The sequence below is a fragment of the Dactylosporangium sp. NPDC051484 genome, assembly GCF_040689395.1.
Taxonomy (GTDB): Bacteria; Actinomycetota; Actinomycetes; order Mycobacteriales; family Micromonosporaceae; genus Dactylosporangium.
Map to the genome: position 1 here is coordinate 223,928 of NZ_JBFAZX010000006.1, position 115,343 is coordinate 339,270.

The 115,343-nt window shown below is 70.4% G+C and carries 103 protein-coding genes, 1 tRNA gene, 1 pseudogene and 1 riboswitch (2 of these 106 running past the window's edge); of the genes and pseudogenes, 37 read left to right on the top strand and 68 right to left on the bottom strand.

Features of this window, described 5'->3' with window-relative positions; genetic code table 11:
• The 4 genes from AB0367_RS13990 to AB0367_RS14005 form a co-directional block, all read right to left on the bottom strand.
• Positions 1-249 carry the 5' portion of a hypothetical protein gene (locus AB0367_RS13990; protein ID WP_366226638.1) on the bottom strand. It extends 1,422 nt beyond the left edge of the window, so only the first 249 of its 1,671 coding nucleotides appear in the window; it begins with the start codon at positions 247-249; the stop codon falls past the left edge of the window.
• Between the two features lie 153 nt (positions 250-402).
• Entirely contained in the window at positions 403-1,383 is a 981-nt protein-coding gene (locus AB0367_RS13995; RefSeq protein WP_366226639.1) for a glycine betaine ABC transporter substrate-binding protein, read from the bottom strand.
• 191 nt (positions 1,384-1,574) lie between these two features.
• On the bottom strand, positions 1,575-2,261 hold the full coding sequence (locus AB0367_RS14000) for an ABC transporter permease subunit (protein ID WP_366226640.1): 687 nt from the start codon (positions 2,259-2,261) through the stop codon (positions 1,575-1,577).
• 34 nt (positions 2,262-2,295) lie between these two features.
• Positions 2,296-2,979: an ABC transporter permease gene (locus AB0367_RS14005; protein ID WP_366226641.1), complete on the bottom strand. Its 684-nt coding sequence runs from the start codon at positions 2,977-2,979 to the stop codon at positions 2,296-2,298.
• Between the two features lie 2 nt (positions 2,980-2,981).
• Between AB0367_RS14005 and AB0367_RS14010 the strand changes: the two genes are divergently transcribed.
• On the top strand, positions 2,982-3,977 hold the full coding sequence (locus AB0367_RS14010) for an ABC transporter ATP-binding protein (protein ID WP_366226642.1): 996 nt from the start codon (positions 2,982-2,984) through the stop codon (positions 3,975-3,977).
• Between the two features lie 17 nt (positions 3,978-3,994).
• Here AB0367_RS14010 and AB0367_RS14015 read toward each other — a convergent pair whose 3' ends face one another.
• The 7 genes from AB0367_RS14015 to folP form a co-directional block, all read right to left on the bottom strand.
• On the bottom strand, positions 3,995-4,468 hold the full coding sequence (locus AB0367_RS14015; protein WP_366226643.1) for a hypothetical protein: 474 nt from the start codon (positions 4,466-4,468) through the stop codon (positions 3,995-3,997).
• An 89-nt stretch (positions 4,469-4,557) separates the two neighbouring features.
• The gene (locus AB0367_RS14020) at positions 4,558-4,845 is read right to left on the bottom strand and encodes a hypothetical protein (protein WP_366226644.1); all 288 of its coding nucleotides are present in this window, start codon (positions 4,843-4,845) and stop codon (positions 4,558-4,560) included.
• 9 nt (positions 4,846-4,854) lie between these two features.
• Positions 4,855-6,201, bottom strand: a complete 1,347-nt coding sequence (locus tag AB0367_RS14025) for an ABC transporter permease (RefSeq protein ID WP_366226645.1) — start codon at positions 6,199-6,201, stop codon at positions 4,855-4,857.
• Positions 6,202-6,339: 138 nt separating this feature from the next.
• A complete protein-coding gene (locus AB0367_RS14030; protein WP_366226646.1) occupies positions 6,340-6,849 on the bottom strand; it encodes a DUF3180 domain-containing protein in 510 nt (169 codons plus the stop codon).
• Positions 6,850-6,925: 76 nt separating this feature from the next.
• Positions 6,926-7,447: a 2-amino-4-hydroxy-6-hydroxymethyldihydropteridine diphosphokinase gene (gene folK / locus AB0367_RS14035; RefSeq protein ID WP_366226647.1), complete on the bottom strand. Its 522-nt coding sequence runs from the start codon at positions 7,445-7,447 to the stop codon at positions 6,926-6,928.
• 61 nt (positions 7,448-7,508) lie between these two features.
• Complete coding sequence (folB, locus tag AB0367_RS14040; protein ID WP_366226648.1) at positions 7,509-7,880, bottom strand: dihydroneopterin aldolase; 372 nt, start codon at positions 7,878-7,880, stop codon at positions 7,509-7,511.
• Entirely contained in the window at positions 7,877-8,704 is an 828-nt protein-coding gene (folP, locus tag AB0367_RS14045; RefSeq protein WP_366226811.1) for a dihydropteroate synthase, read from the bottom strand. Before folP ends, folB begins: the two co-directional genes overlap by 4 nt.
• Positions 8,705-9,032: 328 nt before the next feature.
• Between folP and AB0367_RS14050 the strand changes: the two genes are divergently transcribed.
• The 7 genes from AB0367_RS14050 (at position 9,033) to AB0367_RS14080 (ending at position 17,361) form a co-directional block, all read left to right on the top strand.
• A complete protein-coding gene (locus AB0367_RS14050) occupies positions 9,033-9,347 on the top strand; it encodes a hypothetical protein (protein ID WP_366226649.1) in 315 nt (104 codons plus the stop codon).
• Positions 9,348-9,355: 8 nt separating this feature from the next.
• Complete coding sequence (locus tag AB0367_RS14055) at positions 9,356-9,730, top strand: hypothetical protein (RefSeq protein ID WP_366226650.1); 375 nt, start codon at positions 9,356-9,358, stop codon at positions 9,728-9,730.
• Between the two features lie 122 nt (positions 9,731-9,852).
• Complete coding sequence (locus AB0367_RS14060; RefSeq protein WP_366226651.1) at positions 9,853-13,089, top strand: ATP-binding protein; 3,237 nt, start codon at positions 9,853-9,855, stop codon at positions 13,087-13,089.
• 41 nt (positions 13,090-13,130) lie between these two features.
• Positions 13,131-15,050 (top strand): DMT family transporter, encoded by a 1,920-nt coding sequence (locus AB0367_RS14065; RefSeq protein ID WP_366226812.1) that lies wholly within the window; start codon positions 13,131-13,133, stop codon positions 15,048-15,050.
• A gap of 126 nt (positions 15,051-15,176) precedes the next feature.
• Entirely contained in the window at positions 15,177-15,599 is a 423-nt protein-coding gene (locus tag AB0367_RS14070; protein ID WP_366226652.1) for a hypothetical protein, read from the top strand.
• Positions 15,596-16,741, top strand: coding sequence for a M23 family metallopeptidase (locus AB0367_RS14075; RefSeq protein WP_366226653.1), 1,146 nt, complete (start codon positions 15,596-15,598; stop codon positions 16,739-16,741). Before AB0367_RS14070 ends, AB0367_RS14075 begins: the two co-directional genes overlap by 4 nt.
• Positions 16,742-16,779: 38 nt before the next feature.
• The gene (locus AB0367_RS14080; RefSeq protein WP_366226813.1) at positions 16,780-17,361 is read left to right on the top strand and encodes a hypothetical protein; all 582 of its coding nucleotides are present in this window, start codon (positions 16,780-16,782) and stop codon (positions 17,359-17,361) included.
• 1 nt (position 17,362) lies between these two features.
• Here the strand turns inward: AB0367_RS14080 and AB0367_RS14085 are convergent, their stop codons facing one another.
• The gene (locus AB0367_RS14085) at positions 17,363-17,995 is read right to left on the bottom strand and encodes a hypothetical protein (protein WP_366226654.1); all 633 of its coding nucleotides are present in this window, start codon (positions 17,993-17,995) and stop codon (positions 17,363-17,365) included.
• Between the two features lie 175 nt (positions 17,996-18,170).
• Here AB0367_RS14085 and AB0367_RS14090 point away from each other — a divergent pair, with 175 nt between their 5' ends.
• Positions 18,171-20,234, top strand: a complete 2,064-nt coding sequence (locus AB0367_RS14090; RefSeq protein ID WP_366226655.1) for a hypothetical protein — start codon at positions 18,171-18,173, stop codon at positions 20,232-20,234.
• 74 nt (positions 20,235-20,308) lie between these two features.
• Here AB0367_RS14090 and folE read toward each other — a convergent pair whose 3' ends face one another.
• The 6 genes and pseudogenes from folE to dacB all read right to left on the bottom strand — a co-directional run bounded on the left by folE (position 20,309) and on the right by dacB (position 28,329).
• Entirely contained in the window at positions 20,309-20,986 is a 678-nt protein-coding gene (folE, locus tag AB0367_RS14095; RefSeq protein WP_366226814.1) for a GTP cyclohydrolase I FolE, read from the bottom strand.
• Positions 20,987-20,991: 5 nt separating this feature from the next.
• Entirely contained in the window at positions 20,992-22,995 is a 2,004-nt protein-coding gene (gene ftsH, locus AB0367_RS14100) for an ATP-dependent zinc metalloprotease FtsH (protein ID WP_366226656.1), read from the bottom strand.
• 211 nt (positions 22,996-23,206) lie between these two features.
• Complete coding sequence (hpt, locus tag AB0367_RS14105) at positions 23,207-23,782, bottom strand: hypoxanthine phosphoribosyltransferase (RefSeq protein WP_366226657.1); 576 nt, start codon at positions 23,780-23,782, stop codon at positions 23,207-23,209.
• Positions 23,783-23,994: 212 nt separating this feature from the next.
• Positions 23,995-24,975: a tRNA lysidine(34) synthetase TilS gene (gene tilS, locus AB0367_RS14110; RefSeq protein WP_366226658.1), complete on the bottom strand. Its 981-nt coding sequence runs from the start codon at positions 24,973-24,975 to the stop codon at positions 23,995-23,997.
• A gap of 833 nt (positions 24,976-25,808) precedes the next feature.
• Positions 25,809-26,843: pseudogene (locus AB0367_RS14115) on the bottom strand (zinc-dependent metalloprotease); the annotation flags it as partial.
• An 88-nt stretch (positions 26,844-26,931) separates the two neighbouring features.
• Positions 26,932-28,329, bottom strand: a complete 1,398-nt coding sequence (dacB, locus tag AB0367_RS14120) for a D-alanyl-D-alanine carboxypeptidase/D-alanyl-D-alanine-endopeptidase (RefSeq protein WP_366226659.1) — start codon at positions 28,327-28,329, stop codon at positions 26,932-26,934.
• A gap of 81 nt (positions 28,330-28,410) precedes the next feature.
• Between dacB and AB0367_RS14125 the strand changes: the two genes are divergently transcribed.
• On the top strand, positions 28,411-28,950 hold the full coding sequence (locus tag AB0367_RS14125; protein ID WP_366226660.1) for an inorganic diphosphatase: 540 nt from the start codon (positions 28,411-28,413) through the stop codon (positions 28,948-28,950).
• A gap of 154 nt (positions 28,951-29,104) precedes the next feature.
• On the opposite strand, the gene eccD is transcribed toward AB0367_RS14125, so the two are convergent.
• Positions 29,105-30,451 carry a type VII secretion integral membrane protein EccD gene (eccD, locus tag AB0367_RS14130; protein ID WP_366226661.1) on the bottom strand — a complete coding sequence of 449 codons (1,347 nt, stop codon included), beginning with the start codon at positions 30,449-30,451 and terminating at the stop codon, positions 29,105-29,107.
• A gap of 131 nt (positions 30,452-30,582) precedes the next feature.
• On the opposite strand from eccD, the gene eccCa reads away from it, so the two are divergent.
• A complete protein-coding gene (gene eccCa, locus AB0367_RS14135; RefSeq protein ID WP_366226662.1) occupies positions 30,583-34,599 on the top strand; it encodes a type VII secretion protein EccCa in 4,017 nt (1,338 codons plus the stop codon).
• A 727-nt stretch (positions 34,600-35,326) separates the two neighbouring features.
• Positions 35,327-36,625 (top strand): type VII secretion-associated serine protease mycosin, encoded by a 1,299-nt coding sequence (mycP, locus tag AB0367_RS14140; RefSeq protein ID WP_366226663.1) that lies wholly within the window; start codon positions 35,327-35,329, stop codon positions 36,623-36,625.
• A 66-nt stretch (positions 36,626-36,691) separates the two neighbouring features.
• On the opposite strand, the gene AB0367_RS14145 is transcribed toward mycP, so the two are convergent.
• From AB0367_RS14145 to AB0367_RS14165, 5 genes are all read right to left on the bottom strand, one after another.
• Positions 36,692-37,885, bottom strand: coding sequence for a MarP family serine protease (locus tag AB0367_RS14145; protein WP_366226664.1), 1,194 nt, complete (start codon positions 37,883-37,885; stop codon positions 36,692-36,694).
• 4 nt (positions 37,886-37,889) lie between these two features.
• Positions 37,890-38,543, bottom strand: a complete 654-nt coding sequence (locus tag AB0367_RS14150) for a CoA pyrophosphatase (protein ID WP_366226665.1) — start codon at positions 38,541-38,543, stop codon at positions 37,890-37,892.
• Positions 38,540-38,965 carry a TlpA disulfide reductase family protein gene (locus AB0367_RS14155; protein WP_366226666.1) on the bottom strand — a complete coding sequence of 142 codons (426 nt, stop codon included), beginning with the start codon at positions 38,963-38,965 and terminating at the stop codon, positions 38,540-38,542. The genes AB0367_RS14150 and AB0367_RS14155 overlap by 4 nt, the downstream gene beginning before the upstream one ends.
• A gap of 227 nt (positions 38,966-39,192) precedes the next feature.
• A complete protein-coding gene (nth, locus tag AB0367_RS14160) occupies positions 39,193-39,870 on the bottom strand; it encodes an endonuclease III (RefSeq protein ID WP_366226815.1) in 678 nt (225 codons plus the stop codon).
• 112 nt (positions 39,871-39,982) lie between these two features.
• A complete protein-coding gene (locus AB0367_RS14165) occupies positions 39,983-41,566 on the bottom strand; it encodes a CapA family protein (protein WP_366226667.1) in 1,584 nt (527 codons plus the stop codon).
• A gap of 246 nt (positions 41,567-41,812) precedes the next feature.
• Between AB0367_RS14165 and AB0367_RS14170 the strand changes: the two genes are divergently transcribed.
• The 8 genes from AB0367_RS14170 (at position 41,813) to AB0367_RS14205 (ending at position 50,763) form a co-directional block, all read left to right on the top strand.
• Positions 41,813-42,490 carry a Crp/Fnr family transcriptional regulator gene (locus AB0367_RS14170; protein ID WP_344618204.1) on the top strand — a complete coding sequence of 226 codons (678 nt, stop codon included), beginning with the start codon at positions 41,813-41,815 and terminating at the stop codon, positions 42,488-42,490.
• A gap of 130 nt (positions 42,491-42,620) precedes the next feature.
• Positions 42,621-43,205, top strand: a complete 585-nt coding sequence (locus tag AB0367_RS14175; RefSeq protein ID WP_366226668.1) for a TetR/AcrR family transcriptional regulator — start codon at positions 42,621-42,623, stop codon at positions 43,203-43,205.
• Positions 43,206-43,226: 21 nt separating this feature from the next.
• The gene (locus AB0367_RS14180; protein WP_366226816.1) at positions 43,227-44,036 is read left to right on the top strand and encodes a TIGR03084 family metal-binding protein; all 810 of its coding nucleotides are present in this window, start codon (positions 43,227-43,229) and stop codon (positions 44,034-44,036) included.
• Complete coding sequence (locus AB0367_RS14185; RefSeq protein ID WP_366226669.1) at positions 44,033-45,757, top strand: acyclic terpene utilization AtuA family protein; 1,725 nt, start codon at positions 44,033-44,035, stop codon at positions 45,755-45,757. Before AB0367_RS14180 ends, AB0367_RS14185 begins: the two co-directional genes overlap by 4 nt.
• 63 nt (positions 45,758-45,820) lie before the next feature.
• Positions 45,821-45,943, top strand: a complete 123-nt coding sequence (locus AB0367_RS14190) for a hypothetical protein (RefSeq protein ID WP_366226670.1) — start codon at positions 45,821-45,823, stop codon at positions 45,941-45,943.
• Positions 45,944-46,036: 93 nt separating this feature from the next.
• Positions 46,037-47,554, top strand: coding sequence for a carboxyl transferase domain-containing protein (locus AB0367_RS14195; RefSeq protein WP_366226671.1), 1,518 nt, complete (start codon positions 46,037-46,039; stop codon positions 47,552-47,554).
• A 9-nt stretch (positions 47,555-47,563) separates the two neighbouring features.
• Positions 47,564-49,594, top strand: coding sequence for a biotin carboxylase N-terminal domain-containing protein (locus AB0367_RS14200; RefSeq protein WP_366226672.1), 2,031 nt, complete (start codon positions 47,564-47,566; stop codon positions 49,592-49,594).
• Between the two features lie 8 nt (positions 49,595-49,602).
• Positions 49,603-50,763, top strand: coding sequence for an acyl-CoA dehydrogenase family protein (locus tag AB0367_RS14205; RefSeq protein ID WP_366226673.1), 1,161 nt, complete (start codon positions 49,603-49,605; stop codon positions 50,761-50,763).
• A gap of 57 nt (positions 50,764-50,820) precedes the next feature.
• Here the strand turns inward: AB0367_RS14205 and AB0367_RS14210 are convergent, their stop codons facing one another.
• The 5 genes from AB0367_RS14210 to AB0367_RS14230 all read right to left on the bottom strand — a co-directional run bounded on the left by AB0367_RS14210 (position 50,821) and on the right by AB0367_RS14230 (position 57,766).
• Entirely contained in the window at positions 50,821-52,545 is a 1,725-nt protein-coding gene (locus tag AB0367_RS14210; protein WP_366226817.1) for a serine/threonine-protein kinase, read from the bottom strand.
• An 89-nt stretch (positions 52,546-52,634) separates the two neighbouring features.
• Positions 52,635-56,219, bottom strand: a complete 3,585-nt coding sequence (locus tag AB0367_RS14215) for an adenylate/guanylate cyclase domain-containing protein (protein WP_366226674.1) — start codon at positions 56,217-56,219, stop codon at positions 52,635-52,637.
• Positions 56,216-57,001, bottom strand: coding sequence for an MBL fold metallo-hydrolase (locus tag AB0367_RS14220; RefSeq protein ID WP_366226675.1), 786 nt, complete (start codon positions 56,999-57,001; stop codon positions 56,216-56,218). The genes AB0367_RS14215 and AB0367_RS14220 overlap by 4 nt, the downstream gene beginning before the upstream one ends.
• Before the next feature lie 146 nt (positions 57,002-57,147).
• Positions 57,148-57,606: a RidA family protein gene (locus AB0367_RS14225; protein WP_366226676.1), complete on the bottom strand. Its 459-nt coding sequence runs from the start codon at positions 57,604-57,606 to the stop codon at positions 57,148-57,150.
• Position 57,607: 1 nt separating this feature from the next.
• Complete coding sequence (locus AB0367_RS14230) at positions 57,608-57,766, bottom strand: hypothetical protein (RefSeq protein ID WP_350549782.1); 159 nt, start codon at positions 57,764-57,766, stop codon at positions 57,608-57,610.
• A gap of 123 nt (positions 57,767-57,889) precedes the next feature.
• Between AB0367_RS14230 and AB0367_RS14235 the strand changes: the two genes are divergently transcribed.
• The 3 genes from AB0367_RS14235 to AB0367_RS14245 are packed head-to-tail and all read left to right on the top strand — an operon-like array spanning position 57,890 to position 60,905.
• Entirely contained in the window at positions 57,890-58,726 is an 837-nt protein-coding gene (locus AB0367_RS14235) for a hypothetical protein (protein ID WP_366226677.1), read from the top strand.
• A gap of 30 nt (positions 58,727-58,756) precedes the next feature.
• Positions 58,757-59,734: an ArsA-related P-loop ATPase gene (locus AB0367_RS14240; RefSeq protein WP_366226678.1), complete on the top strand. Its 978-nt coding sequence runs from the start codon at positions 58,757-58,759 to the stop codon at positions 59,732-59,734.
• 25 nt (positions 59,735-59,759) lie between these two features.
• Complete coding sequence (locus AB0367_RS14245) at positions 59,760-60,905, top strand: ArsA-related P-loop ATPase (protein WP_366226818.1); 1,146 nt, start codon at positions 59,760-59,762, stop codon at positions 60,903-60,905.
• Between the two features lie 23 nt (positions 60,906-60,928).
• On the opposite strand, the gene AB0367_RS14250 is transcribed toward AB0367_RS14245, so the two are convergent.
• On the bottom strand, positions 60,929-61,234 hold the full coding sequence (locus AB0367_RS14250; protein ID WP_366226679.1) for a WhiB family transcriptional regulator: 306 nt from the start codon (positions 61,232-61,234) through the stop codon (positions 60,929-60,931).
• 430 nt (positions 61,235-61,664) lie between these two features.
• On the opposite strand from AB0367_RS14250, the gene AB0367_RS14255 reads away from it, so the two are divergent.
• Positions 61,665-64,106, top strand: a complete 2,442-nt coding sequence (locus tag AB0367_RS14255) for a transglycosylase domain-containing protein (protein ID WP_366226680.1) — start codon at positions 61,665-61,667, stop codon at positions 64,104-64,106.
• Between the two features lie 101 nt (positions 64,107-64,207).
• Here AB0367_RS14255 and AB0367_RS14260 read toward each other — a convergent pair whose 3' ends face one another.
• Positions 64,208-64,660: a GatB/YqeY domain-containing protein gene (locus AB0367_RS14260; protein WP_366226681.1), complete on the bottom strand. Its 453-nt coding sequence runs from the start codon at positions 64,658-64,660 to the stop codon at positions 64,208-64,210.
• Between the two features lie 64 nt (positions 64,661-64,724).
• Between AB0367_RS14260 and AB0367_RS14265 the strand changes: the two genes are divergently transcribed.
• The 3 genes from AB0367_RS14265 (at position 64,725) to AB0367_RS14275 (ending at position 66,957) form a co-directional block, all read left to right on the top strand.
• Positions 64,725-65,618 (top strand): metallophosphoesterase, encoded by an 894-nt coding sequence (locus AB0367_RS14265; protein ID WP_366226682.1) that lies wholly within the window; start codon positions 64,725-64,727, stop codon positions 65,616-65,618.
• On the top strand, positions 65,615-66,799 hold the full coding sequence (locus tag AB0367_RS14270; RefSeq protein ID WP_366226683.1) for an alpha/beta fold hydrolase: 1,185 nt from the start codon (positions 65,615-65,617) through the stop codon (positions 66,797-66,799). The genes AB0367_RS14265 and AB0367_RS14270 overlap by 4 nt, the downstream gene beginning before the upstream one ends.
• 84 nt (positions 66,800-66,883) lie before the next feature.
• A tRNA-Pro gene (locus AB0367_RS14275) sits at positions 66,884-66,957 on the top strand.
• Between the two features lie 32 nt (positions 66,958-66,989).
• Here the strand turns inward: AB0367_RS14275 and AB0367_RS14280 are convergent.
• The 12 genes from AB0367_RS14280 to AB0367_RS14335 all read right to left on the bottom strand — a co-directional run bounded on the left by AB0367_RS14280 (position 66,990) and on the right by AB0367_RS14335 (position 75,875).
• On the bottom strand, positions 66,990-68,534 hold the full coding sequence (locus AB0367_RS14280) for a LacI family DNA-binding transcriptional regulator (protein WP_366226684.1): 1,545 nt from the start codon (positions 68,532-68,534) through the stop codon (positions 66,990-66,992).
• Positions 68,535-68,547: 13 nt separating this feature from the next.
• On the bottom strand, positions 68,548-68,754 hold the full coding sequence (locus tag AB0367_RS14285; protein ID WP_366226685.1) for a hypothetical protein: 207 nt from the start codon (positions 68,752-68,754) through the stop codon (positions 68,548-68,550).
• Positions 68,755-68,788: 34 nt separating this feature from the next.
• Complete coding sequence (locus AB0367_RS14290; protein ID WP_366226686.1) at positions 68,789-70,486, bottom strand: replication initiator; 1,698 nt, start codon at positions 70,484-70,486, stop codon at positions 68,789-68,791.
• A complete protein-coding gene (locus AB0367_RS14295; RefSeq protein WP_366226687.1) occupies positions 70,483-70,905 on the bottom strand; it encodes a hypothetical protein in 423 nt (140 codons plus the stop codon). The genes AB0367_RS14290 and AB0367_RS14295 overlap by 4 nt, the downstream gene beginning before the upstream one ends.
• The gene (locus AB0367_RS14300; RefSeq protein ID WP_366226689.1) at positions 70,902-71,426 is read right to left on the bottom strand and encodes a DUF2637 domain-containing protein; all 525 of its coding nucleotides are present in this window, start codon (positions 71,424-71,426) and stop codon (positions 70,902-70,904) included. The genes AB0367_RS14295 and AB0367_RS14300 overlap by 4 nt, the downstream gene beginning before the upstream one ends.
• Positions 71,423-71,593, bottom strand: a complete 171-nt coding sequence (locus AB0367_RS14305; protein ID WP_366226690.1) for a hypothetical protein — start codon at positions 71,591-71,593, stop codon at positions 71,423-71,425. Before AB0367_RS14305 ends, AB0367_RS14300 begins: the two co-directional genes overlap by 4 nt.
• 11 nt (positions 71,594-71,604) lie before the next feature.
• Positions 71,605-71,856, bottom strand: coding sequence for a spread protein (locus AB0367_RS14310; RefSeq protein WP_366226691.1), 252 nt, complete (start codon positions 71,854-71,856; stop codon positions 71,605-71,607).
• Complete coding sequence (locus tag AB0367_RS14315; protein WP_366226693.1) at positions 71,853-73,460, bottom strand: FtsK/SpoIIIE domain-containing protein; 1,608 nt, start codon at positions 73,458-73,460, stop codon at positions 71,853-71,855. The genes AB0367_RS14310 and AB0367_RS14315 overlap by 4 nt, the downstream gene beginning before the upstream one ends.
• 328 nt (positions 73,461-73,788) lie before the next feature.
• The gene (locus AB0367_RS14320; RefSeq protein WP_366226694.1) at positions 73,789-74,181 is read right to left on the bottom strand and encodes a transcriptional regulator; all 393 of its coding nucleotides are present in this window, start codon (positions 74,179-74,181) and stop codon (positions 73,789-73,791) included.
• Between the two features lie 137 nt (positions 74,182-74,318).
• Entirely contained in the window at positions 74,319-75,047 is a 729-nt protein-coding gene (locus AB0367_RS14325) for a GntR family transcriptional regulator (RefSeq protein WP_366226695.1), read from the bottom strand.
• A gap of 80 nt (positions 75,048-75,127) precedes the next feature.
• On the bottom strand, positions 75,128-75,511 hold the full coding sequence (locus AB0367_RS14330; RefSeq protein WP_366226696.1) for a hypothetical protein: 384 nt from the start codon (positions 75,509-75,511) through the stop codon (positions 75,128-75,130).
• A gap of 100 nt (positions 75,512-75,611) precedes the next feature.
• The gene (locus AB0367_RS14335) at positions 75,612-75,875 is read right to left on the bottom strand and encodes a hypothetical protein (protein ID WP_366226697.1); all 264 of its coding nucleotides are present in this window, start codon (positions 75,873-75,875) and stop codon (positions 75,612-75,614) included.
• 315 nt (positions 75,876-76,190) lie between these two features.
• On the opposite strand from AB0367_RS14335, the gene AB0367_RS14340 reads away from it, so the two are divergent.
• Together AB0367_RS14340 and AB0367_RS14345 are read left to right on the top strand one after the other, a co-directional pair.
• Complete coding sequence (locus AB0367_RS14340) at positions 76,191-77,417, top strand: helix-turn-helix transcriptional regulator (protein WP_366226699.1); 1,227 nt, start codon at positions 76,191-76,193, stop codon at positions 77,415-77,417.
• A gap of 33 nt (positions 77,418-77,450) precedes the next feature.
• On the top strand, positions 77,451-78,134 hold the full coding sequence (locus tag AB0367_RS14345; protein ID WP_366226700.1) for a YdcF family protein: 684 nt from the start codon (positions 77,451-77,453) through the stop codon (positions 78,132-78,134).
• Positions 78,135-78,225: 91 nt separating this feature from the next.
• Here the strand turns inward: AB0367_RS14345 and AB0367_RS14350 are convergent, their stop codons facing one another.
• From AB0367_RS14350 to AB0367_RS14390, 9 genes are all read right to left on the bottom strand, one after another.
• A complete protein-coding gene (locus AB0367_RS14350; RefSeq protein WP_366226701.1) occupies positions 78,226-78,891 on the bottom strand; it encodes a hypothetical protein in 666 nt (221 codons plus the stop codon).
• 157 nt (positions 78,892-79,048) lie between these two features.
• Positions 79,049-79,948, bottom strand: a complete 900-nt coding sequence (locus AB0367_RS14355; RefSeq protein ID WP_366226702.1) for a hypothetical protein — start codon at positions 79,946-79,948, stop codon at positions 79,049-79,051.
• A 192-nt stretch (positions 79,949-80,140) separates the two neighbouring features.
• Complete coding sequence (locus AB0367_RS14360; protein WP_366226703.1) at positions 80,141-80,728, bottom strand: SLATT domain-containing protein; 588 nt, start codon at positions 80,726-80,728, stop codon at positions 80,141-80,143.
• A complete protein-coding gene (locus AB0367_RS14365; protein WP_366226704.1) occupies positions 80,713-81,573 on the bottom strand; it encodes a hypothetical protein in 861 nt (286 codons plus the stop codon). The genes AB0367_RS14360 and AB0367_RS14365 overlap by 16 nt, the downstream gene beginning before the upstream one ends.
• Positions 81,574-82,192: 619 nt before the next feature.
• Positions 82,193-82,759 (bottom strand): Uma2 family endonuclease, encoded by a 567-nt coding sequence (locus AB0367_RS14370; RefSeq protein ID WP_366226705.1) that lies wholly within the window; start codon positions 82,757-82,759, stop codon positions 82,193-82,195.
• Between the two features lie 593 nt (positions 82,760-83,352).
• Positions 83,353-84,126: an ABC transporter ATP-binding protein gene (locus tag AB0367_RS14375; RefSeq protein WP_366226706.1), complete on the bottom strand. Its 774-nt coding sequence runs from the start codon at positions 84,124-84,126 to the stop codon at positions 83,353-83,355.
• Positions 84,123-85,166 carry an iron chelate uptake ABC transporter family permease subunit gene (locus tag AB0367_RS14380; RefSeq protein ID WP_366226707.1) on the bottom strand — a complete coding sequence of 348 codons (1,044 nt, stop codon included), beginning with the start codon at positions 85,164-85,166 and terminating at the stop codon, positions 84,123-84,125. The genes AB0367_RS14375 and AB0367_RS14380 overlap by 4 nt, the downstream gene beginning before the upstream one ends.
• Before the next feature lie 3 nt (positions 85,167-85,169).
• Positions 85,170-86,189, bottom strand: coding sequence for an iron ABC transporter permease (locus AB0367_RS14385; RefSeq protein ID WP_366226709.1), 1,020 nt, complete (start codon positions 86,187-86,189; stop codon positions 85,170-85,172).
• Positions 86,189-87,208: an ABC transporter substrate-binding protein gene (locus tag AB0367_RS14390; protein WP_366226710.1), complete on the bottom strand. Its 1,020-nt coding sequence runs from the start codon at positions 87,206-87,208 to the stop codon at positions 86,189-86,191. The genes AB0367_RS14385 and AB0367_RS14390 overlap by 1 nt, the downstream gene beginning before the upstream one ends.
• Positions 87,209-88,073: 865 nt before the next feature.
• Between AB0367_RS14390 and AB0367_RS14395 the strand changes: the two genes are divergently transcribed.
• A complete protein-coding gene (locus AB0367_RS14395) occupies positions 88,074-89,678 on the top strand; it encodes an MFS transporter (RefSeq protein WP_366226711.1) in 1,605 nt (534 codons plus the stop codon).
• Positions 89,679-90,376: 698 nt separating this feature from the next.
• On the opposite strand, the gene AB0367_RS14400 is transcribed toward AB0367_RS14395, so the two are convergent.
• The 5 genes from AB0367_RS14400 to AB0367_RS14420 form a co-directional block, all read right to left on the bottom strand.
• Positions 90,377-91,117, bottom strand: coding sequence for a PASTA domain-containing protein (locus tag AB0367_RS14400; RefSeq protein ID WP_366226712.1), 741 nt, complete (start codon positions 91,115-91,117; stop codon positions 90,377-90,379).
• Between the two features lie 87 nt (positions 91,118-91,204).
• Positions 91,205-92,521, bottom strand: a complete 1,317-nt coding sequence (locus AB0367_RS14405) for a hypothetical protein (protein WP_366226713.1) — start codon at positions 92,519-92,521, stop codon at positions 91,205-91,207.
• A gap of 131 nt (positions 92,522-92,652) precedes the next feature.
• Complete coding sequence (locus AB0367_RS14410; protein WP_366226714.1) at positions 92,653-92,814, bottom strand: hypothetical protein; 162 nt, start codon at positions 92,812-92,814, stop codon at positions 92,653-92,655.
• Positions 92,815-92,908: 94 nt separating this feature from the next.
• The gene (locus AB0367_RS14415) at positions 92,909-93,574 is read right to left on the bottom strand and encodes a hemerythrin domain-containing protein (RefSeq protein ID WP_366226715.1); all 666 of its coding nucleotides are present in this window, start codon (positions 93,572-93,574) and stop codon (positions 92,909-92,911) included.
• 121 nt (positions 93,575-93,695) lie between these two features.
• The gene (locus AB0367_RS14420) at positions 93,696-95,099 is read right to left on the bottom strand and encodes an FAD-linked oxidase C-terminal domain-containing protein (protein WP_366226716.1); all 1,404 of its coding nucleotides are present in this window, start codon (positions 95,097-95,099) and stop codon (positions 93,696-93,698) included.
• A gap of 19 nt (positions 95,100-95,118) precedes the next feature.
• Between AB0367_RS14420 and AB0367_RS14425 the strand changes: the two genes are divergently transcribed.
• The 3 genes from AB0367_RS14425 to bfr are packed head-to-tail and all read left to right on the top strand — an operon-like array spanning position 95,119 to position 96,181.
• Positions 95,119-95,442 (top strand): DUF4031 domain-containing protein, encoded by a 324-nt coding sequence (locus tag AB0367_RS14425; protein ID WP_366226717.1) that lies wholly within the window; start codon positions 95,119-95,121, stop codon positions 95,440-95,442.
• A 40-nt stretch (positions 95,443-95,482) separates the two neighbouring features.
• Positions 95,483-95,668, top strand: a complete 186-nt coding sequence (locus tag AB0367_RS14430; protein ID WP_366226718.1) for a (2Fe-2S)-binding protein — start codon at positions 95,483-95,485, stop codon at positions 95,666-95,668.
• A 30-nt stretch (positions 95,669-95,698) separates the two neighbouring features.
• Entirely contained in the window at positions 95,699-96,181 is a 483-nt protein-coding gene (bfr, locus tag AB0367_RS14435) for a bacterioferritin (protein WP_366226719.1), read from the top strand.
• Here bfr and AB0367_RS14440 read toward each other — a convergent pair.
• Positions 96,156-96,761, bottom strand: a complete 606-nt coding sequence (locus AB0367_RS14440; RefSeq protein ID WP_366226720.1) for a metal-dependent phosphohydrolase — start codon at positions 96,759-96,761, stop codon at positions 96,156-96,158. The genes bfr and AB0367_RS14440 overlap by 26 nt on opposite strands.
• 17 nt (positions 96,762-96,778) lie before the next feature.
• On the bottom strand, positions 96,779-98,623 hold the full coding sequence (locus AB0367_RS14445; RefSeq protein ID WP_366226721.1) for a glycerol-3-phosphate dehydrogenase/oxidase: 1,845 nt from the start codon (positions 98,621-98,623) through the stop codon (positions 96,779-96,781).
• A 67-nt stretch (positions 98,624-98,690) separates the two neighbouring features.
• Here AB0367_RS14445 and AB0367_RS14450 point away from each other — a divergent pair, with 67 nt between their 5' ends.
• Positions 98,691-99,152, top strand: a complete 462-nt coding sequence (locus AB0367_RS14450) for an SRPBCC family protein (protein WP_366226722.1) — start codon at positions 98,691-98,693, stop codon at positions 99,150-99,152.
• Positions 99,153-99,255: 103 nt separating this feature from the next.
• Positions 99,256-101,613: a S8 family serine peptidase gene (locus tag AB0367_RS14455; RefSeq protein ID WP_366226723.1), complete on the top strand. Its 2,358-nt coding sequence runs from the start codon at positions 99,256-99,258 to the stop codon at positions 101,611-101,613.
• Between the two features lie 133 nt (positions 101,614-101,746).
• Here AB0367_RS14455 and AB0367_RS14460 read toward each other — a convergent pair whose 3' ends face one another.
• From AB0367_RS14460 to thrC, 6 genes are all read right to left on the bottom strand, one after another.
• The gene (locus AB0367_RS14460) at positions 101,747-102,616 is read right to left on the bottom strand and encodes a GNAT family N-acetyltransferase (RefSeq protein WP_366226724.1); all 870 of its coding nucleotides are present in this window, start codon (positions 102,614-102,616) and stop codon (positions 101,747-101,749) included.
• Between the two features lie 182 nt (positions 102,617-102,798).
• Positions 102,799-104,421 (bottom strand): chaperonin GroEL, encoded by a 1,623-nt coding sequence (gene groL / locus AB0367_RS14465; RefSeq protein ID WP_366226725.1) that lies wholly within the window; start codon positions 104,419-104,421, stop codon positions 102,799-102,801.
• 453 nt (positions 104,422-104,874) lie between these two features.
• A complete protein-coding gene (locus AB0367_RS14470; protein WP_366226726.1) occupies positions 104,875-105,078 on the bottom strand; it encodes a cold-shock protein in 204 nt (67 codons plus the stop codon).
• Positions 105,079-105,357: 279 nt separating this feature from the next.
• Positions 105,358-107,031: a phenylacetic acid degradation protein PaaN gene (gene paaN / locus AB0367_RS14475; RefSeq protein WP_366226727.1), complete on the bottom strand. Its 1,674-nt coding sequence runs from the start codon at positions 107,029-107,031 to the stop codon at positions 105,358-105,360.
• A gap of 93 nt (positions 107,032-107,124) precedes the next feature.
• Entirely contained in the window at positions 107,125-108,135 is a 1,011-nt protein-coding gene (locus tag AB0367_RS14480; protein WP_366226728.1) for a GNAT family N-acetyltransferase, read from the bottom strand.
• Positions 108,136-108,489: 354 nt separating this feature from the next.
• Positions 108,490-109,758 (bottom strand): threonine synthase, encoded by a 1,269-nt coding sequence (thrC, locus tag AB0367_RS14485; RefSeq protein ID WP_366226729.1) that lies wholly within the window; start codon positions 109,756-109,758, stop codon positions 108,490-108,492.
• Between the two features lie 13 nt (positions 109,759-109,771).
• A riboswitch (SAM riboswitch) is annotated at positions 109,772-109,917 on the bottom strand.
• Positions 109,918-110,015: 98 nt separating this feature from the next.
• Between thrC and AB0367_RS14490 the strand changes: the two genes are divergently transcribed.
• The gene (locus AB0367_RS14490; RefSeq protein WP_366226730.1) at positions 110,016-110,936 is read left to right on the top strand and encodes a glucosyl-3-phosphoglycerate synthase; all 921 of its coding nucleotides are present in this window, start codon (positions 110,016-110,018) and stop codon (positions 110,934-110,936) included.
• A gap of 27 nt (positions 110,937-110,963) precedes the next feature.
• On the opposite strand, the gene AB0367_RS14495 is transcribed toward AB0367_RS14490, so the two are convergent.
• Genes AB0367_RS14495 through AB0367_RS14505 form a run of 3 tightly spaced genes read right to left on the bottom strand, consistent with a single transcriptional unit; the run spans position 110,964 to position 115,031 of the window.
• The gene (locus tag AB0367_RS14495; RefSeq protein WP_366226731.1) at positions 110,964-111,431 is read right to left on the bottom strand and encodes a hypothetical protein; all 468 of its coding nucleotides are present in this window, start codon (positions 111,429-111,431) and stop codon (positions 110,964-110,966) included.
• A gap of 43 nt (positions 111,432-111,474) precedes the next feature.
• Positions 111,475-112,347: an ABC transporter permease subunit gene (locus AB0367_RS14500; RefSeq protein ID WP_366226732.1), complete on the bottom strand. Its 873-nt coding sequence runs from the start codon at positions 112,345-112,347 to the stop codon at positions 111,475-111,477.
• Entirely contained in the window at positions 112,344-115,031 is a 2,688-nt protein-coding gene (locus AB0367_RS14505) for an alpha/beta fold hydrolase (RefSeq protein WP_366226733.1), read from the bottom strand. Before AB0367_RS14505 ends, AB0367_RS14500 begins: the two co-directional genes overlap by 4 nt.
• Positions 115,032-115,108: 77 nt before the next feature.
• Between AB0367_RS14505 and AB0367_RS14510 the strand changes: the two genes are divergently transcribed.
• Positions 115,109-115,343 carry the start of an AAA family ATPase gene (locus tag AB0367_RS14510; protein ID WP_366226734.1) on the top strand. It continues 2,039 nt past the right edge of the window, so only the first 235 of its 2,274 coding nucleotides appear in the window; its start codon is at positions 115,109-115,111; the stop codon falls past the right edge of the window.

The window sequence follows — 115,343 nt, forward strand, 5'->3', positions numbered from 1 at the left end:
GATGTCGCCGCGGATGTCCTCGCGGAGGGTGTCGATCTCCTCGTACACCAACTCCTCGACCTCGCCGCGCACCGTGTCGCCGCCGGGACGCAGCGCGATCGACAGACCGATGAGCAACACGGCAAGGACGGCCAGCACCGCCGCGACCTGCAGGACGAACCCGCTGCCCACGAGCAGCAGCAGGGCGGCCAGCGGCGAAAGGCCGACCCCGCCCCAGAAGAGCAGCTGGAGCAGCTTGGTGCTCCGCAACAATCCTCCGGGGGATCCGGTGGACTCGGCGGCTGGCATGAGCAGAGAACTTACCCCCTCTTCAGCACAAACGAAACGTCCCCTCGTACCGCCTCGGCGAAGCGGTACGAGGGGACGAAATACGAGCGATGAAAACCCAGAGGCTAGCCGTGGCTAGCCGAGCGAGCCGTCGGACGAGAACACGAGCACGATCGACGCGGAGCCCTTCTTGAGCGCGTCCTTGCTCTGCGGGCCGCCGGCGTCCAGGCTCAGCACCTTGCCGAACTGGATGCCATACGTCTTCTGCAGACCCGGCTGGCAGAACGGCCGCTGCGGGCACTCCGCCGGACCGCCGAGGACCGTGTCCTGGCCCGAGCACTTCGCGGCGAAGTCGCTGAGCGTCTTCACGCCGTGCTTGGCGGCGAATTCCGCAGTCACCGCGAACGCGTTGCCGTCGGTCGCCTTGGACGCCTTGCCGAACGACAGGCCCTGCTTGCCGCCGAGGTCCTTCAGCGCGGCCACGGTCTTGTCGACGTCGCCCGAGGCGAGCGGCGTCGTGTCCTTGCCGTTGACCGACTGGTTGATGAACTCGGTCAGGGTCGCGGCATACTCCGGCACGACCTGGATGTCGCCCTTGGTGAGCTGGCCGTAGTACACCTCTCGCTTGCCGATGGTCTGCACCGAGGCGTCGTAGCCGGCGGCGTCGAGGACGATCTCGTACAGGGCGCCCAGCGTGGCGCTCTCCGAGAAGTCCGCGGCGCCGATCTTGATCGCGCCGCCCTTGCCCTTCTCGATGCCGGTGGTGAGGTTCTCCGCCTTGGCGAAGTCCTCCGCCGCGACCTTGGAGGTCTTACGGTCGACGTCGACCGCCTTGTTGAGCGCGATGAGCTTCTCGGGGGTCAGTGCGTCAGAGACCTTGTCCAGCGCGGCGACGATGGCCGGATCGGCGACCTTCGTGTTGATCGCCGGGATGACGTTGTCCGCCTGCTGGAGCTTCTTGTCGTCGTCGAGGACGACGAGCTTCTCCCCGGCGATCGGGGCACACCCCGCCCCGCTGACGCTGGCCGGCGCCGCCGTGCCCGAGGAGCCCTCCTTGCCGCAGGCGCCGAGGCCCAGGGCGGCAAGGCTGAGGACGATCCCGAGCGTGGTGCGCATGGCTGTTCGCAAAATGGCCCGCCTTCCGTGTCCCGGCGCGGTCACTGTGACCGGCCGCGTGTCCGACGGACGGCGCTATCGGCAATGAAGCCCGCCCGCTTCCAGCTAGGCAACTCCGGCAATGGAAATTCGGCAACCGCAACCAGGCACGTTTTCGTAACGACCCGGTCACCGGACCCTCATGGCAGCGCTCACGACCGGCCCGCCGCCCGCCGCAGCACCCGTGGTGTGATCCTGCGCTCTATGAGCGCCATCACCCCGTCGATGAGCAGGGCCAAGCCCGCGACGAGGATCGCTCCGGCGAGAATCTGCCCGCCGTGGCCGGGCCCTAACCCGAAGCCGGCCGCGATAATCATCCCGAGGCCGCCGCCATTGACCGCGGTGGCCAGGGTCGCGGTGGCCACCACGGTGGTGGTCGCGATCCGCAGGCCGGTGGCCAGGAACGGCACCGCCAACGGCAGCTCGACCCGGAACAGCCGCTGCGCCGAGGTCATGCCCATGCCGCGAGCCGCGTCACGGACCTCGGAATCGATCTCGCGCATCCCGGTGTACGCGTTGGCCAGCAGCGACGGCACCGCGAACACGGCCAGCGCGATGACGACGGCGGGCATGCCCAGGCCCAGCGGGGTGAGCGTGAGGATCGTCAGCAGCGCCACGACCGGCACGGCCTGGGTAACGTTGGACAGCAGCACGATGACCCCGGAAGCGGCGCCGCGGCGCCCGAGCGTGATGCCCAGCGGCCAGGCGACCGCGCAGCTGAGCAGGACCGCCGCGACGGAGATCTCGATGTGCTCCTGCAGCCGATCCAGGATGCCGCCGGGATTGGTCCAGTTCAGCGGGTCGTTGAACCACACAAACGCGTCACCGATAACGCTCACGCCGACACCTCCGCTTCACTGCGCTCCGAACCGCTCACGCCGCCCGCCTCCTCGTCCAAGGCGTGAGAAGCCGGATCACCAGCATCAGCACCAGGTCGAAGATCAGCGCCAGGGCGACGCACGCGACCGCTGCGGTGGCGATCTCGGCCTTGTAGAAGTTGTTGCGGAAGCCGGCCAGGATCAGCCCGCCGAGCCCGCCCTGGGAGCCCACGATCGCGCCGACCGTGACCAGCGCCACTGTCGAGACCGTCGCCAGCCGCAGCCCGGTGAGGATGCCGGGCAGGGCAAGCGGCAGTTCGACCCGCCAGAGCCGGGCCAGCCTGGTGTACCCCATCGCGGTGGCCGCCTCGCGCACGTCCTCGGGCACCTGCAGCAGGCCGGTGAGGGCGTTGCGGATGAGCACTATCAGGGCGTAGGACGTCAGCGCCACGATCACCGGGGACCGCCCGGTGCCCATGAACGGGGCCAGGAAGGCCAGCAGGGCCAGGGACGGAATCGTGTAAAGCACGCCGGCTGATGTCAGAATCGGCGTGGCGAGCGGGCGCACCCAGTACGCCAGCACCGCCAGCGGAATCGCGATGACCACCGCGATGGCCACCGACCACAACGTGATCACGACGTGGTCGAGGAGCGCATCCCGGAGTGTGTCGTAGTTGTCCTGGATATACGTCCAGGAGAACCAGGGATTGCCCGCCTCACCACGAGCCAGGAAGGACATGCGTGGACGTTACCGCGAAGCACGATGCCGCGCCGATCACGCTCGATCGGCTGCGCAAGGTGTATCCGGACGGCACGGTGGCGGTCGGCGAGCTGAGCCTCGAGATCGGTAGCGGCGAGGTCACCGTCCTCATCGGCCCCTCCGGCTGCGGCAAGTCGACAGTGTTGCGGATGGTCAACCGGCTGATCGAGCCCAGCGACGGCCGGATTCTGATCGACGACGCCGACGTGACCACCACCGACCCTGTACAGCTGCGCCGGAGGATCGGGTACGTCATCCAGAACGTCGGGCTCTTCCCCCACCAGACCGTGCGCGCCAACGTCGGCACGGTGCCGCGGATGCTCGGCTGGGACCGCCAGCGCATCGCCGAGCGCACCGACGAACTGCTGGAGCTGGTCGGCCTGGAGCCGGGGCGATACGCGGGCCGTTACCCGCACGAGTTGTCCGGCGGGCAGCGCCAGCGGGTCGGATTCGCCCGCGCGCTCGCCGCCGACCCACGGGTGCTGCTCATGGACGAGCCGTTCTCGGCCGTCGATCCGATCAACCGGGGCCGCCTGCAGGACGAGTTCCTTCGCCTGCGGGAGGCGGTGCGCACGACCACGATCCTGGTCACGCACGACCTGCAGGAGGCGATCAAGCTCGGCGACCGCATCGCGGTGCTGTCCGACCACGCGCAGCTGCAGCAGTACGCCACGCCGGCCGAGCTGCTGGCCCGGCCGGGCAACGACTTCGTGGAGCAGTTCGTCGGCGAGGACCGCGGCATCATGCGGCTGTCGGTGACGCCGATCCCGACCGACGGGCTCCGGCCCGTCGCCGAGGCGGGCGACGGCGCGCCGGTGGTGGCGGCCGGCGCGACGCTGCGGGAGGCGTTCGGGGCGATGCTCGCCGCGGGCCGCGGCGCCGTGGTCGTGCGCGACGGCGACTCGCCACTCGGCGCGCTCACCGCCGCCGACGTCCAGGTCGCCCTGGCGTCTGCGGGGGTGGATTCGTCTGCCTGATCCGGTACCGCGCGGGACTACGGCCGCCGCCCGGCCATCGTCGCCAGGCCGATGATCCAGCCGACGATCAGGCCGTAGCCCGCGCCGGCGGCCGCGCTGACGGTGGCCTGGCCGAGCGAGGCGTGGGGCAGCAGGAACGACGTGATGAAGACGGCGAGCGCCGCGGCGAACATGTATGCGGCCCAGCCGGTGAGGATCGCCGAGAGGGTGCCGCGCGCGCTGGCGAGCTGCGCGCCGACGAGCAGTGAGATGAACAGCGCCGTGAAGACGACCAACAGGATGGCCTTGAGATCGGCTCCGAGCAGGTCGCGCACCGAGGCGTCGGAGTCGAAGCTCCACGCCGGCCAGGCCAGCGTCTCCAGGAAGATCCCACGGTCGGCCGACCGGGCCCAGTCGACGTACGACGGGCTGCCGAAGATCAGCACCAGTAGGAAGGCAACGAGCGTGCCGGCACTCGTCGCGGTGCGGTAACGGGATCGCGTGATTGCCATACCCGGATTAGGCCCGCCGGCCGCGAAACCTAAACCGATGCCGTTAACTACGTCAATGCTCGCTCTTGTCGATGTCTCCGGCGCTCGTGCTACTTGCCGTGCTGCATGATGTAGTCGATGAACGCGGCCCGGACCAATGGCTCCGCGTCTCCGTAGTGATGGCCGGTGACCTCGCGCCACAGGGCGACCGCGTCGTCGATGCTCGCGTCGAGCGAGCCGATCCAGCCGTCCTGCGTGTCGTCGTCGCTGTAGGTCACGTGCGTGAACAGGTCCCAGAAGAACTTGAGGTCACGACGCTGCCGAGCGAGGGTGAACGCGCGGTCCCGCAGCTCGTCCGTCGGCAGCGCGTCGAGCTGAGCCAGCGTGGCGTCGGTCATGGGACAAGGTTATCGGGTGCCCCAGCGTTCCCCGCCGTCCCAATCCCCGTCCGCGCCGCCGCCCGGCGACGAAGGCCAGCTCCCGGTGTGGCTGGACGGCGGCGACCAGTCGTTGCCCGGCTCGGCCTGGGTCGTGATCGACGACGGCGTCCAGCTCTCCTCGCCGGTGACGTCCGGCGTGGCGCGCGGCCGGCCGAAGGTCTCCACGAGGCGGGTCACCACGAGGCCGAGCGCGATCGCGGCGCCGGCCAGGGCGAACGGCGGCAGGCTCCAGCCCTCGACGGCCGTGTAGCGCAGCAGCAGCGTGATCACCGCGACGGCGAGGATCGTGCCGAGGACCCCGCCGCGGCGGCCGTAGGCGGACGTGCCGCCCGCGAGCGCCGCGCCGAGCGCCAGGCCGGTGAGCGTGAGCCCGCCGATCGACGCCGAACCGTCCGATGCCACGACGGTGCGCTCGTCGAGCGCGATGAGGACCCCGGCGATCGCGGACAGCAGCGCCGATCCGGCGATCGAGAGGCCCGTGATGGTGGCCGCGCCGCCGCCGCGCCGGTCGGCCGGGTCGCGCACGGGCCGGAATCGGCCCACCGCGCGGCGCACGGATCGGATCAGCCCGAGCGCGGCGCCACCGACCGCGATGACGAGCACGGCGAGCGCCCACCACAGCGCGTGCTGGTGCGGGTCGTAGGCACCTGTGACGATCTTCTGGTCCCGCTGGCCGGCGATCCAGGACACCAGCGCGAGGGCGACGCCGAAGCTGGCCACCCAGCCGGGCACGTGGAACGCGACGACCAGCACGGCGATCACGACACCGACACCGACGGAGATCAGCCCGGTGATGCCGGCCGTCATGGGCAGGCCACGGTCGGAGCTGCTGGCGAAGAACAGCGCCGCGGCGAAGGCGATCGGTCCGACGGCGAGGTTGGGCGCACCGGCCCGCAGCGTGAGGCCCACGGCGATCGCGACCAGGCCGAGCTCGGCACCGGAGAGGAGTAGCGACTGCAGCTCGGTGCCGTGCAGCGCGGCCGGGCTGGCGTCGTGCAGCAGGTACAACAGGGCGGCTGCGGCGAGTAGCAGGACCATCTCCCACAGCGCGTGCACGGCCATCCGGTCGCGGCCGGGCTGGCCGTGCTCGGGGTCGTCGAACACGTCGCCGAGCTGCTGCGCGGTGGGCGTCCGGCGCCGGCTGCCACCCATCCCGAGCGTGCTCTCGCTGGACGAGCCGTAGGCGGGCGAGACCGGGTAGCTGCCGGGTGTGTAGACCGACTGGTTGGAGACGCCCAGCGTGGGTGCGTCCTCGGGCACGCCCCCGCTGCGGAAGCCGGGCTCGCTGCGGAATCGCGAGTCGTCGTACGCCATGGCGCGCGCCTCCTGCCAACCGACCGGTACGGTCGCACAGTAATCGCGGATTGTGACCAGCAACAGCCCTTGACGTACCAAACCGTGGTCTTTGTGTGATCCTGCGCCGAATGGCCGGAACGCGGGCGGCGAGCGCTCTCAGGCGATCTGGTCGTCCGGGGCCCGGTCCGCCCCGTCCTTGCGGCCCTGCCTGGGCAGATCTTTGTCGCGGCCTTTGGGAGGCACCCGGCAGGAGCGCTCCAGCCAGAGCGCGGCGGCGATCAGCACGATCGATCCCGCCACACCGAGCAGGGCCTGCGGCAGGTTCTCGGAGACCTTCGCCAGCACGCCACGCTGCGTGAGCAGCCAGGACGACAACCCGACATACATGCCCCCGAACAGCGCGGCGACCAGAGCTGACGCCTTGCCGAGCACCGCGTAGCGGGCGATCACGAGCGGCTGCAGCGGCCCGGCGCCCTCTTTGCGCAGGATCCGGTTGCGCGTGGAGTACGCCTCGATGCCCTCGAATATCGCCAGGCCGATGAGCGTCAGCGGCGGCAGCCAGGGCAGGGTGGGAAGGCTGTTCCAGAAGTTGCTGATGGCAATCCAGGCCAGCGCGGTCGTGGCGAGCGCCGCGATGACCAGCGTGGCCGGACGGGTCGGCTCCATCCGGCCCTTGGGACCGCCGGGTCCGCTTCCGTTGGGCTCTTCGGGTGACGGCGTGGCCATCGGCTTCCGCTCCAGATCACGAATCGAGGTGGACGTCAACTCTTGGGCGCAGGTCGGCGAGATCCCCCGCGACCGCGTCGTCGCGGAGCAGGTCATTGACCCAGCCCCGCCCCGGCAGCTGGGCATACGGCTGAATGTCGATCCACGGCCGGAGCACGAAGGCCCGCAGATGGGCGCGGGGATGCGGCAGCGTCAACTCAGGATCGTCGGAGGTCACCGGCTCCCCGTCGTCGTTCCACACGGCAATCACGTCAACGTCAAGGGTACGCGGGCCGAACCGGCGCTCGGGGTCCCGCACGCGGCCGGCCGCCTCCTCGAGCCGGTGGGCGGTCGCGAGCCAGTCCTTCGGGCCCGCCCCCGGGTCGGTCGCGAGCAGCACCGCGTTGAGGTAGTGCGGCTGGTCGGGGTCGCCCCACGGCGGGGTCTCGTACACCCCGGAGACCACCACGACCGAGTCCCCCAGCCCGGCGATGGCGGCACGCAGGTGCGCCTCCCGATCGCCCAGGTTGCTGCCCAGCGCCAGCACCGCCCGGGTCACGCCGGCACCTCCTTCTCGCTACGGCTGCGGGTTGAGGGGGGCTTGAGCCCAGCCGAACCGGTCATGGCCGCTCCCGGCGGATCACGACGGCGACGTCGGCGAACTCCAGCGGGATCGGCGCCTGGGGCTTGTGCACGGTCACGGTCGCCGCGCCGACCCGGGCGTCGGCCAGGCAGACGTCGGCCAGGCGCTCGGCGAGCGTCTCGATCAGGTTCACCGGCTCACCCGACACCACCGCCGCCAGTCGCTCGGCCAACTCGCCGTAGTGCACGGTGTCGGCGACGTCGTCGGAGGCCGCGGCCGGGCGCAGGTCGAGCTCCAGGACCACGTCGACGACGAAGTCCTGGCCCTGGCGGCGCTCGAAGTCGAACACGCCATGGTGGCCTCGGACCTTGAGACCGCTCAATGCGATGCGGTCTGTGGGAGATGTCATCGCGCCGCCTTCGTCGCCTGCCAGACTCTGATCGCATCCACGTTGCCACGGACCTCGTGCACGCGCACGCCCCACGCGCCCGCGGCGACCGACAACACCGTGGTGGCGATGGTCGCGGCCTCGCGTTCCCCGGTCGGGCGGTCGCGACCCTCGGCGTCGGCGAGCAGCCGGCCCAGGTGCGACTTGCGGCTCGATCCGACCAGGACCGGATGGCCGAGCGCGACGAGGTCGGCCAAGTGGGCGGCGAGCTGCCAGGTGTGCTCCGGCTTCTTGGCGAAGCCGAGGCCGGGGTCGAGGATCAGCCGGTCGGGGGCCACGCCGGCGGCGACTGCGGCGTCGACCCGCTCCAGCAGTTCCGCGGAGACGTCCTTGACCACGTCGTCGTAGACGGCCAGGTCGGCCATCCGGCGGGAGTGCCCGCGCCAGTGCATGAGCACCCACGGGCAGCCGGCGTCGGCGACCACTCGGGCCATGTCCGGGTCGGCGAGCCCGCCGGAGACGTCGTTGACCAGCTCGACGCCGGCCTCGAGAGCGGCAGCGGCGACGGCGGCGCGGGTCGTGTCGATGCTCATCGTGACGCCCTCGCCGACCAGCGCCCGGATCACCGGCAGCACCCGGGCCAATTCGGTCGGCGCGTCGACCCGGTCGGCGCCGGGCCGGGTGCTCTCGCCGCCCACGTCGATGACGTCGGCGCCCTCGTCGCACATCTGCCGCGCGTGCTCCACGGCGTCGTCCAGGTCCGCGTAGCGACCGCCGTCGGAGAAGCTGTCCGGGGTCACGTTGAGCACACCCATCACCACGGGCGAGGGGCGTCGCAAGAGCATCACTTGAATGAAGGTACTCAACTCAACAGAGGCACTCGGTGGCGACCTGCGACAACCCTGCGTGGGCCGCGCCGGAGCGCCACAGGAGCCACACTGTGCACACTGACCACGGATCGGTCAGCTTGTTGGAAAGAGGGCCGCACCGTACTCTCTGCAAGTGAACGTTATTCGGACCGTTAAACCCGACAAAGGGCATTTAGCAGGGCAAACACCCGGATAAGGTTCCGCTGGGGAGCGACACAGCAGCCGTGGTGATACCGCGGGGTCGTCTTTTCGGCGAGGCTTAGCGCGGCGTGCACCTCGCTCGCCGCGCCTCCGGGGAGGTCTGATGATGTTGATGGAGATCGGCCAGGCGTTGTGGGGCTCCGCCGCCCGCGCCGTGGATGCGATCGCCCTCGCTCCGACACCGACGCCCGAACCGAAGACGATCAATACCGACGGCATCCTGACCTTCTTCACCACCAAGATCGTGCCGATCCTGCTCGCGGCACTCGGGGTGATCTTCATCGGCCGGGCGAGCAAGGGCGAGGTGTCGCGCGTGCTCACCAGCTCGGCGATCGCGATCATCGGCCTGGCCTTCGTCGCCGGCGCCGCGTCGCTGTTCTTCTTCGGTGACTCGCTGGTCAGCCTGATCTTCAAGTAGGCCTGACCATGCGCCTGCGCACCGACGACGACATCTACCGGGCCCGCCTGGTCTACCTCGGGCCGCCCGGCTACACGCTGCCGATTCAGTTGCCATACGCGCAGTACGGGGTGTTCGCGCTACTGGTGCCGCTGTTCATGTTCATCCGCTACCTGATCACGCTGCACGTCGACTACTTCCCCGCCTACGAGATCGCACTCGCGATCGTGGCGACGTCGCTGATCTTCCGTTACGTCGACCCCGATCGACCCGCCCGCATGGTGGTCCGCACCGCCCTGACCGACTGGCGTCACACCCGCGAGCCCAGCTCCGAGCTGCGCGACGCCCGCCTGGTCGGCTCGAAGGTACGCATCCGCCCGGAACTCACCGGTGATCTCGTATGACCACTCCGCCGCCCCGTAGAACCGGGGGACATCAGAACCGCCCGGACATTGACGACGACGCTGCGCAGTCAACCGACTACGATGGCGGGCTGCGTGCGGCGGCCGAGGGCGGCCGCGTCGCGATGTTCCAGGGCACCAGCGGCCAACCCGGGGCGCACGGCCGCGGCGGCACGGAGCGGCTGAGCACGCAGCCGACGCCCGATGTCGACTCGCCGTTCCTGGGCCTCTTCGACGACCCGCCGGGCGGACACCCGCGCGACCGGCTCCGGGCGCTCGAGCCGGGCCCCGGCCGGGTCGAGCACGTCCAGCCGGTCTCCGGCATCCCGATCTCCGCCGCGCCGTCCTCGGGCGCGCCGCGGGCCCCCGAGGACCTGCGCGCGCCGAAACGGGCCGTCGCGCGCAACCCCTCCGGCGGCGCGGAGCCGGAGCGCGCCAACGGCGAGCGGCTGGCCACCCGGCCTGCGCTGGGCTCGCGGGCGACGGAGCGGCCGGACCAGCCGGTCGAGCAGTCCCAGTCCCGGGCGCCCGAGCGTCTCGCCCAGCCGGGCGAGCGGTCCCCGGCCCGCGCACCCGAGCGGGTGGGCCAGGCAGGCGGGCGGACGGCCGGGGCGGGCACAGGCGGTACAACCCGAAAACCCTCGACGGCGCTCACCACCACCTCGCCGCCCCCGGCCCGGCGCACCCCGCCCGACCGCGAGGTGCCGGCGCAACAGCCGCCCCGCCCGCCGCGCATGCAGCCGCCACCCCAGCGCGGCCGGAAGACCCCGCTCGACCGCACGCCCAGGCCGCGGCACAAGGACCGCAGCGCGGCGATCGACCTGGCGGTCACCGAGATCGCCGGGCACCTGACGTTCACCCCCAACACGGTCACCGCGTGGTATTGGCTGCCCGAGGTGCGCTGGGCGTTCCGGCCCGACACCGAGCGGGAGGCGCTGCTGTCGGCGATCTCCGAGCAGTACGCCGGCCTGGCCGGGTTCCGGCTGCACCTGCGCCGCACGACCAGGCCGTTCCCGGCCGACGAGTGGGCGCGCGTGGTCGACGGCAACACGCCGCGCCCGCTGCCCACCGCCGGCGGCCCGACGTGGGCGGATCACCTGGTCGCCGCGCAGAAGCACCTGCTGTCGATCAACCACGCCGAGGGTCAGACGTACCTCGGGATCGCCTTCGCCCGCCGCACGCTGGGCGACACCTTCGCCGAGCGCATCGGCGCGCTGTTCAAGCGCGGAGTCGCCGACGCCGAGCGGCGCCGGATGGCCCGCACCGTCGAGCAGTTCGACGAGGTGCTGGGCGCCTTCGGCATGCGCGGCCGGCGGGTCACCACGTTCGAGCTGGAGTGGCTGCTGTACCGCTCGGTCGCGCTGTGCATGTCGCCGCCGGGGCACATCACCACCCTCGACGGCTCGTGGGAGTCCGGCGACCTGCTGGCCCTGACCGAGACGGTGGAGCGCTACCGCACGCCGTACGGGTCGACGGTGAAGCTGGTCAACCGGGTCAGCGGCGAGGAGCGGCACGTCGCGGTGCTCACCGTCGGGCGCATGGAGCCGCTGGAGATCCCGGAGCGGCACGAGCCGTGGCTGCACTTCCACGAGCGCCTGCCGTGGCCGATGGAGCTCTCGTCACGGATCGACATCCTGGGCCCCGGCGACTCGTTCCGCAACCTCGAGCACCGTTTGCGCCTGATCCGCTCCCAGCAGGCCGACTACTCCGAGCACGGCATCGACGCGCCGCCGGAGCTCGAGCGCCTCGCCAGGCGCGCGCTCACCATCGGCGACGAGATCAGCACCGGCCTGCCGGTCGACTCGTCCCGCGCCCACGGCTGGCACCGCATCGCGGTCGGTGGACGCACCCGCGAGGAGTGCCTCGAGCGGGCGCGGCGGGTCACGCAGATGTACTCGCGCGAGATGCGCGTCGCGCTGCAGCACCCAAAAAACCAGGATTGGCTGGCCCGCGAGTTCATCCCGGGCGAGCCGCTGGCCAACACCGGTTACCTGCGCCGGATGCCGGTCAAGCTCTTCGCGGCCGCCCTGCCGCAGGCCGCCTCCACCGTCGGCGACCGCCGCGGCGACCTCATCGGCCGCACCGCCGGCACCTCCCGCCGCCCGGTCTTCCTCGACCTGCACTTCCCGATGGAGGTGCGCGAGCGGTCGGGCCTGGCGGTCTTCGTGGCCGAGCCGGGCGGCGGCAAGTCGACGCTCATGGGCGCCCTGGGCTATCTGGCCGCGCGGCGCGGGGTACAGGTGACGCTCCTCGACCCGTCCGGCCCGCTCGCGCGGCTGTGCAGCATGCCCGAGCTGGCCCCCTACGCCCGCGTGCTCAACCTGACCGGCTCCGAGCAGGGCACCCTCGCCCCCTACTCCCTGATCCCCACCCCGCAGCGCTCGCACTACACGCCCGGCCCGTCCGGCGACCGCGAGTTCGAGATCGCGATCTCCAACGCGCGCGCCGAGCGTCGCATGCTCGTCCAAGACATCTGCATGATGCTCGTACCGCCGCAGGTGGCCCGGGAGGCCTCGACCGCCACGATGCTGCGCCACGCCGTCCGCCAGGTCCCGGCCGAGGAGTCCTCGACCCTCGAGGACGTCATCCGCGCCCTGCGCGACACCGGCGACCACGACGCCACAGAGCTGGGCAACCTCCTGCTCGACACCGCCGAGATGCCGCTCGCCATGCTCTTCTTCGGCTCGCCACCCCCCGGCCTCCTCGGCGCCGACGCCGCCCTCACCGTCATCACCATGGCCGGCCTGCGCCTCCCCGACCTCAAGATCGAGCGCGAATACTGGTCGGCCGAGGAGTCCCTGGCCCTGCCCATGCTTCACACCGCCCACCGCCTGGCCGTGCGCCGCTGCTACGGCGGCGACATGACCGCGCGCAAGCTCGTCGGCCTGGACGAGGCCCACTTCATGGAGGGCTGGCGCTCCGGCCGTTCCTTCCTGGTCCGCCTGGCCCGCGACTCGCGCAAGTGGAACCTCGCCGCCCTGGTCGCCTCGCAGAACCCCAACGACATCCTCGGCCTGGACGTGCAGAACCTCGTCTCCACCGTCTTCGTCGGCCGCATCGCCGAGGACTCCGAGATCGCCGCCGAGGCGCTTCGCCTCCTGCGCGTACCGACGGATGTGGGCTACGAGCAGACGCTCGCCGCCCTCTCCCAAGTCGACACGAGTTCGTCGTCGCGACTGGGCTTCCGCGAGTTCGTGATGCGCGACGTGGACGGCCGCGTGCAGAAGATCCGGGTGGACGTGTCGTACGTCCCCGATCTGCTGCGTTACCTGGACACAACACCGGGGGGTGTTCCAACCGCCGGCACCGTCGGCGGCGAGGTCGTGGACGTCCACGACGAGGACCCGGAGGATGATCGGTGAGACGCCTGCCCGTGTACGTGGCCGTGGTCCTCATAACGGCCATGGCCACAATGTTCGGAGCCCCCACCACCCCAGCAACGGCCTCCCCAACCCGCGCCCCAGGCGACCCCCTCTGCACGGTCGAGGAATGGCGGGTACCGAGCAACTTCCAGAACTGTGCGGATCGACTGCAAGTCAACGTCCAGGGCAAGCTGAGCTGTCTGAACGCACCGACCCCGAGCGCCCCCGACTCCGGCATGGCCGGCTGGTTCGCCCAGCAGCCGGACTCGAATCATGGCTCGCGCCTGTGGTTCAGGTATAGCGAGTATGGGTATGCCGGTTACGACTTCGCGACGTACGACCTTAAATGCGCTTCAGTGGTGACTAACCCAAGCGCCGAGTTTGAAAACACTGTTGCCAACGGCGAATTTCTGATCGCGACCAGCATCCTAGGCGCCTCGAATGCGCTCCGCGAACGCGCGTGGGACCCATCCTACATGTGGGGCTGGGCCGACCCCTTGGTGAATACTGCGACCAAGGCAATCTATTCAAAAGTATTCACCGCTTTCGGTGCGGTGACGTTAGCGATCGTCGGCATCTACCTCCTCTGGCGCTCTCGCCAGTCCGATCTGTCCAACGCGGTCACTACAGCGGGCTGGGCGGTGTTCGTGATGGTCCTAATCACCGCGATCGCACACTGGCCCACATGGTCGGCCGGACTGGCAGACAAGACCCTCGTCACCAGCCTCGGGGTCATTCACAATGCGGTCGGGCCTCAAGACGACTCTATACCGCCGGACAAATGCCACAACCCCGATCCGGCCGCCTGTCAGGACAACCGGCCACCTGCTGCGCGCGCAAGCGATACCGCTGTAGAGGGCCTCCTTTACCGCCCCTGGCTCCGCGGCACACTAGGCTCCGCCGACAGTGCAACCGCCCAGAAATACGGACCCGCCCTTTACGACGCGAAATCATTCTCATGGGATGACATCCAGAGCATCCGGGCCGACGAGAAGCGCGCAGCCGAAGAAGACCAGCAACGCATCCGCGAGCACCGCCCGGGACCATCGATCGTGTCGACGATGCGAAAGGTCATAACCGAAGAAAAGCAGCAGCAGTGGATGAAGATCGCGGAACAAATTCGAACAGAGGACCCAGAGGCCTATGAGCATCTCCAGGGTACTCACGGAATGGACCGCATCGGCTCAGGATTTCTTGCTATTCTTTCCGCCCTATTCTTCGCAATGTTCGACATCACGGCCTCAGTGCTGGTCATCCTCGGATTCCTGCTGTTTCGCTGGGCAGTCATTGCGTCGCCGATCCTGGGCACCATCGGACTGCTACGGCCGGCCAACGCCGGACTCCGCCGCCTAGGTAACGCGGTCATTGCCGCAGTCTTCAATATCATCATCTTTGGAACTGGGTCGGCGATTTATTTGTTCGCCGTTACGTTGATTTTGAAGACCGGCTCGCTTGCTCCATGGTTGCAAGTGTTGCTCATTTGGCTTACCGGGGTTGTGGGGTGGCTGTTGCTGCGGCCTTACCGGCGGATCACGCAGCTTGGCGGGAAGGACTCGACGCGGGCCATTACCTCGGCCGGAGGTTGGCATCGGCTTTTCATGCGTGACGTGCGGCAGGCGGCCGCGCTCAAGGTGGTCGAGGCCGGCGGGACCAAGGAGCCGGGGGCGCAACGGCGGGGCGGGGAGAGCGTACAGACGCAGCAGCGGCCCGAGTCGCGGAGTGAGGACTCGGTGTCGATTGGCAGTGGCGACGGGACGCCTGTTGAGCGGCCGGAGACGGGGCGGTCGTCGCGTGGGGAGGCGCCGCAGCAGGCTCGGCGGCGGCGGGAGCCTGGGTGGGAGGAGCCAGACGTTCCCGCTGAGGATGCGCCCTCCTACTCGATTTACCGGCCCGGCTCGGATCGACCCGCCGCTGAGCGGCCGCGGGCTCGGCGGCCGGAGTCGGCGAGTCTTCCCGGGTAGGCGGCCATGCGTACGGTCCTGCGGCTGCTTGGTACGCGGTACGGCATCGCGTTGGTGTTGGTTGTTGTCGTGCTCGTGGTCGTGGGGGCAGGGCGGACGGTGCTCGACGGCGGGGGTGGGCGGTCAGTGAACGACGCGCTCGGGCCGACCGTGGCGCCGGTGCCCACTACGGCGGACCCGTATGCCTCGCTCGGGGACGACGGGGTTGACGAGACGCCGGCGGCGGCGCCCTCGCTGAGCAAAGGGGCCGCGGACGTTTCGACCGTAGCCAATCGCTTCGCCAAGGCGTGGCTGCGCAAACCTGGAATCACCGGGGAGCAGTGGCGGGCTGAGCTGAAGCCGGACGCCTCGGTGGATCTCATAGCCGAGCTTGCCGATACCGACCCCGCCGACGTGCCGACGGCGACGATCACCGGGGCGGTCCAGTTGAAGAGTGCCGGGCCGGCAACCGTGGCCAAGTTTCCGGCCGAGGGCGGCACGATTGTGCTGGAGCTGCAGGTCTTCGACGGGCGCTGGCAGGTCACCTCGCTGGACTGGGAGGCGGCGTGAGCGTTCTCGGGGAAGACGACGATCTCGAGGTACAAACCGGGAAAAAGCGGATCCGGCCGGTGTTCCTCGCTGCCCTCTGCACGCTCCTGCTGTTGTTGTGTTGTGGCGGCGGCGCCGTGGCCTTCTTTCTCGACGCGGCGCGCAATACGCAGAACTACGACGCCGGGTGCGGCAATGGGGAACTCGTCGACGCCGCCGCCAAAATGCCGAACCACCATGAGCTGTCCGAGGAGCAGGTGCGCAACGCCGCGATCATTGTGCGTGTCGGGCAGGACATGAACGTGCCACCGCGGGGGTGGGTGATCGCCGTGGCCACCGCAATGCAGGAGTCCAGTCTGCATAACCTGCCGAATCTCGGGGCGCGCAACGATCACGACTCGCTCGGGCTGTTCCAGCAGCGGCCGAGCACTGGATGGGGTACGCCGGCGCAAGTCATGGATCCGGAGTACGCCTCGCGGAAATTCTACGAACGGCTGCTGACGGTGCCCGGGTGGATGCGGATGAGCCTGACGCGGGCCGCCCAGCGCGTGCAGCGCAGCGCGTTCCCTGACGCGTATGCCAAGCATGAACAGCTGGCGAGCACCGTGGTCAACTCGCTGACCGGCGGAGCGGCGCGCGCGGTGGGCGACTCCACGAAGCTGCAGTGCGTCAGCGGCGACCAGATCGCCGCGTCGGGCTGGACGGCGCCGGTGAACGGCGAGATCGGCTCCGGATTCCGCACCGCGTCGCGCCCGACGCACCAAGGTATCGACTTGATGGTGCCGCGGGGCACGCCGATCCGGGCCGCCGCCGGGGGGCTGGTCGTGAAGGTGCGCTGCCAGGCCCACCTGACCAACGGCACCGACTGGGGCTGCTGGCGGGACGGGTCGCCGTCGGTGCGTGGGTGCGGCTGGTACGTGGAGATCCAGCATGCGAACGGATTTCTTACGCGGTACTGCCACATGGTGAAGCAGCCGAGCGTAGTCGTGGGCCAGCGGGTGGCGCCCGGCCAGGAGATAGGGTTCTCCGGGACGACCGGAAACTCGTCCGGCCCACACCTGCACTTCGAGGTGCACATCAACAGCGACCCGAGCAACAACGGCGCCATCGACGCTGTGCCGTTCATGCAGCGGATGGGGGCACCCTTGGGGGTCAAGCCGTGAGCGACCTGCCTGGCGGCGAGGACTTTCCCGACTGGGATCTGCTTGCCGGCGGCGCCAACCGCACACCGGCCGGGATTGAGTTCGTACCCGCCTCGAGCCTGCGCGACCTGCGAGGGCGCCGGGCGGTCGTCGGACTGCCGGGCCTGGGGTGGCACGGTGACCTGCGCATCGACGAAGCTGTGGTGCAGGCAAGCCGGACGTACGTGCCGGCACTTCCCGAGCAAGAGTGGTACCGGGCCGAGGTCGAGCGGACCGAGGTCTTCGCTCCGCTCGTACCGCTGGAGCGGGTGTGGGTCGAACGGGTCTCGAGCGCCGTCACGCCCTCTGACGGCCCAGCCGATCTACGGCTGGTGTCACTCGACGCGCCGCCGTCCCGAGCGCCACGGCGGGCGTTGGACGTGCGGGCGGTCACCGGTCTGCGAGTGGTCCGAGTGCCGGGGCCGGAGGACAAGACGGGGAAGGACCAGCGGGACCTACGAGCGGTCACGGACGCGTACAGCGGCGCCGAGGGCGACATCTGCGTGCGCGTCTGCCGGGAGGTGGACTGGTACCGGTGGGCATGGAGCGGTCAACCACCCAAGACCCTGGAGGTCCCAATCCACCTACTGTGGGCGGAATAGATCAGCTCAGCTTCGTGGCGGAGCACACCCGCCAAGTGCTGCTCCTGACCGTGCCGAACTGCCATTCCTGGGCTTGGATCGACTTACGGCTGTCATGCTCCGGGATCTCCAGATTGATCCTCACGCGCACAGCCGCCGAGTCACTTGCCTGCTTCGTGACCACCATGTTGGACGTGAACATCGTGATCGCGATACTGAACTTCGTCTCCAACTGCTCCACATCTTCAAGAGCCTTGTCGACTGTCGACAGATCCGGTGTTGCACAGGCGAAGACGTTTGCGCGCGTCACATCGCGTTTATTGAAGCGCGCGTCGAGATACTGCCGCAGGGTCGCTGTAGGGCTACCGCGGTCGGGCTCGGCGGCTTTGCTGTACATGAGGTACGCGGTCAGCGAGCCTCCTAGGCAGACGAGCGCCGTGACGGCCGCTAGGACCAGCAGTACGGTTCGACGGGTGCTGGGGCGGTTTCTTGGGGGAACCGGTGGGACTGAAGGGGGTGGGGCGGTCCGGGGGCGGCCGATCGGGACGCCGCGGTCGATGACTTCGCCCTCGATGACCTCGTCGTTGCCTGGGCGGGAGCGTGGAATCGGCTGGCTCTGGTCCACGCTCGGGTCGTTCGGCTTCGATGGGTCCACGCACCAGAGGCTAGCCGCCGTGCGCCGCCCGGGCACATTCCCGCGCCGCACAGCAGGGCCTAAGTCCTAGGGCGGGGCGGCTACCTGCGACAACACGCTAGCGCCAATGCACCTGCTGACTGGGTTCCCAGTCTGCGTTACCGTTCCCGCATCTGGCTTGGATGGAAGGGGCGCGGTGGCACGCCTGCGGGCACGGATCGAGCGAGCGGTTGCGCAGCATCGGCACACCGCTGCGCTGATCGCCGCGGCCGGGCCGATCCTCGACGGGTACTCTCCCAACGCCGCCCCGGCTGAGCAGTACGCCGAACAGCATGACCTTGCCGCAGGGCTGCGGGCCAACGCAGCGATGCTGGCCCCGGGGTGGCTGGGGGCCCAGTTGGATGCGCTGGCGCCGGCCACGCCGTTGGGTGGGCCGCTGCCGCCGACGTTCGTGCGTGTCGGGCAGGCGCACCCGCTCGACGACGCGAGGTTCCCGGTGATCGTGCCGCTGCTGCGGGCCGGCAACATCGCGATCGACGCCGATGCGCGGGACAGCAGGGTCGCGGGACTGCTGCGCAGCCTGGTCCTGCGACTGCTGGCCTCCTCGCCGCCCGGGTCGGTTCGCATCCGCACGATCGACGCCGTGGTCGAGGGGGCGACCTTCGGCTGGTTCGCCGGCATCGACGCGATCATGCCGCCGCCCGCGACGGATGCGGAAGGACTGCGCGCGGTCCTGGACGAGGGCGAGCGGTGGCTCGCGACGCGCACGGACGGGCCGGCGCCGACGCTGCTCATCGTGATCGCCTCGCTGCCGGAGCTCACTGAGGGGCGCGACCTGGCACGGATCGCCGGGCTGGCGCACGCCGGGCCCGCGGGGCGGCTGCACCTGATCGCCGCCGGCTGGCCGCCGCCGCCGCTGACCCAGGAGACCACGCAGGCGCCTCTGCCGCATGCCACCCAGATCGCGATCCGCAACCCACACGCCTGGGTAGGCGACCCGCCCGGTGCCACGTTCTCCGGCACCGGCACAGGCCCGAGCCGCCTCAACGCACCGGTTTACCTCGACGCCGACCCGCCCGCCGAGCTCGTCCGCCGCGTGTGCGCGCAGCTCGGCGGCCCGTGGACGACCCCGCCCGCGCCCGTCGGCGAGCCGAGCCGCAAGGCCTGGCTGGACTACGTTGCCGCCGGTCAGCGGCTGGACGTGGTCCGCCGGGAGGTGATCGCGGTGGTCGCGGAGCACAAGGCCGCGCTCAAGGCCGCCCAGAACGACCTCGCGGCGATCCGCGCGAAGCTCGCCCGTCATGAGGCATACCTGAACGAGGTGGTCGGCGAGGCCAGCGGCCGCCCCGTCGAGCTCGCGCCGTCGTGGCAGGAGACGCAGGCCGCCCGCGCGGCGCTGACCAGCGGCCCGCGGCCCGCCGACCCGCGCCGCGGGGCGCCGACGGCCCCACCGCCGCCCCCGGCACCGTTCGGAGGCGGCGGTGGCGGCTGGCAACAGGGACAGCGCACCCCCACGCCGCCGGTGAGCGCCCCGCCCTGGCCCCCCACGAGCGCCCCGCCAGCCCCCGCCATGCCCGGGACACCCGCCGTCGCCGGGGCGTCACGGCCGGGGGCGGCTCCGGCCCAGCCTCCGGTACCGCCGAATCTGCCCCAAACCGGCGGCTACCCGGTCGTCGTGCCGCGTAGCGCGCCGCCTGGCGTGTACAGCACGGGCTCGATCCCTCGCGTACCGGCCAGTGGTGCGCCGAGCATGCACAACACCGGGAACATCCCGCGGGTCTCGGTCAGCGGCGTCCCCAACCGCGTCAGCGGCATTCCGGTGTCCGGCGCGACCGGCGTCGTGGGGACGGGGGTCGTCAGCCCGCTGAGCCCACCCGTACCGAATTCGGTCCCGGGCAGAGTGTCCACGGCCTTGCGGATCGCCGCGGCCGGTCTGAAGCAGTCTGAGGCGGCCCTGGCCGCGCCCGGGCGCCAGGCGCCCTCGAATCGACGGGTGTGGGTGAACGCCTCGATCTACTTCGGCTTCGCGCTCCTCGCCGCGCTCGTGCAGATCCCGACGCTGCTCGCGGGCTCGGAGGCCAACGGGATCGGGCTTCTGGCCCTTCCCTGTGCCCTGATCCTGCCTGCCATCGCGTTCGGCCTGGGCTGGCTCACGATCGGCGCGATGACCCGCAAAACCACGTCACGCACGCCGGTGCTCGGCCTCGTCATCAGTCTGCTGGCGCTCATTCCGGTCCTGCTCTTCGTGCTGCTGCTCTGAGCCCCGCCGACGTGTGTGAACCGCAAACCCCCTGTCCCGAAGAATCGGCACAGGGGGTACGAAATCGGAAAAGCTCAGCCGTGCAGGATCAGCGACATCGCCTCGGCGCGTGACTTGGCGTCGTCGCGGAGCAGCCCGCGGACCGCGGACGTGATCGTCTTCGACCCGCCCTTCTGGATCCCGCGCATCGACATGCACAGGTGCTCGCACTCGATGACCACGATGACGCCCCGCGGCTCGAGCTGCGACATCAGCAGATCGGCGATCTGCGCCGTGAGCCGCTCCTGCACCTGCGGCCGCCGTGCGAACACCTCGACCAGCCGTGCCAGCTTCGACAGACCGGTAATCCGGCCGTCTTCGCCCGGGATGTACCCGATGTGCGCCACCCCGTGGAACGGCAGCAGGTGGTGTTCGCACATGGACATGACCTCGATGTCCCGCACGAGCACGAGCTCCTCGTGGTCGGCCTCGAACGAGGTGAGCAGCACCTGGGACGGGTCGATCCGCAGGCCGGCGAACAGCTCCGCGTAGGCGCGGGCCACCCGGGCCGGGGTGTTGCGCAGCCCGTCGCGGTCTGGGTCCTCGCCGATGGCGACGAGGATCTCCCGGACAGCGCTCTCGATGCGCTTGAGGTCGACATTGCGCTCGACCTCGACGCCACCCAGCTTTCCGCTGACGAGGCGGGCGGCGACGTGGTCGAGCTCCCGGTCAGCAACGAGCCCAGTGCCGTCGTCGGGCTCGGTGCTGCTGATCTCGCTCAGCGGTTACCGTCCGGGGTCTCGCCGCCGCTGACGATCCGGAAGTGATCGTCAGCACCGAGGCTCACCGGCTGGGCCACCTCGGAGCCGTTCGCGCCGGGCTCGGGCACCGCGCGCCGGCGGCGGCCGTTGCCGCTGTACGGCGCCATCGGCGGGCGCTTGACCACCCGGGCGCAGATGCGGGCCATGTCCGTCTGCGAGATGGTCTCCTTCTCCATAAGTTCCTCGACAATGTTGTCGAGAACGTCGCGGTACTCGACCAGGATCTCCCAGGCCTCGTCGTGCGCGATCTCGATCAGCGAGCGCATCTCGGCGTCGATCTCAGCGGCGACCTTCTCGGAGTAGTCGCGTTCGTGGCCCATGGTGCGGCCGAGGAACGGCTCGCCTTCGCCGGTGCCGTACTTGACGGCGCCCAGCTTGGCGCTCATGCCGTACTCCGTGATCATCGACCGGGCCAGCGCGGTGGCCTTCTCGATGTCGTTGCCGGCACCGGTGGTCGGCTCGTGGAAGACGAGTTCCTCGGCGGCCCGGCCACCCAGCGCGTAGGCGAGCGTATCGATCATCTCGGAGCGGGTCTGCGTGTACTTGTCCTCGGTCGGCAGGACCAGCGTGTGACCGAGCGAACGGCCGCGGGACAGGATGGTCACCTTGTGCACGGGCGCTGAGTGGGGCAACGCCCAGGCCACGAGCGCGTGACCACCCTCGTGGTACGCGGTGACCTTCTTCTCGTGCTCGCTCATCACGCGCGTGCGCCGCTCCGGGCCGGCGATGACCCGGTCGATGGCCTCTTCGAGGTAGTCGTTGGTGATCGCCCGCTTGTCGTGGCGGGCGGCCAGCAGCGCGGACTCGTTGATGACGTTGGCCAGGTCGGCACCGGTGAAGCCGGGCGTGCGCCGGGCTACAGAGTCGAGGTCGACGTCAGGCGTGAACGGCTTGCCCTTGGCGTGCACCCGCAGGATGGCTTTGCGGCCCTCCATGTCGGGCCGGTCGACGGCGATCTGGCGGTCGAAGCGGCCAGGGCGCAGCAGGGCCGGGTCGAGGATGTCGGGCCGGTTGGTCGCGGCGATCAGGATGACGCCGCCCTTGGTGTCGAAGCCGTCCATCTCGACGAGCAGCTGGTTGAGTGTCTGCTCGCGCTCGTCGTGGCCGCCGCCCATACCAGCGCCGCGGTGACGGCCGACGGCGTCGATCTCGTCGACGAACACAATCGCCGGCGCGTTGGCCTTGGCCTGCTCGAACAGGTCGCGGACGCGGGAGGCACCGACACCGACGAACATCTCGACGAAGTCCGAGCCGGAGATCGAGTAGAACGGCACCCCGGCCTCGCCGGCGACGGCGCGGGCCAGCAGCGTCTTACCGGTACCGGGGGGGCCGTACAGCAGCACACCCTTCGGGATCTTGGCGCCGAGCGCCTGGTACTTCGCCGGGGCCTGCAGGAAGTCCTTGATCTCGTGCAGTTCCTCGACGGCCTCGTCGGAGCCCGCGACATCGGCGAACGTCGTCTTCGGGGTGTCCTTGGAGATCAGCTTCGCCTTCGATTTACCGAAGTTGAGCACGCGCGACCCGCCGCCCTGCATCTGCGACATGAACAGCAGCAGGAGGACCACGAGCACCGCGATCGGCAGCAGGTTGATCAGCAGGCTGACGAAGATGTTGTCCTGAGTGACGTTGACGTTGTACTCGTCGAGTTTGCTCTGGGACTTCAGCGTGCCGAGCTCGTTCTGCAGCTCGTCCGCGCTCTGCGAGGAGAACTGACCCTGGATCTTGTTCGTCTCTGCGCCCTTGACCTTGATCTTGTTCTTCAGGTCAAGGTTCAGCGTCTGCTCCTTGTCCTGGATCACGGCCTTCTTCGCGTTACCGCTGCGAAGCTGCTCGAGCACAACGGACGTGTCCGCCTTCGTGTAACTCGGGCCGGAGGTGAAGAAGGAACTGAGCACGATGGCACCGATGATCACCAGAAGGATCCAGACCACCGGCCGGCGGAACAAACGGGTACGTTCCATGTTGTCGTCGGGCGCACGCAGCGCCCGGCCCCTCCATCCGTAAGGCCGTCGACCACGCCGGACCCACATTCCGACGCGGTGCCGAAAGCGCCGTCAAGGCTGGGCTCAGTTGACGCTTGCGACCATTTGACGGTACACCGTGGCACCGACAGTCGCGGATCGGCGTCGGCCGGGTAGGAGGTGCTCTCAGCAGACTCTCAGGAAGCGCAGGTCAGCCGCGTCCGTACACCGACGGCTTGAGCACGCCGACAAACGGCAGATCGCGGTAGCGTTCCACGTAGTCAAGACCGTAGCCGACCACGAACTCGCTGGGAATGTCGAATCCGACATATCGCACCGGAATGTTGACCTTCAACGCGTCCGGCTTGCGCAGCAGCGCGACGACGTCGACCTGCGCCGCGGAGCGGCTCTCCAGGTACTTCAGCAGCCACGACAGCGTCAGCCCGGAGTCGACGATGTCCTCGACCACGATGACGTGCCGCCCGGCGATGTCCCGGTCCAGATCCTTGAGAATGCGCACCACGCCGGACGAGGTCGTCCCCTGCCCGTACGACGAGACGGCCATGAACTCCATCTCGACCGGCGGGCCGACCCGCCCCAGCGCCCGGGCGAAGTCGGCCATGAACATGACCGCGCCCTTGAGCACGCCGACCAGCAGAATCGACTCGGCGTCGGCGTGATCGGCCGCGACCTGCTTCGCGAGATCCGCCGTCTTGTCGCGAATCTGCTCCTCGCTGACGATCACGTGATCGATGTCGGACGAGTGCCAGGTGGTGCCGTCGGCCATGCGACAAGCCTGCACTATCGGCCGGGCCGGATCGACGGCGGGTGGCCCCGCGAGAGACCAATCTCGCATCGGCGGTCGGTAACCCAACGCCGCCCCCCTCGACGCGCGGCTCGGAGCCCGCGACGCACCCGGCCGGGCATACGCGAGATCGCTTCCTGTGTGCTTCTCCTCGCGGGGCTTCCTCCGCCGGCTTGACGGCCCGTGGCCGACGGTCAGCGTTCGGCTCGGAGCACACCATCGACCCGGGTGACCGACAGGCTGCCCGGCAGCGCGACCGCCCCTTGCCCATGCCAGTTCACGACCAGCGCGTCCAGCGCCGCGACGTGGCGGTGCGACAGTGCGCTACTCGGCGCACCGAGCCGCAGCGCCCAGGCGTGCAGCACCCGAGTCCGGATCGGCCCGGGCAGCCGGACCAGCGCGTCGACCGACAGCCCCGGCACCCGCGGCGCACCGGACCCGGCCGGACCGCCATCACTCGCGATGCCGTAGTCGGACGCCTTCTCCAGCGCGTCGGCGGCCAACTCGTCCAGATAGTTCGAGTCCGCCCCCACAAGGCGGGCGGTCCGCGCCAGGTTGTCCACGACTCCGGCACCGAGCGCCTTGACGAGCGGTCGGATGCGCGACCGGGCATACGCGGCGTCCACGTTGTGCGGGTCCTCCCACACCGCCAGCCCGTCCACCTCGCACGCGGCCCGCGTCTCGGCCCGGCTCACGTCCAGCAGCGGCCGCACGAACAGCACACCGTGCCGCTCCCGCCGCTCCGGCATCCCGGCCAGCCCGCGCGGCCCTGACCCACGCGCGAGCGCGAGCAGCACCGTCTCGGCCTGGTCGTCGCGGGTGTGCCCGAGCAGCACCATCGCGGCCCGGTGCTCGCGGGCAGCCGCCTCGAGCGCCGCATACCGCGCCTCCCGGGCCGCCGCCTCCGGCCCGCCCGCCCCGTCCACGCACACCGCACGTACGTCAACCGGCGCGAACCCGCGCTGCCGCGCCCACTCCGCCAGCCACGCCGCCCGCTCGCCCGAGCCGGCCTGCAGCCCATGGTCCACGGTCACCAGACCGCAGCGCACCCCCATGCGCCGCGTGACAAAACGCGCCGCCACGGCCAGCGCCAGCGAGTCCGCCCCGCCGGAACATGCCACAAGCACCGTGTCCCCGGCCGAAACCCGCGACCCTGCCGAGGCTCCACACCCCACTGAGGCTTCCCACCCCGACGAGCCCCCGGCACCCGTCGAGGCCCGCGAGCCCGGCGAGACTCCACCACCGACCGAGGCCGCTGGCTGGGGCGCGACTCCGCCGCTGAGCGAGCCCCACGGCTCGGGCGATGCTGCGGCCCCCACCAAGGCCGCCGAGCCCGGCGGAACTCCGCCATCCGCTGGGGCCTCAGCGCGCTCCGAGGCCCCGCCACCGGTCGCGCCCGCTGAGGCCCGAGACGCCTCGGTTGTGCGTCCGAGTCCGTCACCGCCAAGACTTCGACGCACCGCGTTGCGAACCGCGGCGACGGGCGGTGCGAGCGCGGCCACCCCGATCAGCCGCTGCTGCTGAACGGCTTGGCGGGTCCTGCGTCGCCGGCCTCATCGCTGCCTGCCTTGCCGGCGTCCGCCTCACCGCCGTCAGCCTCAGCCTCGGCGGGCTCGAAGGCGCCGATCGGCTCGGGGGCCTCGACCGACGCGTCGTGCACGACCTCGGGCTCATCGGAACCGGCCTTGTGCACGACCTCGGCCACCCCCTCGGCCGGAGCCGCCTTCCCGGCCGACTCGGTCGCGGGCGTGGGCTGCGCCGCCGAGGCGACGTTCGCGCCGGGGTCGGGCTGGTGCGGTGCCGGATCCCTGGCCGCGACCATCGCGGTCTCCTCGGGGGTCAGGCCGGCCACCTCGGTCGACTCCGCGACGCCCGCCTCGGCGGGGGAACTGTCGACCGGCTCGGGCACGGTCGGCACCGGGGCCGGCGGAGCCTCCGTCACCGCGGCTTGGGCGGTGACCGGGGCCGCCGGCACGTTGACCGGGCGCTGCAGCGCGCTCGCGCCAAGCACCCGCACCACCCACGCGTCGGGGTCGGTGAGCTCGTCGAGTCGCGGAATGGTCAGCGGCGACTGCCAGATCCTGTTGAACCCGTCCATGCCGACCCGCTCGACGACGGCGTGGACGAACTTGCGGCCCTCGGCATACTGCCGCAGCTTGACGTCGACGCCGAGAATCTTGCGCAGGACCCGGTCGAGCGGGTTGCCGGCCTCGCGGCGCCGGTTGAACTTGGCGCGGATCTCCTCAACGCTGGGGATCACCTCCGGGCCGACGCCGTCCATGACGAACTCGGCGTGGCCCTCCAGCACTGTCATCAGCGCGGTCAGCCGATCGAGCACGGCCTTCTGCCCCGGCGTCTGGACCAGGTCGAGCACCGAGACCCGGCTGTTGGGGTCGCGCACCACGTCGGCGAGGGCGCCGATGCCGCGGCGAACACGCTCGGCGAGCTGGTCCTGGTTGAGCTGGGAGGCGTCGACGAACGCGCCGACCTCACCCAGGAAATAGCCCCGCATCCAGGGCACGGCGGTGAACTGCACCCGGTGGGTCACCTCGTGCAGGCAGACCCACAGGCGAAAGTCACGGGAATCGGCGCCGAGCCTGCGCTCGGCCTCGACGATGTTGGGCGCGACGAGCAGCAGCTGACCCGGATCGGTGGAGAAGACCTCATACTGACCGAGGACCTTGCCCGACAGATACGCCAGCACGGTCCCGGCTTGCACGCCAGTGAGCCGTGAGCCGATGGCCCCGACGATCGCGCCCGGCGCCTTGCCACCGGCGAGCCGCTCGGCCAGCGGCTGAATCACCTGCCGAAGTCCCTCGATGTTGGTAGCGGCCCAGTCGCGGCGATCGACGACGCGCACCGGGGGTCCCTGGATCATGGCCTTCAGGCCGGTGAACTCCGTGACGTGACCGGCCGCCTCATTGGCCAGCTCACGCAGGTCGGTGACCGCGATGGCGGCCTCCTCGTAGGAGACGGCGGGGCCGCTCTTGCCCAACGCCGCTGCGGTTGCTGCGGCCAGATCCCAATCGACGAACTGCGCCATGAACCAACCGTACCCGGGCTGGGCCAGCGGCGCGGGGGGTGGAAACCCTGAGTACACCCTGATCGACACTGCGTGAGCACGGCCGCGCTCAGCGGCAACCACACGCGGCGAGAGCTGCGGCGACGCGGTCCAGCGCGATCACGGCCTGATTTGGATTGGTGGTCTGGTCGGCCATGAACGCGAACGCCAGCGTCCGCCCGTCGGCGTCCACGACGATCCCGGTCAGCGAATTGACGCCGGTGAGTGTGCCTGTCTTCGCCCGCACCAGCCCGGCGGCGGAACCGCCCTCCTGCGACTTGACGTACCGCGTGGCGAGCGTGCCCGAGTAGGCCGCGACCGGCAGTCCGCTGAAGATCGCGTGCAGGTCGCCCTGGTCGGCCCGCGCGGCCAGGGTCAGGATGCCCGTCAGCAGGGCGGGCGACAGCCGGTCGTTGCGGGAGAAGCCGCTGCCGTCGACCAGGCCGTACCCCGCGACCGGCAGCCCGAGATCCTGCAGCACGCCCTTCATGGCCGTGGCGGCACCCTCGAACGAGGCCGGCTGGTTCTTGGCCAGGGCCACCTGCCGGGCGAGCGCGTCCGCGAGCACGTTGTCGCTCTCTTGCAGCATGAACTCGACCATCCGGGCCAGCGGCGCCGACTCGACCTTGCCCAATTCCCGCGCACCTTGAGGCGCGGTGCCGGCGACGACCGCGGTCGCGGGCGCCCCGAGCGCCTTGGCGAACGCCTGAGCGGCCTGCTGGTCGGGCTGGGCGTACCGGTCGGAGTACTTCAACGGCTTCGTCCGCCCGCCCTCGGTCATCAGCGGCGTGATCACGGCCCCGGAACCGCCCGTGGTCGCGTCCGGGTCCCAGCCCGGCCCGATCCCGGAGCCGCTGAACACGGAGACGTCGTAGGTCACCTTCGTCGGTGCTGTGTCGCCGAGCGCCTTCTTGACCTGCGCCGCGAGGTCGTCGATGCGGGCCGCGCCCGGGTAGTACGACGTCGGGAAGACCCCCAGGGTCGGGTCGCCGCCAGCGACGATCACGACTTCCCCGGGCTGCGCTCCCGCGACGACTCGGGTCTGGATTCGGTACGCCGGGCCACGCGTCGCCAGCGCCGTCGCCGCCGTCACCACCTTGGTGGTCGACGCCGGGATCATCGCGGCGTCCTGCTCCGACGAGAAGATCGACTGTCCGGTGGACACGTCGACCACCGACGCCGTGACGTGCGGCCCGAGCGCCTGCGCGGACAGCAGCGGGGCCAGCGACGCGGACACCCCCGACTCCGTCGGTATCGGCGCCTGGGCGTTCATCGCCTCGAGCACCGGCGGCGGCGCCTGTGGGGTCGTGCCCGCTTGCCAGTGTGCCTTCGGCGTGCCCGTGAGCGCGTGCACGATTTCCGAGCCCGCGAACACGGACGTCGCGGCCAGGGCAAGCGCAACGACCAGCGCCACAACGGCGCCGATGAGACCGGCCCGCCCCCCGCGCTGTGGTGTTTCCCTCGACACCGGACCCTCCCCGTTTCGCCGCACGGTGCTGTACGCGAGACTAATGGTCGGCGCAGCGGTGCGAGGGTGAGGAGTCGTCACATGGACTTCGACGTCACGGTCGAAATCCCCAAGGGTCAGCGCAACAAGTACGAGGTTGACCATGCCACGGGCAGGATTCGGCTCGACCGGACGCTGTTCACCTCCACGCAATACCCGGCCGATTACGGCTACATCGAGGGCACGCTCGGCCAGGACGAGGACCCGCTCGACGCGCTCGTGCTCGTGCAGTCCCCGACGTTCCCCGGCTGCCTGATCCGCTCCCGCGCGATCGGCATGTTCCGCATGACGGACGAAAAGGGCGGCGACGACAAGGTCCTGTGCGTCCCGGCCGATGACCCCCGCCTGGAGCACCTGCGGGACATCCACCACCTGGGCGAGTTCGACCGCCTTGAGATCCAGCACTTCTTCGAGGTCTACAAGGACCTGGAGCCCGGCAAGAGCGTCGAGGGCGCGACGTGGGTGGGCCGTGTCGAGGCGGAGGCGGAGATCGCCGAGTCGCGGCGCCGCTACCAGGAGGCGATCGAGGCCGGCACCTACCACGACCCGGGCGTGGCCCCGATCGCTCGCCCGGTCGAGTAGTCGTTCAGTAACATCACGAGCGCCCGGCCCTTGCCTCGGCCGGGCGCTCGGCCGTTTTCCGGCCCTTCTCCGGCCGGTGCTGGCTTCCTGTCCCTCCGGCGGGGCGGCGCTCCCCGGCGTGGCGCGGGTTTCGCCCTCTCGCCGACGCCCCGGGCTACGCGAACAGCCCGTAGAGTCCCAGCACCGCGCAGGCCAGCGGTACGACCGCCACCACGCATAGCGTGTCGAGCAGATCGGCGGCCCGCCCCACGTATGGCGAAGCCGGCCCCAACGCCGCCCGAGCGCCCGCGACGGCCACGACCAGCGCGACCATCGCGACCAGCGGTATGGACGCGGCAATGAAACGAACGTCTACCCGGACGAACAGCGCGATCAGGGCGAAACCCGCCACACCCGCGATGATGAGCGGCAGACGCTGCCGAATCGTCAGAAACGTCCGCGCCCGCAGCAGCAGCGCCGCACCGGCGCCCGCGACCAGCACCGTGCCGGAGATGTCGCCGGATAGGGCCAGCACCAGCGACGCGGCGACGCTGGTGATCGCCAGGCCGATCAGCATCCCCGTGAGCATCTCGTCGGTGCGCGCCACGGCCGCGAAGATCCGCGACCGGTCCGCCGCCGCGGTAAGCCCACGCCCGCTCGACGCGAGGTCGACGGGCAGCGTCACGATCGGCATGGGCAGCTTCCCGAGCCGGATCGCCAGCAGCGGTAGGCCGGCCACGCCCGCGACCAGCACGGCGAGCACGACCGCGGCCGCAGCGGCCGGCCGGGTGACGGTGGCGAGAAGCCCGCCGAGCGCGCCGAGCAACCCGGCGGTCACCCCGGCCACGAAGACGCGCAGCAGGTGTGCGACGCCGACGGGGGCGAGCACGGCGGCGAGCAAGAGCGCGACGGCGCCGAGCAGCGCGCGCCCCGCCAGTGTCGCCGGCTCAGGCGCGGCCAGCCACCCGCCGACCGCCGCGAACGGCAGCGCGAAGGCGGCCAGACCCGCGCCGACCAGCGCGTCACCATACGCCCGCGAGGTCGTGATCCCGATGAGGACGAGCCCGACGGCGACGGCCGCGGCGGCCACCGGCAGGTCGGCCCGGACAATCGACACCAGCGCGACCGTCAGGCCCGCGCCGGCGACCGCCAGTGAGGTCGCCCGGGTCGCGGCTGGGCTCCACGGCATGCCCTGTCGCCGGGCGCCCGCGGCGATCGCCTCGACCACGTCGTCGTACTCGAGCTCGGGCCAGCCCGTCCGGGCCGGCACCAGGTGCAGGACCGCACCGTCGTGGACGCCCTGCCCGGCCAGCCCGGCGGCGGCCGAGAGCGTCGTGCCGTCGGCGCGGCGCAGCAGCCAGCCGCCGTGCCGTTCGCCGTCGTCGGCGAGTCCCGTCCCCGCGTGCTGCAGGAGATCGGGCAGGAGCTCAGCCAGCGGCACCGCATCGGGCACCGCGACATCGACGCGCCGCTGGGGTGCGTTGATCGTGATACGGGCCAGACTGGCCGAGGCGGTGGACATGACATAGACGTATCACGCTGTCCCGCGTCGCGTCGTCCCCCAGCGGCCGACGACTTCACACGGTGACGAACTCCTCACGGAACATCGACCGGGTCCACAAAACGTCGTACCCGCGCCCTAAAGTCCACGGCGTGACATCGGTAGTCGTCAAAAGATCACCTCGGCGCCCCGCTCCGGAGATCCCGAGCGGGGAGCTGATCGTGGAAGCACCCCCGGAGGTCCCGCAGGCACCCGCGTCGCGCTGGCAGCAGATGATCCAGGTGGTACCGATGCTGACCGGCACCATCGCGACCGCCCTGCTGTTCGCGGGGCGCGACGGCGGCACGTATTCCTATGTCATCGGCGCGATCTTCGGCTTCTCCACACTGGGCATGCTGTTCAGTTCCGCCGGCGGCGGCGCACCGAAGAAGGCGGAGATGATGACGGCCCGCCGCGAGTATCTGCGGCACCTGGCGACGCTGCGCCGCCGTGTGCGCGACACGGTCGCCAAGCAGCGCACCGGCTTGCACTACCGCCATCCGGACCCGCACTCGCTGTGGTCCGCGGTGGACAGCTTCCGGCTGTGGGAACGGCGGCCGGCCGACGGCGACTTCGCCATCGTGCGGGTCGCGGTCGGCCCGCAGACGCTCGCAACCCCGCTCGTGGCACCGATGACCCGGCCGCTGGAGGATCTCGAACCGATGGCCGCGGCGGCGCTGCGCCGATTCCTCGACGCGTACTCGGTGGTGCCCGACCTTCCCGTGGCGATCTCGATGCGCAGCTTCGCTCGGATTCACCTGCGCGCGGGCCGCGGGCACGGCTCACGCGGGGGGTCGAGCGCCGGCCTGACCGGCGTGCACGACCCGGCCCGGGCCCTGGCGCGGGCGGTGCTCGCGCAGCTGGCCGTGTTCCACGCCCCCGACGACCTGCTGATCGCGGTGTGCATGGCGCCCGAGCGGCGTGAGTGGTGGGAGTGGACGAAGTGGCTGCCGCACGCCCTCCACCCCACTCAAACCGACGCCGTCGGGCCCGTCCGGCTGTTCGCCGACACCGCGAAGGAGCTTGAGGGTCGCCTCGACGACCTGCTGCGCAGCCGCGGCCGATTCAACGTCGGCCAGGGCCGGGGCAACTCGTCGGCGCCACACCTGGTCGTGGTCCTCGACGGCGGCGACCTGTCCGGCAGCGCCCACCTGGGCACCGACGGCGGCATCGACGGCATGACCCTGATCGACCTCGACCGGGAACCGCCGCGGCTACTCGACCGCTCCGCGATCGTGCTCGACGCGTCGAGCGGCCAACTCATCACCGTCTCGGCCGACAGCGACCTCGCCGAGCCGCAGCCGCCGATCGGGATCGCCGACGCGCTCGATCCAGCCGAGGCCGAGGCGGTCGCCCGGCGCCTTGCCCCGCTGCGGCTGGCGGTCGCCGCCGGCAGCGAGCAACAGGCGGGAGACTCTCGCGAGCCCGGCGCCGACCTGGACTTCCCCACGCTGCTCGGCATCGGCGACCCTGAGACGCTCGACATCGGCAAAACCTGGGCACCCCGCCCGCACCGCGACCGGCTGCGCATCGCGATCGGCGTCGGGCAGCAGGGCCAGCCGGTCGACCTCGACCTGAAGGAGTCCGCCGAGGACGGAATGGGGCCGCACGGCCTGCTCATCGGCGCGACCGGCTCCGGCAAGTCCGAGTTGCTGCGCACACTGGTGCTCGGCCTCGCCGCCACCCACTCGTCCGAAACGCTCAACTTCGTGCTCATCGATTACAAGGGCGGCGCGACATTCGCCCGGATGGACCGGCTGCCGCATGTGGCCGCCTTCATCTCCAACCTGCGCTCGGAACTGCTGCTGGTCGACCGGATGACCGACGCGATCACCGGCGAGGTGATCCGCCGCCAGGAGGTGTTGCGCCGCTCCGGCGACTACGACTCGGTCCGCGACTACGAGCGCGCCCGGGCCGGTGGCGCACCCCTCACTCCGCTGCCGAGTCTGCTGATCGTCTGCGATGAGTTCAGCGAACTGCTGGAGGCCAAGCCCGACTTCATCGACCTGTTCGTGCAGATCGGGCGGGTCGGCCGGTCGCTGGGGATGCACCTGCTACTCGCCTCACAGCGGCTGGAGGAGGGCCGGCTGCGCGGCCTGGACACCCACCTGTCGTATCGCATCGGCCTGCGCACGTTCACGTCGCTCGAGTCGCGGACGGTGCTGGGCGTACCCGACGCATACGAGCTGCCGAAGAAGCCCGGCGGCCACGGCATCCTGAAGTCCGGCACCGAGCCTCTGACCAGGTTCAAGGGTGCCTACGTCGGCGGGCTCTGGCGGCGCACCGGGCGGGTCACGGCCATGTCCGGCGTTGGCGGACGGCCGCGGGTGATGCAGTACGGCACGCGGCACGTGCCGATGCCGCCGGCGCCCAGGCCCGAGGTCGAGCCGGCGGAGGCCCCCGAGGGCGAGAGCCTGCTGGACATCGTCGTCGAACGGCTCGTCGGCCGGGGCGTTCCGGCGCACCAGGTGTGGCTGCCGCCGCTGGCGAGCACGGCCCCGCTCGACGACCTGCTCGGGCCGGTGACGGTCGACCAGGCCCGGGGGCTGACCGTCACCAACCCGCAGTTGCACGCCGCGCTCCACGTGCCGGTCGCCCTCATCGACAATCCGCTGGAGCAGCGCCGGGACGCGCTGTGGTTCCGGCTCGACGGCGCGCAGGGGCACGTGGCGGTCGTCGGCGGCCCGCGCAGTGGCAAGTCCGTGGCACTGCGCACGCTGATCACCGCCCTGGCGCTGACGCACACGCCGGCGGAGGTCCAGGTGTACTGCCTGGACTTCGGCGGTGGTCAGCTGGCCGGGCTGCGCGGGATGCCGCACGTCGGCGGGGTCGCGGGCCGGCTCGACGCCGCCCTCGTCCGGCGTACCGTCGGCGAGGTCGCATCGCTGCTCGACGCGCGCGAGCAGCACTTCGCCACGGCCGGGATCGACGGCATGGCCACCTACCGGCAGCGCCGGGCGGCCGGTGGCCCCGGCAGCCCCGACGACGGTTGGGGCGACGTGTTCCTGGTCGTCGACGGCTGGCAGAGCGTGCGCAAGGACTACGAAGAGCTTGAGGCGGTCCTGTTCGACATCGCGGCCCGCGGCCTGTCGTACGGCATCCACATGGTCGTCTCCGCCTCTCGCTGGATGGACCTTCGCGCCAACTTCCGCGACCTGTTCGGCGCTCGGGTCGAGCTGAGGCTCGGCGACGCGACCGACTCGCTGGCCACCCGCAAAGCGGCCGCCGGTGTGCCGGCCGACGCGCCTGGGCGGGGCATCACGGCGGAGGGTCTGCACCTGCTGGTGGGCCAGCCACAACTCACCAACGGCGAGCCGGGCGAGCTGGTGAAGGCGATCGCCTCGTCCTGGAGCGGGGCACCGGCGCAGCCGGTGCGCCTGCTGCCCGCCGTCGTGCCGTACTCGGCCGTCGCCGACGACGCCGATCCGGCGAACCGCTTCGCGCTGCCGATCGGCGTCGCGGAGTCCGACCTGCGTCCGGTGCGGGTCGACTTCGCGAGCGAGCCGCACTTCATGGTGTTCGGCGAGGCCGAGTCGGGCAAGTCGACCCTGCTGCGGGTGATCGCGACCATGATCAGCACGCGGTTCACGCCGGAGGAGGTGCGGATCGTGCTGATCGACCACCGCCGGAGCCTGCTCGGCGCGGTGCGCACGGAACACCTGATCGGCTACGGCACCGGCACGCAGCAGACCGAGGACCTGATCGCCTCGGTCGCCGACTACATGGAGCGGCGGTTGCCGGGTCCCGACGTGACCGAGGAGCAGCTGCGAAGCCGCGGCTGGTGGACCGGGCCGCAGTGCTTCGTCCTCGTCGACGACTACGACCTGATCCCGACCGGCGCCGCAAACCCGCTGTCGCCCCTGGTGCCCTACCTGGCCCAGGCCCGCGACATCGGTCTGCACCTGATCCTGACCCGCCGCAGCGGCGGCGCGGGCCGCGCCCTATACGAGCCGGTCATCCAGCGCCTCAAGGAGCTGGCGTCGCCCGGCCTCGTCATGTCCGGCGACCGCGAAGACGGCGTGGTGCTGGGCGACGTCAAGTTCGGGCCGCTCCCGCCGGGCCGCGGCCGCCTCGTGACGAGAAAGGAGAACGGCATCTTGATCCAGGTCGCCGACCTCCCCGCGGCGTAGCAAGGCCCCATCGGCCTGCCCCGCGCGGGCAGAGACACACGGCGGGCTGAGGCGTTGCCACGGGCGTGGGCCCGCGCAGGCCGGCGGCGCGTGGCGGCCGGACACGCGCCGGGCCGAGCCGCGCGGAAGGCCAGGCGCGCGGCGACGAGATGCACGCCGGGGTCAGGGGTTGCGCGGCGGGCCGGACACGCGCCGTGGACCACGACCCGCCACGAACCGGGGCCCACCACGCGAACCACGACCCAACGCACCCGGACCCGCTGCGGACCAGGACCAGCCGCGACCACACAACCCCGCCGCGAACTGGGGCCCGCCGCGCGGACCACGACCTGGCGGACCGGGACCCGCCGCAGACCAGGACCTGCCGCGGCCGCGTGCGCTCGCGACAGGCCGGCCAGCGCTCGCCCGCGCTGGGCGCAACGATGCACGTTGAGCTACAGCCTCATCGGCACGCCGCCGATGGAGGCTGGCGGAGCTGGGCGGGGTCGGCGCTGCGAGGTTCGCCGTGGTGTCGAGGGCGGGCCGTGACGGGGTGACGGGGGTTCGTGCAGGCAGACAAGTTCGTCGCGGGCCCACCGTCGACGGGTTGGGGGTGGTGTCGATGAGGTGAAGGTTGGGTCCGCGGAAGTGGGATGACCATAGGGCACGCCGGGCGGCAGCTTGCTCGTTGCCACCTTTCGGCGAGATGGGCGTACCGGGCTGACAGATCTGGGCATCGCCGTCCAAAATGGGGTCCATCGCGCTTACCGCCATCGTCCGCGCCGCCGGCCGTGTCCTTGCCATAGGGCTGTCGGCGGCGCTCGGCTGTGCGGTGGCGGTTGGGGCGGCGCCCGGTGTCGCGGTGGCCGATCAGGTCCGGGGCGGGCATTGGCAGCTGACGGCGCTCGGTGTGCGCGACGCCTGGAAGGTTTCCATCGGCAAGGGCGTGGTCGTCGCGGTCATCGACAGCGGGGTCGACGCGAGGCATCCGGATCTTGTGGGGCAGGTGCTGCCTGGGATCGATCTCGTAAACCCGGAGGCGAACGACGCAGGGAGGGTCGATCCCGTCGGGCATGGGACGACAGTGGCGGCGCTGATCGCGGGGAGCAGCAAGGACAGCTCCGGGGTCGAGGGGATCGCGCCGGGGGCCAAGATCCTGCCGATCCGGGTTCTGGACAAGGAGAACAAGTACGACGATCCAGATGTCGTGGCGCAGGCCGTGCGGTGGGGCGTGGACCACGGGGCGACCGTGATCAACCTGTCGCTCGGTGGCGCGATGCGCAGTGAGGCGATCGCGGCGGCGCTGCGGTACGCGGCGGCGCACGACGTCGTTGTCGTCGCGTGCACCGGCAACATCGCCACCGATCCGTCGATTCACCAGGTGTGGTATCCGGCGCGGGAGCCCGGCGTCGTCGCCGTCGCCGGGCTGGGGACGGCGCGGACCGGCGGGGCGAACCCGGCCGGCAACGGCGGGGAGACGCTGTGGTCGGGGTCGCTCACCGGGCCCGAGACGGTGCTGACGGCGCCGGCCGTGAACCTCACGGGAGCGAGGCCCGGCGGCGGGTACTGGCAGGTGCAGGGCACGAGCTTCGCCGCGCCGCTGGTGGCGGGGGTGGCCTCGCTGGTGCGGGCGCGGTACCCGCAGATGAGCGCGGCCAACGTGATCAACCGGCTGATCGGAACCGCTAAGGATCTGGGGCCCAAGGGACGGGACGACCAGTTCGGGTATGGCGAGGTGGACCCGGTCGCGGCGCTGCGCGACAGCGTGCGCGAGGTGGCCACGAACCCGCTGGTCGAGGCTTCGCCGCAGCCGGGGGTGAGCTGGAGCACGCAGGCCGAGGGGTCGTCGCCGATGTGGCCGGGCGGGGCGGCGCCGATGCCGTCCACCTCGCCTACGGATCCGGAGTTCGAGCGGCTGACGGACGACGGACGCCCCGGGACCAGCGCGGTCGCCGGGCTGGTTGTCACGCTACTGATCGCGGGCGGCGGCGCGACCGGCGTGTTACTGCACTATCGCCGCCAGGCCAAGGGACCACCGGCACTGTAAGAGCCAACGGGTCAAGCGACCACCAGCACCATAAGAGCCGCCAGGTCGAGCCACCGAAACAGCGAGCTATGCGCACTTGCCGGTGCTCGTCGGGTCCGTGTGCGCCTTGCCCGCCTCCGCGACGACCGCCGCCTCGTCCGCCGTCACCGCGAAGCCCGTCTGCGGGTCGTCGGCGGCTGCAGCGAAGATGACGCCGAGGACCGTGCCGTCCGGGGCGAGCAGCGGGCCGCCCGAGTTTCCGGAGCGGACCAGCGCGCGGATGGTGTAGATCTCGCGGGTGACCTTGCCGTTCTCGTAGATGTTCGGACCGGTGATGTTGCGGTAGTCGCGGATGCGGGCCGATTGTGCGTCATACGGGCCGTCGAGCGGATAACCGAGCACGATCGCGTCGGAGTTGGACTCGGACTTCTTCGGGGCGAACTGCATGCTCGGGGCGTTGAGGTTCTTGACGTACAGCACGGCGATGTCACGCTCCGGGTCGTAGGCGACGACGGTCGCGGGCAGCTGGCGCGAGGAGCCGTCGACGACGACGTTGACGGTCTTGGTGCCGGCGACCACGTGGGCGTTGGTCATCACGCGGTTCGGCGCGTAGACGAACCCGGAGCCCTCGATGCGCCGCGAGCAGCTCGGCGCCTGGCCCAGGATCTTGACGACCGACTTCTTGGAGTTCTTGACGAGCTCGGAGCCGGCGAGCGCGGGGTCGGGCGGGGAGACCTCCCTGACCCGCGTCGGGGACAAGCCGTCGAACACATTCGGGAAACCGCGCGTGTCGACCGTGTCGCGCAGCGCCTGCGACAGCGCGTCGGCCTGCGCGGGCATGGCCTTGTCGACCACGTTCAGGATGATCGAGTTGCTCACCGAGCGGGCGAGCCAGGGCAGCGATGAGGCGCTCAGCGGTGCGGCGACCAGCCAGACGACGAGCAGGACCGCGACCAACGAGACCACGGCGCCGCCGGCATTGTCCGCGGCCTGCGCGTTGCGGCTCACGATCGCGTTGCGCAGCCGGTTGCCCACGAAGCTGGCCAGCGCCTGACCGGCCACGGCCAGGCCGAAGACGGCGGAGAGCGAGATCACCACGCGGGCCGGGTCGGACGTGAAGAAGCGCTCGGCGAGCAGCGGCCCGAGTTGCAGGCCCAGCAGCGCGCCACCGAAGAAGCCGACGAATGACAGCAGACCGACAAGGAACCCCTGGCGATAGCCGTTGATGGCGAACATCACCATGAGGAGCACGAGGACGATATCGATCACGCTGCCAGACACGCATTCAATGTACGGGTGTGGCACCAGATGCCGGCAGTTCCTCAACCCGGCCGGCCGGCCAGTCCACCGCCCATCCGCCGAGTTCCAGCAGCGCAGACAGCACGCCTGCGGTGAAGCCCCACACCAACATGTCGTGAATCCGAAAGGCCGGGCCGACCCATCCGCTCGGGTGGCGAATCCGCAGGCGGTGCGCCGGATCGACCAGCTCGCGGATCGGCAGGCGCTCGACCCGGGCCACCTCCAGCGGGTCGGCGGGGCCGACCGGGTGCGGCTCGCGCCACCAGGCGAGCACTGGCGTGACGAGGAAGTTACTCACCGGGATCCACATCATGGGCAGGGTGGTGACGACCTCGACCGTGCTCGGGTCCAGACCGACCTCTTCCTCTGCCTCGCGCAGCGCGCAGGCGATCGCGTCGGCGTCGCCGGGGTCGACCGCCCCGCCGGGAAAGGCGGGCTGGCCGGCGTGGTTACGCATGGTCGCGGCGCGCTGCAGAAGAAGCACGTCAGGCCCGGTCACTGCGTCCTCGCCGAACAGCACGAGCACCGCGCTCTGCCGCCGCCCCTCACCGTCCGGGGTGGGCAGTCGCGTGAAGTCGGTGGCTTCGGCCGAGCGCACCCGAGTGAGTAGAGGTTCGAACCAATCCGGCAGAACGCTCATACCGACACCCCGAGATACTGCTGCGTCAGCTCCCTCAGCCGGGCCTCGGTGAGTGCCTCGCCCTGATAGGCGTATGCGATCCGGCCGCCCGGCGTGATGAACAGCGTCGCCGGCAGCGCCGACGCCAGCGCCTTCGACACCAGCGGGCTCACCGCGATCGCCAGCTGCTGGCTCTGGTCCTCCAGCATCGGGAAGGTCAGCTTATTGTCGTCGATCACGGCCTTGGCCTGGTCGTGGCGGTCCTTCGTGACCACGCCCACGACCCGGACGCGGCCGGCGCCGTCCGCGGCGAACTGGGCCAGCACCGGCAGCTCGGCCCGGCACGGCTTGCACCAGGAGGCCCACAGGTTGACGATCGTGGGCTGACCGCCCAGGTCGGCGATGTCGGTGAACCGGCCGCCGAAGAAGCACGGCAGCGCCATCGCCGGCAGCGCGGGCCCGGATTCGGTACCCCCGGAAGGCGCCGAAGAGGCCGAAGACCCGGAAGGCGCCGAAGACGCTGAGGAGTCGGACGGCGCGGGCGAGAGGCGCTCGATGCATCGCGGACCCGTCGGGGCGCCCGCGTCGGTCGCGGCGGTGGGCGCCTTGACGTCGGCGGCGCAGGCCGTGAGCCCAAGCAGTAACGCCCCGACCAGGAGCAGCCGGCCCCTCACAGGACCAGCTCGGCGAGCTCGGCGACGCGGGGACCCTTGAGCAGCTTGACCGCCTCCTCGACGCCGGTCGGGCCCAGACCGTACGCCGGGCAGTCCCGCCGCAGGGTGCACGCCCCGCAGGCGGGTTTGCGCGCGTGACAGACGCGGCGGCCGTGGAAGATCACGCGGTGCGAGAGCATGGTCCAGTCACGCGGCGCGAAGAGGGCGGCCACGGCGAACTCGATCTTCACCTCGTCGGTCTCGGGCGTCCAGCGCCAGCGCTGAACGAGCCGGCTGAAGTGCGTGTCGACGGTGATCCCGGGCACGTCGAAGGCGTTGCCGAGAATCACGTTCGCGGTCTTGCGCCCGATCCCGGGCAGCGACACGAGCTCAGCGAGCGTGCCGGGCACCTCGCCACTGTGCCGCTCGATGAGGGCCTGGCCCAGCCGGATCAGCGAGTCGGTCTTGTTGCGGAAGAAGCCGGTCGGCCGGATGAGCTCCTGCATCTCCAGGCGGTCGGCCGCGGCGTAGGCGGCGGCGTCCGGGTAGCGCGTGAACAGCTTCGGCGTCACCTCGTTGACCCGCACGTCCGTGCACTGCGCGGAGAGGATCGTGGCGACGGCGAGCTCGAGCGGGTTGGTGTAGTCCAGCTCGCAGTGCGCGTCGGGGTGGATGATCGCGAGCGCGCGCCCCATACGTCGCGCCCGTCGCTTCAACGCCAGCGCGGTCTCGGTCACGCAACGACAATACGTCGCCCGCGACCGAGGCCTCGATCGAGCAGCCGCGCGTTGTGCCACCGTCAGGACGCTAGGCGGCCGGCGGCGTGATGGTCCCGTCCTCGGCGATCTTCGCCCCGGTGGTCGGGAAGTCCTGCTTCGTGAGGTTGGACACGAACGGGATCGCCTGCTTCTTGGGGTCGGGCCTGGGCAGACCCGGCGCGACCATGTAGGTGGCGGTCAGCGAGCCGCTCTTCCACGTGCCGTCGCCGAGCAATTGGACCTTGAGCACCCCGCCGATGCCGACCGTGCCGTTGTAGCTCAGGGCCTTGTACCCCGCGAAGTTGCCCAGGCTGTAGGCGATCAGCCGACCCTTGTAGAACTCCATCGCGCGCATCACGTGCGGGCCGTGCCCGATGACCAGGTCGGCGCCGGCGTCGACGACCCGGTGACCGAACGCGATCGGGTCGCAGCGGTTCTCGCCGAGGAACATCTCCGTGCCGGGCTTGACGTGGGTCTTGTCCGCGCCCTCGGCGCCCTGGTGGACCTGCACGACCACGATGTCGGCCTTGGTCGCGGCCTCCTTGACGATCTTCTCGGCGGCGTCGAGTTCGTAGCAGAGGTTCGACCACTTGTAGGAGGCGAACCCGATCACGGCGATCTTCACGCCCTTGGCCTCGCCGACGGAGATCATGCCCGGCCAGCCGGTGTACTTGATCCCCGCCTCGTCCAGCGCCTTCTGCGAGTTCTTGTAGCCCACCTCGCCGAAGTCGTACGCGTGGTTGTTGGCCATGGTCATCATCATGAAGCCGGCGTCCTTGAGGTTTTGCACGAACGCGGGCGGGGTGCGAAACGCGAAGCAGGTCTTGCCGGCGCTTTCGGCGGAGCACTTGCCCACGCCGGTGTCCTCGGTCAGCACCTGCTCGAGGTTGCCCATCTGGAAGTCGGCGGCGAGGTACTGCTTCACCGGGTCGAAGAAGCCCTTGCCGTTGTTCGGCGGCAGGCCGCCGGGGGCCATGCCCATGACGATGTCGCCGGTCGCGCTCAGCGTGATGCCGTCGGCCGGGCCGGGGATCGCGCCGCCGGCCTTCGACCCGGCGGGCCCGGAGCTCCCGGCCCCGACCGCCTGCTGCTGGGTCGGGCCCTGGCCGGCGGGGGGCTTGTCGTCGCCGCCGCCGAGGAATGTGGCCGCGCCCGCGATGCCGGCGCCGATGAGCACCACCGCCACGGCACCGATGATGATCGCGGTCCGCCGCCCGCCACCGCGTGGGGGCGTGGACGGGGGCTCGCCAGGCAGCGGCAGCTTGCGCCGGCCGGCGCGCTCCTCGGGCTGATACGCCTTGGCCGCGTACAGATCCTCCGGTCGGGTCGGCCCGGGGATCGGCTCGCGGCCGCCCCCGTACACCGGCCCGGTGCCCTCGTTGCCGCCGTAGATCGGCCCGGTGCCCTGGTTGCCGCCGCCGTAGACCGGCCCGGTGCCCTGGCCGCCGCCGTAGACATTGCCGGTGCGACCCGCCGCAAAGCCGTCAAAACGGCCCGTAGTGGGTCCGTCGCCTCCGGCCTGCCCGGTCGGTTGGTCGCGTGGAGACGCGGGCGAGGCGCCATATCCGGTCCGGTCGTCGCGCCGATCCGGCTGCTCGTCCGGCCAGCGAGACGGTCCGCCGTATACCGTCATGGGTCCCTCACTCCGCCACTCGGCGACTCCCCGCGCCCACATCGAGCGCAAGCGGGTCGTGTCCGACGCGAAGATATCGCACCCCGGCGAGCCCGGTACCGACCTTGTGTGCGACAGCCGCGCCGCAGGTCGGCGAGTATCATGACCTCCTGCCCAACGTCCGGAACACGATCCCGTATGCCTAAACTGGCGTTCGCGCGGTCGCCTTCGAAGCGGACGACGCGCCGAGGGATTGAGGTGGACGCGATGGACGAGGTACTGGCTCGCAGCGGCATTTTCCAAGGGGTCGAGCCCGAGGCCGCGGAATCTCTCGCCAAGGAGATGGAAACGATCGATGTCCGCAAGGGCGAGGTCGTGTTCAGCGAGGGCGAGCCCGGCGACAGTCTGTACATCGTGCTGTCCGGAAAGATCAAGGTGGGTCGCCGCGCGGCCGACGGGCGGCAGAACCTGATCGCGGTCATGGGCCCCAGCGACATGGTCGGCGAGCTGTCGCTGTTCGACCCCGGCCCGCGCACGGCCACCGCCACCGCGGTGCTCGACACCCGGCTGGCCCGGCTGCGCAAGCAGGCGCTGCGGCCCTGGCTGACCAACCGGCCGGAGATCGCCGAGCAGCTGCTGCGCGTGCTGGCCAGGCGCCTGCGCCGGACCAACGACGCGCTGGCCGACCTGATCTTCACTGACGTGCCGGGCCGCGTGGCCAAGACGCTACTGCAGATGGCCGGCCGCTTCGGCACCCGCGACGGCGGCGTCCTGCGGGTCAATCACGACCTCACGCAGGAGGAGATGGCCCAGCTCGTCGGCGCCTCGCGCGAGACGGTGAACAAGGCCCTCGCCGACTTCGCCTCGCGGGGCTGGCTGCGGCTCGACGGCAAGAGCGTGATCATCATGGACCCGGAGCGCCTCGCCCGTCGCGCACGCGTGTAACTGGCAGCGCATATGCGCATATAACTGACAGCCCTGGACACCCCTGAGCCGCCCGCGAACCGGGCGGCTTAGTTTCGAGCAAAAAACAATCAGTCTTGACTGTTTGTTTCTCGCGGTACACCCTGAAGCAATGACCGCACAGCAGGAGCGCAGCCGCGTCACTCAGCGGCGCCTGCTCGAGGCCACCGTCGAGTGCCTCCACGAGTTCGGCTGGTCCGGCGCGACCACCACGGTCATCGCCGAGCGGGCCGGCGTCTCCCGCGGCGCCCAGCTGCACCACTACCCGACGCGCGCCGCCCTGGTGCTCGCCGCCGTGCAGCACCTCGCCGAGCGGCGGGCGGAGGAGATCCGCACCGAGGCCGCGGCGCTCACCGGCGATCGCGAGCGGCGCCTCGACCGCGTGATCGAGCTGCTCGCGTCGGCATTCACCGGCCCGCTGTTCGTCGCCGCGCTCGAGGTCTGGGTCGCCGCGCGCACCGACGCCGAGCTGCGCGACGCGCTCGTGCCGATCGAGGCCCGGGTCGGCCGCGAGATGCACCGCCTGACGGTCGAGCTGCTCGGCGCCGACGAGTCGCGCCCGGGCGTGCGCGAGGCGATCCAGGCGACGCTCGACCTGCTGCGCGGGCTCGGCGTCGCCAACCTGCTCACCGACGACGCCCCCCGCCGCACCCAGCTCCTCGCGGCGTGGAAGCAGCAGCTGGCAAGGCTCATCTAGAGGACCGATCGGGAGATGGCGATGGTGCTGCTGGACGAGGTACTGCGAGACCTGCACGCGGAGTCCGAGGCGCTCGACCTGCTGGTCAGCGGCCTGAGCCCGCAGGACTGGAGCCGGCCGACCCCCGCGCCCGGCTGGACCGTCGCGCACCAGATCTCGCACCTGCACTGGGTCGACGAGCTCGCCACGCGCGCCAACACCGACCCCGCCGGGTTCATCGCCCGGCTCGGCGAGACGTTCGAGGACCCCACCACGTTCGTCGACCGGGCCGCCGCGGCCGGCGTGGCCCCGCCCGACGAGCTGCTCCCCCGCTGGCGCGCCGGCCGTGCGGCGCTCGCCCGGGCGTTAACGGACGTTCCGCCCGGCGAAAGGCGCCCCTGGTTCGGCACCGCGATGTCGCCGCTGGCCAGCGCGACCGGCCGGATGATGGAGACCTGGGCGCACGGGCGGGACATCGCCGAGACGTTCCCCGACGACGAGCGAGCGCGGGAACACCTGCGCCCCACGCAGCGGCTGCGCCACGTGGCCCACATCGGGTACCGCACGATCGGCCACGGCTTCGAAAGCCATGGCCGGCCGGCCCCGGAGGCACCGTTCCGGGTCGAGCTGTCCACGGTCGACGGGGCGCTCTGGGAGTACGGCCCACCGGACGCGCCCAATCGGGTGACCGGACCGGCACTGGACTTCTGCCTGCTGGTCACGCAGCGCCGGCACCCCGCCGACCTGGCCCTGCGGACGAGCGGCGGCGACGCCGCCGAGTGGCTGACGCTGGCCCAGGCGTTCGCCGGCCCGCCCGGCGCCGGCCGCGAGCCCCGGGCAGTGGCACGGTGAACACCGGCGCCGCGCTGCGGATCGGCAACGCCTCCGGCTTCTACGGCGACCGCCTCACCGCCTGGCGCGAGATGCTCGACGGCGGCGAGCTGGACGTGCTGACCGGCGACTACCTCGCCGAGCTGACCATGCTCATCCTGGGCCGCGACCGCATGAAGGACCCGGCGACCGGCTACGCCAAGACGTTCCTGCGCCAGCTCGAGACCGTCCTGGGGACAGCGCAGGAGCGCGGCGTCCGCCTCGTGAGCAACGCCGGCGGGCTCAACCCGGCCGGGCTGGCCGAGGCGATCCGGGCGCTCGCCACGCGCCTCGGCCTGTGGGTCACGGTCGCCCACGTCGAGGGCGACGACGTCAAGGACCGCGCCGCGGAGCTGGGCCTGGGCCGGCCGCTGACCGCCAACGCATACCTCGGCGCGTTCGGCATCGCCGAGTGCCTCTCCGCCGGCGCGGACGTCGTCGTCACCGGCCGGGTCACCGACGCGTCGCTGGTCGTCGGCCCCGGCATCGCCCGCTTCGGCTGGACCCGCGACGACCTCGACGCCCTGGCCGGCGCCACGGTCGCGGGCCACGTGCTCGAGTGCGGGGCGCAGGCCACCGGCGGCAACTTCGCGTTCTTCACCGAGCTGCCCGACGGCGCCCGCCGCCCCGGCTTCCCGCTCGCCGAGCTGCACGCCGACGGCAGCGCCGTGATCACCAAGCACCCCGGCACCGGCGGCGCGGTCACGGTCGAGACGGTGACGGCGCAACTGCTGTACGAGATCGGCGCCCCCGCCTACGCCGGCCCCGACGTCGTCGCCGACTTCGCCACGATCCGCCTCGCCCCCGACGGCCCCGACCGCGTCCGCGTCGACGGCGTCCGCGGCACCCCGCCCCCGCAGACCGTCAAGGTCGGCGTGAACGTGCTGGGCGGCTTCCGCAACGCGATGACGTTCGTGCTGTGCGGCCTTCGAATCGAGGAGAAGGCCGCCCTGGTGCGCGCTCAGCTGGAGGACGCGCTCGGCCCGGAGGGCCTGGAGTTCGCGCTGGCCCGCACCGACCGCCCCGACGCCGCCGACGAGCCGTCCGCGAGCGCCCTGCTCACGGTGCACGTGAAGGACCCGGACCCCAAGCGCGCCGGGCGGACGTTCTCGCAGGCCGCCGTGGAGCTGGCGCTGGCCTCCTACCCCGGGCTGGCGCTGACCGCGCCACCGGGCGACGCCATCCCGTTCGGCGTCTTCACCGGCCATGCGATCCCGCAGGGCGCGGTCGACCACGTGGCCGTGCTGCCGGACGGGACCCGGCGTCGCATCGCGCCACCCGACTCCCCGAATATGTCGAAATATCCTCAAAGTCAGGACGCACCAGCGGGCGATTCGCATGCTGACCCGCAAGCTACGATTCGCGCCCCGCTCGGGGCACTGTTCGGGGCCAGATCCGGGGACAAGGGCGGCGACGCCAACATCGGCGTCTGGGCGCGCAGCGACCGGGCGTACGAGTGGCTGCGTGCCGAGCTCACCGTCGAGCGGCTCAAGAAGCTGCTGCCCGAGGCCGCCCCGCTGCGGACCGAGCGGTACGAGCTGCCCAACCTGCGCGCGGTCAACTTCGTGATCCACGGGATTCTCGGCGAGGGGGTCGCGGCCAGCACGCGGTTCGACCCGCAGGGCAAGGCGCTGGGCGAGTGGCTGCGCTCCCGGATGGTCGACCTGCCCGAGGAGCTGCTGAGCGGGGAGCCGCTGCCGTGAACGACCGAGGAACGGCGCCGGCTGCGGGAGCTGACGTGGCGCGCGGACGTCCGCCACGTCGCGATGCGTGTCGCAAGCGGCGAGCGGCTCGTTACGGAGGTGGCGATGGTGAAGAACACCGCGGGCATCGGCGGCGGGACCACGGAGATCATGAACAAGATCATCGCTGAGCAGTTGGGGGCCTGAGGCATGCCGGTGTTGACGAGCAACCTCGACCTGGGTGGGGGCAGTCGCCCAGGGGACCCGCGCGTAAGCGCCTATCAGGAGAATCGTCAGGCGATGCTCAAGCGGCTGACCGAGTTGGAGTCGGCGTTGCGGCAGGCGCGCGGCGGCGGGGGCGAGAAGTACGTGGCCCGCCACCACGCGCGCGGCAAGCTGCTGCCGCGCGAGCGCATCGAGCTGCTGGTCGACCGCGACTCGCCGTTCCTGGAGCTGTGCCCGGTCGCCGCGTGGGGCACCGACTATCCGGTCGGGGCCAGCGTCGTGACCGGCATCGGCATCGTCGAGGGCGTTCCCTGCGTGATCGTGGCCAACGACCCGACCGTGCGGGGCGGCTCGGTCAACCCGTTCTCGCTCAAGAAGACCCGGCGGGCCGGGCAGATCGCCCGGGAGAACCGGCTGCCGCTGATCAATCTGGTCGAGTCGGGCGGCGCGGACCTGCCGCAGCAGGCGGAGATCTTCATCCCGGGCGGCGCCGCGTTCCGGGACCTGACGCGGCTGTCGGCGGCGGCGATCCCGACACTCGCGGTGGTGTTCGGCAACGCGACGGCCGGCGGCGCGTATGTGCCGGGCATGTCGGACTACACGATCTTCGTGCGCGACCGGGCGAAGGTGTTCCTGGCCGGGCCGCCGCTGGTGAAGATGGCGACCGGCGAGACGGTGGACGACGAGACGCTCGGTGGCGCGGTGATGCACGCGACGCGCTCGGGCCTGGCCGACTTCGTGGCCGAGGACGAGCGCGACGCCCTGCGCCTGGCGCGCGGCTGCATACGCAATTTCCGAAATCCCGCGCAAGCCAGCGCCTACGGCCCCGACCCGCAGTACGACGCCGACGACCTGCTGGGCATCCCGAGCGCGGACCTACGCGTGCCGTTCGACCCGCGCGAGATCCTCGCCCGCATCCTCGACGGCAGCGAGTTCGACGAGTTCAAGCCGGCCTACGGTGCGGCGCTGTGTACGGGCTGGGGCACGATTCACGGCCACCGCGTCGGCGTGCTGGCCAACGTCCGCGGCGTGCTGTTCTCCGCCGAGGCGCAGAAGGCCGCCCAGTTCATCCAGCTGGCCAACAGCAGTGGCATCCCGCTGGTCTTCCTGCAGAACACCACCGGGTACATGGTCGGCAGCGAGTACGAGCAGGGCGGCATCATCAAGCACGGCGCGCTGATGATCAACGCGGTGGCGAACTCGCGGGTGCCACACCTGACGATCAACATCGGTGCGTCGTACGGCGCCGGCAACTACGGCATGTGCGGCCGCGCCTTCGAGCCGCGGTTCCTCTTCACCTGGCCCAACGCCAAGTCCGCGGTCATGGGGCCGCAGCAGTTGGCCGGCGTGCTGTCGATCGTGGCTCGGCAGGCGGCCGAGGCGAAGGGGCACGCCTACGACGAGGAGCAGGACCGCACGATGCGGTTGATGGTCGAGCACAAGGTGGAGCAGGAGTCGGCGGCGCTGTTCCTGTCCGGCCGCCTCTACGACGACGGCGTGATCGACCCGCGCGACACCCGCACCGTGCTGGGCATGTGCCTGGCGCTCGTGGGCACCGGCAAAACCGCCCAATTCGGCGTATTCCGGCACTAGGGAGCAATAGTGATCAGTAGGCTGCTGGTAGCCAACCGCGGCGAGATCGCCCGCCGGGTGTTCGCCACCTGCCGGGCAATGGGGATCGAGACGGTCGCCGTCTACTCCGACGCGGACGCCGACTCCCCGCACGTCGCCGAGGCCGACTACGCCGTGCACCTGCCCGGCAACTCGCCGGCGGCCACCTACCTGCGCGGCGATCTGCTGATCGCGGCGGCCCGCAAGTGCGGCGCCGACGCGGTACACCCGGGATATGGGTTTCTCTCGGAGAACGCCGACTTCGCGCGGGCGGTGATCGACGCGGGCCTGACCTGGGTCGGCCCGTCGCCGAAGGCGATCGCGATGATGGGCTCGAAGCTTGAGGCCAAGGCGCTGCTCGCCGAGGCCGGGGTGCCGATGCTGCCGACCGCCGTCGAGCCCGAGGACGTCGACGCGTTCCCGGTGCTGGTCAAGGCGTCCGCGGGCGGCGGCGGCCGGGGCATGCGGATCGTGCGCGATCGCGAGTCACTGGCCGAGGCCGTGGCGGCGGCGCGCCGCGAGGCCGCGTCGGCGTTCGGCGACGGGACGGTCTTCTGCGAGCGGTACGTCGAACGCGCCCGCCACATCGAGGTCCAGATCATGGCGGACTCGCACGGCAACGTCGTCCCGCTCGGCGAACGCGAGTGCTCGATCCAGCGACGGCACCAGAAGATCGTCGAGGAGACGCCCTCGCCTGCGGTCGACGCGGCGCTGCGCGAGCGGCTCTGCCAGGCGGCGATCGTGGCCGCCCGCGCGGTCTCCTACGTCGGCGCCGGCACCGTCGAGTTCCTGCTGGCGCCGGGCGGCGAGTTCTTCTTCCTGGAGATGAACACCCGGCTGCAGGTCGAGCACCCGGTGACCGAATGCGTGGTCGGCGTCGACATGGTCCGGCTGCAGCTGGTCGTGGCCGAGGGCGGCGCGCTGCCGTTCAACGGCCCGCCGCCGCTGCGCGGCCACGCGATCGAGGTCCGCCTGTACGCCGAGGACCCCGCATACGCATGGATGCCCTCCACCGGCACGCTGCACCGCTTCGACGTCCCCGGGGCGGCGAACGCGTTCGGCCCCCTACCCGAGCCGGGCCTGCGGCTGGACTCCGGCGTCGCCGACGGCTCGGTCATCGGCGTGCACTACGACCCGATGCTCGCGAAGCTGATCGCCTGGGCGCCGACCCGCGCCGAGGCCGCCCGGATGCTCGGCGGGGCTCTCGCACGGGCGCGCATCCACGGCGTGACGACCAACCGCGACCTGCTCGTGCGGGTGCTGCGGCACGCGGCGTTCCTGTCCGGCGGTACCGACACCGGCTTTCTGGATCGCCACCCCGAGGTGTTCACGCCCCTGCTCTCCTCGGTCGACGCGGTGCGCCTGTCGTGCCTCGCGGCGGCGCTGTCCGGCGCCGCTCGCCGCGCCAAGACCGCGCTGATGCCCGGCCTGCCCTCCGGCTGGCGCAACGTGCCCAGCGCGCTGCAGACGGTGGTGTACGAGGGGCCGGGCGGCACGATCGAGGTCGGCTACCGGCTGGACCGCGCCAACGACCTCGCCGCCTGGGCCGTGCGCCGGATCGATCCGGAGGACTCGGGCAACGCTGGGCTGCCCGGCGCCGCGCTCGACCCGGCCGGCGCGATCGACCATCCGCCGGCGGCGATCCTCAGCGCGACCGGCGAGCGGGTGGTGCTCGACGTCGGCGGCGTGCGGCTGCAGTTCGCGATCCACGAGGTCGACGGGGTGTCCTTCGTGGACAGTACCGAGGGCTCGGTGACGCTGACGGAGCTGCCGCGGTACCCGCTACCCGTCGCCGAGCAGCCCGAGGGCTCCCTAGTCGCGCCGCTGCCCGGCGCGGTCGGCCGGGTGCTCGTCGTGCCCGGCCAGCGGGTCATGGCCGGCGATCTGCTGCTGACGGTGGAGGCGATGAAGCTCGAACACCCCGTGCACGCCCCCACCGACGGCGTCATCAGCGACCTGCGGGTCACGGTCGGCTCGCAGGTCGAGTCCGGCGCACTGCTGGCGGTGCTCACCCCCTCATAGGAGAGTTCGTGGACTTCGACTACACCCCTCAACAGCAGGACCTCCGCGACGCGGTCGCCAAGCTCGGCAAGCGCTACGGCCACGAGTACTTCGTGCGCAAGGCGAAGGCCGGCGAGCACTCCGACGAGCTGTGGGAGGAGGCCGCCCGGCTCGGTTACCTCGGCGTCAGCGTGCCCGAGCAGTACGACGGCGGGGGCGGCGGCATCACCGAGCTCGCGATCGTCTGCGAGGAACTGGCCGCCGCCGGCGCGCCGCTGCTGCTGCTCGTCGTCTCCCCCGCCATCGCGGCCACGATCGTGGCCAAGCACGGCACGGACGCCCAGCGGCAGGCCATGCTGCCCGGCTTCGCCGCCGGCACGCTGAAGGTCTGCTTCGCCATCACCGAGCCGGACGCCGGCTCCAACTTCCACAAGCTCAGCACCGTGGCCCGGCCGTTCGAGGGCGGCTACTCGCTGACCGGCCGGAAGGTGTACATCTCGGGCGTCGACGAGTGCACCAAGATCATGGTGGTGGCGCGCCTGGAGGACGAGCGCACCGGACGGCTCAAGCCCGCCCTGTTCGCGGTGCCGACCGACGCGCCGGGACTGACCGCGACGAAGCTGGACATGGAGATCGTCAGCCCCGAAAACCAATTCATGTTGTACCTCGATGACGTGCGCGTCCCGGCCGAGGCGCTCATCGGTGAGGATCCCGAGGCGGGCCTGCCGGCGCTCTTCTCCGGCCTCAACCCGGAGCGGATCACGGTGGCCGCGATGGCCTGCGGCACAGCCCGCTACGCCCTCGAACGCGCCTCCACCTACACCGCGACCCGCACCGTGTGGGGCCGCCCGATCGGCAGCCACCAGGGTGTGGCGCACCCGCTCGCGCACGCCCACATCCAGGTCGAACTCGCCCGGCTCATGGTCGCCAAGGCCGCGTCCCTCTACGACGCCGGCCGCGACTTGGAGGCGGGCGTGGCGGCGAACATGGCGAAGTACGCCGCCGCCGAGGCCGCCGCGCTCGCCGTCGACACCGCGATCCAGTCGCTGGGCGGCAACGGCATGACCACGGAATACGGCGTGGCCACCCTGCTCGGCTCGGTCCGGGCCGGCCGGATCGCACCGGTCTCCCGCGAGATGATCCTGAACTTCGTGTCCCAGCACATCTTGGGCCAGGAGAAGTCCTACTGACAGCACCCACCGGGGAGTGACAAGCCGTCAGAGCTGGTCACTCCCCCAGCACGCGGCTCAGCGGGACTTGTGCAGTTGCTCGCCGATCAGGGCGTCGTCACCCTTGCCGGCCAGGCAGCGGAACGTGGTCGGGCCGGCCTGCTGGTCGCCGAGGCTTGGCAGGAGCGCGTCGATCCGCCAGTTCGTGACCGCGATGTTGACCGACACAAGGGTCGGCAGGCTGCACACCGCGGCCACGGCCGGGTCCTTCTTGTCGGACACGGTGCTGCCGGCGGGCAGGTCACCGTATGCGAACACCTCCCACGTGTGCCGGTCCGCGCAGTCCACCAGGGACGGCTTCGCGTCGAAGCACTCCGGGGTGTCGGAGCAGCGGGCGCCGGCATCGGCGACCGGGCCGCACGTGGCCAGGGGTGGGACGGCGACCGCCGACCGCGACGCGGTGGGGTCCGGCGCGTTGCCGCCGAATCCGTAGGCAATGGCGATCCCCACCAGGACGGCCACCGCCACCAGCCCGCCGATCGCGCCCAGCCACATGCCTCGCCGGCTCGCCGCCGGGGGCTTGACAGGCGCCACGAACGGATCGGTCGGCGGTGCGAACGGAGCCCCGGACGAGGCCGCATCCCCACGATCGCCGGACAATCCATCGGGCGAATCAGATGGCCCATCGGCCAGCAGACCGAACGAACCGGATGAAACACCAAGGGAGGTCCCCGGCAAACCGGACGAACCGAAATCCGCTGCGGCAACCGAGGCGCCGGAGCGGGCGGCCAGCGGGTCGGTCGGCGACTCCTCCGGGCCGGCCTGGTGCGGGACGGTCTGGTGCGGGACGGTCTGGTGCGGGACGGTCTGGTGCGGGACGGTCTGCTCCAGGTCGCGCGGGAACCCGCCCAGCAACGGTGAGTCGAGCGGCCGGCCGGCCGGAGGCGGCAGCGGGGGCGACGCATACACCGGCTCGACCGGCGGCGAGCCCAGCGGCGGCAGGATCACCTGGGGCGGCGGGGCCATTGGCAGGGCCATCAGCGCGTCGCGCAGCCGCAGCGCCGTGGGCCGGGCCGCGTCGTCGTTGGACATCCCGGCGCGCAGGATCGCCATCAGCTCGTCGGGGCAGCCCGGCAAGTCGGGAATGTGCTCGTTGAACATGTCGACCAGCGACAGCAGGCTGGGCATCTGGTCGGCGCGCCAGCGGGGCGGACGGCCGCGCATGAGGGCGTAAAGCGTGGCGCACAGCGCATAGACGTCGGCGGCCGGGCCGGGTGGGGCGTGACGGAACGTCTCGGGCGGCGCATAGGCCGGGGTGAGCTCGAGGGTGATCGACTCGTCGCGCCACTCGGCGAGGATGGCCAGGCCGAAGTCGGCCAGGGCGGGCTCGCCGAACCGGCTGAACAGGATGTTGGCCGGCTTGACGTCGCGGTGCAGGACGCCCAGCGAATGCGCGTCGGCGAGCGCGTCGGCGATCTTGAAGCCGACCTCGCGGACCTCGGCGGGGCTCAGCGGGCCGGTGCGCATGCGCTCGGCATAGGAGCCGTCACAGAGCTCCATGACCAGATAGGGGTGGCCGTCGCCGGTGACGCCGGCATCGAACAGGTCGACGACGTGCGGGTGGCTGGACATGCGGCCGGCGGCGCGCGCCTCGCGCAGGAAGCGGCGGCGGTCGCGCTCGGTCTCGATCGTGCGATTCTCGACCTTGACGGCGACGTCGCGGCCGACCGACTCCTGCTCAGCCCGGTAGACGGTGGCATAACCACCGCGGGCCAGCACGGAGAACCCGGTCAGGCCGGGCACCGTGGGGACTGGAGCCGATGCGGTCACGGCTAAGACGGTACGACAGGGGTCCGACAATTCTTCGTCACGCATCGGTCACACCCTGAATTTCAGGACTCGGCGACCACCGGGACGGAGTCGTTCGCGCACTCCGCGTTGGCCTCGAGCGCTTCCTGGAGTACCGCTGCGGCATAATCGCGACCGCGCACGTCCTCGCCCGGCGCGGACTGCGCCTGCCGGGCCCAGTCGAGGGCCTCGGCATTGCGCCCGGCCGCGAGCAGCGCCGCGGCGTAGGCGGCCACCGCGTGCCGGCGGGAGAAGATCACCGACGGGCCGGGGCGCTCGGCGGCGACGCAGCCGAGGGTCTCCAGCGCCGTGGTCAGGTCGCCCTGGGCGAGGCGGGCCAGCCCGAACAGCACGCGCGGGCCGACCTTGGCCGGCTCGAGCACGTCCTGGGTGTCCACGACCTGCAGCACCGCCCGGGCGTCGGCCTCGGCCGCGACCGGATCGCCCCGGTCGAGGCTGACGAAGCCGCGGATCGTGCGGGACATGCCGAGCAGGAGCGGGTGGCCAGTCTTCTCGCCGTACTCGGTGGCGTCGGAGAGCAGGTCGTAGGCGTGCGCCGGCTCGGACAGCTCGCGGGCGACCACGCCGCGGACCACCAGCGCCAGGCCGCGGCCCCAGTCGTCGCCGGCCGCGGCGAAATCGCGGTACGCCCGCCGGGCCTCCCGGTCGGCCTCGGCCAGGTCGCCGCTCTCAGCCGCGGCGTAGGCCTCGACCGCGCGCAGCGTGCCGACCGCCCAGGCATCGCCGACCTGCTCACCGAAGGGCAGGAAGGCCCTGGCCAGCCGGCGTGCCTCGCCGAGGCGACCGGCCAGCAGCCGCGCGAACGCCGTCGTGCCGCGCAGCCAGGCGCGCCCGACCGGGTCGCCGAGTTCGGCGAAGCGGCGCGCGGCCCGCCCCAGCGCCGCGTCGGCGCCGGCGAAGTCGCCGCGGGTGGTAGTGACCCAGGCCAGGTGCTGCAGCGACCACGCCTGAGCGCGCCGGTCGCCGGAGGTGACCGCGATCTGGAACGACTCGGCGAACCGGCCGCCGGCCTCGGCCAGGCGCCCCTCCAGGAAGTCGGCCATGCCGAGGCGACGCATGGCGTCGCCGCGCTCGGACGTCAGATGCGCCGCCGTCGCCGCCTCCAGCGCCTCGGTCAGCGTCCGGTAGCTGCGCCGGTGCTCCCCCATGGCCCGGTAGGCGCGCCCGGCCACGAGCAGGGCGCCGACCCGCACAGCGGCGTCGTCGCCCGCGTTGGCGGTGATCTTCTCGGCGTATCCGAGGGCCTCCGCCGAGCGGCCGAGCTGCAGCAGCGCTCGGGCGTGCACGAGCCGGTCGGCGGTCGGCAGCGCGCCGGCGCCGAGCGCCGCGGCGCGGTCGGCGGCCTGCGCGGCCTGCGCCGGCTCGCCGCTGGCCAGCGCGGCCCGGGCCGTGCGGGCCAGCGCCTGGAGGCCCAGCGGCGCGGCGGACCGGGCGAGCGAGTCGGGGCGCAGCCCGACGACGTCGGCGAGTTGTCCGGCGCGCTCGGCGTGCTCGGCGATGAAGGCGTCGGTGGCGCCGATGGTCATGTTGAGCCCGGTGACGTTGCCGGTGCCGCCAGAGGCGAGGAACGCGGTCACGGCGGCCGAGGCCCACCGCGACAGCGCGGCGTGCCGCTCGGCGAGGTCGGCCTTGCCGATGCCGGCATACGCCGCCTCGCGCAGCAGCGGGGTGGCGAACGCGAAGTCGGCCCGGCCGCGGCGCAGCATGCGGCGTTGCAGCAGCTCCTCGACCGCCCGCTCCAGCTCGACGGCGGCGACGACCGCCGGGCGGGCCGGCTGGCCAGGCGGGTTGAACCGCAGCGCCTCCAGGGCCCGGGCCGGCACGTTGTCGCCGATGACGGCGGCGTCGCGCAGCACCGCGCGGGTGTCGGCCGGCAGCGCGTCGATGCGGGCGGCGAGGACCGCGGCGAGGTCACGGGAGAGCAGCCGGCCGCCGAGCGAGCCTGGCGTGAGCCGCCAGCCGGCCGGGTCGGTGCCGGCCACGGTGGTCAGCGCGCCGCGCTCCTGCAGCAGCGTGACCAGTTCGGCGAGGTAGAAGGGGTTGCCCTGGGCAGTGGCCAGCAGCCGGTCCTCGTCGGGCGGGGCCAGCCGGCCGCCGCCGAGATACGCCGAGAGCAGCCGGGCCGCGTCCGCACCGCGCAGCGGCGGGATTGGTACCACCTCGGCGTCGGCGATGTGGGTCAGCACTCCGACGGAGCGGACCAGCTCGGGCCGGCCGAGCAGCACGATGAGCACCGGGCCGCTGAGCCGCTCGATGGTGGAGCCGAGCGCGTCGAGGGTCTCCACGGTGGCGTCGTGCAGGTCGTCGACGATCATCACGAGCGGGGTCTCCGCGGCCAGGCCGGACAACAGCTCGGCGACGGCGTTGGGCACGGCGTGCAGGTCGAGCTCGTCGGGCTTGCCCCGCCCGGACTGGCCCGGCGCCACCGCGCCCAGCCCGCCCAGCCCCGCCGCGGGCGCGACCCAGCCGGCGTCACCGAGTGCGTCGGCGTATCCGATCAGGCTCAGCAGCAGGTCGCTGGCGAACCGCGGGGGCTCCGGGCGGCCCCGGGCGGCCCGGGCCAGCCGCTGGGCGAGACGGCGCAGCCGCTCCTCGACCGCCTCGCGGGTGAGCGCGGCGTCGGGCGGCAGGCCGATCGCGGCGCGGACCAGGTCGGCCAGCGGCGCGAGCCGGCGCCGCTCGCCGAACGCCGCGCAGTGCACCGACAGCACGCGGGCGCCGCCGCCGGACGCGAAGCCGGCGCTGGGCGTGTATCCGGCGCCGCCGAGGTAGCCGGCGGCGAACCGCTCGATCTCGCCGGCCAGCCGGGTCTTGCCCAGGCCCGCCTCGCCCGTGAAGACCAGCACGCGCGGTTCCTGCCGGTCGGCGATCTCGGCGAGGCGGCCGGACACGCGGCCCAGCTCGGCCTCGCGCCCGACGAACGGCGCCTCGTCGCCGAGGCCGGAGCGGGTGCCCGGGGCGTCGAGCAGGCCGAGCAGCTCGAACGCGTCGACCGGCTCCCGCTTGCCCTTGAGCCGCAGCGGACGCAGGGCGCGCCAGGAGGCCAGGCGGCGGGTGGACGAGGAGGTGCGGTCGCCCGCGTACACGGCGCCGATCGCAGCCGCGTCGGCCAGCCGGGCGGCGGTGTTCACGGTGTCGCCGATGACCGTGTACTCGATGCCGGCCTGCACGCCCGCGACCACCGGCCCGGTGTTGAGTCCGATGCGCAGCCCGAGCGGGGCGCCGCCGCCGCGCTCGTCGTCGAGCACCCGGCGCACCGCGCGCTGCATCGACAGGGCGGCGCGCACCGCGCGCTCGGCGTCGTCCTCGTGCGCGACCGGCGCGCCGAACACGGCCATGATGCCGTCGCCGGTGAGCTTGTCGACGTGCCCGCCGAAGGTTTTGACGGCGCCGGCCAGCGCCGCCAGCACACGATCGGTGACGGCGCCGACGCGCTCCGGATCCAGGTCTTCGGACCAGGCCGTGAAGTCGGACAGGTCACCGAACAGGACGGTGACGATCCGCCGCTCGGCCGCCGGCAGGGTGGCGGCGCCGGGCAGCGCGGAGCCGCAATGGTGGCAGAACCGCGCACCGGGAACGGCCACAGTCCCGCACACCGAACACGTCACGTCGCACTCAACCCATCAACGGGTCGGTGTGATTCCCGTCGCAGGAAATCGAGCTGCGCGCGCACGCTCAACTCGGCCGCGGGCCACAGGCCGCAGTCGACGTCGGCATAGACGCGCGCCACGACCTCGGCGGGGTCGGTCGCGCCCGCGGCGACCGCGGCGCGGACCTGCTCGAGCCGGACCTCGCGGTGGTTGCGGTAGAAGCGGGCGGCGACGCCGGCGTCGCTCAGCGCCGGCCCGTGGCCGGGCAGCGCGGGCCGGCCGTCGAGCGCCGCGAGCCGGGCCAGGCTGTCCATGTAGTCGCCGAGGTTCCCGTCGGGCCAGGCCACCACCGTCGTGCCCCGCCCGAGGATCGTGTCGCCGGTCAGCACGATCTCTTCGCCGCCGTACCGCACGACGAAGCAGACCGAGTCCTTGGTGTGCCCGGGCGTCGGCAGCGGCTCGACCGTGACCCCACCGGCGTCGAGGCCTTCGAGCACGGGCGGGTGGTACACGGGCGCGCCGGTGAGTTCGGCCAGCCGCAACACACCCTCGGTGTGGTCGATGTGACCATGGGTGACCACGATGGCCGCAACGGGCGCGTGCGCGGCGACGGCGCGCAGGTGGCCCTCGTCGAGGGGTCCGGGGTCAACCACGATGCTGCCGCCGCCCGGAGCGCGCAGCAGCCAGGTGTTAGTGCCGTCCAGCGTCATCGGTCCTGGATTGGGCGCACGGACCAGCGTCACCCAGTCGGGCAACGCTTCGAGCAACTCGGCCGCGGGGTTAGTGACGTGGCTTACCACGAGGGAATCCTACGGCGGTGCGGTTCGGCCGACACGTCACCCGACCGACCATTGGAGGGCCAGTTCCGGACTTTCGGCGTGTCGTGCATGTCCGCCACACCGTAACGGACATGCACGACATTTTGGTTATATCCGCTTATTGCCGCTCAGGCGATCTCCAGGATCGCCTCGACCTCGACGGGTGCGTTCAGCGGCAGCGACGAGACGCCCACCGCGCTGCGCGCATGCCGGCCCGCGTCGCCGAAGACCTCGCCGAACAGCTCGCTCGCACCGTTGACGACCGCGGGCTGGCCGGTGAAGCCGGGCGCCGACGCGACGAACCCGACGATCTTCACGACCCGCACCACCCGGCCGAGGCCGACGAGCGCCTCGACAGCCGCGAGCACGTTGATGCCGGATTGCCGCGCGAGCTCCTTGGCCCGCTCCGCCGAGACGTCCGCGCCCACCAGCCCGGTGGCCGGCAGCGCGCCGTCGACCATCGGCAGCTGGCCGGAGACGTACACGTGGTTGCCCGTCTGTACCGCCGGGACGTAGGCGGCCACCGGCGGTACCACGGGCGGAATGGCGACCCCGAGCTCAGCGAGCCGGGCGTAGACGTCGCCCATCTCAGCCGGCCTTCGGGCGCTTGAAGTAGGCGACCAGGTTCTCCGGGTTGGGGCCCGGGACGACCGTCACCAGCTCCCAGCCCTCCTCGCCGAAGTTGTCGAGAATCATCTTGGTGTTGTGGACCAGCAGCGGTGCGGTCAGGTACTCCCATTTCTGCATGTGGGGACAGTAACGCCGAGCGAGACCGGCCCGGCGGGCACAGGCTGATATCGGGGACGCCACGTGTCGCCTCCTGCCGCTACTGTGAGGGCCGCCGTCGCGTGTCGCACAGAGGTGGGAAAGATGACGCAACCGCCCCCGTACCCGGGCCAGCCGGAGTATCAAGGCCAGCCGGGCCAGCCGGGGCAGGGCTGGCCGCCGCCACCGCCGGTCCAGGACCCGTTCGCCGCGCCGCCGGTGCAGGACCCGTATGCGGCCCCGCCGACCTCGGCGCCCCCGACGTCCGGTCAGCCGTATGCGGCGCCCTACGCGGCGCCGACCGGGCAGCTGCCGGCGACCGGCGCCTTCGGGCCGCCGACCGGCCAGTTCCCGCCGCCCACCGGGCAGTTCCCGACCGGGCCCATGCCCGCCGGGGCCCCGCCCACCGGCCCGATCCCCCAGCCGGGGATGGCCCCGCCGTTCTCCGGGCCGCCGGCTATGGGCTATCCGGTGTATCCCCAGCAGGCCCCGGTCAAGAAGAAGCGCGGCCTGATGATCACACTGATCGTCCTCGGTGTGGTGCTGGTGCTCTGCGGCGGTGGCGGCGCTGCCGCGTATTTCGTGGTACAGAACAACCAGGGCACCGGCGCGCCGAGCCCGGTCGAGGCCGTCAACGGCTTCCTCACCGCGGTGTACAAGAACAAGAACAGCCAGGAGGCGCTGAAGTACGTGTGCGCCTCGTCGCGGAACAAGGACAAGCTCGCCACGCGGGTCGACGAGATCCGCCGGTTCGACGCGTCGCTGAGCAGCCCGACCTACACCTGGCCCGCACCGACCGTGGAGAAGCAGGACAAGGACGTGGCAACGCTGATCGTGCCGGTCAAGGTGTCGACCAGCGACGAGAAGGTCTCCGAGATGAAGTACAAGTACATCGCCACCCAGAGCAAGGGGTGGTGGGTGTGCGAGATCACCGCCGCGTGATCGTTCCCTCGACCAGGTAGCGTCGAGGGCGTGACGACGCGCGAGTCCCCGGACGGGCGGGGCGGCTACGGCTGGCCCGCCCGTCTGCATGTGGTCACCGGCAAGGGTGGCACCGGCAAGACGACGGTCGCCGCCGCCCTGGCCCTCGCCCTGGCCCGCGACGGCAAGCGGACGCTGCTCATCGAGGTCGAGGCGCGGCAGGGCATCGCCCAGCTGTTCGACCGCGACCCGCTGCCCTACCAGGAGCTGCGCATCGCCACGGCCAGGGGCGGTGGGGAGATGCGGGCGCTGGCGGTGGACGTCGAAGAGGCGCTGCTGGAATATCTCGAGATGTTCTACCGGCTAGGCGTGGCGGGCCGGGCGCTGCGCAAGGTCGGCGCGGTGGACTTCGCCACCACGGTCGCCCCGGGCCTGCGTGACGTCCTGCTCACCGGCAAGATCAAGGAGGCGGTCACCCGGACCGCCGACGGCCGGCGGGTCTACGACGCCGTGGTGCTGGACGCGCCACCGACCGGGCGGATAGGCCGGTTTCTCAACGTGACGGCCGAGACGGCCCGGCTGGCGAAGGTCGGCCCGATCAAGACGCAGAGCGAGGGCGTCGCGGCCATCCTGCGCTCGCCGATGACCGCCGTGCACGTGGTCACCCTCCTGGAGGAGATGCCGGTCCAGGAGACCGCCGACGCGATCGACGAGCTCACGCGGCTGGGCATCCCCATCGGTACGGTCATCGTGAACGCCACCCGGCCCCCGGTCCTGGCGGGCGTCAAGATCACCCAGGCCGACCTGCGCCGCGGGCTCACCGCGGCCGGTGTGCCGGCCGACAAGGATCTTCTGGGCGGGCTGGTCGGCGAGGCCCGGGCGTACCAGACGCGGGTGGCCGCGGAGGCGTCGCTACGCGTCGAGTTGCAGGGCCTCGGCCGGCCGGTGGTCGAGCTGCCGGTGGTCCCCGAGGGCGTGACGGTGGACGCGCTCGAGTCCCTCGGTGATCTGCTCCTCACGTCTGCTTGAGGACGCCCCCAGCGGATACGCTCGCATTGTGCCTCCCACTGCCGAGCTGCGGTCGCCTCAGCTGGATCTTGATGCGGTCCTCGCCGATCGGGCGATCCGCATCGTGGTCTGCTGCGGCTCGGGCGGTGTCGGGAAGACCACGACGGCCGCGGCGCTTGCGCTGAGGGCGGCGGAGGAGCACGGCCGGCGCACGGTGGTGCTGACCATCGATCCGGCCCGGCGGCTGGCCCAGGCGCTCGGCCTGACCGAGCTGGACAACACGCCCCGGCAGGTCAAGGGCCTGCAGCCGGACTCGGCCGAGCTGCAGGCGATGATGCTCGACATGAAGCGGACCTTCGACGAGGTCGTGCTCGCGCACACCGACCCGAAGAAGGCCGAGGAGATCTTCGCCAACCCCTTCTACCAGGCCATGAGCTCGACGTTCTCGGGCACGCAGGAGTACATGGCCATGGAGAAACTCGGCCAGCTGCGCGCCCGCGACGAGTGGGACCTGATCGTGGTCGACACCCCGCCGTCGCGCTCGGCGCTGGACTTCCTCGACGCGCCCGCCCGGCTGTCGCGGTTCCTCGACGGCAAGATGCTGCGCCTGCTGCTGGCACCGGCGCGCGCCGGCGGCCGCAGCGTGTTCAACCTGGTCTCGGCCTCGTTCGGACTGTTCAGCCGCACCGTGACGAAGATTCTGGGCGCGCAGCTGCTGACCGACCTCTCAGGCTTCGTCGGCGCGCTGGACTCGATGTTCGGCGGTTTCCGCGAGCGGGCCGAGCAGACGTATCGCGTGCTGCAGGCGCCCGAGACGGCGTTCCTGGTCGTCGCGGCGCCCGAACCGGACGCGGTGCGCGAGGCGGTGTACTTCGCGGGACGGCTCTCCGCCGACCGGATGCCCCTGGCCGGCCTGGTGCTCAACCGGGTGGTGCCGGTCGCCGCGCCACAGCTGTCCGCCGACGACGCGCGCGCGGCCGCGGCCCGCCTCGACGGGATCGGTGGGCACCCGGCCACGGCCGACGTGCTACGCGTGCACGCGGAACTCGCCGACCAGCACAACCGGCAGGCGGCGGTCTCCGGCCGGTTCCTGCGCGCGCATCCGGGCGTGCCGGTCGTCCGAGTTCCGGCGCAGCCCGCCGACGTCCACGACCTCGACGGGCTGCGCGCGATCGGATCAACCTTCGCGTAGCGCGATCGGCGTTTTGTATCGGCTCAGCCGGTCGGAACCAGCTCTTTGGTGTCCTTCTCGTTGCGGTCGATGGCCGCTTCGAACATCTTGCGCCAGCTGGACACCTGCGGGTGACGGCGCAGCAACGCACGGCGCTCGCGCTCGGTCATGCCGCCCCAGACCCCGAACTCGATCCGATTGTCGAGGGCGTCCGCCAGGCACTCGTACCGCACAGGGCAGCTGCGGCAGATCCGCTTCGCCACGTTCTGCTCGGCGCCCTGAACGAACAGGGCGTCCGGGTCGCCATTGCGACATGCGGCGATGCTGGGCCAGTCGACGACCATGCTCATATTCCTCTTCCCCCCTTGGACTCCCCCCGGGTCCATCCGCCGCTCTTGCCCCGGCGAAAAGCGCCCAAACCACGTTCCCCCATGGCATTCGGGTGCAGTTCGCCGGTCGCCCGGCGTGACAGGAAGGTCCCCGGCCACGGGAACCCCGACGGAGAGCTTTCCGAAACATCATGCTCTGTAGTCGTCTAGTTACGCAACGTTGCTACACCAGGTTGATCGCCCTTCAGCGATCTCCTAAAGGGGCGATGGGCGCTACCGCCGCGTCACTCCCGGATGCGATTTGCCCAAATCTCGACGCCCCCGCATCGCTTCACGCAGAATCAGAAACGGGTCAACCTCACACTCGCTGTCACGCGTCTAGGACAACGAGGGCGCGTCCGTCTGGACGCGGCCTCATGACGTCGTCCCGTAGTCTGAGGCGGTGACCTGGATGCGCAAACGCGAGCACGGCCTGCTGCCCAACGCGGCTTCTCTTTTGCTGTGTGGGCTCTTGGCAGGACTGGTGGTTGCGGCGGCCGCGTTCCCTGCTGTCGCGATGTCGGGCCTGGCCGCCAAGGCCGGCGCCGACACCTTCGAAAACCTTCCCACTGACATCGACGTGCTGCCCTCGCCGCAGATCAGCTATATCTTCGCGTCGGATCGCAAGACCGTCCTCGCGATGATGTATGACGAGAACCGGCGCGATGTGAAGATCGACGATGTCGCCCAGATCATGCAGCAAGCGATCGTCGCGGCCGAGGACAACCGGTTCTACGAGCACCGCGGCGTCGACGTGAAGGGCGTGGCCCGCGCCTTCGTGGCCAACCAGAACGCCGGCGGCCAGACCGCGCAGGGCGCCTCGACCCTGACGATGCAGTACGTGCGCCAGGCCATCTCGTACTCGGCCAAGACGCCGCAGGAGGTGGTGGACGCCACCGACAAGACGCCGACGCGCAAGCTGCGCGAGATGAAATACGCGATCGACCTCGAGAAGAAGCTCTCCAAGCAGGACATCCTTGAGCGGTACCTCAACATCGCCTCGTTCGGTCACGGTGCCTACGGCATCTTCGCGGCGTCGCACGTGTACTTCGAGAAGGACCCCAAGGACCTGACGCTGCCCGAGGCCGCGCTGATCGCCGGCCTGGTGAAGGCGCCCGGCACCAACGACCCGGCCACGCCCGACGGCCTGCCGCGCGCGGTGGACCGGCAGAAGTACGTGCTCAACCAGATGGTGTCGATGGGGTACATCGACCGGGCCAGCGCCGACGCGGCCGCCAAGGAGAAACTGAACATCGTCGGCAAGCGCACGCCCGAGGGCTGCGAGTCGGTGCAGCGCCCGGAACTCGGCGCCGGCTTCTACTGCGACTACCTGCGCCGCTGGTGGCTGGACCAGAAGACCTTCGGCGAGGACTCGTACCAGCGTGCCAACCGGCTGCGGGCCGGCGGCTACACGGTCATCTCGTCGCTGGACATCCAGACGCAGGCGGCTGCGTTCAAGTACGCCCAGGAACAGCCGTACGTGTCCAAGGACCAGCAGGTCAAGATGGGTCAGTCCCAGGCGCTGATGCTCGCCGCCGTGCAGCCGGGCACCGGCCGGGTCACCGCCCTGGCGACCAACCGCATCTTCAGCAACGACCAGTCGCAGAACGGGGGGAACACCAGCCCCGGCAAGAAGGGTCAGAAGGGCAACTGGCCGCGCACCACGGTCCCGATTATCACCGGCGAAGCGGACATCCCCGGCTACCAGGCCGGCTCGGCGTTCAAGATGTTCACCGCGGTCGCGGCCCTTGAGGCGGGCTACCCGCTGGCGACGACGATCAACACCGAGAAGCAGTTCGTCTCGAACTTCCCGATCGACCCGAAGAGCCCAGCGGCCTGCAACGGCCCGCACTACTGCCCGAAGAACTCCGGCGGCCAGTCCGGCCCGTACAACATGTGGACCGGCTTCGGCAGCTCCATCAACACGTACTTCGTGCCGCTGGAGCAGATGGTCGGCGTCGACCGCGTCGTCGACGTGGCCAAGCGGCTGGGCATCCAGTTCAAGGCGCCGGAGGACGCCAAGCTCGCGGCCGACCCGAAGCTGTGGGGCGCCTTCACGCTGGGCGTCAGCGCGACAACCCCGCTGCAGCTGAGCAACGCCTACGCCACGCTCGCGGCGGACGGCCTGTACTGCGAGCCGACCCCGATCCTCGAGGTCAAGGACAACAGCGGCCAGAAGGTCGACGGGCTCGACCCGAAATGCAAGCAGAACGTCGACCCCGAGGTGGCCCGCGCGGCCGTGGACATGGCCCGCTGCCCGGTCGGCGACCAGTCCGCGACCGGCAAGTGCTCCGGCGCGACCGCCGGGTACTCCCGCAGCTTCGTGAAGCGGCCGATCGCCGGCAAGACCGGCACGACCGACTCGGAGAAGAGCGCGACCTTCACCGTCATGACCAAGCAGCTCTCGGTCTCCGGGTTCCTCACCGACCCGGACTGGCCCGAGACGAACAAGGAGATGAAGCACCCGCCGGTCAACTACGCCGCGCTGGCCACGCTGCGCGACGGCCTCAACGGCCAGCCGGTCGTGCAGTTCACGCCGCCGACGAAGGACAAGGCGCAGGGCAAGCTGGTCGACATCCCGTCGGTCAAGTGCCTCTCCGTCGACCAGGCGCGCTCGAGGGTCAAGAACGCTGGCTTCAGCGTCTCGGTCTCCAGCCAGCAGGTCGCGTCGCAGTGCCCGGCGGGCACGGTCGACCGCACCGATCCGGCCGGCTCCACGGTCAAGGGCGGCCCGGTCGCGCTGGTCGTCAGCAAGGGCCAGGGGGCACAGGCGCCGCCGTACACGGGCAATAACGGCCGGCCGAACGGCGACGTGCCGCGGAACACCCGGGGCGGCACCGACCACCCCAACTGACCGATCCCGTGGATCTGCTGATCACCTGAACACGCGAAACGGCGGGCGTCCCCCTCGGGGGCGCCCGCCGTTCGTTGTGTCGGATATCGGTCTGTCGCGCGTCAGCCCGCGGTGAGCTGCGCCCGCACGATGGCGGCGACCCGGCCGCCCTCGGCGCGGCCCGCGACGGCGGCCTGGGCGGCCTTCATCGCCGGGCCCATGCTCCCCGGGCCGCTGAACCCCGCGGCGGCCAGGGCGTCGCGCACGATGCCGGCGAGCTCGTCGTCGGACAGCTGCTTGGGCAGGTATCCGGCGATGACCTCCTCCTCCGCGCGCTCCTTCGCAGCCTGCGCCTCGCGGCCCGCGCCGGCGAACGCCTCGGCGGCCTCGCGCCGCTTCTTGGCCTCCTTCGTGAGCACCGACAGGACCTCGTCGTCGGAGAGCTCACGGGCGGACTTCCCAGCGACCTCCGCGTTACGCACCGCGGCGATCGCCATCCGCAGGGTCGACGTCACCAGCTCGTCACGAGCCTTCATGGCGTCGTGCAGGTCGGACTCCAGGCGTGCCTTCAACATGAGAAAAGTCTATCCGTCCGATCATGCTCATATTCCGTTGTAAAAGCGCCGGTAGGCTGTGCAGATGCGCTCGAAGACCGTACTGCGCCTCGCGGCCGGCACCGTAGCCGCCGGCGCCGCCACCCTTGCCTACGCCTCGCTCGTCGAGCGCAACATGTTCACGCTGCGCCGGTTCGACGTTCCCGTGCTGGCCCCCGACGCCGAGCCGCTGCGGATCCTGCACATCAGCGACCTGCACATGACGCCGGGCCAGCACCGCAAGCAGCGCTGGGTCGCCGAGCTCGCCGGCACCGATCCCGACCTGGTCGTGGTGACCGGCGACAACATGGCCCACGTGGACGCCGTCCCCGCCGTGGTGCGCGCGCTCACCCCGCTGCTGGACCGCCCGGGCGCCTTCGTCTTCGGCTCCAACGACTACCGAGGCCCGGTGTTCAAGAACCCGCTCGGGTACTTCAACAAGAGCAGGCCGTATGTGCAGGGCGCGGCGCTACCCGTCGAGGAACTGCGCGATCTGCTCACCGGCTCAGGCTGGGCCGACCTCAACAACGCCCGCACCACGATCAAGGCGGGCGGCCGCACGATCGAGCTCATCGGCGTCGACGATCCGCACATCAACCGCGACGACTACGACGCGGTCGCCGGCCCGGCCGCGGCCGACGTGGACGTGCGCATCGGCCTGACCCACTCCCCCGAGCCGCGCATCCTCGACCGCATGGCCGACGATGGCTTCGACCTACTGCTGGCCGGCCACACGCACGGCGGCCAGGTGGCAGTGCCGTTCTACGGCGCCCTCGTCACCAACTGCGGCCTCGACCGGAGCATGGCCAAGGGCCTGCACAGCTGGCCCTATTCCGAGTCGTACCTGCACGTATCGGCGGGCCTGGGCACCCACCCGACGGCCCCGATCCGCTTCGCGTGCCCGCCGGAGGCGTCCATCCTGACGCTCATCCCGCGATGATCGCCCAGGCCCAGGTCCAACCCCGGGCCCAGCTGCCGGCTGCGGCGGCGAGCAGGTGGGCGCGCCGGGCCGCCTACGCGGGCATCGCGGGCGCGGCCGGCCTGGCGGTGCTGCTGCCCACCGGCACCGCCGGCGCCGGCTGGCTGCTGGCCGGCCAGGTGCTCAACGTCAACGGCAACCGGGTGTACCCCGTCCGCGTCCGGGCCTACGCCGGCAACCGCATCACGCTGACGAGGACCCCGGACACGGCCCGGTCCATCCCGCTGTCGTTCGTCTGGGCCGACGGCCACGCCCGCCTCGGCGACGTGATCGCCGCCGACCGCGCGACGGTCACCCGCGAGGTCGAGGCCGTCACGCGCGGCTCACTGGCGGCGGGCGTGCGGGGGTACACCTCGGGATATGTCTTCGAGGGCGACCCGCACAGCGCCCGGGGCCTGCCGTTCGACGACGTCGTCGTCCAGGGTGAGCTCGGGGCGCTGCCCGCGTGGCTGGTCCCGCCCACCGCCGGCCCGGCCGACGACACGTGGATCATCGCCGTGCACGGCCGCGGCGCCCCGCGCGGCGAGGCCCTGCGCGCCCTGCCGACCCTGGCCGCGTCGGGCCACCGCACCCTGGTCGTGTCGTACCGCAACGACCCGGACGCGCCCCCGTCCCCCGACCACCGCTTCCACCTCGGCCACACGGAGTGGCGCGACGTCTTGTCGGCGATCGACTACGCACGGTCGGCGGGCGCCCGCGACGTCATCCTGATCGGCTGGTCCATGGGCGGCGCAGCCATCCTCAACCTGCTCCGCCACTGGCACCACGACGGCTTCCTGCGCGGCGTCGTGCTGGACTGCCCGGTGGTCGACTGGAACGCGACGCTGCGCATGAACGCCCGCCAGCTCAACGTGCCACCGGCATGGACGTGGACGGCGCTGAGACTGATCCAGCACCGCCTGGACGTGCGGGCCGCGGACCTGGACTACCGCCCGCTGGCCGCCCGCCTGAACGTGCCGACGCTGGTGTACGTGGACCACGACGACCGCACGGTGGCCCCCGGGCCGACAATCGAGTTCGCGAACGCCGCCGCCGAGCACGTGACCTTGGTCGAAACGCGTGAGGCCGGTCACTGCCGCGGCTGGAACCTGAACCCCGAGGCCTACGAGCACCACTTGTCCACGTTCCTGAAATCCGTGTAATCCCAGCTCACCCGCCCAAGAGCCAACACGGGGGATACCGAGTTTGCGGCGGCGCGGGCGTGGGCTACGATTACTCGGCACGCTCGGGGTATAGCGCAGCTTGGTAGCGCGCTTCGTTCGGGACGAAGAGGCCGTCGGTTCAAATCCGGCTACCCCGACTTCGTGAAACACCAGGCCAGGGTCGGTTTCCTCACCGCGAGGAGCCGGCCCCGAGTCGTCTCCCAGGCCCGTTTGGGAGAAATTTGGGAGAAGATCTTGCTCCCTCGCTCAGCAGGTCGTCGAGCACCCGCACCGGCGAGCTGGGCCGGATCTCCCGCCGGGCGTCCAGCGCCGCCGTCCAGAGATCTGTAAGGCCGTCCCTGAGACGCTTCCGCATCTCCGGGGTGGTGTGGGAGTACCTTGCCTGCACCGAACCGTCCAAGTGGCCGAGCTGCTCGTCCATCAGCACCGGCGGAGTAGCCAGCTCGATCATCAGCGTCTTGTAGGTGTGCCGGAGTCCGTGCGGCGTCAATCCGGGCGCGATAGGCACCCAGCAGGTGTCAGACCGGCCAGCGGCATTACGACCCCGCACCGGGACGCCGGGCCAGGGCTCACCGAGGATCGGCACCGGGCGCAGCGCCTTCCCCGGGTACCGGCCCGTCGCCGCGGGCTGGAACAGCCACGTCGCGAAGCCGGTCCGACGCCAATGTGCCGCCAGCGTTGTTGTGGTTGCCCCGCGGACGTAGCCGAGATCGGCGATCGCCTCGACTACCTTCTCCCGCGTCGCCGCCGCCACGCTGTCCCGCTCGTTCAGCACTGCCGAGACAGTGCCGGTCGACACACCAGCCCGGCGCGCCACGTCAACGAGCTTCGGCCCCGGTTGCCGAGCGGCTCCGTTCGCCGCCCGATGTCCGCTGAACACGTACGTCCGGCCGTGGCAGGTACACGACCCGGCCGACTGAGCACGCAGCAACCCGGTCAGCCAGGTCGGCACGACCACCGTTCGCCGGGAGTCGTCCTTCGGCGGACAGCGATGCATCTCCCCCGAATCCAGTTCGTACAGCTGCCACTCGATCCGCACCTCCGCCGGCCGCACGTACTCCGCCTCTAGGCCGACGAGTTCGCCCCAGCGCACGCCCGTGAAGCCCAGCGTGACCAGCGCCGTGAACTCGTCATCACGCCCAGACAGCAATGCCGCCCGCTCAGCGATCAGGAGGACGCCGAGCGCGGTCGTGATCGCCTTCTCCGGCCCGCGACTCCTGGACCGCCCCGCCCGCTTGCCCCTCCCCCGCCGCTTCGTCGCCGGATTCGACGGAATCAGGCCCTCGTCGACGGCATCGGCGAGGATCAGATGCAGCGTCCCCCGCCAGGTCTTCACGCTCGCTTCCGCGTAGCCGGCGGCCCGCTCACTCTTCGCCCAGGCGTCTACGTCAGCGGACGAGATCGAGCCCAGCTCCCGATCCTCGAAGGTCAGCAGCAAGTGCTCCTCGATGTGGCGACGGTAGTTCTGCATCGTCGACGCCGCCAAGTCCTGCCGCTCGTACCAGGCGTTGGCCCAGTTGCCGAAACGCATCCGACCCTGCGCCACCACCGGGCGCCGCCCCGTTGCTTCTGCCTCGTCGGCAGCCTTCTTCGCCTCCCGCTTCGTGCGGAATTCAACCTTCGCGCCGATCGAATCCTGCACGGTGCCGTACTTGCCGGGTTCGATCTTGTACCGGGCACGCCAGTACCCGCCTCGCTTCTCGGCGTATCCCAACTCTCATCTCCCTTCAGGCCACTCGCTGTGTACGCCGTGGTCTGCGCGCTTTGAGCGAACCGATCGCTGGTGCAGGCGCTGCGCGTGGTGTCGCCGACCGCTCCGCTTCGGGCCGCACCTCGAAAAGCCGGATGATCTCGGCCAGGTGCTCATCGGTGAACCGGTAACTGCCGCCGATCCACGCGAACGGGATCCGGCGCTTGCGGGCCTGTTCCTTCACCCACCACTCAGAGCAGTCGAGAATCCTGGCGATCTCAGCTGGCCTGTGCAGCACTCGGCGCGGTTCCTCTCGTCTCAGTTACTGGGTCAGGTTGGATCGCTCGGTCCTTGGCCGCATTGAGCGCGTTGCGCCACTGGATGCGTTGTGCGAGCGCGCGGAGTAGCCGATGTCGCATCGGCGGTAGGTCCGGGTCGTTCGGCCGCGCGAGCTCCCACGCGACCGGGGCCGGGGTACCGGGCTGGTGGTCGTCGACGACCGGGACCTGGTCCACGCCATCGGAGATGCCGAGTAGCGCCTTGACCCAAGCCCGTGCGTCGTGGCGGTGGTCGGCGAGGGTCTTCCCGGACCAGTCCCGGGAGACGAGGATGCGCCGACCCCCGATGCCCAGAGTGGAGCGCTGATGCACCCGCCCCTTGCAGTTGCCGGGCCGGAGCCGAGCATGAGCGTTCTTCGGCTGGATGCCGTACAGCAGCCAGTTGGCGCACCGCTCCGAGCAGGGCGTGACCCGCAGTTCCCGCCAGAACCGTTCCAGGTGATCGCGCTGTCGGTCGGTGGTCAGCTGGTGGCAGTCGGCCGCGGACTTGGTGATGTACTTCGTGATGTAGCCGATCGTCCGATCCACGTTGCGGTCGTTCGCGTTCACGCCCTCGGCCCGGATCTGCGTCCCGAACCGGATCACGTGCGCCGGCTCGTCCTCGACCGCGTCCAGCGCCTCATCCCAAGTGGCCAGCGGAAGCCCAGTCGCGCTGTCACACCAGATTTCAGCATCGGCGTTCCACAGTGGACGACAGTTCGGTTCGCCGACCTTGGGCCACCAGACCTGGTGGTACGTTGCCGCCGCCACTTCCCGCAGCACCGCACGCGGGATCGTGCCCCGGATCGCGAAGTGCGCGTGCGGAGCCAGACGACGTTGCGGCTCAACACATCCGGCGTACTGCACGTTCCAGCCCACACAACGGCGCAGGTTCTGCCAGAACCGATCCAGCAGCCGTGGAAACGTGATCGCGTCCCAGGCCGCCCGCCGGTAGTCGTACGTGGACGGGTCGACCGGTGAGCCGTCCGGTCGTACGGGGCCGTACGAGTCCAGGGTGACCGTAAGCCACATCGAGGGCCGGTACTCCGTGCCGTCCGGCGCGGTGTAGACCCGGCCGACCGTACGCGGGTCGACTTTCTGCCGGGGCAGGGCGGGCGCGTCCTGGCGCCGCTTCGTGGACCGCTGCCGCTTCGGCTCCGCCGGCTTGTCGTGCGCCGGTGCAACGCTGCCCCGCAGTCCCTCAGCGGCGATGGCCTCCTCTACCTCGCGGATAGCGTCGTCGACCTCGCCGACCTGGTCCCACTGCGACACCCGGACCGCCTCATCACGGGCATGTTCCAGATGGGCACGGAGGCTGATCAGCGCCCGCTGCCTCTCTGTCGCCGGCTCAGGCGGCGGAGCGGGTTCGTCGACACGATGCCAGCCCTCCCGAATCTGGACCTTCCGCAGCCGACGTGCCCGCTTTGCGCATGGCGGGCACTTGTCCTCGCGGGTCGCGCCGCAGGGCACGTCGATGATCTCGGTTTTGCCGGTGGTGAGGTCGGTACGGCGCAGCCCGACCGGGCGCAGGCAGACGCCGTACTCGGCGGCCATGTCCTTGACCACGTCCGCGGCGAGCGGGATGAGCCGCCGGGCGGCCCGCGAACCCGGCCGGGGCTGCTCGTCGGCGTCGAGCCCGGGAAGTGCGGTGATGGTCAACGGCCACCGCACCCGGGGCAGTGCCGGCGACCGGACCCGGAGCTGTGGTTCTCGCGGGAGGCGGTGATGGCGCCGGCGACGATGAGGACCAGGACGACGGTGATGATGACGGCGGTGCGGTGGGCGATGAGCCACTGGATGAGCAGCCACGCGCCCCAGCCGAGCGCGGTGAGCGCGGCAAGGCCGGCGACGATGGCGGCGACCTTGCCGACGAGCCACCACTGGATGCGCCGGAACCAGCGCGGCCGGCGGGTGGGCTCGAGGAGCGTGACGTTGATGGCGTAGCGGCCTTCGGACAGCCGGCGGGGGCGGCCGTAGCGGACGAGGTGTCCCCGGGCGTCGGCCGCGCGCAGCACGTTGGCCAGCTGGTCGGCGGGGCCGGTGAGGTAGTGGTCCACGGGCTGAAGGTGGGTGGTCATCGCACGACTCCTGACGGGATCGCGCCCACGACGTGCAGGGTCGGGCGCGGTTCGGGCAGCGGCTCAGGAACCAGTTCGGGCAGGGGTTCCGGCGCAGGTTCCGGTTCAGCGGTGCGGGCCGGGTGGGGGTGGGCGGCGAGGAGCGCGGCGGCGGCCATGACCATCAGGCCGTCGACGGCCAGGGGGCCGAGGGTGGCAGTCAGCGGGTCTTCGCCGTAGTGGCGGAACAGCCCGGACAGGTGCCGGTACGACACGACGGCGGCGACGAGCGCGACGGGCAGCAGTCCGGCGAATCGGGCCAGGCGCCACCACCAGCCCGCCGGCCAGACGGTGCGGACGAGGATCTCGACCGCGATGAACACCGCGACGGGCCAGAACATCGCCGACAGCACCGCCCCGGCCTCCGGTCGCCAGCCAGCGGGCGCGCCGGTGGGTGGGATGTAGCAGTGGGCGACGTTCGCAGCAAGGGAACCGAACCCGCCCAGCGCGGTACCGAGGTAGGCCCAGGCACGGCCGGTCATGATGGCCACCCGAACCCGTCGCGGTCCTCGGTGACCGTGCGGGCGTGCCGACGCCGCGCGGCGCTGATGATGTCGGCCTGGTCGATGCGGCCGTGGGTGCAGTGCGGGCAGGTCATGTCGGGGAACCGGTGTGCCAGGTCCAGGCAGGGACGGCGGCGGGAACGCACAGCAGACCTCCTCATCGGCTCTTCGGGGTGATCGGGACGCGGATCCAGTCCGGCGGAGCGCCGGTGGAGGCGACCGCTTCGGACAGGCACCGCCACAGCGCCCACGCCTCCGCCGGCGTGAGGTACATCCGTCGCCGGCCCGCGCCGACCGCGACGTAGAGGTCTTCGCCGTCGGCGACCCGCACCGTGACCGCCGAGGAGCCGACAGTGGGATGCGGCGCGCGAAGCCGGTAGAACCGGCGGACCACTTCGGTGACCGTCATGCGGGTTCACCGCCGTCCAGGAACCCGGCGAGGCTGTCCGGCAGCAACGGCCCGGCCGCCGGGCGTGAGCGGTGATTGACGTGCCCCGCCGGCTTGGTCCGCTGCCGAGGCGCGGGCCGAGGCGCCGGATCGGGCGGGGCGGCGTACTCGACCGCCATGGCCCGGATGTCGTCGTCGGTGACGTAGCCGAACCGCACCCGCAGCGGCTCCGGCCGGTCGTCGAGCACCACGTACCCGATGCCCCGCATGGCCGGCTCAGCCGAGAGCTGGTCAGCGAGCGCCCCGCGTTCCCGGGCGCCGTCGCCGAGGACGAGGTCGACGTGGTTGCGTTCGTTGAGCCGCAACGCGATCCGGGTCGGGAAGAAGTCGCGCAGCTCGACCACTTCCTTGCGCGGGTCCTGCGTCGCGCCGATGACGAGCACCCCGAGACCGGCGCCCTGGGTCAGCAGCAGCGCCAGCGCCGCCCGGGCGCGGTTGCGCAGTTCCGTGTCCTGCAGCAGCGCCACGAGGGCCAGAAGCTCGTCAACCATGAGCACGTACAACGGTTCCGCCAGCGTCGGCGTGTGGACGCGCACGGCGCCTTGCATCCGGGCCTGCCGCTCCCGCATCACCGTCACGAGGTCTTCGAGCATCGCGACCATCGGCGCCGGATCGGCGTACTCATACCGGGCGAACAGCTCCCGCCCGATCGACAGTTCGACGCCGCCCTTAGGGTCGATCGCCCACATCCGCACCAGCCCGGTCCGGATGGCCCCGGCCAAGGCGCGGATCAGCGACCACTGCACGGAGCCCTTGCCCGACCGGGTCGCCCCGACGATCAGGACGTGCGTCGCGAGCAGCCGCAGGACGAAGGTCCGGAGGTCTTCGCCGAGCCCGAGCGGCAGCCGTTCGAAGTCCGGGTCATCCGTGATCGGGAACGGAGGCACGATCTGCCGCAGCGGGTCGCGGCGTGGGAAGACGAGCCAGACCAGGCGCGGACGGTCCCGGAACCGCACCCGGTCCACCACCCGCAGCAGCAGCCCCCAGCGGCCGGACCGGGCCGGCGGAGCCGAGCGGCGGCCGGTGTAGACGCGGCAGTCGCGGGCGTTGAATGAGTACGCCAAGTTCGCTGACGCCTTGTGGTACAGGTCCGGGTTCTGCCCGCGCGGCATCCGCAGCAGTACCTCATCCGCCGCCGGCGTGCAGCGGACCCGCAGAAGCTTCGGCATCACCCGCGCGTCGTCGAACCGCTCACTCAGGCCGCACAGCGTCATCGCCTCACGCCAATACAGGCGGTACAGCGACACCCGCCGCCACCACGCCGTGGCCGGCAACAGCACCAGCCGCTCCCACGACGGGCGCGCTCGCCACCACCACACGGCCAACAGCACCGCGACGAGCAGCGCGACCAGGACCAGCGTGATCCAGCCGTGCCGCCACCACAGCCACCCGGCGGCGCAGACGAGGCCGAGCGAGCCCCAGTTGCGACGGACTACCGGCACCAGCCGTACGGCCGCGCGGATGACCTGCCACGTGAGATAGGGAATGACCACGAGCAGGACGACCCACCACGGCGTGGGCACCTGCAGCCGCCGGAAGTTGACCAGCGGAGCGTTGTTCTTCACTTCGACCCTCCCCAGGGATAGCCCGGGTTCACCGGCCAGCCGTTGCGAGTGACGCGAACCGGCCGCGGGCATCGCGGCGGAATGCGAGCAGCTGCAACGGCATGCCGGTGCACCAGCGGGTGAACCGCCCGGACGCATCCCGCGCCACGGGCATCAGCAGGAGCAGCTGACCGGCGCACACACGCCGCCGGCCGTGCTGGATCGAAGGCCCGGAGTTGGGCATGATGAAGCCCGCCTTCCTTGCCTCAACAGGGAATGGGAAGGAACGGGGCGGTCTGTATGCCGTAGGAAGCCGGACCGCCCCGGACCCACATCAGTCAGCTGGCGGCTACTTCGCCGACCGGCCCGCCGCGACCGGCAGGCGAAAACCCGTCGCGCGCAGCGAGTACGCCAAGCGGCCCGTCGGCCCGACGTACGGCGTCACCGTCATGCCCTCGAACTCCACCGGCGAGAACGGCACCGACGACTCCGGAACCGGCTGCACCGGCGCCGAGATCTTCACCGCGACCTCCCGCGCCCGCCCGGCGAGGTCCGGGTCCATGTCCATGACCCGCACCGTCCACACCCGCGCACCCGTCAGCTTGTCCACCGCTGGCGTACGAGCACCCGTCGCCGCGTTGAAGTCCTGCGCCTCGACGATCGAGTCCGGCACCAGCACACAGCCAGCCGGGAACACGTCCTCGAACCGGACCGAGAACCGGGTACCACCCTTCAATGCCATTGCATGCCCTCCAGAGCTTCGGTTACCCAACCAGGTAACCAGTTGACTTGTTAAGTGATTCCAGTTTAGCGGCGAAACCTGACTTGTTAAGTGGTCGGCCTTGCCCAATCCCAGATTGAGCAAGGCCCCTCGATCGACTAGGTAATCGGGAAGGAGTCCTCGAACTCGTGCCGAGCCGGCGGTACCGCAACGTCCAGCGCGAACGCCGGAAGCCCTTCGCGGGTGTGGACCGAGAACAGCGCGGTCAACACCCACTCGCCGGGGTCGACCTCCAGCAGCTCCAGTTCCTCATCGGTCGCCGGTCGCGCGGAGATCCGTTCCGTGGCATGGCCGAACTGCAGGCCCTTTGCCTTGGCCAGGTGCTGGAGCAGACCCTCTTGCAACGGTGCGGAAGACCGCACCGAGGTCCCCTCGGCGAGATCAACCGGCACGTACACCGAGCCCAGCTCGACCGGCCCCAGGCCGTCAACGCTAATGAGCCGACGCCGCACGACGACCGGCGCACCCTCGCGAATGTCCAGCGCGGAAGCGGCCCGCGACGGCGCCGGTACCTCGGCGACGTCGATGATCCGCACGCGACCCTCAGCCTCGTTGGTGAGCAGCGCGGCCACACGCGGGGGCATCGCCCGCGCGTTGACCGGCTTCGACCGGACAAACCGACCCTTGCCCTGCTGGGTGTCGATCCAGCCGTCTTGGCGCAGGATCTCCAGCGAGCGGACAACCGTCGGACGCGAGGTGTCGAACTCGGCCATCAGGGCGGTCTCACTGGGCAGCATCGAGCCGGACGGGTACGTCCCATCCTCGATGCGCGCCTGCAGGGCGTTCACGATCACTATGTACTTGGGTGGCACGTACTCGATCGGCACCGAGACCACCCTTCACAGAGACGACAACATAGCTTGTCAAGAGCTTATCTGTGTGAGTGCGCCGTGTCGATCCTGCGCCCTCACGCGGCCTCGTCCCGCTGGCGGATCGCCTCGACGTGCTGCCGCCAGACGACCTCCAGCGAGGCGTCGTAGTCGGCCCCTCGATAGTCGCCCTCGTCCGCTGTGGCGTGCTCGACATCGTCGACGTACTCCGCCGTGAACTCCACGATCGCCAGACCGCGATCCCCGGGGTACCGCCGCCGCTGATTGGGCTTGAGCGTGCTCCACCGCCGGGCCACCTCACGCACGAGCGCACGCCGATCCTGCGCATCGTCGAGCCGGTTTCCCTGGTGTCGTACCGCCCGACCATCTTCGAGCCGCACACAGCGCCCGATCAGCGGCAGCAGCGCGAGCGCCACTTCCAGTTGCAGCTCTGTGTCTTCGCGTTCGTCCTGCACAGCCATGTCACGCGACCCCCTCATGAACTGACTCCGCGACCGGTCGGCGCGGAATGGGAAGATAGGTCGCGGTCCCTTGGTGCTACCGACATCAAGGGGCCGCCCATCAGCTGTTCTGTTGTGCCTTCGCCTTCGCCTTCGCCATCGCGGCCCGCAGCGTCGAGGCGTACATCAGCGCGGCATCGCCGAGCCGTTCCGTCGCCCGGATCGCCGAATCCCACGCGACCTCGTCTGCGAACTCGATGACGACCGTGGACCCGCCGTCCTTGAGCACGAGGACCGGGTCGCCGTTATCGTCGGCTGCCTCCCAGATCCGCAGCGTGCCGACGTCGAGATCGATGTCCGCTTGGGGCGCGCGCAGCACATGCATGCGTTCCTCCTTCACTGGTTGGGGTGCCCGGTCTTCGGCGCGCCGTTGCAATCCGAGCAGGCCCGGACCTCGAAGCCGGCACGGTGTTCGTCGTCGCGCAGGCGCCCAAGCCGGCTGACCACCTTCCAGCCGCGACCCTTGCACGAGCTGCACTCGGATGGTTTGCGACGGCTCACCAGCCACCGCCGAGGCACGTCAACCGCTCGATCCGAACCAGAGCACCCCGAAACATAGATAAAGCGTCTACCCAGACCAGGCATTCACCCCGGAAAATTGTTCCGGGGTCAACACGAGAGGCGGTGCGACGCTTAGGTCATGCGTGGGATGACGAACAACCTGACGATCGGCGAACGCGTCGCGTGGTACCGCCGCCGGCGCGGCATGTCGCAAGAAGTGCTCGCGGGCCGGGTCGACCGGACCGTGGACTGGCTGAGCAAGGTGGAGAACAACCGGATCGACCTTGACCGGCTGTCCGTCATCAAGTCCCTCGCCGACGTGCTGGACGTCGCCCTCGCCGACCTGGTCGCCGAACCGTCCCTCATGCAGTGGACCAGCGACAGCGGCATGCGCACCGTGCCCGCCCTACGCGCCGCCCTCATGGACTACCGCCGGGTCACGCCGTTTGGCGGGGGAGCGTCCGGGGTCGAACCGCCATCTATCGGCGACCTGCAGCACGAGCTGTCGACGCTCTGGGAGGCGTACCAGGCCGCGCGGTTCGGGTACGTCACCGGGCGCCTACCGAGCCTGCTCGCCCACGCCGAGGCCGCCGTCGAGGTCTACACCGGGTCACAGCTGGACGCCGCGCGACGCGTGCTCGGCCTGGCGTACCAGCTCGCCGCCGTGCAGCTGACGAAGATCGGTGAAGCGGACCTCGCGTGGATCGCCGCCGATCGAGGACTCAGCGCCGCCCGGGCCGCCGGCGACATCGTCGTCATCGGGACGCTCCTCAGGTCCGTCACCCACGCCCTACAGGCGACCGGCCGATACCGCGAGGCCGTCCAGCTCACCAACGACGCGGCCAACTACCTCGAACCAAACATGCACGAGGCCACACCCGAGATGCTGTCGGTGTACGGCACCCTCTTCCTCGCCGGCTCCATCGCCGCCGCCCGCGCCAACGACGCCATCACGACCCGGTCGTTCCTCCAGGCCGCCGACGAGGCCGCGACCCGACTCGGCCAGGACGCCAACCATCTGTGGACCGCGTTCGGCCCGACCAACGTCGCGATTCACCGGGTCGCCACCGCGGCCGAACTCGGCGACGTCCAAGTAGCCGTAGACCTCGGCCCGCGCGTCGACACCTCAAGCCTGCCGATGGAGCGCCGAGTGCGTCACGCGCTCGAGGTAGCCCGCGCCTACAGCACGTGGAACAGGGGTGACGACGCACTGGCGACGCTGCTCGACGCCGAGAAGATGGCACCGGAGCAGGTCCGCTATCACGTCATGAGCCGCCAACTCGTGCTGACCTGGGTGCGGCAGAACAAGACCAAGCCGTCCGCAACCCTGGTCGACCTCGCCCGTCGGCTCGACGTCATGGACTGAGCGCCTCACCTACACACCGCTTATCGTGTGGGCGTGACGCATGCCGACGAGAACACCGCAGCGACCACGATCCCGGAAGAACACCGCGCCGACGTCGAGACGTTGTGGGAGTACCACAACATGCACCACGAACTCCGCCCGTGCGATGTCGGCATCGGCCTCGGCAGCCACGACCTGGGCGTGGCCATCATCGCCACCGACCTCTACCACCGCGGCCTCTACCCGCTACTCGTCTTCACCGGCGCCAACGCCCCCACCACCGTCGAACGCTTCCCACGCGGCGAAGCCGTTCACTACGCCGAATACGCCACCGAGCACGGCGTGCCGGCCGACGCGGTCCTGGTCGAGCCAGCCGCAACCAACACGCAGCAAAACTTTGAACTGACCCGCGAGCTACTGGGGGAACGCGGGATCACCATGCGGTCCGCGATTGTGATGTCGCGGCCGTACCAGCAGCGCCGCGCCTACGCGACCGCCAAGAAGCTCTGGCCCGACGTCGACATTGTCTGCGCGTCGAACCCGCTCGACCTCGACACATATGTGCGCAGCATCGGCGACGTCAACAAAGTCATTAGTATGCTCATCGGCGATACCCAACGCATCCGAGTGTATGCCGAGCGGGGCTTCGCGATCCCGCAGGACGTACCGTACGGCGTCGACGCGGCGTACGAACGCCTAGTTCAGGCCGGTTATATCAGCCGACTACTGGAGCAGTAGCGCGCCACAACGGTCGAACTTGGCCGACTACCTTCAGCACCTACTCTAAGTACCGCCCAACTCTTGGCCGACTGCGGAATCTGTCGACAGTTCATACAACGGCGATCGATGCAGTCGATGAACCAGACGCATTCTTATGCGCCCACAGGTCATTGAGACGATCTCGATGCAATCTATATACCCTCCGCGGAAACGGCGGAATCCGTGAAGTGGCGGCAGTATATTCAGCAAAGAAGGTCAGAATGTCGGCCATACCATTCTTGTGCAGGCTATCTTCGTCGAGACCTTCCACGATGTAGAACCGGTGCTCCAGCCGTTCGATTGCTTGAGCGGCCGAGCGCCAAGCCAGGATCTCGTTAAACTGGGTGAGTATCGCTCCGAAGGTCATAACCGTCACCAGTATGCGAGCGAAGATCAGTGCTTCGTCACGCGGCGCTAACGGCAAGGCAAACAGGGTTACAGCGCCCGCAAGTGCTACCAGCAAGCAAAGAATTGTGGTAAGGCGACGCGCTGCCAGCGAGTAAAGGTGCTTGTTCCAGAATGCATTCTCATGCAGATGATCACGGAGGCGAACCAGTCCGGTCGGCGAATTACTCGCATAGTAACCGTCATTGACGGATACGGCGGCACGGCGCACAACACGGACGGGAACACGCTCTAGTAGATCAGCAACATCGACACCAAGCCGGGATGGGCCGATGGCATCAATCAATAAGCCGCGCCGACGCAGCAACTCACCGATATCTTGCTGCCCCATCGCATACCAGCGCGCTACCCAAGAGGACCCCTGCGTGATAAGAACCGCTAGCGCGAGCGGATAAGCCCAGGAGGACGGAACGAAGATGGACAGGGCGCTTACCGCAAAGGTGAATACTTGGAGCAGTCGACTGTTTCGATAACCGCTCGAAGCTTCGTCAAACTGCTCGTGGGCGATCGCACTCAGATGAACGGATGTTAACGGTGGCGTCGGGGCCCAGGATGGCCCTCCAAACCGACGCAACTTCTTCCATATCCGCCACGATGCCATCCTGCGCCTCCACCAAGGCTTGAACGTTAGTCAAAGTCGCGCGAACTTCATTTAGTGCATCAACGGTGCCGGAATACGCGGACGATCGAAGAAATGTACGTCCCATTCGTGCAACTGCTTCAGGATTCCCGGTTACCCAAGCTAAGACCACCTCCAGCAATTCGGATAACGCACGGAGGTATGAAGGCATACTCAGCCTTGCCGACAATGCATAGCAGGCCAACTCTTCAATATCGGAGCTTTGCAAACCTACGGAATTCGCGCGGTTCCAATATTTTGCTACTCGGATTAGCTTTATGAATCGGGGACCTAGTACGCCAACTCGCTCAGTGGTCAACTCGTTGAGCATGGTTGGAGAATACGATTGCCAGCTGTTCCCGGAATTATCTGCAATCCAGTAACGGCCGGTCGATCCATCCGAGTCCCGAACAGCGGCAATGACTTCCACCGCCGGGGGCCGTTCGAATGCCAGCGAAACAACCATGTTTCCCACCGAAACTTGCGCGTCCAACTCTCGGAGGCTGCCAGCGAGTTGCGCAAGGAGCGTTGCAGGGTTGCCGGTGGGAGGATCGATCGACTCGCCCACCACAGCCAGAATGTCTACATCCGAGAATTTCCGTATTGCTGTCGACCGTGTCATCGATCCCACGAGTAACGAGCATATGGTCGGCCCGCTCTCAGCCAGTAATCTTTGAACCACAGCTCCGCGATCGCGGACAAGATCCCGTTCCGTCCTACTTAAGCGAACCTTCTCATCTATCTGCTCGAAGAGGTCGTCTACGCGCATCGTTGCCTCACCGCGGCTGCCGGCCTAACCAGCCGGGTCAAATCATCAGCTCATTATGCCTTGCGCTGTCAAGGTACACCTGTTAGGTCAACCACCTCAAAGACTTTGAGCATGTAGCCCTGCATCGCTAAGACACGCGTTCATGATCCCGCGTTGCCAGCCTGCAACCGTGCAGCGCGAGGCGATCATTTCCTACAGGCTTGTGCCGTTCTCTGGCATGATCCCTGGCCTCTTGGTTTCGACGTCGGCAGGGTACGCCGCAGTGATGTCATCGCGATCAAAGATTCCGCCCTGGATGCGTTGGCGCGCCTTATTGAAGTTTCGGCCAGTAGTAACCGGCGACGCTGCATCAATCTTGGCCTTCTCCTCGACTAGGTCCGCGATGAGTTTACGAAGTTCTTTCTGCGAATAGCGCGGAAGATCTAGATTTGCAACCTGTCTAGCCCTAACACGCAGGGCTCCTAATTGCCGTCCCGCATTCAAGTGCTGCGCGGCAGCCTGCTCCGGCTTCACAAAGGTGAGAACTCCGGAAAGTATCGCCGCTCCTAGGGCCAGCAACCCGGCTGCGACAGGGCTGCGATCTGCAACAATTGTGGCCGCCGCCGCAGTTGAGAGAACCGTCGTGATCAGACCGAATGAAAGATTCACACGGTGCAGCGTCTCAGCAGTCGCGAAATGCGTTTTCTCGGTGTATAGCAAGTCGTCGTTTATTTGCAGAAGTTCTTCTCGCGCAGCGGCGCGCCAAAGTTCCTCTGAATTGCCACCTACCAACTCGGCCATGGGTAACCCGCCCCGAAAATTTGGTACATACTATTCCAATACTCGCCTGCATCCCGCCGTTCCTTAGCTGCTGCTGCCTTGGCCAGGTGCGCCAATGCGTCCTTCGCTAGTTGAATAGTTCGGCGCTCCTTCTCGTCGGACGCGCAGGCGGGGATTCGCCCGACGATTTGCTCGGGGTCGTTCATGTCGCGAACTCCGAAACCAATAAGCCGCCCAAGCATTGACGGTAAATCAACGTCATAAACAATTGACTTTACGCCGGCGGCGAACTCCGCAGTCCGCATTTCAAGATAGAACGAGGACACTGGGACACCCATGTGATATTTCCAAGCTTTAAGCAGGCGTGCGAGTGGCTTTACTTTCTTGCTAAGCCGGTCGTTCTGCCGGTCAACATATTTCAGGTGCGCCTCTGGCGCCGAGAACACCCATTCGTCTTTCCGGCCAGCAATGACGTATACATCGAATCCGTTGCTGGTTCCGTAATACCAGGCAGGTGCAATCTCGAAATTCGGGACGGAAGAATAGCCTACGGCAATGACCGGCGACGAGACTGCTGTGCTCGTGATCTTAAAATCGCATCCGCGTATCGCTTCCTTTGCAACCGCCAACGCGGTGCTGGGTCGCATTGGTCGATTGCCGGTTGCTCGTGCCATATAGTCAACATCACTATGTGCCCTGACGCCCGTACCGTGGCTCCAGGACCCGCTCTCAAACATAGAATCAACACGTAAGTTTGATCTGCTTAGCGCTTGAAGTATCTTTTGGCGGCGCAAAGAAACTTCGGTACGGTCCGGTGCGGCGGGTGCAAGGGTTTCGGCAAATCCGTACAAAGTTGCGTCGACCATTTGGCTGTCCTTTCGGCCAGGCAGATTACTGACTCTGCGGTCAGTTGTTGGATCGATCTTACAAGCGAACCAGATGAGATCGACACCCAGCACATCCCTTATGCAGTGAATTGCCCAGGTCGAATAGCATTGCCGAATTTGGCTTTACTAGATCAAGGCGCCTTCGGCGCGGCCCGCGCGGTCGCCAGCTCGGCGTGTAGGCGGCGCCAGCGCTCCGCGCCGGCGCCGTAACCCCGCCGGCCGGGAGCCCGCGCACGGGCCGCGCAGGGCGCTCTTGAAAAGCCTGGTCAGCTTGCGGTCATCGACGGTTCAGCAGCTTTGGACCTCGGTCCGCCGGTCTACATACCGTCGCTCCCGCGGGCACCGGTCGCTTCGCTCTCTGCCAGCTAATCCGGTAGTCGCGCTCCTTGCCTCCGGCGGGGCCTCCAGCCGGGGGCCTCAGGGTTCCGGTGGGCGCCCCTCCGCATCCCCGCCGTCCAGGCAAAGCCAACGGGCCGACGACGGGGGCCGCCAAGCGTGATCGCGGACGTCGCCGTCCGTACTCACGAGGGCAGCCCCCGCCGCCGGCCCGTTCCCCGAAGGGTGGACGACGGGTATACGGAGGGGCTGAGGGGGCCGATCAGGACGAGGTGCGGCGCGTGGCCAACGCATCGGTGTCGAGGCGGATCACGAACGGGGCGTCCGACGTCAACGTCTCCCCCGGGCCGGCCACCGCGTGCTCGACGTAGTGCTCGCCCTCCAGGCGTAGGAGACGCAGTGTGACTGAGGACGGCACCTCCGGCTCAACCAGTAGGTACCAGCCGATCCGCGCGGCGGCGTACAGCTGCAGCTTCACCAACCTGTCAGTGCCCGCGTTGCTGGGCGAGACGACCTCGCCGACCAGGGCCACGTCGACCGCGTCGATCATTGTCCCCTCGTCGACATCCGACACGACGAGATCCGGGATGACGATCCGCCCCGTTCTCAAGCGGACGTTGACTGCCTCCAGGACCAGCAGGCCGGCCTCCGAGGCACCCGCGTCGAGGGCGTTGGCAATGCGGCGGGACAAGATCTGGTGCCGAATGGCCGGCGCCGGACTCACCAGCAAGCTCCCATCGATCAACTCGACCCGGTTCGGCGTCTCGCCGAGCGCGAAGTACTCGTCCTCACTCCACGGCCCGACGTGCTCCAGCACGCTCACGCTCATCGGCGACTCACCTCCACACGCATGCTCCCACCAGCGTCCCATGAGCACTGCCCCAGCGACGACAAGCAGCCACCCACTTGGGAGAAATCTGGGAGACGATCTTGCGAAACCGACCCTCGAAGCCCGATGTCAACCAACACACACCAAAGCTCCGACCTGCGGCTTCGCAAGATCGCCCTTCCTGGCCGTTCCTATTTACCTAATTCGGGACGAAGAGGCCGTCGGTTCAAATCCGGCTACCCCGACTTCGTGAAACGCCAGTTCAGGGCTGGTTTCCTGGAAACAGGAGACCAGCCCTGAACTGTCTTCGACCGCCGCCCGGGAGCAGCAAGGGAGCCGCGCAGCGGACCGCTCCCCGAGCAGCACCACGCCGCAGCAGCTGATCCAGAGCCACCACCGGAGACCCGACACTCAGCGCCCGGCGGGCCGCAAGCGCCGCCGACCAAACGGCCTCCAAGCCCGAGACCAGCCGCCGGATCATGATTCCTGGCGGAGCAGACCGCAGATGAGGTTGGACTCCGAGCAGCAGATCAGGGGTATATCGACCGACGTCTCGGCAACGCCGCCTCGATCGCCGCTGCTGAAGCCGACCGCTAGGCAGGAACGATGATCGGCGTCCCGGCCACCGGGTCGGAGACGACCACGCAGGCCAGGCCGAACACCTTCTCGATCAGCTCCGCCGTCACCACGTCCACCGGAGCGCCCTCGGCGACGATGCTGCCGTCGGCCATCGCGATGATGTGGTCGCAGTACCGGCAGGCAAGGTTCAGGTCGTGCATGACGATCACGATCGTCCTGCCCGACTCGGCGTTGAGCTTGCGCAGCAGGCGCAGCAGCTCGACCTGGTGGTTGATGTCGAGGTACGTCGTCGGCTCGTCGAGCAGCAGCAGGTCGGTGTCCTGGGCCAGGGCCATGGCCACCCACACGCGCTGCCGCTGGCCGCCGGAGAGCTGGCGCAGCGGCCGGTCGATGAGCTCGGCCGTGCCGGTGGCGTCCAACGCCCGCGCGACCGCGTCGTCGTCGGCGTCCGTCCAGCGGCGGAACCAACCCTGGTGCGGGTACCGGCCCCGGGACACCAGGTCGGCCACGGTGATGCCGCCGGGTGCCACCGGCGTCTGCGGCAGCAGCCCGAGCACCTTGGCGACGTCGAGGGTGCTGAGCTCGGCCATGCGCCGGCCGTCGAGGTACACCGTGCCCTCGCGTGGCCGCAGCAGCCGGGCGAGCCCGCGCAGCAGCGTGGACTTGCCGCAGGCGTTGGCCCCCACGATGGCGGTGACCTTGCCCTCCAGCACGGTCACGTCGAGGTCGGCGACGACAGTCCGGTCGTCGTACCCGAGGGTCAGCTTCTCAGCGCTCAGCCGGGTCATCCGCCAGTTCCTTGCCGGTTCGTGGTGGCCAGCAGCCACAGGAGGTACGGTGCGCCGACCGCGCCGGTGACCACGCCGGTCGGGAGCGGGGTCGGCAGCAGGTGCTCGGCCACGAGGTCGGCGCCGAGCAGCAGGGCCGCCCCGGCCAGGGCGGCCGGGACGATGCCGCCGGTCGCCGGGCCGAGCAGCCGGTTCGCGATCGGGCCGGCGACGAGCGCGACGAAGATGATCGGGCCGGCGACCCCGACGGCGAGCGCGATGAGCGCCACCGCCGTGGCGAGCAGGCCGGCCCGGCTGAGCTCGGTGCGCGAGCCGAGCGCGCGGGCCGTGTCGTCGCCGAGTTCGAGCGCCCGCAGCGCGCGCTGGAGCACGACCGCGAGCGGCAGGAGCACCACCAGCGCGCCGAGCAGCAGGCGCAGCTCCGGGCCGCTCGCCTGGCCCACCGAGCCGGTCAGCCAGTGCATCGCCTGCCGGGCCTCGAAGAGCTGCGCCCGGGTGAGGACGTAGCCGGTGAGCCCGTCGAAGAAGACGGCCACGCCGATGCCGATGAGGATGAAGCGGTACCCCGTGACGCCGTCGCGCCAGGCGAGCACGTACATGAGCGTCGCCGCGACGACCGCGCCGCCGAGCGCGAACCCGGTGATCACCAGCCCGCCGGCCTGCAGGACGACGATGCCGGTGACGGCCGCGAGCCCGGCGCCGGAGGTGATGCCGACGAAGTCGGGCGAGGCGAGCGGGTTGCGCAGCAGCTGCTGGAAGATCGTGCCCGAGGCGCCGAGGGCCAGACCCACGGCCAGACCGGACACCGCGGTCGGCAGGCGCAGCTCGCGGACGACGAAGTCGACGCCCGGGTTGTCGGCCAGGTGCAGTACCGACGTGATGACCTCCCCGGCGCTGAGCCGGAAGCTGCCGACCATCATGGTGACGGCGAACAGCGTGGCCACGGCGGCGGCGAGCCCACCGGTCACCATCGCGAACCGGGTGCTGCGGCGGCGCCGGTTGGTGCGCAGCGCCCGCACGGATTCGAGCGTCGCGGTCATGCGCTACACCTCCGACAGCTTGCCGTAGCGGACGACCGCGACGAACGCGGGCGCGCCGAGCACCCCGAGCACCACGCCGACCTGCAGTTCGTCGGGCGCGGCGATTACGCGGCCGACCACGTCGCACAGCAGCAGGACGATCGGCGCGAGGAGCATGGAGTACGGCAGGATCCAGCGGTAGTCGGGGCCGCAGATGAGGCGGGCGAGGTGCGGCACGACCAGGCCAACGAAGACGATCGGCCCGCAGGCGGCGGTGGCCGCGCCGGCGAGCACCGCCACCACGACGAACGCGGCCGCGCGGGTGCGACCGACCCGCTGGCCGAGGCCGCGGGCGACGTCCTCGCCGAGCGCCAGTCCGTTGAGGGCGCGGCCGAAGCCGAGTGACGCGAGCAGCGCGAGGATGAGGAACGGCGCGACGCCGGTGAGCACCGGCGCGTAGCGGCCGGCGAGCGAGCCGACCTGCCAGAACCGCAGCTCGTTCAGCGCGTTGATGTTGGTCATCACGATTCCGGTGGTGACCGAGGTCAGCCCGGCGGTGACGGCGGCGCCCGCGAGCGCCAGCTTCACCGGCGTGGCGCCCTCGCGGCCGAGCGACGCGATCGCGTAGACGAGCACGGTGGCCAGGATCGCGCCCGCGAAGGCGAACCAGATCGAAACGCCGACGCCGTGGACGCCGAGGACGGTCACAGCGAACACGACCAGCACGGCCGCGCCGGCGTTGATGCCCATGATGCCGGTGTCGGCGAGCGGGTTGCGGGTGACGCCCTGCAGGATCGCGCCGGCGACGCCGAGGGCGGCGCCGGCCAGGATGCCAAGCAGGGTGCGGGGGACCCGCAGCTGCAGCGTCACGGTGCTGTTGATGGAGCCGTCGTTGTCGAGGGCCCGCCATACTTCGGCGAGGCTGATGTCGCGGGAGCCCTGGGTCACGCTGAGGAACGCGACGGCGGCGAGCACGGCACACAGCACGGCGAGGCCCGGCCCGAGGGTCGTGCCTCGCCGTACCGTGTGTGCGGTCCGACTCATCAGTTCCCGATGTTGGGGTCGGCGTTCTTCACAGCCTCGGTGAGCTTGTCCAGCTCGGTCGCGAAGTGGCCGTAGGTGTGCAGCCAGTACGCCGGCCAGGCGACGACGGCGCCGGCCTTGGCCGCCTTGATCTTGAACCAGGTCGGCTGCTTCTGGCCCCACTCGGCGTTCTTGGTGGGCGTGAAGGAGCGGCCGTCCCACAGGATCAGGTCGGGCTGGTACTTGTCGGCGTTCTCCCAGCTGAGGTTCTCCCAGTACGGGAACGCCGGGTCCGGGCTGTCCGGGTTGATCACCTTGAGGCCCCAGCGCTGGAAGTCGAGCAGCTCCGGCGCATACTCGGGGTTGGCGAAGTACACCTTGTCGTCGGCCGGCGACATCGCGCCGACGGTCAGGCCGGGCTTGGCCGCGACGGCCTCCTTGAACTTGGCGAGCGACTGCTCGAAACGCTGCTTGTTCGCCGCGATCTTCGGGTCGTCGACCTTGGCGCCGAGGCTCTTGGCCAGGTTCTCGTAGCCCTCGGCGAGCTCAAGAATCGACTTGCCCTGGCTGACGCCGACAATCGGGGCCAGTTCCTTGAGCTTCTTGCTCTTCTCATCGACGCCCTCCTCGAGGCCGCTGTTGGCCTTCTGGGCCGGCCACCAGTCGGCGACGATGAGGTCGGGCCGCAGCGAGGCGGCCTTCTCCACGTCGATCTTGCCCCACTCCTCACCGAGGATCTCGATGCCACTGAGGTCGAGATCCTTGAGGTTTGGGTCGGTCTTGACGGACTCGTCGGCGTAGATACCGACGGGCTTGATCCCGAACGACATCAGGGCGGCCGCCTCACCGGCGTGGGCGATGATCCGCGTGGGGACCTTGTCCGCGGTGACGACCTTGCCGGACCCGTCGGTGAACTTCCACGGTCCGGACGCACTGGGACCGGACGCACTGGGACCGGACGAGGACGAGTCCTCCGAGCCGCATCCGGCGAGCACGGCACCGATGGCCGCGACGGCGAGAATCGAACGCCAGGCACGCATATGAAGCGGTTCCATTTCATGTCAGCGGTGTAGAGTTAGGTTAGGCTAAGCTTATGACTACCTGTTTGGTCAACATCCGAGATCAAACAGTGACCTGATCGGCGATACGGTGCCGCCCGGGCAGCCGCCGGTCCGCGGACATGGGCGCAGCCCACCCGGTGCGTGATGAACAACAGCCACACCCTCCTTTCGGCCTGACCAGCGGTCAGCAGGCGAACGAGCGGAGGTTGTTGTGCCCGACTTTCCGCAGTTCGCCGCGCCGCGCGGTTCTTGCAGCGCGCGGTCCGAGCGGGTGATGCCGCCGCGATCGACCGGGTCGCCGCACGCCATCCCGCCGGCTCGGTTCGCGCTCACCCCCCGCAGCTGGTCGTCGCGCGCGAGCACGGGTTCGCGAGCTGGCCGCAGCTACGGCGGTAGCTCGACACGGTGGCGTCCCACGGCTGGGACAGCCGCACCACCGAACCTAACCGGCTCACCCACGCCGGTCGTGCAGCCGCCCACACCGCGCTCCACGCCCGGGCACTGCGGCCACTACATGTATCCGGCAGGCCCGCTACGCAATCGACCCACCCGGCCAACTCTGATCTGAAACGCCTTCTCAGAACGGCTGCGAGGTGGCAGGACGCGATCGGACAGCTCCCTGGAAGCATCAGATTCGCTCATCCACAACCCGCCATAAGACATAAAATCCTTCAACTCGCAAGTCCGCCAAAGGCGCAAAATTGTTCAGTTTGCAAATCCGGCCGAGGGCATAAAATGCGCTCGGCCGCAACAGTCTTGACAAAAACTCTGAGCTTGACAGTGCCGTGGAATTTGCTTACGGTCCAATCGTTCCGGCCCTCGCCGACCGATTCCGAAGGTGTTCATGACCGCGCCTCCATCGTTGCCAAAGTTCAGGCAGCAGTCGATTCTTGCCGTTCTCATGGCGTGTTCGCTGCTGATTTGGCTGGACAATACTGTCCTGAGTACCACGCTGGAGACCCTTGCTGACCCGGTCCGTGGCCTGGGCGCCAATCCCGGCCAGCTGCAATGGGCGACCGGTTCGTACACGCTGGCCTTCGCCACGTTGATGTTCACTGCAGGAGCATTGGGCGATCGGTTCGGTCACCGGACTGTGTTCTTCAGCGGGTTGGTGATCTTCGCCGGGTCCTCACTGTGGGCGGCGTACGCAAGCGATGCGGGCGAGCTAATTGCGGCTCGAGCTGCGATGGGGGTGGGCAGCGCGCTGATCACGCCCGCTAACTTGGCCATCCTCATGTGGACCTTTACCGGCCCCGCGCGGACTGCCGCAATTGGCATTTTCTCAACGCCGGCCGGTGTCGGAATGGCGGCCGGCCCGGTGCTGGCGGGGTACCTGCTCGATCATTTCTGGTGGGGATCAGTCTTTCTGATCAACGTCCCGGTCGCGGCACTGGCGTTGGTCGGGCTCGCCGTGCTGGTTCCGAATTTCCGCAGCCCCACTCTGCGGCCACTGGACTGCGCTGGAATGCTGCTGTCGATCAGTGGGCTCGTGGCGTTGGCCTACGGGCTGATCCGGGCGGGGCAGGTGGCGCTGTGGAGTCGTGCCGATGTCTGGGCGCCGATCATTGTCGGTCTGGCTCTCCTGGCCCTTTTCGTACTCGCCGAACTGCGCATCAAAGTGCCCAGCTTTGATCCCCGACTGCTCGCGCAACGCACATTCGGTGGCGGCAATGCGGCGCTCGGATTGCTGCTCTTCGCCGTAGCGGCCATCACCTTCTATAACGCGTTCTACCTGCAGGGCGCGCTCGGATTTTCGCCGATGAAGGCGGGCTTGGCCAATATCCCGACCGCACTCGGCGCACTCGCGGGGGCACCCCTCGGCTCGCGCCTGGTTCGCCGCCTGTCGCTACGACCTGTCGCCGTGCCGGCGCTAACCGTGGCTGCGCTGACCATGGGCGGGTACGGGTTCCTCGGACTGCAAACTCCACCCGTCTGGATCGAGATCCTGTTGTTGATCCAGGGTCTCTCGATCGGCATGGTGATCGGCCCCGTTATGGCCGCATTGATCAGCACCCTGCCGCTGGAACAGGCCGGTGCGGGATCGGCCGTCACCAACACCGTGCGACAAACCGGCAGTGTGATCGGGATTGCAATAGGCGGCACGATCATGTCGATCGTGTACCGACGTGCGATCGAACCTTCGCTGGAGGATGTACCCGGTCCGGTGCGGGATCAGGCGCGAGTTTCCGCCGAACAGGCCCGCCACGTCGCCGCCGCTATCCACCAGCCCACTCTTGCTCAGGCTGCTGATGATGCGTTCATCCATGCTATGCACGTCGGCGCGGGCTGGATCGCGGTCATCGCGCTCCTCGGAGCAGCTGTGCTGCTGATTACCTTGCCTGCTGCCGGAAAGAAGGGTCCGACACCGGAGCCGGCCTACGAAGAGCCCCGCAGCTCCGAGGCCAGGGCCGCCCAGGAGCCGCAAAGTGTGATGGAATCCGATCGGTAACGCCGGTATCCAGACGAGCCGACCTGCGCGTGTCGGCCGACGCTGCGTCGAAGGGCGCTGGCGCGGTGCCGATGTCAGGAGGATCTGCGGCGTTCAGGCCCTGAGTGGGTCGTTGCCGCGCCGCGACCATCCGCTGCAGCGGTATTTCAGATACAGATCTTGAAAGGCTAGGTTGAGTCGGGTTCGAAGCCGCGTCGTTCGCCTTTGCGTCCACGATGGACGGTGGTGCGGTAGATGAACCGGGACCGCCGGCCAGGCAGGGCGCAGACGAGGCCAGCGATCGAGATCCGGCCCGATCCCTTGCCGGGCACCGGGATGAACCGGTGTCCGGCCGCGTCGGCCCCAGGTGCGGGCTTTCGGTGGGCGCAGCGTGATCCTCACCGAACCCGTGCACCGCCGGGCCCTCGTCGAGCACGTCGGCGAGGCGCCGCAACCTGGGCCCATCGAGGCGGCACCGGGCACCGCCCGGCCCATTCGAGGCCAGGGCCTGCGCACCACCACGCCGCCACCGCCGCTGCCAGCCGCCTCCAGCCGCACCGCCTCACGCTTCGCCCGCTGCTGCGCGGACGGACCGCCAACATCGGGATATCTCATCCCTCCGGCCTACAAGATCCCATCGACCCATGTCACGGCGACACGCCGAGACAACATCGATCAACCCCACCCCAGGCGGATGCCGTGACTGGTTTCGAAAGCGGTCAGGTGCGGCCCGCGCTGGAGTTGCGGTCCAGCAGCAGCCGGTCGCCGTAACGGTCCTGCAGCAGCTTCGCGTCGGCATCGGTCAGCTGCGTGGACGACAGCTTCACCGCACACCGCGACGCATCGATCTCCAGGCCGAAGCTGATCTTGCTGGCGTCGGCGCTCCAATCGCGTATGGTCAGCGTCGACTTCACCTGGGCCAGCTCGGACCAGCCGTGCTTGCAGGCGCGCACCTCGTACTTCGCGCCGGCGGCCGCCTTGTCCAGCCGGGCCCGCCAGTCGGCGACCTTCGTGCCGGGGTTGGTGGCCACGACGGTCTTGCCGGCCTCGATGAACGTGCCGACGAACGCTTCGGGGTGGCGCTCGGCGAGCTCGCCGAGCGTGACGCCGGCAGGGTCCTCCGCGCCGCCCTCGCCGGAGATCTCCACGACGACGACCGAGTTGGCGGCGACGGCGGCGCCCGCGGCCGGCTCCGTGCGCACGACCAGTCCGGGCGGGGTGCCGGCATCCGCGACGTAGCGCGCCTGGCCGACGAGCTGCTGCCCGGCGAGCCGCTTCATCGCGTCGTCGGCCGCGACCCGGTGCAGGTCCGGCACGGCGCGCCCGCCGCTCGCGGCGGCGGTCGGCGACGGTGCGTCGGCGACGAGGTCGCCGTCGGCGTCGCCGGTGCGGGCGGCGCATCCGGCGACGAGCAGCGCCGCCAGCAGCGGCAGTGCCGCCGTTCGGATCCTGTGGCTCATGATGGTCCCCTCCGTGACAGGTGCGAGCGCCCGGTTGGACGCACCGTGGAGCCGGCCGGTTCCACGGTGCGTCCGGATATTCGGGCGTCAGGTCAGCACGGTGACGCCGAGGTGCGCCGTGATGTTGCTGATGCGTTCGGCGCACATGATGGTGCCGTTGTTCTTCTGCCCGATGCCGCCGCCCCGAGCCGTCGCCGTAGAGCTACCAGGGCGGGTGTAGACCGGAGCACCCGAGTCTCCCGGCTGGTCGATGATGCCGTTGTCGGCCCGCGCGCCGATGATCAGGCCGGAGGTGCACCCGTCCTGGTCGCACAGGTTGCCGTCGAGGCTGGAGATCGTGATCCCGCAGCGGGACAGGCTGACCATGCCGCTGATGCACACCCCGGTGGTGCCGACGGACGGGTTCGCCGCGCCGGTCTGCGTACGGGTGTCGGGGCAGCACGGGTCGACGTGGATGATCGGCGACCACGTCTCGGAGTTGGACAGCACGAGCGTCATGTCGTAGTTCGGGTAGTCGTACTCGCCGGTGGCGGTGCCGTGGAACTTGCTGCCGGAGTAGATGGCGTCGCCGTTGTTGAAGCAGTGCCCGGCCGTGGTCTCACCGCGCATGCCGTCGGAGTTGCGCCGGACAGTGAAGCCCGACGTGCAGATGTTGTCGTTCGCCCCGACGCCGATCGCCGAGCCACCGAAGTGCGGCCGGCCGTCGTTGAACCGGTCGGTGCGACCGGCCCCGCCGAGGGTGACCGTCACGCGCGACCCGAGCCGCGCGCGCAGGGACTCGGCGACCGCCTTGTCGGCCGCGTCGAACGAGATCTGGAACGTGGAGGTGGCCGCGTCGAGATACGACACGAACGAGGCGCTCTTCGCCTGCGGGTGCCAGTCCCGCCGCTTGATCACCCCGAGCGCGTCGAGCAGGTCCGCCGCGCTGGAGCAGCCCTGCCGGACGTCAACCTGAACCCCGGCCGCCAGTCCGGCCGACGCCGAGCGCGCCTTCGCGCCGAGCGCCGCGGTGTCGGCGACCTTGCCGTCGGCGACGACGACGATCGAGTGACTGTTGTGGTCGTAGGCGCTGCCGATGATGCCGCGGCGCAGCGACAGCTCGGTGTCGCTGACCGGACCCTTGCCGTCGTTGTTGTTCGCCAGCTCGGGCACGCTCTTGGCGATCGTGTCCTGGACCGCGGCGTTGGCCTTCTGCCCGGCGTCACCGGTGATCCACTGCTCGAACGCGAGGTGCTGGTCGGGCAGCAGCGCCCGATCGGCCGCCGAGAACGAGCTGATTTTCGGTGGCGCGACGACACACGCTGGCAGCGCTGCTGGCACGGCGTCGGCGGCCCCGCCGACGAGCAGTCCACCGGCCAGACCGAGGACCGCGAACGCGGACAGACTTGCATTACGGAGCTGCATGCTTCCCCCTGTGACTTGATGCACGCAATCCATGGCAATGTAGGGATGGATCGCCCGCGGTCTCAGTGGTCTTCACGGGAGTTTCGGGTCGCGCGAAATCGGACGCGACGGGGCAGCGGGAAACGCGATGATCAGATATGCCAACGCTGGCGCACGGTGGCCTTGGGTCCGGTGACCAGGCTCGCCGGCGGCACGTCGTCGGCAACCACCGCGCCGGCGGCGACCATGTCCCGGCCGATGCTGGCCCCAGGCAGGATCGTGGCGCCCGCGCGGATCCACACGTTCTCCGCCACGTCGATCGGGCCGCCGCTGAGCAGGGATCCGTTCGCACGGCATCGGGTCCCCGGTCCGGCGTTCGAACCGGATCCGCCCCGGCGCTCCGGGAGCTCAGCTCAGGCCGAGCGCCGCGCGGGTCTGCGCGGCGTCGGACGGGGTGAGGACCTGCTGGGCCAGGCCGGCGACCGCTTCGCGGACCGGCGCCGGGGCGCCGGCGAGGCCGGTGAGCCAGCCGAGCCGGGCGGGCCGTTCGAGCGCGGCCAGCAGCCACCGGATGCTGCTCCGCGTCACCGAGGCGGGTGTCGCGGCGAGGAACTGGCCACGGCACGCCTCCAGCTCCTCGTCCGATCGGACCTGCCAGATGGCGGCCATGATGGTGGTCTCCTCCTCGTGCAGGTGATGGAGGGTCGTGCCGACGTAGCGGGCGAGGTCGCGGTACCAGGCGAGCCCGGCGTCCGGGTCGGCGGCGGCGCGCAGCGCGCTGAAGCGCTCCTCCAGGTCGGACAGCAGGTCGTCGAGGTCCCGGTGGTCGTCCTCGGGCAGCGCGAGCGCGGCTTCGTGGCCGTCCAGCAGCCGGAAGATGTACTTGTCCTCGTGCTCGGTATGGCTGTGCAGGAGTTCGACCATGGCGTCCCAGCGAGTACCGAGGTCGGCGACCTCGGCTAAGTCGCTCCAGTCCGTTGCGCCGACGCGCGCGGTGAGGTCGAACAGGCCGGCTCGAAGGGCCTTGTGGATTCCGGTGAAGAGGTCAACGCGGGCAGTGTTCGGCGTGGTCACGGGAAGCGTCTCCGATCATCGTCGCGGTCACGAGCAACGTACGGCGAGCGCGAATCACGCCACCATCCCTGCTTTCAGGGGGTACCGCAGCTCAGGGCCGGCCTGAGCCGGGCGCGGCGGATCAGAAGATCTTGCCTGGGTTGAGGATGTTGTCCGGGTCCAGCGCGGCCTTGATGGAGCGGTGCGCCTTCAGGCCCGTCGGGCCGATCTCCCGCGCCAGCCAGTCGCGCTTGAGCAGGCCCACGCCGTGTTCGCCCGTCGACGTGCCGCCCAGGGACAGGCCCAGCGACATGATGGCGTCGAAGACCTTCTGGCCCTGGGCCAGGCTGACCGGGTCCGAGCGGTCGATCACGATCACCGGGTGCAGGTTGCCGTCGCCGGCGTGGCCGACCGTGGCCACGACTACGCCGTGCTCGGTGGCAATGCGCTCGATGCCCTCGATCAGCTCGACGAGGCGGTTGCGTGGCACCGCCACATCGTCGATCATGATGCCGCCGCCCAGCGGGTAGAGGTGGGCGGCGAAATGCTCCAGGGCCGGGTGGGCCAGGCGGCGGGCGGCCAGCAGGGCGTCGGCCTCGGCGGCGTCCGCGGCCACGAACACGTCGGCGGCCAGCGCCTGGTGGCACATCGCGGAGATGCGTGCCAGGTCGTCCGGGGCTCGGGAGCCCGAGTCGACGGAGGCGATGAGCAGGGCGGCGGCGCTGGTCGGGAGATCCATCGGGCGGTACGCCTCGATCGCGCTCATCGCGACCCGGTCGATGACCTCCAGCATGCTCGGCTGCATGCCGGAGCCGATGATGGCGGAGACCGCGGCGCCGGCGGCGGGGAAGGTGTCGAAGACGGCGACCAGGGTCAGGGACGGCTCGGGGGCGGGGCGGAGCCGGACGGTGATCTCGGTGATCACGCCCAGCGTGCCCTCGGAGCCGACGAAGAGGCTGGTCAGGTCATAGCCGGCGACGCCCTTCGCGGTGCGCCGGCCGCAGGTGAGCACCTCACCGCTGGCCAGGACGACCTCCAGGCCGATGACATGGTCGCTGGTCACGCCGTATTTGACGCAGCACATGCCGCCCGCGTCGGTGGACACGTTGCCGCCGATGGTGGACTGCTCCCACGAGCCGGGGTCCGGCGGGTAGTACAGGCCCTTCTCGGCCACGGCGCGGCGCAGCTGGGCGTTGACGACGCCGGGCTGGACGACGGCGATGTGGTTCTCGGTGTCGATCTCGATGATCTCGTTCATCGAGATGAGGGACAGCACGATCGCGCCCTCGATGGCGTTGGCGCCGCCGGCGAGGCCGGATCGGGCGCCCTGCGGGATCACGGGCACCTTGTAGCGGCTCGCGGCGCGCAGTACCGCCGACACCTGCCCGGTGGTCCGCGGCCGCACCACCACCGCGGGCATCCCGAACGGCACCAGGTCGGCCTCGTCATGCTCGTACGAACGTAATAGGTCCGGATCGGTCAGCACGCCGCCTTCGTGAGGCAGGGCCGCCCGCAACTCCTCGACGAGACCCATGTTGAGATCCATACCTGGCACGCTAGTAGGTGTGCTCTACATCGACACGCCCCGGTGGCCCGCGCACGGGCGCCTCTGGGCCCATCTCATCAGCGACGTGTCCGTGGCCGAGTTGCACGCGTTCGCGGAGTTGATCGGGGCGCCGTGGCGCGCGTTCGAGCGCGACCACTACGACGTCTCGTCGGAGGGGGCGCGGATCGCCGTGTGGCTGGGTGCGCGGCAGGTGACCTCGCGGGAGATCGTCGAGCGCCTGGTTGCCGCCGGGCTGCGCCGCCCGCGTCATTTGTCCGCTTTTCGACACCCGGATCAAGGGAAGAAAGAGCCTGCTCAGGGGTTGTTTTCGAGCAGAACTTAGGCGAACCTTGCTTAGGTAAGCCTAAGCGAGGAGTTCGGCCGTGTACGTCTGCATCTGCCACCGCGTCCGCGAGTGCGAGATCCGCCGGATCGTCCGGTCCGGCGCCCACACCGAGGACGCCGTCGGCGACGAGTGCGGGGCCGGCACCGGCTGCGGGACGTGCCTGGATCGCATCGCGGACCTCATCGACGCGGAAGTCCCGGGCTTGTTGCCCGTTTTCACCTAGAAACCGGCATGCACGGCGTACCCTGCCTGCATGCAAGGAGATGCACGGGTAATCGAATTTCTGAATGAGCAGCTCACCGCCGAGCTCACGGCGATCAACCAGTACTTCCTGCACGCCAAGATGCAGGAGAACTGGGGATACACGATTCTGGCCAAGTACACCAGACACGAATCGATCGACGAGATGAAGCACGCGGAGGTGCTCACCGATCGCATTCTGTTCCTGGAGGCGCTGCCCAACTACCAGCGGCTGCTCCCGTTGCGCATCGGCGAGACGGTGCCGGAGCAGTTCAAGTGCGACCTGCAGGTCGAGGTGGAGGCGATCGACCGGCTGCGCCGCGGCATCGAGTACATGCGCTCGATCGGCGACGTGACCTCGGCGAACATCTTCGAGGACATCCTCGCCGACGAGGAGAAGCACGTGGACTACCTGGAGACGCAGCTCGGGCTCATCGAGAAGCTCGGCGAGGCGCTGTATCTGCAGAACGTCACGAAGCATCCAGAAGCGTCCTGATCTCCGCCTCAAGGTTCGCACGCGCACGGGCGGTCCACTCCGCCCGTGCCGGTACGACTCGGAAGATTTCCGGTAGGTCCGCCAAGTCTCGGAGGATTCCGGCCCGCCCGGGCCGGAACACGTCGTCGGGGATTGCCGCGTACTCGGCCCGCACCGCCTCGGCATACCGGACGTAGTCCGGCTTTTCCGAAGCGAGGATCGCCAGGTCGGCATCCGCCAGCAGACCTCCGTCGCGATCGCCGGACGCGACCGCGTGGCCGGCGGTGAGCCGCACCAGCCGCGCCACCTCTTCCGCCCGTGGCCGCGGAAAACCCAGGTCCGCCAGCGCCGCCAGGGCCAGCCGAGCGCTGCGCTCCTCGTTGTCGTGGGCGAAGATCTCGTATACCGCGTCGTGGAACCACGCCGCCAGGCGCACCGCGTCGGCGTCGTCAGTCAGCTCGGCGTGCTCGTCGATCACGCGCAGCATGAGCGCCAGGTGGTCGAGCGTGTGGTACCGCCGATGGGGCTCGGACCACCGCGCGAGCAGGTCGCGCCCCACGGCCTCCTCGCCCGGGAAGATCCGCTGCCAGGCCTCGATCACGTTGACGAGCTTAGGCGTCAGACGGCGGCGCGGTCGGCCTGGAAGCCGCGCACGTCCGGGGCACCCAGCCGGGCCGCGTCCGCGGTCAGGTCGTCGGGCATCCGCTGCGACTCCTGCTCGGCGGCCACCCGCGCCAGGTAGTGGTCGACCTCGCGGGCGCGCGTCACCGCGTCCCAGCCGAGCACGTCGCCCATCACCTTCGCGGCGTCCGCGGCCGAGGCGGCGCCGCGGTGGTCGGTCTCGAACGAGATGCGCGTGCGCCGGGTCAGCACGTCTTCGAGGTGCAGCGCTCCCTCGGCGAGGGCGGCATAGGCGACCTCGGCGGCCAGATACTCAGGCGCGCCGGCCACCGGGCGCCGCAGCTGCGGGTCAAGGGCGAGCACCTCGAAGGCCAGCGAGCCGTAGCGCTCCAGCAGGTGCTCGAGCACCCCGGCCGGGATCCCGTGCCGGCGGGCCAGATCGGCCCGGTTTGTCCACAGTGGATGGTAGCCGTCCGCGCCGAGGAGGGGCAGGTCCTCGGTACGCGAGGCGGGGACCAGGCCGCCGTGCCGGCGCAGGCCGCCCAGGCGGTGCGCCACGCGGTCGATGACGTCGGCGGCCATCACGCGGTATGTCGTGTACTTCCCGCCGGCGATGAGGATCAGGCCGAGCATGGGCTCGACGACGGCGTGGGTGCGCGACAGCGCGGACGTCTGCTCGTCGCGGCTGTGCGGCTGGCGGTGCCTGGCCTCGCGGGACAGCAGGGGGCGCAGGCCCGCGTAGACGCCCTCGATGTCGGCGGTGCCGATCGGGCGGTCGAGCACGGCGTTGACCTGGCCGAGCAGGTAGGAGATGTCGGTGGCCGAGGCCGCGGGATGGCCGCGGTCGAGATTCCAATCGGTGTCGGTCGTGCCGATGATCCAGTGGCCGCCCCACGGGATGACGAAGAGCACCGACGTGGGGGTGCGCAGGATGAGCCCGGCCTCGCCGGTGATGGCCGAGCGGGGTACGACCAGATGGACGCCCTTGCTGGCGCGGACCTGGAGGCCGGCCGACTCGCGCGGCCCCTGCCCGGACAGCATGCCGGCGATGTCGTCCATCCAGACGCCGGTCGCGGCGACGACGGTGCGGGCGTGGACCTCGAACTCCTCGCGGGTCTCGAGGTCGCGCACGGTCACGCCGGTGACCTCGCGGGCATCGCGCAGCAGGCCCACGGCACGGGCGCTCGGCACGACGGCGGCGCCCAGGGCGGCGGCGCTGCGGGCCAGGGTGGCCACGAGGCGGGCGTCGTCGACCTGGCCGTCGAAATACTGGATGGCGCCACTGATCGCATCCTCGCGCAGGGACGGGAAGCGGCGGCGGGTCTCGGTGCGCGACAGGTGCTCGTGCAGCGGCATGCCGCGCGGGGACGACCGGTGCAGCCGCGACGCGCTGGCGAAGGCGTCGTAGAGGCCCACGCCGGCGCCGTAGTAGGCGCGCTGCCACGCCCGGTGGGCCAGGCCGGTGAGGCCGCGGTGGGCCGGCAGGGGCACGAGGATCGGCACCGGGCGCACGAGGTGCGGCGCTAGGCGGCTGGCGAGCAGGCCACGCTCCTGCAGTGCCTCGGCGACCAGGCCGAACTCGAGTTGCTCGAGGTATCGCAGGCCGCCGTGGATGAGCTTCGAGGAGCGGCTCGACGTGCCGGAGGCCAGGTCGCGCGCCTCGATGAGGGCCACCGAGAGCCCGCGGGAGGCAGCGTCGAGCGCGGCGCCGGCGCCGGTGACGCCGCCGCCGATGATCAGGACGTCGAAACGCTCGCGGCGCAGCCGGGCCACGTCGGCCGCACGGCGGGCGGGCGACAGGCGGGACGCCTCGAATCGGGACTCAGAGGGATCACGGCGCACCACTACACGGTAACCTCGTCGGTCACGCCCTCGGTGTGAGATGCGTTGCCCGGGGAATCACACGGGCGTGTCCATTACCGAACGCATCGTCCGCGCGCCCGCCGATCGGGTGTACTCCGTGCTCTGTGACGGCTGGTCGTACTCCGACTGGGCGGTCGGCACGGCGCACGTCCGCGACGTCGACGCCGGCTGGCCGCGCCCCGGCGCCCGGGTGCACCACAAGGCCGGGCCGTGGCCGGTCTCCGTCCGCGAACGCAGCGAGTCGCTGGAGTGCGAGCCGGGCCGGATGCTGCTGCTCAAGGTGCACGTGTGGCCGCTCGGGGAAGGGCAGGCACGGTTCACGCTCGACCCACTCGACGCCGAAGCGACCCGGGTCACCCTGCAGGAGCGCTTCACCGAGGGACCGCTGCTGAAGGTGCGCAACCGGGTCGGTGACGCATTGCTGCACTTCCGTAACGCCGAGGTACTGCAGCGCCTGGCCGACATCGCCGAGCACCGCACCGAGCAGCCGCAGCATGAACACGGATAGATCCGGCGCATCGCGGCGCCGATGACCACCGTTTCCGGCATGCTCCCCAGTCTCCTTCCCTTCGCGCCCTGTTTTGTCGTACCCGCCACGTAGAGTCCCGACCATGGTTCCCCCCGAGGCCGCGCCCGTCGGCCCGCCGCCCCCGACGTCGCCACCGACGACGCCGTCGCGGCACGCCTGGGGCTGGTCGCTCGCGCTGACCATCCTGCTCGGGCTGTGGACCGTGGCCGTGGTCGTCGTGCCCAACGCGATCGTCTGGCTCATCGGCGACACGCTGGTCATCGAGGGCCTCTCGCTGCCGGTCGTGTTCTGGCCGCTGGTGTCGCTGCTCGCCGCGCTGCTGGCCGGGGTGCCGGCGCTGCTGCTCGCGCAGCTATCCCCGGTGCAGTTCGCCCGCACGGCCGGGCGGCAGTGGCTGCTCGCCTCAATCTTCGGCGTGCTGCTGGGCTTGGCACGGCTGATCCCGGACACCTATCACGAGGTCTACCTCGCCGCCCTCGCCGCGCTGGCCGCCGTGACCGCAGCCGTGCACATGACGGTCACCGGCCGGCTGGAGCGGCGCATCCAGCCGGACCGCTGGATGTTCTGGCTGTCGCTCGCCGCGGGCCTGCTGCTCCTGCTGCCCTGGCTGTGGGTCGGCTCGCTCGGCGGCGTCGTGGAGACGGTGCTCGCGCTGGTCGCCGCGCTCGCCGTGGCCTGGCTCGCGACCCGCCCGATGCTGGCGCTGACCAGCCGGGTCGCGACCTGCGGCGGCAGCGGCTGGGGGCGCGCGGCGCTCGCGGGCCTGCTCGCCGGGGTCGGCCTGACGCCGCTGGCCGCGGGCGTCGGCGAGCCGGCCGTGCAACTGCTCGCGCTGCTGTGCGTGCCACCGGTCGCCTTCGCCTTCGCCGCGTTGCGGCACAAGGGCGAGCCGTCGGTCGTCGCGCTGCTCACGCCGGTGCTGTTCGGCCTGCTGGCGCTCATCGACCCCGACGAGACGTCGCTCATCCTGGGGTTGCGCGACGGGTTGTTCTGGGGCGCGGTGGGCGCCGTGGTGACCGGCGTGCTGGCCCTGCTGGCCGCGATCGTGGTGCTGGTGGTGTTCCGCCGGGTGTGCTGGAGCCCCTGGCTCGCCGCGGTGCTGGCTGCCGTGGTCGCCGCCAGTGGCGCCGCGGTCTATGCCACGGTCGGCCGGCCCGGCTTCGAGGGCGAGCGGCTGTTCGTGGTCATGCGCGAGCAGGCCGACCTGTCTGGGCTGGACTCGATCCCGAATCACACGGACCGGGTCCGGCAGACGTATGAGCGCCTGGTCGCCACCGCCGAGCGCACGCAGGCGCCGCTACGGGCCGCGCTGCGCGCCAGGCACGTGTCGTTCACACCGTTCTACCTGGTCAACGGCATTGAGGTGGACGTCGGACCGGTCGCGCGCCCGTGGCTGGCGAGCCGCTCCGACGTCGCGCACGTGCTGCTCAATCCGCACCTTCGGCCGCTGCCGGCGACCGCGCCGCCGATGCGCGGCACGGCCGGCGCGCCGTCCGGGACGCCGTGGAACCTCTCGCTCATCGGGGCGGACCAGGTCTGGGCGCGGTATTCGACCGGCAAGGGCATCGTCATCGGCAACTCGGACTCAGGCGTCGACGGCACCCACCCCGCCCTGCGCGGCAACTTCCGCGGCGGCGACGACTCGTGGCTCGACCCCTTCGGCACCGCCCGCAGCCCGTCCGACCACAACGGCCACGGCACCCACACGATGGCCACCGTGGTCGGCGCAGGCGTCGGCGTGGCCCCGGGCGCACAGTGGATGGCCTGCGCGAACCTGCCCCGCAACCTCGGCAGCATGGCCAACTACCTGACCTGCCTGCAGTTCATGCTCGCGCCGTATGCGCCGGGCGCCGACCCCTGGCACGCCGGGCGTCCCGAGCGGGCGCCGCAGGTGCTCACCAACTCGTGGGGGTGCCCCGCGGTGGAGGGCTGCGACCTGTATTCGATGCGCCCCGCCATCGACGCCTTCGCCGCCGCGGGCATCTTCTTCGTCGCGGCGGCCGGCAACACCGGCCCGCGCTGCGAGTCGATCACCGACCCGCCGTCCAACTACGCGAGCACGCTGACCGTCGGCGCCGTGGACCGCAACCTCCGCGTCGCCGACTTCTCCAGCCGCGGCCCGACCCCCGGTGGCCTGACCAAGCCCGACGTCATGGCGCCTGGCGTGGACGTGCTCTCCGCGCTGCCGGGCGGCGGCTACGGCTACCTCAGCGGCACGTCGATGGCGACCCCGCACGTGGCAGGGGTGGTCGCGCTGATGTGGTCGGCCAACCCGGCGCTGGTCGGCGACGTCGTCCGGACCCGTGCGATCCTGGCCGCCACCGCCCGCCCGATAGAGCTCACCGGCCGGGTCTGCGGCCTCCCGGCCGACACGGAGGGCGCCGGCGTGGTCGACGCCCTCGCGGCGGTGCAGGCCTCGGTCGCCCTCACCCCGCCATGACCCCGCCCGGCCATTTCACGGCTCGGTCCCCGGCGTTGCCGGGGGACACGGGCTTCGGCGGCACGTGTGCGGGGCGGGATCGCGGCGGACCCACAGCCCGCCCCACACGCATATGCCGTGCCGCCGACCCTGATCAGAGGGTCTTGGTGCAGAGCCAGAAGACACGCTCCAGGCGGGCGGCCACCGCCTTGGAGTAGAAACCGATCGGACCCGCCCAGCCGATCTGCGCCGTCGCATGGCCGGCCGCGCGCTGGTCGGCAAGACAGCGGCGCAGCAGCACCCGGCCGACGCCCAGGCCCTCGGCGGCCGGCGCGGTGCCCATCGGGCCGAACCAGCTGGGGCGGTTCGCACCGTACGCGGCGAAGCCCAGGATCTCACCGTCCCGCACGGCGACGTAGCAGCCGGCGCCGCGCCGGTCCAGCGACTCCTCGACCTCCCAGGCCCAGCCGTCGCCCCAGATCGAGCGGACCCAGTCCGGGGCGTCGGCGCCAGCCGGAAGCACCTTCACGCCGGACTCCTCCAGGCGGGCCTCGTCGGCCGGGGCCTCCGGGCTGGACAGCGCCAGATCCGCGGTCATGTTCCAGGCCGTGTCCGAGACCTCGTAGCCGGCCCGGCGGGCCAGGCAGACCGCCGGGGTGTACCGCACGTCGATGCCCGGCCACGCGTAGCACGGCGGGTTGCCGCCGAGGCGGACCCGGTCCGCGCCGAGGTCAGCCAGGCGCTCCTCGGCGGCGCGCACCAGGGCGGAGCCGAGGCCCCGGCGCCGGGCCTGCGGCAGCACGGCGAGCAGCTCGATGTGCCCGAGCCCCGGGTCGGAGTCGTTGATCGAGGCGAAGACGACGCCGCTGCCGTCGGCGGTGCCCAGGCGTGCGACGAGCCGCCCGGCCGGCGGCGCCGCGAGCCGCGCGACGAGGCTCCCCGCCTCTGCGGCATCCTCCGGCAGGTCCAATGCCCGGGCAAACAGCCCCTCCGCTGCGGAAACGTCCTGGAGATCCACGATCATTTCGTAAACATATCTAACTGTTTGGCCTGGCAGGCGCCCTTGTCGCACGGATGTGAAGAAAACGAAACGAGCCGCCGACGACCCGCAACATGCGCACCACGGGCGTGGCGCGCGGGCGGGCACGGGGATGCGAAAGGGCGGGCCGACCCGAAGGTCGACCCGCCCTGACGAGAGACTTGGACTCAGAAGTCCATGTCGCCGCCGCCCGGCGCACCCGCCGGGGCCTTCTCCTTCTCCGGCTTGTCCGCCACCACGGCCTCCGTGGTGAGGAACAGCGCCGCGATGGAGGCGGCGTTCTGCAGCGCCGAACGCGTCACCTTGGCCGGGTCGATGATGCCCTCGGCCAGCAGGTTGACGTATTCGCCGGTCGCCGCGTTGAGGCCGTAGCCGGCCTCCAGGTTGCGGACCCGCTCCACGACGACGCCGCCCTCAAGGCCGGCGTTGACGGCGATCTGCCGCAGCGGGGCGTCGAGCGCGACACGCACGATCTGCGCGCCGGTGGCCTCGTCGCCGGCCAGGTCCAGCTTGTCGAACGCGGTCTTGCCGGCCTGCACCAGGGCCACGCCACCGCCGGGCACGATGCCCTCCTCGACGGCCGCCTTCGCGTTGCGCACGGCGTCCTCGATGCGGTGCTTGCGCTCCTTGAGCTCGACCTCGGTGGCCGCGCCGACCTTGATCACCGCGACGCCGCCGGCCAGCTTGGCCAGCCGCTCCTGCAGCTTCTCACGGTCGTAGTCCGAGTCGCTCTTCTCGATCTCGGCGCGGATCTGCGAGACCCGGCCGTTGATCGCGTCAGCGTCGCCGGAGCCGTCGACGACGGTCGTCTCGTCCTTGGTCACGACCACCTTGCGAGCGCGGCCGAGCAGGGACAGGTCGGCGTTCTCCAGCTTGAGGCCGACGGTCTCGCTGATGACCTGACCGCCGGTCAGGATCGCGATGTCGGTCAGCATCGCCTTGCGACGGTCGCCGAAGCCGGGGGCCTTGACGGCGACCGACTTGAAGGTGCCGCGGATCTTGTTCACCACGAGGGTCGCCAGGGCCTCGGCCTCGACGTCCTCGGAGATGATGACGAGCGACTTGCCCGACTGCATGACCTTCTCCAGAACCGGGAGGAGGTCCTTCACCGCGGAGATCTTCGACTCGACGATCAGGATGTACGGGTCGTCGAGGACGGCCTCCATCCGGTCGGTGTCGGTCACGAAGTACGGCGAGATGTAGCCCTTGTCGAAGCGCATGCCCTCGGTGAGCTCGAGCTCGAGGCCGAAGGTGTTGCTCTCCTCGACGGTGATGACGCCTTCCTTGCCGACCTTGTCCATCGCCTCGGCGATGATCTCGCCGACCGTGGAGTCGCCCGCGGAGATGGAGGCGGTGGAGGCGATCTGCTCCTTCGTCTCCACGTCCTTGGCGAGGTTGGCCAGCTCGTCGGCGACGGACGAGACCGCCGCCTCGATGCCGCGCTTCAGGGCCATCGGGTTCGCGCCCGCGGCGACGTTGCGGAGGCCCTCGCGGACCAGCGCCTGCGCCAGCACGGTCGCCGTCGTCGTGCCGTCACCGGCGACGTCGTCGGTCTTCTTCGCGACTTCCTTGACCAGCTCGGCGCCGATCTTCTCGTACGGGTCCTCGAGCTCGATCTCCTTGGCGATGCTCACACCATCGTTGGTGATGGTGGGCGCGCCCCACTTCTTCTCGAGGACGACGTTGCGACCCTTCGGGCCCAGCGTCACCTTGACGGCGTCGGCGAGGGTGTTCATGCCCCGCTCGAGACCCCGGCGAGCCTCTTCGTCGAACGCGATAATCTTGGCCATTCGGCGTTGTCCTCCTGGACACTCACGATTCGCCTCGACCCACGTGGGGCCTGCGGCTCACCGCCTGCTTTCGCACCTTCGAGGACCCAGCGGAATCCCCGGCGGTCGGGCCGGATGAGCCCGCGACGACCAGCCTCGCGGCGGTTGCCCACCGGAGGACTGCACCGTCCCGACCATTGGCACTCACCGGTTGCGAGTGCCAAGTCCCTGTTTAGCACTCTGGCTGGTCGAGTGCAAGCAAACCCGGGGTGACGCGCAAGGTGGCACCCAGCAAGATCAACTCGACGGCCCGCCCCCGTCAAGGCTGCCAAAAGGGATGACATTGGCGTAAATCACTCAAAGAGTCAAAAATAGCGCAATGATCACGCGAATCGCGCCAGAATTCCGGAAAAACGCAGGGCACCGCTCCTCGTCAATGAGGACGGTGCCCGGCGGGGGTGACTGCGGACTTGATCAGGCGAGAAGGCGGACCTGCTCCGCCTGCGGGCCTTTCTGACCCTGCGCGATCTCGAACTCGACGCGCTGTCCGTCTTCCAGCGACTTGTAGCCGTCCATCTCAATCGCGGAGAAGTGGACGAACACGTCCTGTCCCCCGTCGACCGCGATGAAGCCATAGCCCTTCTCGCCGTTGAACCACTTGACGGTGCCCTGTGCCACGGTGCACTTCCTCTACTTCGGTCCTGCTGCGTCACTCGGCTGGCGGTGGGGACCAGCCCCGGGCCTTCGGCCACAGCCGCCGGTTCCGGGGGTGGCTCCGGCGAGGGAACGACGACCGAACCGCACGGTACACGAGGTAACCCGAGCCCCGACAGGCCCAAATCGGACAGCGAGGTCACGAATCATGCAGTTCGAAAAGGTCGCCGAGCATGCCTTCTCCACGCGTTTCCTTGCAGAGTAAAACATCGCCCGGCGACTACGTGTTAGTAACCTTGGGCGCTACACGTGACGGCGCGACTGCACGACGCGGAAGCGGCTGGCCACGTAGGCACTGTCGGTGAGCGCGGCATTGGCCGCCGGATTGGCGCCGCTGGCGTGGAAGTCGGAAAACGCCGCCGACTGGTTCACGAAGACCCCGCCGGTAAGGTTGATTGAAAAATGCACACCAGCAAGCAGAGCGGCCTCTTCCATCGCGTCGAGGACCTCGTCCGATGTCGAATACACCGAAGCGGTCAATGCGCCCTTCTTGCCGGCAGTGTCGGCGAAGATCCGCAAACTGCCCGCCGTGGAATCGGTGGCGACAACGAAGGAAATGGGCCCGAACCACTCCGTCCCGTAGGTCTGGGCGTCGCTCGCGCCGAGTTTCCGGATGAGCGGCGTACGCACGATCGCCCCCTCGTACGCCGGGTGCGAGACCTCTGAGGATTCGAGCACCGCCTCGCCGACCGAGCCGGCGTTCTCGAGCCGCTCCAGCACGCCGTCGTTGACGATCGCGCCGGTGAGTTCGACGCCCTTGGCGGTGTCGGCGGTGAGAGCGCCCACCGCGGCCGCGATACCGCCCGCCACCTCGTCGAGGCTCTTGTGCCCCTCGTTCGTGGCGATGCCGGACGCCGGGACGAGGATGTTCTGCGGGGTCGTGCACATCTGCCCGGAGTAGAGCACCAGGGAGAACCCGATGTTGCGGCACATCCCGGCGAAATCGTCCGTCGAGTCGATCACCACGGTGTTGACGCCGGCCTTCTCGGTGTACACGACGGCCTGGCGGGCGTTGGCCTCCAGCCAGTCGCCGAACCCGGTCGAGCCGGTGAAGTCGATGATGCGCACCTCGGAGCGCAGCGCGAGGGCCTTGGCCAGCCCCTCGCCGGGGGCCTCGGCGGCCAGCAGCACGAGGTTGGGGTCGAAACCGGCGTCGGCGAGCACCTCACGGGCGATCTTGACGGTGATCGCGAGCGGCAGGACGGCGCGCGGGTGCGGCTTGACGATCACCGGGTTGCCGGTGACCAGGGACGCGAAGAGGCCGGGGTAGGAGTTCCACGTCGGGAACGTGTTGCAACCGATGACGAGGGCCGCACCCCGCGGTACGACATGATAGGTCTTCGACATGTGCAGCGTCTGGCCCTTGCCGGCGGGCTTCTCCCAGTCGGCCGCGGCCGGGGTGCGGGTCATCTCCCGGTAGGCGTAGGCGACCGCCTCCAGCGCGCGGTCGAACGCGTGCGGCGCACCGGCCTGGAAGGCCATGACGAAGGCCTGGCCGGTGGTCGCGTGCACGGCGTTGGCCAGCTCGAACGCGGCCCGGTGCAGGCGGGTGAGGATCTCCAGGCACACGCCGGCGCGGGTCTGCGGGCCGGCCGCGCGCCACGCCGGCATGCCCTCGGCGAGCGCGGCAAAGGCAAGATCAAGGTCCAGGTGGGGGTACCGCACGTCGAGCGCGACGCCGAACGGCGAACGCTCGGTCGACACCCAGTCGGTGATGCCCGGCTGGTCCTTGAGCGGGAAGCCGGCGCCCAGATAGGCGCGGAAGGCGGCCTCGCCCTCGGCGGCGGCGTGCTCGCCGTAGATCCGTGGGCTCGGCGACTCGGGGTAGTTGGACCAGTACGCACGCTCGGCGATCGCGGTCAGCGCCCGCTCCAGCGTGTCGGCGTGGCTGGCGAACATGGGGTGTGAGTTCTCCATGGCGCCATCCTGCCACCGCCTGGCGGAGCCGCCGACGATCTGACGATTTCCCCGGTGGCCGGATTCCCGAGGCAGACAAACCCCATTCGGGGCCTATTCGGGTGCCGGCAACTGCCAGTTGGACCAGAGCTCGGAGAAGCGGAAGCCCATCGCCTCGTTGATCGCGATCATGTAGGAGTTCTCCGCGGCGTTGAACGTGTCGATCGTCGTCACCGCCGGCTCGCGCGTGCGCAGGAAGCGCAGGTTTGCCACCTTCGCCACGACGCCCAGCCGGCGCCCGCGGTGCGCGGGGTGCACCAGGGTGATCGTCTGCCAGCCGTGCCAGTCCACACTCTTCGTCACCCGCATCGCGGTCCAGGCGACGAGCCGTCCGGTCGCCTCGTGGATCATGCCGGTCTGATACCGCCGGGAGCCCCACAGCGCGTACACGTCGTGCTGGCGCCGCAGCCGCTCGGCGTCGACCTTCTCCGGCTCGTAGTCGAGCTCCCCCATCGGCGTCTCGGCCAGGAACGAACTGTCGAGCGCGGCGAGGTCCTCGATGTAGGACTCCGGCGGCTCGTTGCGCCACTGCACGACGGCGTAGCCTCTGGACCGGGCCAGGCCGTCGGCGTACAGGTGGTCGACCGCGCCCTCGTCGAGATCGGCCAGCAGCAGCCGGCGCCGCGCGTCGGTCAGCCCGTTGCTCGCCCCGAACGCCTCGGCGAACCCGCACGGCGCGGGGTGCGAGGCGCTGAATCCGAGCAGGCTTTTGCGGCCGGCGGCCCGGGCGGCGCCCGCGGCGTGCCGGCACAGCGCGCGGCCGATCCCCCGGCGCCGGTGCGCGGGCCGGACTTTGACCTCGACGTGCGCCTTGTCGAGGTTGTCAAAGCGGGGCAGGTCGAGCTGGACGGTCCCGGCCGGCACGTCGCCGTCCAGCGCCAGGAACACGCGCCGCTCGACCCACGGCGGCGGCACCACGAAGCTCATGTCGTGCTGGTATCGGCAGTTCTCCGGCAAATCCGGCAGGTCCGCGCGCAGCGCGGCGTTGCCGATCTCGAATGCCGCGTCGATCGCCGCCGGGTCATCGGCGCGCACCTCGACGATCTCGAGTGGGTAGTGGGCCATGCCACCAGAGTCGCCCGCGCCACGAGGGCCCGGCAATCCATTTATGCCGGTGACCATTCGGGAGGAGGTCCGGGAAAGGTCCGGAAATTGGTCGAGAGGACGCTCGCCAACACCTCCGGTGTTGTGGTCGCGGGCTCACCGAGAAACCGGCTCGAGCCTCGCGGCGACACGTCCTCCCGCACGGAGCATCCTGGCGCTCGGGTCTTAAGGCGTCAAGTCCACTACCGAACGCACGGCGCGGCACCAGTTACGCTCGGTGTAGATCATCTCCACCAATCGGACGATCCATCCCTCGTCCAAGCGCGGGAGCGCTCCCTCAATCTGAACGCTCGGTAATCGCGTAACCCGAAAAAATCATCCGAGCAGACCGGCCTCCCGCGCCGACTTCAGCGACGGCTTCACCCGGTGGGTGGGCCCGACCCGGTCCGCCACCGCATCGAGGGTCTTGAGCCCGTCGCCGGTGTTGAAGATGACCGTCTCGGCGCTCGGGTCGAGCCGGCCGGACTCGACGAGCTTCTTGAGCACCGCGGTGGTCACGCCGCCGGCCGTCTCGGCGAACACGCCGGTGGTGCGGGCCAGCAGCTGGATGCCCGCGCGGATCTCGTCGTCGTCCACGTACTCCATCCAGCCGCCGCTGCGGCGCACCGACTCCAGGGCGTAGACGCCGGCCGCCGGGTCGCCGATGTTCAGCGACTTGGCGATGCCGCTCGGCTTGACCGGGGTGATCTCGTCGACGCCGTCGTGCAACGCCTTCGCGATCGGGTTGCAGCCGGCCGACTGGGCGCCGAAGACCTTCCACGGCGTGTTCGGCACCAGCCCGATCTCGACCAGCTCGGCGAACGCCTTGTCGACCTTGGTGAGCAGCTCGCCACTGGCCATCGGAATGACCACCTGGGCCGGGATGCGCCAGCCGAGCTGCTCGGCGACCTCATACCCGAGCGTCTTGGAGCCCTCGGCGTAGAACGGCCGGACGTTGACGTTGACGAACGCGGTGTCCTCGAACTCGTCGGTCTCGGTCAGCTCCGAGCAGAGCCGGTTCACCTCGTCGTAGGAGCCCTCGATGGCGACGACCTGGCCGCCATACACCGCGGTCATGACGACCTTGCCCGGCTCCAGGTCGGCCGGGATGAACACGGTCGACGGGACGCCGGCCCGGGCCGCGTGCGCGGCGACGGAGTTGGCGAGGTTTCCGGTGGAGGCGCAGGAATACCGCGTGAAGCCCAGCGCCCGTGCCGCGGTCAGCGCGACGGAGACGACCCGGTCCTTGAACGAGTGGGTCGGGTTGGCCGAGTCGTCCTTGACCCACAGCTGGGCGGTGAAGCCGAGCTCCTTGCCCAGCCCGTCGGCCTTCACCAGCGGGGTGAGCCCCGGGTCGAGCGTGACGCGGGTCTGCGGGTCGACACCGACCGGCAGCAGCGGCGCGTAGCGCCAGATGTTCTTCGGTCCCGCCTCGATCTGCTCGCGGGTCACCGACGCCAGCGCGGCGGGGTCGTAGCCCACCTCGAGGGGGCCGAAACACTCGTAACAGGCGTGCTGCGCGGCGAGCGGGAACGTGGCCCCACAGCCCCGGCACACGAGGTTGCGGGCCGGGGAGTCGGTGAAGACGCTGAGCGTCGAGGTCATGGCGGAGGCCTTCCTCTCATCTTTCCCAAGCACACGGGCGTGCACCGGGACGGATTTGGCACCTACCGCGGCGGACCTCAACATCGAGACACCATTGAGACGCCGCAGGGGTTGCCGGGGCTTCATCGGGCCGTATCCCTCTGCCCCTCTGGATGAGGTATGCAATTGTGGTCGTGCGCTTCAGCTGAGTGTAAGGGGCACCACCGGCGCCCGGGTATGAGTCATCTCACGACATGGGCACGGCTAGCGTTTCACCCATGCATCCGATCGCGGCCGACTGGTTTTCGCGGCGCACGTCGAGCTGGCGGGACTGGCCCGCCGACGGGCTGCTCGACGCGAAGGGCGACACGATGGTGAGCGTCGTGCTGCCCGCCCTGGACGAGGAGCCCACGGTCGGCGAGATCGTGACCGGCATACGGACCCTCGGCCCGCTCGTCGACGAGCTGGTCGTGGTCGACTCCGGCTCGGTCGACCGCACCGCCGAGGTCGCCGCGGCCGCCGGCGCCACGGTCCACCACCGCGACGACATCCTGCCGGCGACGGGCTCCCGCCCAGGCAAGGGCGAGGTGCTGTGGAAGGCGCTCGCGGTCACCAAGGGTGACATCGTGGTGTACGTCGACGCCGACCTCACCGACTTCCGCCCGCACTTCGTGACGGGCCTGCTAGGCCCGCTGCTCGACGACCCGGGCACGCTGATGGTGAAGGCCTTCTACGACCGCCCCCTGCTCGACCTCTCCGCGGCCGGCGGCGGCCGGGTCACCGAGCTCGCCGCCCGCCCGCTGCTCAACGCGCACTTCCCGGAGTTGGCCGGTGTGGTGCAGCCGCTGGCCGGCGAATACGCGGCCCGCCGCACCCTGCTGGAGTCGCTGCCGTTCGCCGCCGGCTACGGCGTCGAGACCGGCCTGCTCATCGACACCTTCCGCGGCCACGGCCTGGACGCGCTGGCCCAGGTCGACCTGGGCCAGCGCACCCACGGCCACCAGGACACGGCGGCCCTGGGCCGCATGGCCGCCACCATCGTGCACACGATCAACGCCCGCGTGTCCCCCGGCCACCCACTGTGGCCGACCCTGACACAGTTCGAGCGCCATGATTCCGCGGTCGTACCGCGGGTGACGCCCGTCGCCCACCCAGACCGTCCCCCGATGCGGAGCATCCCCGGCTACTCGCCCGCCTGATCCCCGTCCCGGCTCCTCGGCCACAGCTCACGAGTCGGGCACGAACCGCCACAGCTGGGTCGTGGCGGTGCCGGCGCCCGCGACGGCCAGGGCCAGGGCCGACCACTGCGTGGCGAGCAGCCACCACGGAGTGTCGATGATCGCGACCGGGGCGTCGCCGGTGAGGGAGCCCACGACCAGCGCGGCGGTGACCAGGAGCATGAGCACCAGCAGCAGGACCGAGATCAGGCGGAGCACCCACACGCCCGTGCGTCCGGTCAGGGCGGCCAGCACCGTGCTGCCGCCCGCGATCGTGGCGGCGAACGCGGCCGTCACCGCGCCCAGCAAGGTGAAGATCCGGGCGGTCTCCGCCTCGATCGGGCCCCTCGTCAGGTCGGAGCTCTCCGCGAAGTGGGTCCACTGCGTGAGGTGCGCCTGGTCGTAGTAGAGGCCCGCCGCCAGGGCGGCGAGCCCCACGACCAAGACGCACGCGCCACCGAGGGCGGATCTCCGCATGGACGAGCACCCTACCCGCCGGTAGGGTGCCGGCCGGCGGCGGTCAGCTCACCACGTCCTTACGCAGGAAGCGCCACCAGGCGATGGAGAAGAACAGGGTGGCGTAGGCCAGAGCCGCCACGCAGCCCTTGACCAGATCGCCGGTCTGCATGGGGCTGGAGAGCAGGCCCAGCCAGGCGTTCGCGTAGTGGGTCGGCAGCACGGTGCGCAGGTCTCCCAGCGCGGTGATCTGGTCGAGGATGTTCGACAGGATCTGCAGCAGCACCGCCCCGCCGACGGCGCCGAGCGGGGCGTCGGTCGACACCGACAGCAGGAACGCGAGCGAGGCTACGACCAGCAGCGTCACGCAGAGGTACCCGACGATCTCCAGCAGCCGCAGGACCCCCGTGCCCGCCGGGATCTCGCCGCCGATCGGGGCGCTCAGCGGCGCCCAGCCGTAGCGCAGCGTCCCGGCCAGCAGCGCCGTGGCCACCAGCGTCAGGATCGCGAGCAGGCTGTAGAGCAGCGAAACGGTCAGCTTGATGCCGAGCAGGCGGGCCCGCGGCACCGGCATCGCCAGGAGGTACCGCAGGCTCCCCCAGCTCGCCTCGCCGGCCACCGTATCGCCGCAGAACAGCGCGACCACCACGACCAGCAGGAAGCCCGCCGAGACCAGCAGCGTGAAGAGGGTGAAGTTGGGGCCGCCCGACGTGGCGAGGTCGGACAGGCGGGAGAACTCGCCGCCCGGGCCGCCCTCGTCGCGATTGTTGGCGCTGTTCAGCTGGAACGCGGCCAGGATGATCAGCGGCAGCAGCACCATGAAGCCCAGCGCCAGCTGGGTGCGCCGGCGGGAGGCCTGCCGGCGGATCTCGGTCCACAGCGAGAGGGTGGCGCCCGGCCGGTACCCGACCGCACCCCCCACGACGTCCGTACTCACGATCGCTCCCCACTCGCCTTGGTGTCCCCGCCCACGAGGGAGAGGAACGCGTCCTCCAGCCGCCGGCGCGGCGCGACCCGGTCGATGCCGACGCCGGCGCGCACCAGGGCCGCCACCACCTCGGCGCGCGGCGTGCCGTCGATGTCGACGACCAGGCCGCGCCCGCCGGACCAGGCCACCGCGCGCACGCCGGTCAGCTCCTGCAGCACCTTCTCGGCGGCGTCCACGTCGGACACGTCGAGCTGCACGCTCGGCGAGTCGCCGACGATATCCTCGACCGGCCCGGCCGCGACGACCTCGCCCTTGTGCATGACGACCACGTCGGTGCAGGTCTGCTCCACCTCCGCGAGCAGGTGGCTGGAGACCAGCACGGCGCGGCCCCCGGTGGCGTAGCGTCGCAGCACCTTGCGCATCTCGGCGATCTGCGGCGGGTCGAGCCCGTCCGTCGGCTCGTCGAGCACCAGCAGCTCCGGCAGGCCCAGCATGGCCTGCGCGATGGCGAGCCGCTGCTCCATGCCGTGGCTGTACGTGCGCACCCGCCGGTGCACCGCGGTGCCGAGCCCGGCGATGTCGTACGCCTCCTCGAAGTGCGCGTCGGCGGCGGGCCGGCCGGTGGCCCGCCAGTACAGCTCGAGGTTCTGCGCGCCGGTGAGGTGCGGCAGGAAACCCGGCCCCTCCACCAGCGCCCCGACCCGCGACAGCACCGGCGAGCCGGGCAGTAGCCGGTGCCCGAAGACGAAGATCTCGCCGGAGGTCGGGCGGGTGAGGCCCATGAGCACGCGCAGCGACGTGGTCTTACCGGCGCCGTTCGGGCCGAGCAGGCCGACGACCTGCCCGCGCCGCACGGTGAAGTCCACCTTGGACACCGCGACGAAGTTCTTGTACTCCTTGCGCAGCCCCCGCACCACCAGCGGCGTGTCCACGTGCTCGGCGGTCACGCTGCGGTCAATGCGCCGGGCCCGGCGGCGGGCGATCAGCAGCACGACGGCGAGCCCGATCGCGATGGCGGCCACGAGTGCGGCCAGCACGTACCGCCAGATCGCGTCGGGGCTGGCGATCGGCGTCCCGGCGATGGCGGGCAGCGTGATCGCGCCGTCGACCGCGACCGAGTACACGACCGGCTCCGGCGGCGCCCAGTACCCCGAATCGGCCGTCGCGACCGTGACCCGCACCCGGCTGCCGGCCTCGAAGCGGTGCACGACCGCGGGCAGGGTGACGCTCACCGGTACGGCGTCGGCGATGTCCTTCGGCAGGCCGGTCAGATGGACCGGGGCGATCAGCCCGTCCGGGATCGACGGCGCGCCCTTGGCCGGCACGTCGTAGAGCTTCACGAACAGCGTCGCCTCGCCGGTCGGCGACGCCGCCCGGATGCGCACCCTCGGCGCGCCGACGGTGTCGAGCGCGGCGCCGAGCGGCTCGGAGACGAAGTCGGCGTGCTGGCCGGGGATCTCCTGCGCCAGGCCGCCGACGCCGAGCAGGCTCGACAGGCCCGCGATCGGCAGCGACGAGATCGGCGCCGGGTTTCCGTCCGGCGGGTTGGCGATCTGCCGGGCCGGGCCCAGCAGGTCGACGGTGGTGCCGGCGCCGTCGAGGCCGGGGTAGTCCTCGACCGAGGAGGCGGCGGTGACCAGCCCGCGGCCCTGCGCGTTGAGGCCGGCCACGCGCGAGTAGGTGAAGCTGGTGCCGGGCGCCTTGCCGTTGCCCTTGAGGTAGTGGTCGAGCCATTGGCCCGTGAGCTGCCGCAGCCGATCCGCCTCGGACTGGGGCCCGGTCCCGCTGTCGTGCCCGCCCGTGTACCACGCCACCCGCACGGGCGTGCCGTTGGCGGCGATGCCGCGCGCGTTGGCGTCGCCCTCGCTCAGCGGGAACAGCGTGTCGATCTGGCCCTGCACGAGCAGCGTCGGCGCCTTGATCTTGTCGAGCACCTGCGACGGCGACGACTTGCGCAGCAACGCCTCGGTGGCGGGGGTGGCCCGGCCGGTTGTGGCGAGGTCGAGGTACGCGTGGCAGACGTCCTTGGCGAAGCGGCCGCACTGCGGATCGTCGGGGTTCTCCGAGGCCCCGAAGAACTGCCCGGCCCACTGTTTCTTGAAGACCCCGCCCGGCAGGAAGACGTTCACCAGGTCGTTCCACGTGATCATCGACACAATCGCGTCGACCCGGGTGTCCTGCGCGGCGAGCAGCAGCGACAGCGCCCCGCCGTATGATCCGCCGACGGCGGCGACCCGTGGGTCGGTGCCGTCCTTGCGAATGTCGGGCCGGGCCGCGAGCCAGTCGATGAGCCGCTGGGCGTCCTTGACCTCCCAGTCCGGGCTGTCGACGTGGATCTCGCCGGTGGAACGGCCGAAGCCCTGCGCGCTCCAGGCGAGCACGGCATAGCCGAGGTCGGCGAACCGCTCGGCGTCGCCGCGCACGCTCTGCTTGGTGCCGCCGAAGCCGTGCGCCAGCAGGACGGCCGGCACCGGGTCGGCGGCGCTCGCGGACTTGGGCAGATACAGCGTGGTGTCGAGGGTGACCTCGGCCGAGTCGTCCGGCCCCGTGCGCACCGTGATCAACTGGTCGATGGCGCGGAAGCTCTTCGGCTTGGGCACGACGGCCCAGCCGACCAGCCCCGCCACGAGCACGACCACCACGGCGCCGACGATGAGCTGGCGCCGGCTGGGGCTCGGCAGGCGAAGTCGCATTGACCAAACGTACGCACCGGATGTTGCCCGCGACGCGAACACTCAGTCCCTTCACAGCAACGGCTACGCTCGTCTTCGTGTCGGCAACCTTGACGCTCACTGCCAGCCTGCGCCCGGCGGCGCTCGACGCCCGCCGCGGGGTCGTTCGCCTGCATCCGGAGGTGATGACCGCGCTCGGCCTGCGCCCGGGCGACTCGATCTCGCTCGTCGGCCGCCGTACATCGGCCGGGATCGTCGCGGTGGCCGAGCCGGGCGCCAGCCGGGCCCTGCTCTACGCCGACGACCTGGTGCTGGGCAACATCGGACTGCGCG

Excerpts from the sequence above, each read along its gene's own strand:
- AB0367_RS13995 (WP_366226639.1), bottom strand. The coding sequence starts at position 1,383 with ATGCGCACCACGCTCGGGATCGTCCTCAGCCTTGCCGCCCTGGGCCTC.
- AB0367_RS14005 (WP_366226641.1), bottom strand. The coding sequence starts at position 2,979 with ATGTCCTTCCTGGCTCGTGGTGAGGCGGGCAATCCCTGGTTCTCCTGG.
- AB0367_RS14015 (WP_366226643.1), bottom strand. The coding sequence starts at position 4,468 with ATGGCAATCACGCGATCCCGTTACCGCACCGCGACGAGTGCCGGCACG.
- AB0367_RS14020 (WP_366226644.1), bottom strand. The coding sequence starts at position 4,845 with ATGACCGACGCCACGCTGGCTCAGCTCGACGCGCTGCCGACGGACGAG.
- AB0367_RS14025 (WP_366226645.1), bottom strand. The coding sequence starts at position 6,201 with ATGGCGTACGACGACTCGCGATTCCGCAGCGAGCCCGGCTTCCGCAGC.
- AB0367_RS14030 (WP_366226646.1), bottom strand. The coding sequence starts at position 6,849 with ATGGAGCCGACCCGTCCGGCCACGCTGGTCATCGCGGCGCTCGCCACG.
- folB (WP_366226648.1), bottom strand. The coding sequence starts at position 7,880 with ATGACATCTCCCACAGACCGCATCGCATTGAGCGGTCTCAAGGTCCGA.
- folP (WP_366226811.1), bottom strand. The coding sequence starts at position 8,704 with ATGCTCTTGCGACGCCCCTCGCCCGTGGTGATGGGTGTGCTCAACGTG.
- AB0367_RS14050 (WP_366226649.1), top strand. The coding sequence starts at position 9,033 with ATGATGTTGATGGAGATCGGCCAGGCGTTGTGGGGCTCCGCCGCCCGC.
- AB0367_RS14055 (WP_366226650.1), top strand. The coding sequence starts at position 9,356 with ATGCGCCTGCGCACCGACGACGACATCTACCGGGCCCGCCTGGTCTAC.
- AB0367_RS14060 (WP_366226651.1), top strand. The coding sequence starts at position 9,853 with ATGTTCCAGGGCACCAGCGGCCAACCCGGGGCGCACGGCCGCGGCGGC.
- AB0367_RS14065 (WP_366226812.1), top strand. The coding sequence starts at position 13,131 with ATGGCCACAATGTTCGGAGCCCCCACCACCCCAGCAACGGCCTCCCCA.
- ftsH (WP_366226656.1), bottom strand. The coding sequence starts at position 22,995 with ATGGAACGTACCCGTTTGTTCCGCCGGCCGGTGGTCTGGATCCTTCTG.
- hpt (WP_366226657.1), bottom strand. The coding sequence starts at position 23,782 with ATGGCCGACGGCACCACCTGGCACTCGTCCGACATCGATCACGTGATC.
- AB0367_RS14125 (WP_366226660.1), top strand. The coding sequence starts at position 28,411 with ATGGACTTCGACGTCACGGTCGAAATCCCCAAGGGTCAGCGCAACAAG.
- eccD (WP_366226661.1), bottom strand. The coding sequence starts at position 30,451 with ATGTCCACCGCCTCGGCCAGTCTGGCCCGTATCACGATCAACGCACCC.
- mycP (WP_366226663.1), top strand. The coding sequence starts at position 35,327 with ATGGGGTCCATCGCGCTTACCGCCATCGTCCGCGCCGCCGGCCGTGTC.
- AB0367_RS14150 (WP_366226665.1), bottom strand. The coding sequence starts at position 38,543 with ATGAGCGTTCTGCCGGATTGGTTCGAACCTCTACTCACTCGGGTGCGC.
- AB0367_RS14155 (WP_366226666.1), bottom strand. The coding sequence starts at position 38,965 with ATGGCGCTGCCGTGCTTCTTCGGCGGCCGGTTCACCGACATCGCCGAC.
- nth (WP_366226815.1), bottom strand. The coding sequence starts at position 39,870 with ATGGGGCGCGCGCTCGCGATCATCCACCCCGACGCGCACTGCGAGCTG.
- AB0367_RS14165 (WP_366226667.1), bottom strand. The coding sequence starts at position 41,566 with ATGACGGTATACGGCGGACCGTCTCGCTGGCCGGACGAGCAGCCGGAT.
- AB0367_RS14170 (WP_344618204.1), top strand. The coding sequence starts at position 41,813 with ATGGACGAGGTACTGGCTCGCAGCGGCATTTTCCAAGGGGTCGAGCCC.
- AB0367_RS14175 (WP_366226668.1), top strand. The coding sequence starts at position 42,621 with ATGACCGCACAGCAGGAGCGCAGCCGCGTCACTCAGCGGCGCCTGCTC.
- AB0367_RS14180 (WP_366226816.1), top strand. The coding sequence starts at position 43,227 with ATGGTGCTGCTGGACGAGGTACTGCGAGACCTGCACGCGGAGTCCGAG.
- AB0367_RS14190 (WP_366226670.1), top strand. The coding sequence starts at position 45,821 with ATGCGTGTCGCAAGCGGCGAGCGGCTCGTTACGGAGGTGGCGATGGTG.
- AB0367_RS14195 (WP_366226671.1), top strand. The coding sequence starts at position 46,037 with ATGCTCAAGCGGCTGACCGAGTTGGAGTCGGCGTTGCGGCAGGCGCGC.
- AB0367_RS14225 (WP_366226676.1), bottom strand. The coding sequence starts at position 57,606 with ATGGGCGACGTCTACGCCCGGCTCGCTGAGCTCGGGGTCGCCATTCCG.
- AB0367_RS14230 (WP_350549782.1), bottom strand. The coding sequence starts at position 57,766 with ATGCAGAAATGGGAGTACCTGACCGCACCGCTGCTGGTCCACAACACC.
- AB0367_RS14235 (WP_366226677.1), top strand. The coding sequence starts at position 57,890 with ATGACGCAACCGCCCCCGTACCCGGGCCAGCCGGAGTATCAAGGCCAG.
- AB0367_RS14250 (WP_366226679.1), bottom strand. The coding sequence starts at position 61,234 with ATGAGCATGGTCGTCGACTGGCCCAGCATCGCCGCATGTCGCAATGGC.
- AB0367_RS14255 (WP_366226680.1), top strand. The coding sequence starts at position 61,665 with ATGCGCAAACGCGAGCACGGCCTGCTGCCCAACGCGGCTTCTCTTTTG.
- AB0367_RS14260 (WP_366226681.1), bottom strand. The coding sequence starts at position 64,660 with ATGTTGAAGGCACGCCTGGAGTCCGACCTGCACGACGCCATGAAGGCT.
- AB0367_RS14265 (WP_366226682.1), top strand. The coding sequence starts at position 64,725 with ATGCGCTCGAAGACCGTACTGCGCCTCGCGGCCGGCACCGTAGCCGCC.
- AB0367_RS14270 (WP_366226683.1), top strand. The coding sequence starts at position 65,615 with ATGATCGCCCAGGCCCAGGTCCAACCCCGGGCCCAGCTGCCGGCTGCG.
- AB0367_RS14295 (WP_366226687.1), bottom strand. The coding sequence starts at position 70,905 with ATGACCACCCACCTTCAGCCCGTGGACCACTACCTCACCGGCCCCGCC.
- AB0367_RS14300 (WP_366226689.1), bottom strand. The coding sequence starts at position 71,426 with ATGACCGGCCGTGCCTGGGCCTACCTCGGTACCGCGCTGGGCGGGTTC.
- AB0367_RS14310 (WP_366226691.1), bottom strand. The coding sequence starts at position 71,856 with ATGACGGTCACCGAAGTGGTCCGCCGGTTCTACCGGCTTCGCGCGCCG.
- AB0367_RS14320 (WP_366226694.1), bottom strand. The coding sequence starts at position 74,181 with ATGGCATTGAAGGGTGGTACCCGGTTCTCGGTCCGGTTCGAGGACGTG.
- AB0367_RS14330 (WP_366226696.1), bottom strand. The coding sequence starts at position 75,511 with ATGGCTGTGCAGGACGAACGCGAAGACACAGAGCTGCAACTGGAAGTG.
- AB0367_RS14335 (WP_366226697.1), bottom strand. The coding sequence starts at position 75,875 with ATGCATGTGCTGCGCGCGCCCCAAGCGGACATCGATCTCGACGTCGGC.
- AB0367_RS14340 (WP_366226699.1), top strand. The coding sequence starts at position 76,191 with ATGCGTGGGATGACGAACAACCTGACGATCGGCGAACGCGTCGCGTGG.
- AB0367_RS14350 (WP_366226701.1), bottom strand. The coding sequence starts at position 78,891 with ATGGGGCAGCAAGATATCGGTGAGTTGCTGCGTCGGCGCGGCTTATTG.
- AB0367_RS14355 (WP_366226702.1), bottom strand. The coding sequence starts at position 79,948 with ATGCGCGTAGACGACCTCTTCGAGCAGATAGATGAGAAGGTTCGCTTA.
- AB0367_RS14360 (WP_366226703.1), bottom strand. The coding sequence starts at position 80,728 with ATGGCCGAGTTGGTAGGTGGCAATTCAGAGGAACTTTGGCGCGCCGCT.
- AB0367_RS14365 (WP_366226704.1), bottom strand. The coding sequence starts at position 81,573 with ATGGTCGACGCAACTTTGTACGGATTTGCCGAAACCCTTGCACCCGCC.
- AB0367_RS14370 (WP_366226705.1), bottom strand. The coding sequence starts at position 82,759 with ATGAGCGTGAGCGTGCTGGAGCACGTCGGGCCGTGGAGTGAGGACGAG.
- AB0367_RS14375 (WP_366226706.1), bottom strand. The coding sequence starts at position 84,126 with ATGACCCGGCTGAGCGCTGAGAAGCTGACCCTCGGGTACGACGACCGG.
- AB0367_RS14380 (WP_366226707.1), bottom strand. The coding sequence starts at position 85,166 with ATGACCGCGACGCTCGAATCCGTGCGGGCGCTGCGCACCAACCGGCGC.
- AB0367_RS14385 (WP_366226709.1), bottom strand. The coding sequence starts at position 86,189 with ATGAGTCGGACCGCACACACGGTACGGCGAGGCACGACCCTCGGGCCG.
- AB0367_RS14390 (WP_366226710.1), bottom strand. The coding sequence starts at position 87,208 with ATGCGTGCCTGGCGTTCGATTCTCGCCGTCGCGGCCATCGGTGCCGTG.
- AB0367_RS14395 (WP_366226711.1), top strand. The coding sequence starts at position 88,074 with ATGACCGCGCCTCCATCGTTGCCAAAGTTCAGGCAGCAGTCGATTCTT.
- AB0367_RS14400 (WP_366226712.1), bottom strand. The coding sequence starts at position 91,117 with ATGAGCCACAGGATCCGAACGGCGGCACTGCCGCTGCTGGCGGCGCTG.
- AB0367_RS14405 (WP_366226713.1), bottom strand. The coding sequence starts at position 92,521 with ATGCAGCTCCGTAATGCAAGTCTGTCCGCGTTCGCGGTCCTCGGTCTG.
- AB0367_RS14420 (WP_366226716.1), bottom strand. The coding sequence starts at position 95,099 with ATGGATCTCAACATGGGTCTCGTCGAGGAGTTGCGGGCGGCCCTGCCT.
- bfr (WP_366226719.1), top strand. The coding sequence starts at position 95,699 with ATGCAAGGAGATGCACGGGTAATCGAATTTCTGAATGAGCAGCTCACC.
- AB0367_RS14455 (WP_366226723.1), top strand. The coding sequence starts at position 99,256 with ATGGTTCCCCCCGAGGCCGCGCCCGTCGGCCCGCCGCCCCCGACGTCG.
- AB0367_RS14460 (WP_366226724.1), bottom strand. The coding sequence starts at position 102,616 with ATGATCGTGGATCTCCAGGACGTTTCCGCAGCGGAGGGGCTGTTTGCC.
- groL (WP_366226725.1), bottom strand. The coding sequence starts at position 104,421 with ATGGCCAAGATTATCGCGTTCGACGAAGAGGCTCGCCGGGGTCTCGAG.
- paaN (WP_366226727.1), bottom strand. The coding sequence starts at position 107,031 with ATGGAGAACTCACACCCCATGTTCGCCAGCCACGCCGACACGCTGGAG.
- AB0367_RS14480 (WP_366226728.1), bottom strand. The coding sequence starts at position 108,135 with ATGGCCCACTACCCACTCGAGATCGTCGAGGTGCGCGCCGATGACCCG.
- thrC (WP_366226729.1), bottom strand. The coding sequence starts at position 109,758 with ATGACCTCGACGCTCAGCGTCTTCACCGACTCCCCGGCCCGCAACCTC.
- AB0367_RS14490 (WP_366226730.1), top strand. The coding sequence starts at position 110,016 with ATGCATCCGATCGCGGCCGACTGGTTTTCGCGGCGCACGTCGAGCTGG.
- AB0367_RS14495 (WP_366226731.1), bottom strand. The coding sequence starts at position 111,431 with ATGCGGAGATCCGCCCTCGGTGGCGCGTGCGTCTTGGTCGTGGGGCTC.
- AB0367_RS14505 (WP_366226733.1), bottom strand. The coding sequence starts at position 115,031 with ATGCGACTTCGCCTGCCGAGCCCCAGCCGGCGCCAGCTCATCGTCGGC.